The 104,178-nt window shown below is 71.3% G+C and carries 91 protein-coding genes and 1 pseudogene (1 of these 92 cut by a window edge); 79 read left to right on the plus strand and 13 right to left on the minus strand.

What is annotated here, in order from left to right:
- Nucleotides 1-210, minus strand: partial view of a sulfurtransferase gene (locus KVA01_RS03245; protein WP_068467415.1) — the 5' end (the start) only. It extends 699 nt beyond the left edge of the window; only the first 210 of its 909 coding nucleotides appear in the window; the start codon lies at nt 208-210; its stop codon lies beyond the left edge, outside the window.
- 278 nt (nt 211-488) lie between these two features.
- Between KVA01_RS03245 and zapE the strand changes: the two genes are divergently transcribed.
- Nucleotides 489-1,538: a cell division protein ZapE gene (zapE, locus tag KVA01_RS03250; RefSeq protein WP_141268903.1), complete on the plus strand. Its 1,050-nt coding sequence runs from the start codon at nt 489-491 to the stop codon at nt 1,536-1,538.
- 153 nt (nt 1,539-1,691) lie between these two features.
- Here zapE and KVA01_RS03255 read toward each other — a convergent pair whose 3' ends face one another.
- The gene (locus KVA01_RS03255) at nt 1,692-1,874 is read right to left on the minus strand and encodes an antitoxin (protein WP_068467418.1); all 183 of its coding nucleotides are present in this window, start codon (nt 1,872-1,874) and stop codon (nt 1,692-1,694) included.
- A gap of 282 nt (nt 1,875-2,156) precedes the next feature.
- Between KVA01_RS03255 and nrdF the strand changes: the two genes are divergently transcribed.
- Entirely contained in the window at nt 2,157-3,137 is a 981-nt protein-coding gene (nrdF, locus tag KVA01_RS03260; RefSeq protein WP_068467420.1) for a class 1b ribonucleoside-diphosphate reductase subunit beta, read from the plus strand.
- A 136-nt stretch (nt 3,138-3,273) separates the two neighbouring features.
- On the opposite strand, the gene KVA01_RS03265 is transcribed toward nrdF, so the two are convergent.
- Complete coding sequence (locus KVA01_RS03265; RefSeq protein WP_068467421.1) at nt 3,274-3,822, minus strand: DUF488 domain-containing protein; 549 nt, start codon at nt 3,820-3,822, stop codon at nt 3,274-3,276.
- A 341-nt stretch (nt 3,823-4,163) separates the two neighbouring features.
- On the opposite strand from KVA01_RS03265, the gene KVA01_RS03270 reads away from it, so the two are divergent.
- The 4 genes from KVA01_RS03270 (at nt 4,164) to KVA01_RS03285 (ending at nt 6,896) form a co-directional block, all read left to right on the plus strand.
- Nucleotides 4,164-4,601, plus strand: a complete 438-nt coding sequence (locus tag KVA01_RS03270; protein WP_068467424.1) for a hypothetical protein — start codon at nt 4,164-4,166, stop codon at nt 4,599-4,601.
- 120 nt (nt 4,602-4,721) lie between these two features.
- Complete coding sequence (locus tag KVA01_RS03275; RefSeq protein ID WP_141268905.1) at nt 4,722-5,450, plus strand: lipoate--protein ligase family protein; 729 nt, start codon at nt 4,722-4,724, stop codon at nt 5,448-5,450.
- Nucleotides 5,451-5,509: 59 nt separating this feature from the next.
- A complete protein-coding gene (locus KVA01_RS03280) occupies nt 5,510-6,331 on the plus strand; it encodes an SOS response-associated peptidase (RefSeq protein WP_141268907.1) in 822 nt (273 codons plus the stop codon).
- Between the two features lie 118 nt (nt 6,332-6,449).
- Entirely contained in the window at nt 6,450-6,896 is a 447-nt protein-coding gene (locus tag KVA01_RS03285; protein ID WP_141268909.1) for a pyridoxamine 5'-phosphate oxidase family protein, read from the plus strand.
- 114 nt (nt 6,897-7,010) lie between these two features.
- On the opposite strand, the gene KVA01_RS03290 is transcribed toward KVA01_RS03285, so the two are convergent.
- Complete coding sequence (locus KVA01_RS03290; protein WP_068467433.1) at nt 7,011-7,514, minus strand: GNAT family N-acetyltransferase; 504 nt, start codon at nt 7,512-7,514, stop codon at nt 7,011-7,013.
- Nucleotides 7,515-7,661: 147 nt separating this feature from the next.
- Here KVA01_RS03290 and KVA01_RS03295 point away from each other — a divergent pair, with 147 nt between their 5' ends.
- Both KVA01_RS03295 and KVA01_RS03300 read left to right on the plus strand, forming a co-directional pair.
- The gene (locus KVA01_RS03295) at nt 7,662-9,011 is read left to right on the plus strand and encodes a M20/M25/M40 family metallo-hydrolase (protein ID WP_068467435.1); all 1,350 of its coding nucleotides are present in this window, start codon (nt 7,662-7,664) and stop codon (nt 9,009-9,011) included.
- Nucleotides 9,012-9,059: 48 nt separating this feature from the next.
- Entirely contained in the window at nt 9,060-10,244 is a 1,185-nt protein-coding gene (locus KVA01_RS03300; protein ID WP_068467436.1) for an acyl-CoA dehydrogenase family protein, read from the plus strand.
- A 93-nt stretch (nt 10,245-10,337) separates the two neighbouring features.
- On the opposite strand, the gene KVA01_RS03305 is transcribed toward KVA01_RS03300, so the two are convergent.
- The gene (locus tag KVA01_RS03305) at nt 10,338-10,583 is read right to left on the minus strand and encodes a DUF5703 family protein (protein WP_068467604.1); all 246 of its coding nucleotides are present in this window, start codon (nt 10,581-10,583) and stop codon (nt 10,338-10,340) included.
- 39 nt (nt 10,584-10,622) lie between these two features.
- Here KVA01_RS03305 and KVA01_RS03310 point away from each other — a divergent pair, with 39 nt between their 5' ends.
- The 3 genes from KVA01_RS03310 (at nt 10,623) to mshC (ending at nt 13,451) form a co-directional block, all read left to right on the plus strand.
- Nucleotides 10,623-10,988, plus strand: a complete 366-nt coding sequence (locus KVA01_RS03310) for a primosomal protein (RefSeq protein ID WP_068467438.1) — start codon at nt 10,623-10,625, stop codon at nt 10,986-10,988.
- Nucleotides 10,989-11,105: 117 nt separating this feature from the next.
- Entirely contained in the window at nt 11,106-11,939 is an 834-nt protein-coding gene (locus KVA01_RS03320) for an undecaprenyl-diphosphate phosphatase (RefSeq protein WP_068467439.1), read from the plus strand.
- Between the two features lie 201 nt (nt 11,940-12,140).
- The gene (gene mshC / locus KVA01_RS03325) at nt 12,141-13,451 is read left to right on the plus strand and encodes a cysteine--1-D-myo-inosityl 2-amino-2-deoxy-alpha-D-glucopyranoside ligase (RefSeq protein ID WP_141268911.1); all 1,311 of its coding nucleotides are present in this window, start codon (nt 12,141-12,143) and stop codon (nt 13,449-13,451) included.
- 140 nt (nt 13,452-13,591) lie between these two features.
- Here the strand turns inward: mshC and KVA01_RS03330 are convergent, their stop codons facing one another.
- The gene (locus KVA01_RS03330; RefSeq protein ID WP_068467442.1) at nt 13,592-14,488 is read right to left on the minus strand and encodes a PAC2 family protein; all 897 of its coding nucleotides are present in this window, start codon (nt 14,486-14,488) and stop codon (nt 13,592-13,594) included.
- Between the two features lie 83 nt (nt 14,489-14,571).
- Here KVA01_RS03330 and KVA01_RS03335 point away from each other — a divergent pair, with 83 nt between their 5' ends.
- From KVA01_RS03335 to KVA01_RS03405, 15 genes are all read left to right on the plus strand, one after another.
- Nucleotides 14,572-15,768 carry a site-2 protease family protein gene (locus tag KVA01_RS03335; protein ID WP_231860542.1) on the plus strand — a complete coding sequence of 399 codons (1,197 nt, stop codon included), beginning with the start codon at nt 14,572-14,574 and terminating at the stop codon, nt 15,766-15,768.
- Between the two features lie 128 nt (nt 15,769-15,896).
- Nucleotides 15,897-17,009, plus strand: a complete 1,113-nt coding sequence (locus KVA01_RS03340; RefSeq protein WP_233438737.1) for a tRNA (adenine-N1)-methyltransferase — start codon at nt 15,897-15,899, stop codon at nt 17,007-17,009.
- The gene (arc, locus tag KVA01_RS03345; RefSeq protein WP_082810202.1) at nt 17,002-18,783 is read left to right on the plus strand and encodes a proteasome ATPase; all 1,782 of its coding nucleotides are present in this window, start codon (nt 17,002-17,004) and stop codon (nt 18,781-18,783) included. The genes KVA01_RS03340 and arc overlap by 8 nt, the downstream gene beginning before the upstream one ends.
- 14 nt (nt 18,784-18,797) lie before the next feature.
- The gene (dop, locus tag KVA01_RS03350) at nt 18,798-20,444 is read left to right on the plus strand and encodes a depupylase/deamidase Dop (RefSeq protein WP_233438738.1); all 1,647 of its coding nucleotides are present in this window, start codon (nt 18,798-18,800) and stop codon (nt 20,442-20,444) included.
- Between the two features lie 104 nt (nt 20,445-20,548).
- Nucleotides 20,549-20,755 carry a ubiquitin-like protein Pup gene (locus tag KVA01_RS03355; RefSeq protein ID WP_068467447.1) on the plus strand — a complete coding sequence of 69 codons (207 nt, stop codon included), beginning with the start codon at nt 20,549-20,551 and terminating at the stop codon, nt 20,753-20,755.
- A gap of 4 nt (nt 20,756-20,759) precedes the next feature.
- Nucleotides 20,760-22,169: a Pup--protein ligase gene (pafA, locus tag KVA01_RS03360; RefSeq protein ID WP_068467448.1), complete on the plus strand. Its 1,410-nt coding sequence runs from the start codon at nt 20,760-20,762 to the stop codon at nt 22,167-22,169.
- A gap of 100 nt (nt 22,170-22,269) precedes the next feature.
- A complete protein-coding gene (locus KVA01_RS03365) occupies nt 22,270-23,268 on the plus strand; it encodes an FKBP-type peptidyl-prolyl cis-trans isomerase (RefSeq protein WP_068467606.1) in 999 nt (332 codons plus the stop codon).
- Between the two features lie 64 nt (nt 23,269-23,332).
- On the plus strand, nt 23,333-23,728 hold the full coding sequence (locus KVA01_RS03370; protein ID WP_068467452.1) for an FKBP-type peptidyl-prolyl cis-trans isomerase: 396 nt from the start codon (nt 23,333-23,335) through the stop codon (nt 23,726-23,728).
- Nucleotides 23,729-25,897: a WYL domain-containing transcriptional regulator gene (locus tag KVA01_RS03375; RefSeq protein ID WP_068467454.1), complete on the plus strand. Its 2,169-nt coding sequence runs from the start codon at nt 23,729-23,731 to the stop codon at nt 25,895-25,897. It abuts the gene before it with no gap.
- A 23-nt stretch (nt 25,898-25,920) separates the two neighbouring features.
- Nucleotides 25,921-26,301, plus strand: a complete 381-nt coding sequence (locus KVA01_RS03380; RefSeq protein WP_068467455.1) for a hypothetical protein — start codon at nt 25,921-25,923, stop codon at nt 26,299-26,301.
- On the plus strand, nt 26,285-26,692 hold the full coding sequence (gene tatA / locus KVA01_RS03385; RefSeq protein ID WP_068467456.1) for a Sec-independent protein translocase subunit TatA: 408 nt from the start codon (nt 26,285-26,287) through the stop codon (nt 26,690-26,692). The genes KVA01_RS03380 and tatA overlap by 17 nt, the downstream gene beginning before the upstream one ends.
- A 199-nt stretch (nt 26,693-26,891) precedes the next feature.
- Entirely contained in the window at nt 26,892-27,704 is an 813-nt protein-coding gene (gene tatC / locus KVA01_RS03390; protein WP_068467607.1) for a twin-arginine translocase subunit TatC, read from the plus strand.
- Between the two features lie 42 nt (nt 27,705-27,746).
- Nucleotides 27,747-30,572 carry a DEAD/DEAH box helicase gene (locus tag KVA01_RS03395; RefSeq protein WP_068467457.1) on the plus strand — a complete coding sequence of 942 codons (2,826 nt, stop codon included), beginning with the start codon at nt 27,747-27,749 and terminating at the stop codon, nt 30,570-30,572.
- 173 nt (nt 30,573-30,745) lie between these two features.
- A complete protein-coding gene (locus KVA01_RS03400) occupies nt 30,746-31,873 on the plus strand; it encodes an amidohydrolase family protein (protein WP_141268914.1) in 1,128 nt (375 codons plus the stop codon).
- Between the two features lie 188 nt (nt 31,874-32,061).
- A complete protein-coding gene (locus KVA01_RS03405; protein WP_068467462.1) occupies nt 32,062-32,802 on the plus strand; it encodes a polyprenol monophosphomannose synthase in 741 nt (246 codons plus the stop codon).
- A gap of 76 nt (nt 32,803-32,878) precedes the next feature.
- Here KVA01_RS03405 and KVA01_RS03410 read toward each other — a convergent pair whose 3' ends face one another.
- The 3 genes from KVA01_RS03410 to KVA01_RS03420 all read right to left on the minus strand — a co-directional run bounded on the left by KVA01_RS03410 (nt 32,879) and on the right by KVA01_RS03420 (nt 35,229).
- Entirely contained in the window at nt 32,879-33,214 is a 336-nt protein-coding gene (locus KVA01_RS03410) for an RNA polymerase-binding protein RbpA (RefSeq protein WP_068467463.1), read from the minus strand.
- A 118-nt stretch (nt 33,215-33,332) separates the two neighbouring features.
- The gene (locus KVA01_RS03415; protein ID WP_068467465.1) at nt 33,333-34,517 is read right to left on the minus strand and encodes an SPFH domain-containing protein; all 1,185 of its coding nucleotides are present in this window, start codon (nt 34,515-34,517) and stop codon (nt 33,333-33,335) included.
- Nucleotides 34,518-34,737: 220 nt separating this feature from the next.
- The gene (locus tag KVA01_RS03420; RefSeq protein ID WP_141268916.1) at nt 34,738-35,229 is read right to left on the minus strand and encodes an NfeD family protein; all 492 of its coding nucleotides are present in this window, start codon (nt 35,227-35,229) and stop codon (nt 34,738-34,740) included.
- A gap of 349 nt (nt 35,230-35,578) precedes the next feature.
- Here KVA01_RS03420 and KVA01_RS03425 point away from each other — a divergent pair, with 349 nt between their 5' ends.
- From KVA01_RS03425 to KVA01_RS03485, 13 genes and pseudogenes are all read left to right on the plus strand, one after another.
- Nucleotides 35,579-36,424: a DUF2382 domain-containing protein gene (locus KVA01_RS03425; protein WP_141268918.1), complete on the plus strand. Its 846-nt coding sequence runs from the start codon at nt 35,579-35,581 to the stop codon at nt 36,422-36,424.
- Nucleotides 36,425-36,750: 326 nt separating this feature from the next.
- Nucleotides 36,751-38,769, plus strand: a pseudogene (gene thrS, locus KVA01_RS03430) (threonine--tRNA ligase); the annotation flags it as partial.
- Between the two features lie 209 nt (nt 38,770-38,978).
- A complete protein-coding gene (locus KVA01_RS03435; RefSeq protein WP_141268920.1) occupies nt 38,979-39,548 on the plus strand; it encodes an HIT family protein in 570 nt (189 codons plus the stop codon).
- 30 nt (nt 39,549-39,578) lie between these two features.
- Nucleotides 39,579-40,892 (plus strand): Mur ligase family protein, encoded by a 1,314-nt coding sequence (locus KVA01_RS03440; protein ID WP_141268922.1) that lies wholly within the window; start codon nt 39,579-39,581, stop codon nt 40,890-40,892.
- A 9-nt stretch (nt 40,893-40,901) separates the two neighbouring features.
- The gene (locus KVA01_RS03445; protein ID WP_068467487.1) at nt 40,902-41,633 is read left to right on the plus strand and encodes a type 1 glutamine amidotransferase; all 732 of its coding nucleotides are present in this window, start codon (nt 40,902-40,904) and stop codon (nt 41,631-41,633) included.
- A 213-nt stretch (nt 41,634-41,846) separates the two neighbouring features.
- Nucleotides 41,847-42,608 (plus strand): YebC/PmpR family DNA-binding transcriptional regulator, encoded by a 762-nt coding sequence (locus tag KVA01_RS03450; protein ID WP_141268924.1) that lies wholly within the window; start codon nt 41,847-41,849, stop codon nt 42,606-42,608.
- 4 nt (nt 42,609-42,612) lie between these two features.
- Complete coding sequence (gene ruvC / locus KVA01_RS03455) at nt 42,613-43,290, plus strand: crossover junction endodeoxyribonuclease RuvC (RefSeq protein ID WP_068467491.1); 678 nt, start codon at nt 42,613-42,615, stop codon at nt 43,288-43,290.
- A gap of 178 nt (nt 43,291-43,468) precedes the next feature.
- Complete coding sequence (ruvA, locus tag KVA01_RS03460) at nt 43,469-44,110, plus strand: Holliday junction branch migration protein RuvA (protein WP_068467494.1); 642 nt, start codon at nt 43,469-43,471, stop codon at nt 44,108-44,110.
- Between the two features lie 2 nt (nt 44,111-44,112).
- Nucleotides 44,113-45,219 carry a Holliday junction branch migration DNA helicase RuvB gene (gene ruvB, locus KVA01_RS03465; protein WP_141268926.1) on the plus strand — a complete coding sequence of 369 codons (1,107 nt, stop codon included), beginning with the start codon at nt 44,113-44,115 and terminating at the stop codon, nt 45,217-45,219.
- Nucleotides 45,220-45,381: 162 nt separating this feature from the next.
- Nucleotides 45,382-45,903 (plus strand): preprotein translocase subunit YajC, encoded by a 522-nt coding sequence (locus tag KVA01_RS03470; RefSeq protein WP_231860544.1) that lies wholly within the window; start codon nt 45,382-45,384, stop codon nt 45,901-45,903.
- Nucleotides 45,904-46,002: 99 nt separating this feature from the next.
- Nucleotides 46,003-47,850 carry a protein translocase subunit SecD gene (secD, locus tag KVA01_RS03475; RefSeq protein WP_082810204.1) on the plus strand — a complete coding sequence of 616 codons (1,848 nt, stop codon included), beginning with the start codon at nt 46,003-46,005 and terminating at the stop codon, nt 47,848-47,850.
- Nucleotides 47,847-48,881 carry a protein translocase subunit SecF gene (secF, locus tag KVA01_RS03480; RefSeq protein WP_068467500.1) on the plus strand — a complete coding sequence of 345 codons (1,035 nt, stop codon included), beginning with the start codon at nt 47,847-47,849 and terminating at the stop codon, nt 48,879-48,881. Before secD ends, secF begins: the two co-directional genes overlap by 4 nt.
- Before the next feature lie 215 nt (nt 48,882-49,096).
- The gene (locus KVA01_RS03485) at nt 49,097-51,748 is read left to right on the plus strand and encodes a RelA/SpoT family protein (RefSeq protein ID WP_233438739.1); all 2,652 of its coding nucleotides are present in this window, start codon (nt 49,097-49,099) and stop codon (nt 51,746-51,748) included.
- Nucleotides 51,749-51,903: 155 nt separating this feature from the next.
- On the opposite strand, the gene KVA01_RS03490 is transcribed toward KVA01_RS03485, so the two are convergent.
- Both KVA01_RS03490 and KVA01_RS03495 read right to left on the minus strand, forming a co-directional pair.
- Nucleotides 51,904-52,530: a type IV toxin-antitoxin system AbiEi family antitoxin gene (locus tag KVA01_RS03490; RefSeq protein WP_068467502.1), complete on the minus strand. Its 627-nt coding sequence runs from the start codon at nt 52,528-52,530 to the stop codon at nt 51,904-51,906.
- 153 nt (nt 52,531-52,683) lie between these two features.
- On the minus strand, nt 52,684-54,294 hold the full coding sequence (locus KVA01_RS03495) for a DUF349 domain-containing protein (protein ID WP_233438740.1): 1,611 nt from the start codon (nt 54,292-54,294) through the stop codon (nt 52,684-52,686).
- Between the two features lie 206 nt (nt 54,295-54,500).
- Here KVA01_RS03495 and hisS point away from each other — a divergent pair, with 206 nt between their 5' ends.
- From hisS to KVA01_RS03685, 38 genes are all read left to right on the plus strand, one after another.
- The gene (hisS, locus tag KVA01_RS03500) at nt 54,501-55,859 is read left to right on the plus strand and encodes a histidine--tRNA ligase (protein WP_141268928.1); all 1,359 of its coding nucleotides are present in this window, start codon (nt 54,501-54,503) and stop codon (nt 55,857-55,859) included.
- A 172-nt stretch (nt 55,860-56,031) separates the two neighbouring features.
- Nucleotides 56,032-57,846: an aspartate--tRNA ligase gene (gene aspS, locus KVA01_RS03505; protein ID WP_068467505.1), complete on the plus strand. Its 1,815-nt coding sequence runs from the start codon at nt 56,032-56,034 to the stop codon at nt 57,844-57,846.
- Nucleotides 57,847-57,884: 38 nt separating this feature from the next.
- On the plus strand, nt 57,885-59,111 hold the full coding sequence (locus KVA01_RS03510) for an MFS transporter (RefSeq protein WP_141268930.1): 1,227 nt from the start codon (nt 57,885-57,887) through the stop codon (nt 59,109-59,111).
- 60 nt (nt 59,112-59,171) lie between these two features.
- Nucleotides 59,172-59,624, plus strand: a complete 453-nt coding sequence (gene dtd / locus KVA01_RS03515) for a D-aminoacyl-tRNA deacylase (protein WP_068467507.1) — start codon at nt 59,172-59,174, stop codon at nt 59,622-59,624.
- 53 nt (nt 59,625-59,677) lie between these two features.
- Nucleotides 59,678-61,174 carry a replication-associated recombination protein A gene (locus KVA01_RS03520; protein ID WP_233438741.1) on the plus strand — a complete coding sequence of 499 codons (1,497 nt, stop codon included), beginning with the start codon at nt 59,678-59,680 and terminating at the stop codon, nt 61,172-61,174.
- A gap of 133 nt (nt 61,175-61,307) precedes the next feature.
- Nucleotides 61,308-63,038, plus strand: a complete 1,731-nt coding sequence (locus KVA01_RS03525; protein WP_141268932.1) for a glycerol-3-phosphate dehydrogenase/oxidase — start codon at nt 61,308-61,310, stop codon at nt 63,036-63,038.
- Between the two features lie 64 nt (nt 63,039-63,102).
- A complete protein-coding gene (locus tag KVA01_RS03530; protein WP_141268934.1) occupies nt 63,103-63,852 on the plus strand; it encodes an MIP/aquaporin family protein in 750 nt (249 codons plus the stop codon).
- A gap of 47 nt (nt 63,853-63,899) precedes the next feature.
- Nucleotides 63,900-65,420, plus strand: a complete 1,521-nt coding sequence (glpK, locus tag KVA01_RS03535; protein WP_068467516.1) for a glycerol kinase GlpK — start codon at nt 63,900-63,902, stop codon at nt 65,418-65,420.
- Between the two features lie 219 nt (nt 65,421-65,639).
- Nucleotides 65,640-66,281 (plus strand): 30S ribosomal protein S4, encoded by a 642-nt coding sequence (rpsD, locus tag KVA01_RS03540; protein WP_068467519.1) that lies wholly within the window; start codon nt 65,640-65,642, stop codon nt 66,279-66,281.
- Between the two features lie 190 nt (nt 66,282-66,471).
- Complete coding sequence (locus tag KVA01_RS13200; RefSeq protein WP_082810206.1) at nt 66,472-67,050, plus strand: DUF948 domain-containing protein; 579 nt, start codon at nt 66,472-66,474, stop codon at nt 67,048-67,050.
- Nucleotides 67,051-67,053: 3 nt separating this feature from the next.
- Nucleotides 67,054-67,521 (plus strand): hypothetical protein, encoded by a 468-nt coding sequence (locus KVA01_RS03550; protein WP_068467522.1) that lies wholly within the window; start codon nt 67,054-67,056, stop codon nt 67,519-67,521.
- A complete protein-coding gene (alaS, locus tag KVA01_RS03555) occupies nt 67,522-70,209 on the plus strand; it encodes an alanine--tRNA ligase (protein WP_141268936.1) in 2,688 nt (895 codons plus the stop codon).
- Nucleotides 70,209-70,706 (plus strand): Holliday junction resolvase RuvX, encoded by a 498-nt coding sequence (gene ruvX, locus KVA01_RS03560; RefSeq protein WP_141268938.1) that lies wholly within the window; start codon nt 70,209-70,211, stop codon nt 70,704-70,706. The genes alaS and ruvX overlap by 1 nt, the downstream gene beginning before the upstream one ends.
- Nucleotides 70,707-70,786: 80 nt before the next feature.
- The gene (mltG, locus tag KVA01_RS03565; protein WP_141268940.1) at nt 70,787-71,998 is read left to right on the plus strand and encodes an endolytic transglycosylase MltG; all 1,212 of its coding nucleotides are present in this window, start codon (nt 70,787-70,789) and stop codon (nt 71,996-71,998) included.
- A gap of 1 nt (nt 71,999) precedes the next feature.
- Entirely contained in the window at nt 72,000-72,914 is a 915-nt protein-coding gene (locus KVA01_RS03570) for a shikimate dehydrogenase family protein (protein ID WP_141268942.1), read from the plus strand.
- Nucleotides 72,915-73,186: 272 nt separating this feature from the next.
- Nucleotides 73,187-74,437: a chorismate synthase gene (gene aroC / locus KVA01_RS03575; protein ID WP_141268944.1), complete on the plus strand. Its 1,251-nt coding sequence runs from the start codon at nt 73,187-73,189 to the stop codon at nt 74,435-74,437.
- Nucleotides 74,434-75,000, plus strand: a complete 567-nt coding sequence (locus tag KVA01_RS03580) for a shikimate kinase (RefSeq protein ID WP_068467534.1) — start codon at nt 74,434-74,436, stop codon at nt 74,998-75,000. The genes aroC and KVA01_RS03580 overlap by 4 nt, the downstream gene beginning before the upstream one ends.
- Complete coding sequence (gene aroB / locus KVA01_RS03585; protein ID WP_141268946.1) at nt 74,997-76,082, plus strand: 3-dehydroquinate synthase; 1,086 nt, start codon at nt 74,997-74,999, stop codon at nt 76,080-76,082. Before KVA01_RS03580 ends, aroB begins: the two co-directional genes overlap by 4 nt.
- A gap of 131 nt (nt 76,083-76,213) precedes the next feature.
- On the plus strand, nt 76,214-76,777 hold the full coding sequence (efp, locus tag KVA01_RS03590) for an elongation factor P (protein ID WP_141268948.1): 564 nt from the start codon (nt 76,214-76,216) through the stop codon (nt 76,775-76,777).
- The gene (gene nusB, locus KVA01_RS03595) at nt 76,774-77,190 is read left to right on the plus strand and encodes a transcription antitermination factor NusB (protein WP_141268951.1); all 417 of its coding nucleotides are present in this window, start codon (nt 76,774-76,776) and stop codon (nt 77,188-77,190) included. Before efp ends, nusB begins: the two co-directional genes overlap by 4 nt.
- A 112-nt stretch (nt 77,191-77,302) precedes the next feature.
- Complete coding sequence (gene pyrR, locus KVA01_RS03600; protein ID WP_068467545.1) at nt 77,303-77,965, plus strand: bifunctional pyr operon transcriptional regulator/uracil phosphoribosyltransferase PyrR; 663 nt, start codon at nt 77,303-77,305, stop codon at nt 77,963-77,965.
- Entirely contained in the window at nt 77,962-78,945 is a 984-nt protein-coding gene (locus KVA01_RS03605) for an aspartate carbamoyltransferase catalytic subunit (protein WP_068467547.1), read from the plus strand. Before pyrR ends, KVA01_RS03605 begins: the two co-directional genes overlap by 4 nt.
- 9 nt (nt 78,946-78,954) lie before the next feature.
- Complete coding sequence (locus KVA01_RS03610; protein ID WP_141268953.1) at nt 78,955-80,265, plus strand: dihydroorotase; 1,311 nt, start codon at nt 78,955-78,957, stop codon at nt 80,263-80,265.
- A 32-nt stretch (nt 80,266-80,297) separates the two neighbouring features.
- On the plus strand, nt 80,298-80,792 hold the full coding sequence (locus tag KVA01_RS03615; RefSeq protein WP_068467552.1) for a PH-like domain-containing protein: 495 nt from the start codon (nt 80,298-80,300) through the stop codon (nt 80,790-80,792).
- 106 nt (nt 80,793-80,898) lie between these two features.
- Nucleotides 80,899-82,083 (plus strand): glutamine-hydrolyzing carbamoyl-phosphate synthase small subunit, encoded by a 1,185-nt coding sequence (gene carA, locus KVA01_RS03620; RefSeq protein WP_068467554.1) that lies wholly within the window; start codon nt 80,899-80,901, stop codon nt 82,081-82,083.
- The gene (gene carB, locus KVA01_RS03625) at nt 82,083-85,403 is read left to right on the plus strand and encodes a carbamoyl-phosphate synthase large subunit (RefSeq protein ID WP_068467556.1); all 3,321 of its coding nucleotides are present in this window, start codon (nt 82,083-82,085) and stop codon (nt 85,401-85,403) included. The genes carA and carB overlap by 1 nt, the downstream gene beginning before the upstream one ends.
- Nucleotides 85,396-86,337, plus strand: coding sequence for an orotidine-5'-phosphate decarboxylase (pyrF, locus tag KVA01_RS03630; RefSeq protein ID WP_267899922.1), 942 nt, complete (start codon nt 85,396-85,398; stop codon nt 86,335-86,337). The genes carB and pyrF overlap by 8 nt, the downstream gene beginning before the upstream one ends.
- Before the next feature lie 169 nt (nt 86,338-86,506).
- Entirely contained in the window at nt 86,507-86,821 is a 315-nt protein-coding gene (gene mihF, locus KVA01_RS03635) for an integration host factor, actinobacterial type (RefSeq protein ID WP_068467560.1), read from the plus strand.
- A gap of 84 nt (nt 86,822-86,905) precedes the next feature.
- Entirely contained in the window at nt 86,906-87,481 is a 576-nt protein-coding gene (gmk, locus tag KVA01_RS03640) for a guanylate kinase (RefSeq protein ID WP_068467562.1), read from the plus strand.
- 82 nt (nt 87,482-87,563) lie between these two features.
- Nucleotides 87,564-88,037, plus strand: a complete 474-nt coding sequence (rpoZ, locus tag KVA01_RS03645) for a DNA-directed RNA polymerase subunit omega (RefSeq protein ID WP_068467564.1) — start codon at nt 87,564-87,566, stop codon at nt 88,035-88,037.
- On the plus strand, nt 88,034-89,335 hold the full coding sequence (gene coaBC, locus KVA01_RS03650) for a bifunctional phosphopantothenoylcysteine decarboxylase/phosphopantothenate--cysteine ligase CoaBC (RefSeq protein WP_082810207.1): 1,302 nt from the start codon (nt 88,034-88,036) through the stop codon (nt 89,333-89,335). Before rpoZ ends, coaBC begins: the two co-directional genes overlap by 4 nt.
- Nucleotides 89,336-89,344: 9 nt before the next feature.
- Nucleotides 89,345-90,550 carry a methionine adenosyltransferase gene (gene metK, locus KVA01_RS03655; RefSeq protein WP_068467613.1) on the plus strand — a complete coding sequence of 402 codons (1,206 nt, stop codon included), beginning with the start codon at nt 89,345-89,347 and terminating at the stop codon, nt 90,548-90,550.
- The gene (locus tag KVA01_RS03660) at nt 90,547-92,826 is read left to right on the plus strand and encodes a primosomal protein N' family DNA-binding protein (protein WP_082810208.1); all 2,280 of its coding nucleotides are present in this window, start codon (nt 90,547-90,549) and stop codon (nt 92,824-92,826) included. Before metK ends, KVA01_RS03660 begins: the two co-directional genes overlap by 4 nt.
- A gap of 259 nt (nt 92,827-93,085) precedes the next feature.
- Entirely contained in the window at nt 93,086-93,619 is a 534-nt protein-coding gene (locus KVA01_RS03665) for a DUF4242 domain-containing protein (RefSeq protein ID WP_068467565.1), read from the plus strand.
- A gap of 176 nt (nt 93,620-93,795) precedes the next feature.
- Complete coding sequence (locus KVA01_RS03670; RefSeq protein WP_141268955.1) at nt 93,796-94,884, plus strand: acyl-CoA dehydrogenase family protein; 1,089 nt, start codon at nt 93,796-93,798, stop codon at nt 94,882-94,884.
- The gene (locus tag KVA01_RS03675) at nt 94,860-95,633 is read left to right on the plus strand and encodes an ABC transporter ATP-binding protein (RefSeq protein WP_233438742.1); all 774 of its coding nucleotides are present in this window, start codon (nt 94,860-94,862) and stop codon (nt 95,631-95,633) included. Before KVA01_RS03670 ends, KVA01_RS03675 begins: the two co-directional genes overlap by 25 nt.
- The gene (locus tag KVA01_RS03680; RefSeq protein WP_141268957.1) at nt 95,630-96,808 is read left to right on the plus strand and encodes an ABC transporter substrate-binding protein; all 1,179 of its coding nucleotides are present in this window, start codon (nt 95,630-95,632) and stop codon (nt 96,806-96,808) included. The genes KVA01_RS03675 and KVA01_RS03680 overlap by 4 nt, the downstream gene beginning before the upstream one ends.
- Entirely contained in the window at nt 96,805-97,740 is a 936-nt protein-coding gene (locus tag KVA01_RS03685; RefSeq protein ID WP_068467574.1) for an ABC transporter permease, read from the plus strand. Before KVA01_RS03680 ends, KVA01_RS03685 begins: the two co-directional genes overlap by 4 nt.
- Before the next feature lie 72 nt (nt 97,741-97,812).
- Here KVA01_RS03685 and KVA01_RS03690 read toward each other — a convergent pair whose 3' ends face one another.
- Both KVA01_RS03690 and KVA01_RS03695 read right to left on the minus strand, forming a co-directional pair.
- Nucleotides 97,813-98,913, minus strand: a complete 1,101-nt coding sequence (locus KVA01_RS03690) for a glycosyltransferase family 4 protein (RefSeq protein WP_068467576.1) — start codon at nt 98,911-98,913, stop codon at nt 97,813-97,815.
- Complete coding sequence (locus tag KVA01_RS03695; protein WP_068467578.1) at nt 98,910-99,965, minus strand: alpha/beta fold hydrolase; 1,056 nt, start codon at nt 99,963-99,965, stop codon at nt 98,910-98,912. Before KVA01_RS03695 ends, KVA01_RS03690 begins: the two co-directional genes overlap by 4 nt.
- A 172-nt stretch (nt 99,966-100,137) precedes the next feature.
- On the opposite strand from KVA01_RS03695, the gene leuS reads away from it, so the two are divergent.
- Both leuS and KVA01_RS03705 read left to right on the plus strand, forming a co-directional pair.
- Nucleotides 100,138-102,663, plus strand: coding sequence for a leucine--tRNA ligase (gene leuS, locus KVA01_RS03700; RefSeq protein ID WP_371858566.1), 2,526 nt, complete (start codon nt 100,138-100,140; stop codon nt 102,661-102,663).
- A gap of 206 nt (nt 102,664-102,869) precedes the next feature.
- Nucleotides 102,870-103,763 carry a DegV family protein gene (locus KVA01_RS03705; RefSeq protein WP_233438743.1) on the plus strand — a complete coding sequence of 298 codons (894 nt, stop codon included), beginning with the start codon at nt 102,870-102,872 and terminating at the stop codon, nt 103,761-103,763.
- The last annotated feature ends 415 nt before the right edge of the window (nt 103,764-104,178 follow it).

Raw genomic sequence — 104,178 nt, forward strand, 5'->3', positions numbered from 1 at the left:
GCGGGTGTCCGGCTCATTGAGGTCCGTGTGCCAGTCGATCTTCACCGCGCCGGGCACGTGCCCGGTCTCGTACAGCAGCACGTCCTCGTCCGACTCGACGACGACGACGCTGGGCGTCCCCGCGTGCTGCGCCACCCACTCGGTGGACACCAGCCGCTCCGGGTGCGCGTACTGCGCGAAGGCGTCGTTCTGCTCTGCTCCTACAGCCATGGAGATCTCTCCTTGTCCTCGTGCCGTCACGCGCGCGGCGGGTCCGCCCGCGCGCTCGCGTGTCTTGTCTCTCGCCCTCCAGCGTAGTGGTGAGCCCGCGGCCCGTGCATGCCGGGAGCGCGAGCTCCGTCACACGCGGGGCCGTGTTCACCACGGGCTGACCGGTAGCATCGGGGAGAAGAAACGGGGCGCGGTGCGCGTCCCACCGTCCGTCTACACGCAGGACCGGTTCTCGGCGTGCCCGCGGGGCGCCCCGGCCGGTCGGGAGGTCCCGGAACGTGAGCACTCAGATCGAACACCTGGTCGACCGCAATCCGCGGGTCTCCGCCGAGGAGCTGCTGGACGGCTTCCGGCCCTCCGAGCGCTTCGGCGAGGTCTCGTTCGACACCTACCGCCCGGACCCGTCCCAGCCGTCCCAGGCGGCCGCCGTCGAGAAGCTGAAGTCCTTCGCGGCCGGCGTGTCCGGGCGCGGCGCGCAGGGCGGCGGCGGGTTCTTCTCCAAGCTCTTCGGCCGCTCGAAGTCCCCGGCCACGGCGCAGGGGATCTACCTGGACGGCGGCTTCGGCGTGGGCAAGACCCACCTGCTCGCGTCCCTGTGGCACGCGGTGCCGGGCCCCAAGGCGTTCGGCACGTTCGTGGAGTACACCAACCTCGTGGGGGCGCTGACCTTCCGCCGCACGGTGGACGCCCTGAAGGAGTACTCGCTCGTGTGCATCGACGAGTTCGAGCTGGACGACCCCGGGGACACCGTGCTGATGTCCCGGCTGATGCGCGAGCTCGCGGACGCCGGCGTGAAGCTCGCGGCCACCTCCAACACCCTGCCCGGTTCGCTGGGGGAGGGGCGCTTCGCGGCACAGGACTTCCAGCGCGAGATCCAGGTGCTCTCCTCCCAGTTCGACGTCCTGCGCATCGACGGCGAGGACTACCGCCACCGCGGACTGCCGCAGGCGCCGCAGCCCCTGGCCGACGACGCCGCCCTGGACGCCGCCGTCGAGGAGCACTTCGCGGGGCAGCGGGTCGCGGTGGACGACTTCGACGCCCTCGTGGACCAGCTCTCCCGGGTGCACCCCTCCCGCTACCGCGCCCTGATCCAGGACCTGGACGCCATTGCCTGGCGCAACGTGCGCATCATCGACCAGCAGGCCGTGGCGCTGCGCTTCGTGGTGCTCGCGGACCGGCTCTACGACAAGGACCTCCCGATCCTCTCGACCGGCGTCCCCTTCGACCGCGTCTTCACCGAGGAGATGATGGCCGGTGGTTACCAGAAGAAGTACTTCCGCGCGGTGTCCCGCCTGACGGCCCTGGCCCGCGAGGCCGACGAGGCCTGAGCGCGGCCGCCGCCGGGGGGGGGCCTTCCCCCGGCGCAGGGCCCACCCGCCGAGACCCTGCGAACAGAGTGCCTGCACACAGCGAGCCCGCACACAGAACGGCGCCCGTTCCCCGGGAAGGGGAGCGGGCGCCGTCGTGATGCGGGAAACGACTTACTCGTTGCCGCCCAGGCGGTCGCGCAGGGCGTCCTGGCCCTGGTCGACCTGGCCCTCGAACTTGTTGCCGGTCTTGTCATCGACGGCGTCTCCGGCCTTGTCGATGCCCTCGTTGACCTTGTCCTGGTGGTCTCCGGCCAGATCCTTGGCCTTGTCCGCGAGTCCTCCGAGATCAGGCATGATCTGGTTCCTTTCGCTTGAGTCACCAGCCCGGTACCGGGTCGGCATGGGACTCATCCTGCACGGCTCACCACCACGAGGGGAAGAACCAGGCGGCAGAGTTCGCCCTCAGAAAACAGGCAGCACGGTTGCTCCGAGCACGGCCGGACCGGTCACGGCGGGTGGAGTAGGCTGGGAAGCCCCTCGCACGTCCCCCGCGAACCCTCTGTGGTACATGCACCGCGGGCTGGGCTTCCCACGTGCCGACCGGGGCACCGTCAGCTACGAAGGAGTCTCGCCGCCATGACCACCGAAGAGGTCGAACTGCTCCGCCACCCCGCGGAGGCCATCAACTGGAATCGGGTTCAGGACGAGAAGGACACCGAGGTCTGGGACCGCCTGACCAGCAACTTCTGGCTCCCGGAGAAGGTCCCGCTGTCCAACGACGTCCAGTCCTGGAAGACCCTCACGGCGCAGGAGCAGGACCTCACCATGAAGGTGTTCACGGGTCTGACCCTGCTGGACACCATCCAGGGCACCGTGGGCGCCGTGTCGCTCATCCCGGACGCCAAGACCCTCCACGAGGAGGCGGTGTACACCAACATCGCGTTCATGGAGTCGGTGCACGCGAAGTCCTACTCGTCTATCTTCTCCACGCTGTCCTCGATGAAGCAGATCGACGAGGCGTTCCGGTGGTCCCGCGAGAACGAGCACCTGCAGCGCAAGGCGGACATCGTCCTGCGCTACTACAAGGGTGACGACCCCCTGAAGAAGAAGGTGGCCTCCACGCTGCTGGAGTCCTTCCTTTTCTACTCGGGCTTCTACCTGCCCATGTACTTCTCCTCGCACGCGAAGCTGACCAACACCGCGGACCTGATCCGCCTGATCATCCGCGACGAGGCCGTGCACGGCTACTACATCGGCTACAAGTACCAGAAGGGCCTGCTGCAGGAGACGCCCGAGCGCCAGCAGGAGCTGAAGGACTACACCTACGACCTGCTGGACGAGCTCTACGACAACGAGGTCGCCTACGCGGAGGCGCTCTACGACTCCGTGGGCTGGACCGAGGACGTCAAGAAGTTCCTGCACTACAACGCGAACAAGGCGCTGAACAACCTCGGCTACGAGGCCCTGTTCCCGCGCGAGATGACGGACGTCTCCCCGGCGATCCTCTCCTCGCTGTCCCCGAACGCGGACGAGAACCACGACTTCTTCTCCGGCTCGGGCTCCTCCTACGTGATCGGCAAGGCCGTGAACACGGAGGACGAGGACTGGGACTTCTGATCCGGTTCCCACCGCGCGCGTCCTGAGCAGGGCCGCTCCCTGATCCGTGGGGGGAGCGGCCCTGCCCCGTGCGGCGTACCATCTCCGGTCGTGCCTGCGGCGGGCAGAACGACGACGCCGCGCGGCCCGGTGCCGCCTACGCCGTGTCGTCCGCGCCCGCCGGGTAGGACACCGCGCCGTCGTCGCCCAGGACCGCCCCGGCGCTCAGCTGCGCGGGGTCCACGTGGCCCGGGCCCATGATGTGCTGGACCGTCAGGTCCCGCGCCAGCAGGTGGTCCGCGATGATCCGCCGGTGGCAGCGCCACCACACGGCCTCCGAGCACATGACCGCGCAGCGGTGCCCGGCCGCCATCCCGATCAGCTCGCCGAGCGCGTCCCGGAAGTCCAGGGAGAGGGCGTGGTCGGCGTAGTTGTGGAAGCTGCGGTTCTGCCACCACGTGTTGGTCTCGAACGGCACGGTGCGACTGACCGGACGCCGGCCGGTCAGTGCCGGCAGGCGTTCGAGGCGGATCCCCTCCGCGCGCAGGGACGCGGCGAGGGCGTCCTCGCCGAACTGCGGGTAGCGCCTCGAGCCGGGCAGCTTCCGCACGTCGACCACCCGGGTCACGCCCGAGTCCCGCAGCAGATCGAGGAACTCCTCGATGCTGCGTGTCGAGTGGCCGATCGTGAACAACGGCTCGGTCATGGCGGTGCTCCCTCCCGGGGCGTGGCACCCCGGTGACGTCTCGTTCCTCGCGGCATCCTGTACGCCGTGGCGCACGCGTGGATTCCCATGTCCTTCCACTGTGGCACGTCTGCGCGGTGGGTGATCCCACACCGGGGGACATCTGCATCCCACGTCCCCCAATGTGCGACTGCCAACGCCGCGCAAAAGTCCTAGACTGGGAGCACAAGGGGAGGTTTCCCGTGAATCTTCCAGACGCTCCGGGGGGGAACGTCGGGTTCGCGGGGACAGGATCGAGCACCGTGACGGGTTCGCGTGAGCGCACCGTCACGGCGGCAGATCATCGTAGGGGGCCTGAAAACATGACACGTGCTGCAAAGACCGTGAAGGCGGCGGTGTCCGTCGCCGAGCTGACCGCACTGAACCGCGTGATGGGCGGGACCGGATCCGTGGACGCCTTCGAGCGCGAACTCGTGACCCGGATCTTCGTGGGTGCCCGCGCGTGGTGGGACGAGCTCGAGGGCCGTGAGCTCACCCAGGACCAGCGCAAGCGCTGGAACGCTGCCGTGCGCCGCGTGAACCGCTTCGTCCCGCGCGGCGGGGTCACCATGACGTGCGCGGTGCTCGGCACACTCAACCAGTCCCGGGACCTGCTGGAGGATCCGCACGTGCTGAAGACGGCCATCGTGGCGGCCGCGGCGCACGGGCCCGTGAGCCAGGCCCAGCGCCGTCGGGTCACGGCCGCGCCGGAGGTCGCTGCGGAGCGGGCGAGCACGCACCTGGCGCCGTCGGGCGTCTGAGGCGCCGCGGCGGCGTCGTCCCCGTGCCGAGCCGCGTGGAGCGGCGCTCCGGGAACAGTGACGCACGTGCTCGGGACTCGGAGGGACCCGGCGGGGAGCTGGACTAGAGTTGGCGCCAGCATGAAACTCATACGTCAGCGCGAATCCCTGGGCGCCGAGCAGGACTACCGCCGCGCACTCGCCATCCTCGACGCCGCCCGCGGCGGCGCGACCGAACCGGTGCTGCGCGTCTACCAGCCGCGCCCCACGGTCGCCTTCGGGCGCCGCGACGAGCTGAACCCGGGTTTCCCGCGCGCTCGCCAGGCCGCGCTCGACGCCGCCTTCACCCCCCTCGTGCGCCGCGTGGGCGGACGGGCCGCCGCCTACCACGGTGGCTGCCTGGTGGTGGACCACGTGGAGCCGGACCCCGATCCGAAGACGGGCATCCAGGACCGCTACCGGCTCTTCGGCGACATGATCGTGGCTGCACTCGAGGAGCTCGAGGTGCCCGCGCAGGTGGGCGAGATCCCCGGCGAGTACTGCGCGGGGGAGTACAGCGTGCACGCGCCCGGCACCCCCGCACACCCCGACCGCCCGGTGAAACTGGCGGGCACGGCCCAGCGGGTCTTGTCCGGTGCGTGGTACTTCTCCACCGTGCTGGTCGTCGAGGAAGCCGAACCGCTGCGCGACGTGCTGGACGAGGTCCACACGAACCTCTCCGTGCCCTGGGAACCCAACACGGCCGGTTGCGTGGCGGACGTGCGCCCCGGGACCACCGTCGCCGAGGTCGAGCAGGCCCTCATGGACGTTTACGGCCGCTACTCCGCGTACATGGGCTACGGCGACGTCGTCGGCACCGACGAGCGCTGAGAGTCCCAGCACCACCCCGTTGACGACCCGCGGAGCACCCCGTGGCGGAAGGAGCGCCCATGTGTGGCCGGTACGTGATTGCCAGGACCCCGGGCCAGCTGGCCCTGCCCTTCGACGCCCGCGTGGACGACTCGGTGGAGGGCGCCGCGGGGCCGAACTGGAACGTGGCCCCGACCCACACGGTGCCCGTCCTGCTGGAGCGGCTCTCCGAGGATGGTCAGCTGCTGCGCGAGATCCACGCCGCACGATGGGGCCTGGTGCCTTCGTGGGCGAAGGAGATCGGCGTGGGCTCCAAGATGTTCAACGCCCGCTCCGAGACGGTCCGGGAGAAGCCGTCCTTCCGCTCGGCCGTGGTCTCCCGCCGGTGCGCGATCCCCGCGGACGGCTACTACGAGTGGAAGGCCCCAGAGTCCGGGCGGGGTAGGAAGCAGCCCTACTTCGTGCACCCCGAGGACGGCTCCGCGATCTGGTTCGCGGGCATCTACGAGTGGTGGCGCCTGCCGGGCGACGCGCAGGACGCCGCGCGGGCCGGCCAGACCCGTCCGGGCCGCACGACCCGTGAGGACGACGCCGCGGGGCAGTGGCTCCTCTCGTGCTCGATCCTCACGCGCGAGGCACCGCCCGCGGACGACGAGAACCCGCACCTGGCCGCGCTCGGAGCCCTGCACAACAGGCTGCCCGTGGGCATGACGGAGGACTTCGCCCGCACGTGGATCACCCCGGACAGGGACAAGGTGCACGTGGCCGAGCTCGTGGAGCAGGCCTCCCAGCAGGCGCTGGACGTGGCGGCCGCGTGGCGGATGCACCCGGTGACCACGGACGTGGGCTCGGTCTCCTCGACCGGGCCGCACCTCGTGGAGCCCCTCCAGACCCTGCTCTGAGTGGGCGCTCCCGGGGCCGGCCAGGTCCGTGTCGCCGGCCCGTGACGGCGGCCAGCCCCCGACCTAGAGTGGAGACGGTGGGAGAACCACCGCACACTCACGAGCACCGGGGGCAGACATGGTGGAACTGGGCAACACGCTGACGGAGGACGCACGCTGGCTGGTCGGCTTCGTCCGCGAGGTGGGCGGGGCGGTCCTCGCGAGCAACAGCGGCACCGGGGCACCCGAGTCCGCGTACGTGCTCGTGACCGCCACGGACGCCAGCAAGATCGTCTTCGGGACCAACGCGCAGTCGCGCAAGTTCACGAACATCACGGCGGACCCGCGCGTGTCCATGGTCCTGATGCAGGACGGTGCGCACGAGGTGCAGCTCGAGGGCGAGGCCCGTGTGCTCGAGGGCTCGGACGCCGCCCCGGCCGCGGAGGCGCTCGCCGCGCAGCACCCGGGCTCCACCGACACGCAGGATCCCGAGAACCTGCGTCTGCTCGAGTTCACCGTGCGCTGGGCGTCCCGGACGGACACCTCCCAGCAGCCGCCACTGGCGGCGGAGCTGGAACTGCGCTGAACCGGGGCCCCGCGCGGCGAGGGCGACGGTACGACGACGCCCGGGCCGGCGGCGTCGTCGTGACGTGCCGACCCGGGCGCGGTCCCGGTGCCCGGGGCGACCCGGGGGATGGTTCTAGAGCTCGTCCTGCTCCGGGGCCCACCGGTTGAAGTCGAGCGTCAGGTAGAGGGCGAGCGCGGCGGCGTTGTCCTCCGGGATGCGCACGCAGACCTCCTCGTAGCCGTTCTCGTGCAGGGACGCCATGACCTGGCGGACGAGCTGCTCGGCGTAGCCGCGGCGGCGGTGGGAGGACGCCGTGAAGAGCTCGAAGAGGTAGGGGACGTCCGGGAGGTTCTTGTCCAGGCGGCGTTCGAGGACCACGGCGGCGGCCACGGGGGTGCCCTCCTCGTCCTCGATGACCTGGGACTGCTGCTGCAGGAAGGGGCCGAAGTCGCCGTTGAAGGCGCCGTGGATCATGCGCTCGGCGTCCTCGGGAGTCCTGGAGATCTTGGAGCCGTAGGCCTCCAGGAACAGCCGCGCGAGCTCCGAGGTGTCCGCCTCCGTCAGTCCACGGCTGGTGGTCGTGACCTCTCGCGAGTTGGGCACGGTCCGGGCGATCAGCGTGATATTTCCAGTCATGTCGGCCTTCCACGGTCGATGGGAACTCGGGTGCAACGTGACCCTCAGGGTAGCGGAGAACCCCTGCAAGTCCACGTGAGGACTACCGTGGGGACCTGTGACGTCACAGCGCGAGAACACGACGAGAGACGGCGAGGGACGAGGACGATGAGCGAGCACGGCGCAGACACCGGACGGCACGGGGGCGATGCCGCGGATACTTCCACACCGGAGGGGGAGACCGCGCGGATCTGCCGCGAGCTGATCCGTTTCAACACCTCGAACTACGCGGGCGGGGAGGCCGAGGGGGAGCGCCCGGCGGCCGAGTACGTGGCCCAGCTGATCGAGGAGGCGGGGCTGGAGCCCCAGTACTTCGAGTCCGCCCCCGGGCGCGCCAACGTCTTCGCGCGGCTGGAGGGCACCGACCCCTCCGCGGACGCGCTGCTCGTGCACGGCCACCTGGACGTGGTCCCGGCCCGCGCGGAGGAGTGGTCCGTGGACCCGTTCGCCGGCGAGCTGCGGGACGGCATGATCTGGGGCCGCGGCGCCGTGGACATGAAGGACATGGACGCCATGATGCTCTCGGTGCTGCGCCACATGCGCCGCACGGGCACCAGGCCGCGGCGTGACATCGTCTTCGGGTTCTTCGCGGACGAGGAGGCCGGGATGCAGTACGGCTCCAAGTACATGGTCAACGAGCACCCCGAGGTCTTCGACGGCGTCACGGACGCGCTGAGCGAGGTGGGTGGCTTCTCCGCGGACATCGGGGGGCGCCGAGCCTATCTGCTGCAGACCGCGGAGAAGGGCTTCATGTGGCTGCGCCTGGTCGCGGAGGGTGCCGCGGGCCACGGCTCGGGGTTGCACGAGGACAACGCGATCACGCACCTCTCCCGTGCCATGGCGAACATCGGCGAGTACACGTGGCCGGTGGAGCTGACCAAGACCACCCGGGCGTTCCTGGACGAGGTCACGGAGCTCACGGGCGTGGAGTTCGACCCCCAGAACCCGCAGAAGCTGCTCCGCGAGCTCGGCTCGGTCTCCCGGTTCGTGGGCGCGACCCTGCAGAACACCTCCAACCCCACGCGCCTGGACGGCGGCTACAAGACCAACGTGATCCCGGGCTCCGCGCAGGGCGCGGTGGACGTGCGCTTCCTGCCGGAGCAGGAGGAGCTGGTGCGTGCCCGGCTGCAGGAGCTGGCCGGGGACAGGGTGCGGATCGAGACGGAGTTCGAGGACATCGGCCTGGAAGTCCCCTTCTCCGGGACCGTGGTGGACGCCATGGTGGACGCGCTGACCGCCGAGGACCCGGACGCCGTGGTGCTGCCGTACATGCTCGGTGCCGGCACGGACAACAAGTCGCTCTCGCGGCTCGGGATCTCCGGCTACGGCTTCGTGCCGCTGCAGCTGCCCTCGGACCTCGACTTCACGGGCATGTTCCACGGCATCGACGAGCGCGTGCCCGTGTCCTCGCTCGAGTTCGGCTCGCGCGTGCTCGACCGGCTGCTGCGCAACTACTGAGCACTGCCCACCGCCCCGCCCCCTCGACCAACCCGCGGAAGGAACCCCATGAACGCCGTCACCGAGCTGCTGCCGGACTCCCTGCTGGAGGAGATCCGGGCCCGCGCCGCCACCGTGGACGCGGAGAACCGGTTCTTCGACGAGGACTTCGCCGCGCTGCGCGACGCCGGCTACCTGCGCATGCTCGTGCCGCGCGAGTTCGGGGGGCTGGGCTTCACGCTCGAACAGGCCGTCCACGCCCAGCGTCGCCTGGCCACCGCCGCCCCTGCCACCGCACTGGGCATCAACATGCACCACGTGATCGTGGGCATCGGATACACGCTGCACCTGCGCGGGGACGAGCGCGCCCGCCGGATCTTCGAGGACGCCGTGGCCGGTGAGGTCTTCGCATTCGGCATCTCGGAGGCGGGCAACGACTCCGTCCTCTTCGACGCCACCGCCCGCGCGCACGACGCCCCGGAGGGCTGGCGGCTCTACGGCACCAAGATCTTCACGTCCCTCTCGCCGCGCTGGACGCGCCTGCTCGTTCACGCGCGCACGGAGGGGGACGACGACGCCGCGCGCCTCGTCGTCGGCTTCCTCACCCGCCCGGACCACACGGTTCCCGCGCAGGGCGTGGTGGTCCGCGAGGACTGGGACGCCCTGGGCATGCGCGGCTCACAGTCCTGCACCACCGTGCTGGACGGCGCCCTGCTGCGCCGCGAAAACCTGCTGACCACCACCCCGGTGGGGCCCAACCCAGACCCGGTGGTGTGGGGGATCTTCGGGTGCTTCGAGCTGCTGCTCGCGGCCGTGTACACCGGGATCGCGGACCGGGCCATCGAGGTGGCGGTGCAGATCACGACCTCCCGGCGCTCGCTGGCCAAGGATGCGCCGTACTCGGAGGACCCGGACATCCGCCGCCACGTGGCGCGGGCCGGGGTGCTGCGCGACGGTGTGGACCTGCAGCTGGGGCGGCTCGCCGCGGACGTGGACGCCCTGGGCTCGGAACGGGACCCGCAGCACGGGCCGCGCTGGTTCATCCTCTTCTCCGGGGTCAAGCACCGGGCCACGGAGGCGGCGCGGGAGGTCGTGGACCTCGCCCTTCGCGCGAGCGGCGGTGCCCAGTACCGCAGGGGCTCCGAGCTGGAACGGCTCTACCGGGACGTGCTCGCGGGGATGTACCACCCCTCGGACGAGGAGTCGGTGCTCTCGGCCACGGCGAACTCGCTGCTGGGGCCGGTCGGCTCTTGACCACGTGCCTCCCCGCCGGCAGGCATGGACCGGGGCCGGCCGCGCGGGCGTCGTCGTGCCGGGTGGCGGTCGCGCCTGCCCAGCGGTGAGGCCTCAGAACGTGCGGTCCACCCGGATGATGCGTCGGCGCATCACGTAGCGGCGCGCGCCGCCGTAGAGCACCGCGGAGCGCATGAGCTCCCACTTGCCGTACTCCGCGTGCTCCTTGACCCGGGTGCGCGCCTCCGCAGGCTTCTCGCGGGGCGCCACCGTGAGGGAGAGGTACTCGTAGCGCTCGTCGCGTCCGGTCATGGTGGGGTGGCCGGACACGGAACTGTGCTTCAGGCGTTGTTCTTTCATCGCTCCCATTCTGCTCCGATAACGGCTAACGTCTACTCCATGAGCACCGATCCTCGCGCCGCACTGCAAACCCTCGTCAACGCCCTGGAAGAGCACCTCGCCGCCGCCGCCAACCGCCGCTCGGATGACGACCCCTCGGTGGACGGTGCCTACGTGGCCATCGCGAACTCCTTCGAGGCCTATGAGGAAGCCCTCTACGACGCTTACGACGAGGTCACCCCGCTCACGGTCTTCGCCGACGACGACTCGGACGAGGACGACGACGACCTCGACTACGAAGATGATGACGACGAGGACGATGACGACGACCTCCTCGAGGACAACGAGATGCTCGACGAGGACCTCGTGGACGAGGACGACTACGACGACGACGATTCCGCGGAGGGTTCCTCGACGCGTCGCTGACGCGCCGGACACCGGATCGAGGAGGGCCCCCACCCGTGGTGGGGGCCCTCCTGCGTGTCCAGAGCTCTCCCAGGGCGCGGCCCGGTGGGGCCGTCGGGGGTGCCGTACAGTTGTCGCGTGAACTGGATCGAAGCGATAATCCTGGGCCTCGTGCAGGGCCTGACCGAATTCCTCCCCGTCTCCTCCTCCGCGCACCTGCGGATCGTCGGCGAGTTCCTGCCCAACGGAGCGGATCCCGGTGCGACCTTCACCGCGATCACGCAGCTGGGCACGGAGGCCGCCGTGATCATCTTCTTCTGGCGCGACATCGTGCGGATCATCAAGCAGTGGGCACTGTCGCTGACCGGGCGCGTGGACCGCTCGGACCCGGACGCCCGCATGGGGTGGTTCATCATCCTGGGCTCCCTACCCATCGCGGTGCTGGGGCTGCTGCTGCAGGACTACATCGAGACCCAGTTCCGTTCCCTGTGGATCACCGCGACCATGCTCGTGGTCTTCGGCCTGTTCCTGGCCGTGGCCGACCGCGTGGGCAAGCAGGAGCGCCACCTCGAGGACCTCACCTTCAAGCACGCCGTGGGCTACGGCTTCGCCCAGGCGCTCGCCCTGATCCCGGGCGTCTCCCGCTCCGGCGGCACCATCACCGCGGGTCTGCTCATGGGCTACACCCGGGCCGCCGCCGCGCGCTACGCGTTCCTGCTGGCCATCCCCGCGGTGTTCTCCTCCGGGCTCTACCAGCTGTACAAGGCGGTGAGCGGCCAGGAGCCCGGCGGGGTCTACACCCTGGGCCAGACGGCGGTCGCCACCGTGATCGCCTTCGTGGTGGGCTACCTGATCATCGGCTGGTTCATGCACTACATCTCCGAGCGCAGCTACAACCTGTTCGTGTGGTACCGGGTGCTGCTCGGCGCCGCACTGTTCGTGCTGCTGGGCACGGGCCTGATCAACGCCTGACATCCCTCCCGGGGCCCGCCGACCCTGGCGGCCGTGCGGCGTCGTCGTTGCCGTCCGGTCCTGCAAGGCACCGGGCGCACGGCGGCAGGCAGCCGGCGAGACCCGCCGGCGAACCCGAGCCGAGGCCGCACGGGGAATAGCGCACCGGGCGAGCCCCGTTGCGCAGTTGACGACAGACATTCCGTCCGAACGAAGGTGAACATGAAGTCTTGGCCCAGCCGACCGGTTCCGGAGCTTCCGGGGACCTCTCCCGTGCCCCGGGTGTTCGACACGAGCACCGGCGCACCGGAGCCGATGGCCCCCCGCGACGGCCGTGCCGGTCTCTACGTGTGCGGGATCACCCCGTACGACGCGACCCACATGGGCCACGCCGCCACCTACGTCGCGTTCGACCTGCTCAACCGGGTGTGGCGGGACGGCGGGTTCACCGTGGAGTACGTGCAGAACGTCACGGACGTGGACGACCCCCTGCTCGAGCGCGCGAACGCGACCGGCGTGGACTGGCGCGAGCTCGCGGCGTCCCAGACCGAGCTGTTCCGCACGGACATGACCGCGCTCAACGTCCTCGCGCCCAACCACTACGTGGGCGCCACGGAGGCCGTGGAGTGGATCGTCCCGGCCGTCGAGCGGCTCGTGGAGCGGGGCCTGGCCTACCGGGTGCCCGCGGGCACCGGCCAGGACGGCGAGCCGGCCCCGGCCGGGGACGTCTACTTCGACGTCGACGCCGCCGGGAGGCTGCGCGCGGACGATCCTGACGCGTGGGTCGTGGGCAGCACGTGCCGCCTGGACCGCGACGAGATGATGCCGCTGTTCGCGGACCACGGCGGGGACCCGGACCGCACGGGCAAGCGCGACGCGCTGGATCCGCTGCTGTGGCGCGTGGAGCGCCCGGGGGAGCCGTCCTGGGACGGCGGAACCCTCGGCCGCGGCCGCCCCGGCTGGCACATCGAGTGCACCGTGATCGCCCTGAAGTACCTGCCCACGCCGTTCACCGTGCAGGGTGGCGGCTCGGACCTCGCGTTCCCGCACCACGACATGGGCGCGGGCCACGCGTACGCGCTGTCCCACGAGCCCATGGCCGAGCACTACGTGCACACGGCGATGGTGGGTCTCGACGGCGAGAAGATGTCCAAGTCCAAGGGCAACCTCGTGCTGGTCTCGAGCCTGCGCGCGCAGGGTGTGGACCCGGCGGCCATCCGTCTGGCGATCCTCTCGAACCACTACCGCACGGACTGGTTCTGGACCGACGAGCTGCTGGAGCTGTCGCAGCGCCGCCTCGCGCGGTGGCGCGAGGCGGCGTCGAAGGGCGAGACGGCCGGGGCCCAGCCCCTGCTCGAGGCGGTGCGTGCCGCTCTCGCCGAGGACCTCGACGCCCCGGCGGCGCTGATCGCGGTGGACGCCTGGGCGGCCCGCAACCTCGGGGGAGCCGCGGCTCGCGGCCCGGAGGCGTCCGCGCAGGACACCGAGCTGGCCCGAGCGGGCATCGAGGCGCTGCTCGGCATCGAGTTGTAGGGCTCACGGCGCCCAGCCACTGAGCCACGGACTCCCGGGAACGACGTGGTTCTGGGGCCGGCACCGGGTGGGGCGTCCCACCGGGTGCCGGCCCCGTTGTCATGACGGCGTGTTTCGCGAGCCGCGGTGAGGGGCGCCCCTCAGCCGCGGTCCTCGCGGTGGCGCAGGTAGCGCTCGAACTCGCGCGCAATCGCGTCCCCGGTGGCCTCCGGGAGGTCCACGGTGTCCTTGGCCTCCTCCAGCTGACGCACGTAGTCCGCAACCTCCGGGTCCTCCGAGGCGAGTTCGTCCACGCCGCGCTCCCACGCCTCGGCGTCTTCGACCAGCGGGTCCAGCGGCAGGGACAGTCCCAGCAGGTCCTCGAGCTGGCGCAGCAGTGCGAGCTGCGCCTTGGGGGACGGTGCGTGGGCCACGTAGTGCGGAACGGCGGCCCACATGCTCAGGGTGGGGAACCCGGCCAGGGCGGCCATGTGGGAGAGCACGCCCACGATGCCCGTGGGCCCCTCGTACTGGGGCGTCTCGATCTCCAGCTCGTCCCGCAGCTCCTCGGTGTCCGAGGTCAGCGTGACCGGGATGGGCCGGGTGTGCGGCACGTCCGCGAGCAGGGAGCCGAGCATGACGACGAAGTCCACGTCCAGCGCCGTGGCCTGCTCGATCAGCTCCGCGGTGAACGTGCGCCACCGGTAGGAGGGCTCCCAGCCGTGCAGCAGCACCACGTCCAGGTTGGTGCCGGGCACGCTGGCCTTGGCCAGTCGCGTACTCGGCCAGTGCAGCTTCTGCTCCCCGGTCAGCGAGCGGCGGATGACGGGCCGCGAGTACTGGTAGTCGTAGTAGTCGTCCGAGTCGACCTCGAACACGTCCTTGGCGCCCAGGTGCTCGCGGATGAGCTTGAGGGAGTCGGTCGCGGCGTCGCCGGCGTCGTTCCAGCCCTCGAACGCGGCGACGAGGACCGTGACGGTCTCCTGCTCCTGGCCGTCCCGCACCACGCCAAAGGGACCGATGCCGGGCTGCTCCGAATTGCTGTCGTTCGTGGTCACCGTCCCACTGTACGGCGCGCGTCCCGGGGCCCGCACGAGGGGTGCCCAGCCCGGCCCCGGGGTTCGCACCTACCATGAACCCCATGCCTGATCCCCGGTTGCCCGCGCCCGACGACGCCGTGCCCCACGACGCCGCCCCGCCCGCCGATCCCGTGCCCCGCGTCCGCGGTCTGCGCCTGGGCCGCGTGGCCGGGGTCGAGATCCGTCTGGACCGCTCGTGGTTCCTGATCGCCGCGCTCACCGTGGTGATGTACGGGCCCGTGCTGTGGCGCGTCTACCCCGAGCTCGGCTGGCTGAACCTCGTGGTGGCCCTGGGCTTCGCCGTGGGGCTGGCCGTGAGCGTCCTGGTCCACGAACTCGCCCACGCGGCGGCCGGGCGGCGCGCGGGCTGGCCCGTGGACCGGATCGTGCTGACGCTGATGGGCGGCCACACGACCTTCGGCACCGTGCGCGCACGCCCGCTCGCCACGGCCGTGGTCTCCCTCGCGGGGCCGCTGTCCAACGTGGTGCTGGCGGTCGTGGGCGAGCTGCTGTTGCGCGGTGCCCCGGACGGCTCGGCCGGACCCTGGTGGGCGCTCGCCGAGCTGCTCGTGCTCGCGAACTGGGTGCTCGGCGTCTTCAACCTGCTCCCCGGCCTGCCGCTGGACGGCGGCCGCGTGGTCGAGGCGCTCGTGTGGGCCGTGACCCGCTCCGAGTCGAGGGGCACCGCCGTGGCCGCGTGGTGCGGGCGCGGCATCGCGGCGCTGCTCGCCCTGTGGGTGCTGTGGACCCAGCAGTGGCGGCAGCCGTCCGTGCTGGTCGTCTCCCTGCTCGTGATCGGGTTCATCGTGGTGGGCGCGGGGCAGGCCCTGCGCCAGGCACGCCTGATGGGCACGCTCGACGCCGTCCGCGCGGACCGGATCGCGCGCCCCGCCCTCGAGTTCTCTCCCGTGACACCCCTGTCCGTGGTGGACGCCACGGTGGCCGCCGCGACCGGCGACGACTACCGCGGCTGGGTCCCGGACGTCGTCGCCCGGGACGACGCCCGCGGCACCGTGGGTGTGCTGGACCCCTCGCTCGCCGTGCGCGTGCCGGACGCGCACCGTGCCCGGACCGGGCTGGGGGACGTGTGCCGGTGGTACCCGCGGGAGGCCGTGGTCACCGGCGGGGTGGCCGGGGGAGAGCTCGCCCGCCGCATGGAGGGCGCGCGCCGCCAGTGGCTGTGGGTCGTCGACGACGCCGGCCACGTCACCGGGGTCGTGCACCACGAGGACCTCGCGCGCCACGCCCTGCGGGGCTGAGCCGCCGCGTCCTGTGGTGCACGGCCTCGCCGCGGTGAGAGAATGGGAGCCGGACCCGCCGTGGCGCACGGCGCGGGCCGAGGACCGGACGGCGGCCGCCGTCGTGGCGCAGGCGTGGAAGTGAGCAGATGACCCAGCAGCAACCCCGAGAATCCCAGCCGAACCCCACCGGGGCCACGGTGCGGGGCGCGGCCAACCGCCGCGGTCCGTTCCGCTCCGGGGAGCGCGTCCAGCTCACGGACGAGAGCGGCAAGATGACCACCATCACCCTGGTGGACGGCGGGGAGCACCACACGCACCGCGGCGTGCTCGGCCACGACCTGCTGATCGGGCAGCCGGAGGGCACCGTGGTGAGCAACACCTCGGGGATCCGGTACCAGGCGCTGCGGCCGCTGCTCAAGGACTTCGTGCTGTCCATGCCGCGCGGTGCCGCCGTGGTCTACCCCAAGGATGCCGGCCAGATCGTGTCCATGGCGGACATCTTCCCGGGCGCCCGCGTGGTCGAGGCCGGCGTGGGCTCCGGTGCCCTGACCATCTCGCTGCTGCGCGCGGTGGGGGACGAGGGCCACGTGCGCTCCTTCGAGCGGCGCGAGGAGTTCGCGGAGATCGCCCGCGGCAACATCGAGACCATGTTCGGCGCCCCGCACCCGGCGTGGCAGCTGACCCTGGGGGACCTCGCGGAAGAGCTCGGCGAGGTCGAGGAGCCCGGCTCCGTGGACCGCGTGGTCCTGGACATGCTGGCCCCGTGGGAGTGCCTGGACGCCGTCGCCACGGCACTCGCGTCCGGCGGCGTCGTGATCTGCTACGTGGCCACCGTGCCGCAGCTCTCCCGCGTGGCCGAGGCCATGCGCGCGGACGGGCGCTTCACCGAGCCCGAGGCCTCCGAGACCATGGTGCGCGGCTGGCACGTCGAGGGGCTCGCCGTGCGCCCGGACCACCGCATGGTGGCCCACACCGGCTTCCTCATCCAGTCCCGGCGGCTCGCGGACGGCTCGCCCCGCCTCGCACCCAAGCGCCGCGCGTCCAAGAGCGAGTACACGCAGGAGGACCTGCAGGCCTGGACCCCCGTGGCCCTCGGCGAGCGCATCGTCTCGGACCGCAAGCTGCGCCGTGCCGGGCGGGACGCGGCGTCGTTGGCGCAGCACGCGGCGCGCGCGGACCGGGAGATTCTCGAAGGCCGTGCGGCGGACCAGCACCCCACCGTGGTCGGTGAGCCGCTCGAGGAGCAGCGCCATGACTGAACCGCACCGTGAGCAGCCGGACCCCCGGCGCTCCGAGCAGGAGATCACGCAGCGCCACATGGCCATGCTGCGGGACCAGAAGCGCAACCTGGACAAGCAGCTCAGCGGGCTGAACGCCCAGAACGAGAAGCTGGTGCGGCTGCTCAACGCGTCACGCCAGGAGATCGTCACGCTGAAGAAGACGATTGCCGCGGAGGCCGAGGCGCCCGCGACGTTCGCCACGATCCTGCAGGTCAACCACGGCCGTCAGCCCGTGGGCGAGGCGACCGGAACGGGGCCCGTGGTCACGGGTCCCACGGTGGACGTGCTCGCCGCGGGGCGCAAGATGCGGGTGGCGCTGAGCCCGCTCGTGTCCCTCGGGGCGTGCGAGCCCGGGCTGGGCGTGCTGCTCAACGAGAACTACGTGGTGATCGCCCTGCTCGACTACGAGCGCACGGGAGAGGTCGCCACCGTCAAGGAGGTCGTGGACCATGACCGCGTTCTCACGGTCGGCCGCTCGGACGAGGAGCGCGTGCTGCTGCTCTCCGGGCGGCTGCGGCGCGAGCGCCCCAAGCCGGGCGACGCCCTCACCGTGGACCACCGCACCGGTTTCGCGCTGGAACCGGTGGCCCGCACGGACGTCGAGCAGCTCGTGCTCGAGGAGGTCCCGGACGTCAGCTACACGGACATCGGGGGACTCGGCCCGCAGATCGAGGCCATCCGTGACGCCGTGGAGCTGCCCCACGTTTACCCGGAGATCTTCCGCGAGCACGGTCTGCGCCCGCCCAAGGGCATCCTGCTTTACGGCCCCCCGGGCAACGGCAAGACCCTGATCGCCAAGGCCGTGGCCCGCTCCCTGGCCGAGCGCAGCGCCGCGAAGGCCGGGCGCTCGCGGGCGGAGGGCTACTTCCTGAACATCAAGGGGCCCGAGCTGCTGGACAAGTACGTGGGCGAGACGGAGCGCCAGATCCGCTCGATCTTCGCCAACGCGCGGGAGCAGGCGGCGCGCGGGGTGCCCGTGGTCGTGTTCTTCGACGAGATGGACTCGCTGTTCCGCGTGCGCGGCTCCGGGCTCTCCTCGGACGTGGAGACCACGATCGTGCCGCAGCTGCTGACCGAGATCGACGGCGTGGAGCAGCTCGACAACGTGATGGTCGTGGGTGCCACGAACCGCGAGGACATGATCGACCCCGCCGTGCTGCGCCCCGGGCGCCTGGACGTGAAGATCCGCATCGACCGCCCGGACCGCGAAGGCGCACGGGAGATCTTCGGGCTCTACGTCACGCAGGACCTGCCGCTGCGCGAGGAGGACGTCCACCGGGCGGGCTCCCGCGCGGGGGCGGCCGCCGCGCTGGTCGAGGCCGCCGTGGAGCGGATGTACGCGCGCGTGCCGGACACCGAGTTCCTGACCGTGTCCTACAAGGGCGGCGGCCGGGAGACCCTGTACTTCGGGGACTACGCCTCCGGCGCCGTGATCCGCAACGTGGTGGACCGCGCCAAGAAGCAGGCCATCAAGACCCTGCTGACCACCGGGCGCCGCGGGCTCACCGCGCAGCACCTGGTGGCGGCCGTGGACGACGAGTTCCACGAGCAGCAGGACATGCCCAACACCGGGGATCCCGAGGACTGGGCCCGGCTCACCGGCCGCCGCGCGGACACGATCCAGGACGTGCGGATCGCCAGGCACGACTCCCGGCACGAGGTTCAGCCGTCGGAGCTCGCCGGGTCGAGTGAGAACGCCGGTGGCAAGTCCGGGGCGTCGTGGGACGCGTCCGCGACGGGCGGTGCGTCATGACGGTGCGCCGGATCATGGGCAGTGAGACGGAGTTCGGCGTGCTCGCGCCGGGGGAGCCCGGGGCGAACGCCACCGTCCTGTCCACCCGTGTGGTGACCGGCTGCGCGGCACTCCTGGCGCGGCGTCGTCGTGAGACGGCCCGGCTCACGGGCGAAACGGGCGCGGGCGCTCCCGTGGGCACGGCGTGGGACTACGGCTCCGAGGCCCCGCTCACGGACGCGCGCGGCTTCACCGTGGCGCGTGAGGCGGCCCACTTCTCCCAGCTCACGGACGAGGCGCCGGAGCTCACGGCGCAGGAGATCGCGGCCGAGGCCATCCAGGAGTCCGCGCTGTACACGGAGGACATGGACTGGCGCCGGGTGGTCATGAACACCGTGATCCCCAACGGGGCCCGCGTGTACGTGGACCACTCCCACCCCGAGTACTCGTCCCCGGAAGTCACCTCCCCGCTCGACGCGCTCACGTGGGACGCGGCCGGGGACGTCGTGGCGCACCGGGCGGTCGAGTTCCTCGCCGGCGGCGCGGGGGCGGCTCCCGTGAACCTCTACAAGAACAACACGGACAACAAGTCCGTGTCCTACGGCGCGCACGAGAACTACACGGTCTCCCGGGAGGTCCCCTTCGAACGGATCACCGCGGCGCTGCTGCCGTTCTTCGCGTCCCGCCAGGTGGTCTGCGGCGCCGGACGCGTGGGTCTGGGCGTGGACGGCTCCGGGCCCGGCTTCCAGCTGAGCCAGCGCGCGGACTTCTTCGAGCGCACCGTGGGCCTGGAGACGACCATCCACCGCCCCATGGTCAACACCCGTGACGAGCCGCACGCGGACGACACCCGCTACCGGCGGCTGCACGTGATCATCGGGGACGCCAACCTCTCGCACGTGGCCACCCTGCTCAAGTTCGGCACCACCTCGCTCGTGCTCGACCTCGTGGAGCACGACCGCGTCCCGGACCTCGAACTGGTGGACCCCGTGGCGGCCCTGCAGGCGATCAGCCACGACCCGACCCTGCGTACCGCCGTGCCGCTGCGCGACGGCCGGGAGCTCACCGGCGTGCAGCTGCAGCGGGAGTACCACCGCGCCGCGCTGGAGCTGGAGACCGAGCTCGCCCCGGACGGGTTGGACGCGGACACCGCTCAGGTCCTGGAGCTGTGGGACGAGGTGCTCACGGACCTCGCCGCGGATCCCTCGCTGCTCGCGGACCGGCTGGACTGGGCCGCGAAGTACGCGCTGCTGGAGGCCTACCGCCGCCGGGACGGGATGGCGTGGGACGACCCGCGCCTGCTGGCCATCGACCTGCAGTACGCGGACGTCCGCCCGGAGAAGGGGCTCTACCACCGGCTCGCCGCGGGCGGCCGGATCCGCACGCTCGTGCCGCACGAGTGCATCGTCGACGCCGCGGACACGCCGCCGGCGGACACGCGCGCGTGGTTCCGCGGCGCGGCGGTCTCCCGGTACCCGGAGGCGATGGCCGGGGTCGGCTGGGACACCGTGAACGTGGCCTTCCCCGGGGTGCGCCGCGGCGCGCGGATCGCGATGCCCGAGCCCACGGACCTCACCCGCGAGGTGGCCGAGGAGTGGTTCACCGCCCCGGACGCCGAGCAGTGGGTGCGGCGGGTGGCCGAGCACAGACCGGGGCTCGTCACGGGTAGCGACATCGGCTGAGCCCGACGGCGCCCGGCCCGGGCACGCAGGCCCGGTGGCGGACCCACAGTTCCAGAGATCCAGCACAGCACCAGACGCACAGGAACCGAGACATAGGAGAAGACATGGCACAGGAACGCATCTTCGGCACGGCATCGCGCCGCGAGGAGGAGCCGGACGCACCGGCTCCCGCCACCCCGCCCAGCTCGGGCGCGGCCCAGGCCCGGCACGACACGCAGGGCACCGACGACCTGCTCGCGGAGATCGACGGCGTGCTCGAGACCAACGCGGAGGCCTTCGTGAAGGGCTTCGTCCAGAAGGGCGGCCAGTAGCAGCGTGGAACGGCGCATCTACGGGATCGAGACCGAGTTCGGGCTGACGCACAGCGTGCCGCAGGGCCGTGCGCTGGGGCCGGACGAGACCGCGCGGCGGCTGTTCGCGCCGGTGCTCGCGTGGGGTCGGGCGTCCAACGTGTTCCTGCCCAACGGCGGACGGCTGTACCTGGACGTGGGCTCCCACCCCGAGTACGCGACCGCCGAGGCCGCGACCCTGCACGACGTCGTCGCCCAGGACGCCGCGGGGGAGCGGATCGTGGACGACCTGCGCGCTCAGCTCCAGGAGGCCCTGGACGAGGAGGGAGTCGCCGGCACGGTCCACCTGTTCAAGAACAACGTGGACTCCGCGGGCAACTCCTTCGGCTCGCACGAGAACTACATGATCTCGCGCCGCACCGAGTTCTCCCGGTTGCTCCAGCACCTGCTGCCCTTCCTCGTGACCCGCCAGATCCTCGTGGGCGCGGGGCGCGTGCACCCGGACGGGCCGCCGCCCTTCGGCAGTCTCGCGCTCGGCGACGGCGCCCCCGGCTACTCGTTCTCCCAGCGCGCGGACCACGTGTGGGAGGGCTCCTCCTCCGCGACCACGCGCTCGCGGCCCATGATCAACACCCGCGACGAGCCCCACGCGGACGCCGAGCACTACCGTCGGCTGCACGTGATCACCGGGGACTCGTCCATGTCGCAGACCACCACGGCGCTGAAGATCGGCACCACGGACGTGCTGCTGCGCATGATCGAGGCGGGTCAGATCCTCCCGGACCGCACGCTCGCGGATCCCGCGGCCGCGCTGCGCCAGGTCTCCCACGACCTCACCGGCACGGCCCAGCTGGAGCTGGCCTCCGGCGGCCGCCGCTCCGCCGTGGAGCTGCAGCGGGAGTACCTCGAGGCGGTCACCCACTTCGTGGCGCAGCACGGCGAGCACCACGAGCGCCTGGGCTGGGTCCTGGAGCTGTGGGACCGCGGGCTGCGGGCGGTCGAGGAGCAGAACAGCGCGCTCGTGGACCGCGAGTTGGACTGGGCGATCAAGAAGAAGCTGCTGGACTCCTACGCGCGCAGCCACGGCATGGACTTCTCCCACCCGCGCATGGCGCAGCTGGACCTCGCCTACCACGACACCTCCGCCCACCACGGGCTCTTCCACATGCTGGAGCGCCGCGGGGCGGTGGAGTCCTTCGTGGGCCCGCAGGACGTGGAGCGCGCCGTGCAGGAAGGACCCGAGACCCGGGCGCGGCTGCGCGGCCGGTTCGTGGCCGCGGCCCGCGACGCCGGGGTGAACTCCACCGTGGACTGGGTGCACCTGAAGCTCAACGGGGAGCACCAGCAGTCCACCGTGCTGTGCAAGGACCCGTTCGCGACCACCGACCCGGAGGTCGAGGCGCTGATCGAGGAGATCTCCGCCGGCCGCGCCTGAACCAGCACCCGGTGCTCCGGGAGCTTTCCCAGCCTCGCCCCACACCGGTCCTCTACATTGGTCCCGAGTCAGGACCCCGATGACGAAAGGTCACCCCCTCGTGCGAAAGATCATCCCCGCCGGCACCACCGCCCTGGCCCTGTCCCTGCTGCTCACCGGATGCGGTGGCGGCTCGGGCTGGGACTCCGTGAAGCTCTCCGGCGACCCGTCCGCGGGCACGGCCCCCTCGGTGTCCTTCGAGACCCCCATGAAGGTGGACGGCCCCCAGACCAAGGTGCTCAAGGAGGGCGAGGGTCAGGAGATCCACGAGGGCGACAACGTGATGCTCCAGGCCGCGCTCTACAAGGGCTCGGACGGCTCCTCGCTCGGGGAGACCTACAGCCAGGGCGCGGGCCAGGTGCTGACCCTCAACGACGAGCTCAAGAGCTCGCTGCCGGAGATGTACGAGGCCCTGACGAAGGCCAAGGAGGGGGAGATCATCGCGTACAGCACCCCCAAGACCAGCGGCGCGGCGGGGGAGAGCGGGGACGACTCCACCTCCGTGGAGGTCTACCAGGTGACCAAGAAGATCCTGCCCTCGCTCAACGGGAAGATGAAGACCCCGGCCAAGGGCATGCCCGCCGTGACGCAGGACGACAAGGGCACCCCGACGATCGCCAAGCCCTCCGGCGCCGAGCCCACGGAGCTGAAGAAGGACGTGCTGATCGAGGGGGACGGGGACACCGTCAAGGCCTCCGACACCGTGATCGCCAACTACGTGGGCGTGCGCTGGGCGGACGGCAAGTCCTTCGACTCCTCCTACGAGAAGGGCACCCCGGCCTCGTTCCCCCTCACGGGCGTGATCGCAGGCTGGAAGGAGGGCCTGGAGGGTCAGAAGGTCGGTTCCCGCGTGGAGCTCGTGATCCCCACGGACAAGGCCTACGGCACGGAGAAGGAGCTCGGCAAGGACTCGCAGTACCCGGCCGGCTCCCTGGTGTTCGTCGTGGACATCCTGGGCACCACGCCCACCCCGAAGAGCGCGAGCTCGAGCCCCTCGGCGGCCGCGAGCTCCGGGGCCTCCCAGAGCGCGAGCCCGAAGGCGTCCTCCTCCGGCAAGTGAGACACGACTACACTGTGTCCTCGGCACGGCCCCGACCGGGGGCCCACGACGAAAGGTAGAGCCCGTGTCATTCGGACAGCGCAAGCTTGATCGTTCCAAGCCGGAGATCGACTTCCCCCAGGACCCGGTCCCCACCGAGCTGCGGATCGTGGACGAGATCCAGGGCACCGGCCGGGAGGCCAAGCCCGGGGACACCGTGTCGTGCCACTACGTGGGCGTGACGTACTCGGGCGGCGAGGAGTTCGACGCCTCCTGGAACCGCAACGAGCCCCTGGACTTCACCGTGGGTGTGGGCCAGGTCATCCAGGGCTGGGACCAGGGTCTGCTGGGCATGAAGGTGGGCGGGCGCCGTCGCCTGGAGATTCCCTCGGAGCTGGCCTACGGCTCCCGAGGCGCCGGGTCCGTGATCGGCCCGGACGAGTCCCTGATCTTCGTGGTGGACCTGCTCGACGTCCGCTGAATGGCGCCCTCCACCGGGGCCGCGGCACGCCGTTCCACCACGGCGTCCGCCGAGCGCCTCCTGAACCTGTTGATCGCCCTGCTCGACCGCGAGTCCGGGTACACGCGCGAGCAGCTGCGCGCGATCGTGCCCGGGTACGACCGTGCCGGGAACCAGGACGCCTTCGAGCGCATGTTCGAGCGCGACAAGGCGCACCTGCGCTCACTCGGGTACCCGGTGGAGGAGATCCCGGACGACGACCCCTGGGCCTCGGACGCCCAGCTCACGCCGCGCTACCGGGTGCCGCGCGGTTCCTACCGGCTGCCGCGTGTGCGCTTCAGCGCGGAGGAGTCCGCGGTGCTCGCGGTCGCGGCGGACGCGTGGAACGACGCCGCCCAGGACCGGCTGGCGCGCCGCGCGCTGGACAAGCTGGAGCCGGCGCTCAGCGGTGAGGCGGCCCCGGGCACGGACGTGCAGCCGACCGTGGCGGTTGCGGACCCCGCGTTCGAGCCGCTGCTCTCCGCGGTGCTCGCCCACCGCACCGTCCGCTTCGACTACGTGGACCGCACGGGCGCGTTCTCGCAGCGCACGGTGCAGCCGTGGGGCGTGGGCTCGCGCTACGGCGCGTGGTACCTGGCCGGGTGGGACGCCGATCGTCGCGCGCAGCGCACGTTCCGGCTCTCGCGGATTATCTCGGAGGTCGACGTCACGCGCGAGACGTTCGACCCGCCCCGCGACTTCTCCATGGGCGGTCAGCTCGCCCGCATGGTGAGCCAGCCGCCGCAGCTGTGCGTGGTCGCCCACGTGCGGGAGGGCGCGGGCCAGCTGCTGCGCCGGATTGCGGCCCCGGCCACGTCCCCCGCGTGGCGGGCTCCCCGGGGCTACGACGCCGTGGAGCTCGCCGTGCACGACACCGAGTCCGCGGCGGAGCAGGTGTGCGCGGCCGGACCGGACGCCGTCGTGCCCCGCGCGCCCGTGGCCGAGCCGGAGGCAGAGGGCCCCGTGCGCGCGGACACCCAGGTGGCCGTGGCCGACGCCGTCCAGCGTCGGCTCGAGGACGCCCGCGCGTTCCAGGCGCGCATGCCCGGCGTGCACGTGCAGTGGGGCAAGCAGCGCCGCCAGGGTGCGGCCAAGGCGAGCACCGAGCAGCACCTGGCCCGGCTGCTGCACATCGTGCGCCACGTCTACGCGCACCAGGGAGCGGAGCTGGAGGAGACCGCCCGGCACTTCGGCATCACGGACGCGGAGCTCGTCAACGACCTGCAGACACTGTTCGTCTGCGGGCGCCCCGGGCACCTGCCGGACCAGCTCATCGACGCCTCGTGGGACGACGGCCACATCTACCTGGGCAACGCGCAGGAGCTCTCCGAGCCCGTGCGGCTCACGGTCCCGGAGGCGAGCGCGCTGCTGATGGGCCTTCAGACCCTGCAGGCCGTCCCGGGCGGCGACAGCCGGGTGGTGCGCTCGGCCATGCGCAAGGTCGCGACCGCCGCGGACGCCCTGCCGCTCGCGGACGCCCTCGACGTCCCGGACGCGGACGCCGTGGCCGAGCCGCGGGACAGCGAGCTCGTGACGCAGCTGCGCCGGGCCATCGCAGAGCACCGGCGGGTGCGGCTGCGCTACCTCGTGGCCTCGCGCGACGAGGTCACCGAACGACTCGTGGACCCGGCCCGCATGATCTTCTCGGACGGCCACCAGTACGTGCGCGGGTGGTGCCTGCAGGCGAACGCGCCGCGCACGTTCCGCACGGACCGGATCGTGGGCTGCGAGGACGCCGGCGAGGCCCAGGTGCACCCGCGCATGGACTCGGAGGTCCGCTCGAGCATCCAGCCCGCCAAGCGCCGCCCCGTGCAGGCCGTGGTGGTCACGGACCGCCGCGGGCGCTGGATCGTGGAGCACTACCACGCCAAGCGCCACGTGGAGGTCGAGGTGCCCGCGGCCGCCGGGGCGGACGGGTCAGAGCACGACGACGCCGGGCGGGACCGCCCGCACGACGGTGCCCGTCCGCGCTCGGCCCGCGGTCCGCGGCCGCTGCCGGAGTACGTGGCGGCGGAGGTGGACTTCCCCACGCTCGACGCGCTGTCCTCGCTGGTCACCCGTCACGCGGGCCACGTGGGCGTCGTCTCCCCGCCGGAGGCGGTGGCCGCGGTCGAACAGTGGTTGGAGAGCAGCGGCACAGCCGACACATAGGCACGCCCGCCTATACTGGAGCCATGCTCTGGTGGATGTGGGTCCTGCTGTGGACCGTGGTGGTCCTCGGCAGCGCCGCGTTCCTCGGTGCGCTCGGCTACCGGGTCCTGACCCGTCAGATCCTGCCGGCACTGGACGTCCTCGAACGGACGGCCACGGACTTCCCGCAGCGGTGGAACGCCGCCGTGGAGGGCCAGCCGGCGCCCCTGCGCACACCCGCACCATCCGCCGTGTTCACACCCGTGCACGACACCCGCGCCGCGTACCGCAGCGGCCGCGACCAACGACAGACGGCCCGGCTCATCCGCAGGATGCAGCGCAAGGAGGCCCAGGGACTGCCACAGCGGTACCGGGACCTGATCCGGGCCGAACAGAAAGGACTCCGCCATGGGCCGCTTGGTTGAAAGCCCCGTCACCGTCATCCTGATCCTCGTGGTCATCCTGCTGCTCTTCGGCGCTCCGAAGCTGCCCGGCATGGCCCGCAGCCTGGGTCAGTCCATGCGCATCTTCAAGTCCGAGGTCAAGGAGATGAAGCGCGACGACGAGCCCACCGTGACCGTGAACGGCCAGCCGGTCGCCAACGGTCAGACCGTGGCCGGTGCCACCGGGCACACCGCCCCTGCGCAGGGCACCACGGCTCCGGCCGCGCCCCAGACCGCTGCCCCCCAGGCCACTGCTCCTCAGACCGTTGCCCCTCAGCAGCCGGTTGCACAGGACCCCGCGGTGACCCCGCAGCAGGGCGCCCCGGTGCAGTCCACCCCGGTCGTGGACCAGAACCAGCGTCCCACCGCCTGAGCGGCGCAGGACCGTCAGACCTCGCGTGAACCGGGGCCGAGCCGCCCGGCTCGGCCCCGTTCCGTCAGAGGACCTCGTTCGTCAGAGAGGCCAGTGAGCCATGTCCAGCCCCGAGCCCGGGACCGCCGCACCCTCCGCGCGGCAGCAGCGCAGGTTGCGGAAGAAGGCCACCTCGCGGCGTCGCAATCCCCAGGCGGAGATGGCGCTGAAGGAGCACCTGCGGGAGCTGCGCAACCGGCTCATCAAGTCCGGGGTGGCCACGGTGCTGTGCGCCGTGCTCGGGTTCATGGCCTACGAGCCGTTCATGCAGTACATCACCGAGCCGCTGCAGCGCCTCGCGGCGTCCGGGCGCACGGCGACCATCAACTACTCGTCCGTGGGCGGCTCGTTCAACATCATGGTCGAGGTCTCCCTGGTGCTGGGGCTGATCTTCGCCTCCCCGGTGTGGCTCTACCAGATGTGGGCGTTCATCACCCCCGCGCTGCACAAGAACGAGCGCAGGTACGCGTTGGGCTTCCTGGCCGCGGCCATCCCGCTGTTCCTGGGTGGCTGCGTGATGGCCACGGCCGCACTGCCCGCCGCGGTCTACGCCCTGACCGCGTTCACCCCGGAGGGCGGGGCGAACTTCGTGGAGGCGAACGTCTACCTGCGCTTCTTCCTCCAGCTGATCCTCACGTTCGGCATCTCGTGCGTGGTGCCCGTGCTGCTCGTGGGGCTGAACATGATGGGCCTGTTGGCCGGGCGCACCGTGCTGAAGGCATGGCGGATCGTGGTGGTGATCGTGCTCGTGATCTCCGCGATGGCCGCCCCCGGCCCGGACCCGGTGACCATGCTCTACCTGGCCGTCCCGCTGCTGCTGCTGTTCTTCGTGGCCGCGGGGCTGTGCCTGCTCCTGGACCGGCGTCGGGCGAAGAAGGCCGCCAAGCAGGCCGCCGCGACCGGCGCGAGCGCGGACCGCGGCACCTCCGCGGACGCCCTGCGGTCCATGGGCAGCACCGCGGTCGAGGACTGAGCCCGGGCGGCGGTGTCCGAGGCACCGCGTAGACTGGGGGACATGTCTTCTCCCGCCGAACGGTACCTGGCCGCCAAGGCACGCACGGCCCACGCGGAGACCCAGCTCGCGGCTTTCGAGCAGACGCTGGACTTCGAGCTGGACCCCTTCCAGATCCAGGGCTGCCGCGCCCTCGAGGAGGGCCGCGGTGTGCTCGTGGCCGCCCCCACCGGAGCCGGAAAGACGGTGGTGGGGGAGTTCGCCATCCACCTGGCGCTGGCGGCCGGCCGCAAGGCCTTCTACACGACCCCCATCAAGGCGCTGAGCAACCAGAAGTTCCACGAGTTCTCCCGGCGCTGGGGCGCCGAGCGCGTGGGTCTGCTCACCGGGGACACGTCCGTGAACTCGGAGGCGGACGTGGTGGTGATGACCACCGAGGTGCTGCGCAACATGCTCTACGCGGGCTCTGCCACCCTGGCGAACCTGGGTTTCGTGGTCATGGACGAGGTGCACTACCTCGCGGACCGCTTCCGCGGCGCCGTCTGGGAAGAGGTCATCATCCACCTGCCGGACTACGTGCAGCTGGCCTCGCTGTCCGCCACGGTGTCCAACGCGGAGGAGTTCGGGGCGTGGCTGGGCGACGTGCGCGGTGCCACGGACGTGGTGGTCTCCGAGCACCGCCCGGTGCCCCTGTGGCAGCACGTGCAGGTGGGCCCGCAGCTGATGGACCTCTTCGTGGACGACACCACCGTGGAGGAGGCCGCCCGGCGGCGGTCGGACAAGCACCGCGACGAGCCGGAGGTCAACCCGGAGCTGCTGCGCCTGTTCCGCGCCCAGCACCCCCGTGGCGGTCGTGCGGGCGGCCGGGGCCCCGGTCACCGCAACCGCCGACGCGGCGGACGGCCCCAGGACTCGCGCCCGGCGCGGCAGGACCGGGTCTCGCGGCCGCACCTGCTGCGCCGCCTCGACGCCGAGGCGCTGCTGCCGGCCATCACCTTCATCTTCTCGCGCGCCGGGTGCGACGCCGCCGTGGGCCAGTGCGTGGCCGCGGACCTGTGGCTCACCACCCCGCAGGAGCAGCGCACCATCCGGGCGTTCGCCGCGGAGGCCACGGCGCACATGTCCACCGCGGACCTCGCAGCGCTGAACTACGAGGACTGGTACGACGGCCTGGTCCGGGGCATCTCCGCCCACCACGCGGGCATGCTGCCCGTCTTCAAGGAGGTGGTCGAGCAGCTCTTCGCCGAGGGGCTCATCAAGGCGGTCTTCGCGACCGAGACCCTGGCGCTGGGGATCAACATGCCCGCGCGCTCCGTGGTGCTCGAGCGCCTGGACAAGTTCAACGGCGAGGCCCGGGTGGACATCACCCCGGGGGAGTACACGCAGCTCACCGGCCGCGCGGGCCGCCGGGGGATCGACGTCGAGGGCCACGCGGTGGTGCTGTGGCGCGACGGCATGAACCCCCAGGCCGTGGCCGGTCTGGCCTCCACGCGCACGTACCCGCTGAACTCGAGCTTCCGCCCCACGTACAACATGTCCACGAACCTGATCGCGCGCTACGGCGCCAAGCGTTCGCGCTCGATCCTCGAGACCTCGTTCGCGCAGTTCCAGGCGGACCGCTCGGTTGTGGGGATCGCCAAGCGGGTGCGGTCCCAGGAGAAGACCCTAGAGGCGTACCGCGAGGCCATGTCCTGCCACCTGGGGGACTTCTCCCAGTACGCCGAGCTGCGCCGCGAGCTGGCGGCCGAGGAGAAGTCCGCGAGCAAGTCCCGTTCCGCCCGGCAGCGCAACGACGCCGCGGCTTCCCTGCAGGACCTGCTGCCCGGGGACGTCGTGGAGATCCCGCACGGCCGCAACGCCGGGTGGGCCGTGGTGCTGCGGGCGGACGCGCACCCGTTCGACCCGCGACCGCACATCCTCACGGTGGACGGCAAGATGCGCCGGGCCGGCGTGAACGACCTCGACGGCTCCCTGCAGCCGGAGTCCCGCATCCGGATCCCCAAGCACTTCTCGGGCAAGTCGCCCCAGGAGCGTAAGGACCTCGCGGCCACGGTGCGGGCGGCGCTGCGCGAGCACCGGCCCGCGCGCAGCGGTTCGGGCGGACACACCATCCGCTTCGACCGTGGCACCTCCGCGCGGGACCACCGCATCGAGGAGCTGCGCCGGCGGCTGCGCTCCCACCCGTGCCACGGCTGCTCGGACCGTGAGCAGCACGCCCGCTGGGCGGAGCGGGCGTGGAAGCTCGAGAAGGACACGCAGGCGCTGCGCAAGCAGATCGCCGGGCGCACCGGCAGCATCGCGGCCACGTTCGACCGCGTGTGCGCCGTGCTCACACGCTTCGACTACCTCGCCCCGGACGAGTCCGGGCACCTGGCACCGACCCCTGCGGGTGAGCAGCTGCGTCGGCTCTACGGGGAACGGGACCTGCTGCTCGCGCTCTCCCTGCGGGACGGCTTCCTGGACGGCCTGGACGCGCCAGGTCTCGCCGGCGTGATGACCACGCTCGTGTACCAGCCGCGCCGGGAGGACCAGGGGACCAGGCCCCACCTGCCCACCGCGCACATGCAGGCGGCGGTGCAGACCCTGCAGGACAACTGGTCCGTGCTCAGCGCGGCGGAGGCGGAGCAGCGCCTGCCGCTGACCGCCGCACCGGAGCAGGGTCTCGCGGAGGCCATGTACCGGTGGGCGCGCGGCGCCACGCTCACACGCACGCTCACCGGAACGGACCTGGCCGCCGGGGACTTCGTGCGCTGGGCGAAGCAGACCATCGACGTCCTCGACCAGCTGCGCGGCGTGAGCGGGATCGACACCGAGCTGCGGGAGACGGCCCACCAGGCGATCGAGGCCGTACGACGCGGCGTGGTCGAGTACAGCGTCTTCGAGCAGTAGCGTCCGGGTCGAGCAGCACCCCGGTCGGGCACCGGGGCGGCCCGGCGCCAGGTCGACCGGAGCACCAGGACGGCCCGGCGCGGCTCGGCAGAGCACACCCCCGCAGGTCACCGAGCCCGCGGGACCTGAATCATCAGCCCCGGTGGCCCACGCCGCCGGACGGAAGGAGTCACGTGACATCAGAGCAGCCCGGCAAGCGACTGTGGGTGAACGGTTCCGTCTACTCGCCGGCGGACCCGTTCGCCTCCGCGATCCTCGTGGACGGCACCACGGTGGCGTGGGTGGGCTCGGACGACGCCGCCCGTGGCATCGCGGGCCCGGACGTCGTCCCCGGTGACCTCCGCGCGGCCGTGGCCACGCCGGCCTTCGTGGCGCACCATGTGCTGGCCGGTCCGGCGGACGACGCCGCCCGCCGCCTGCCGCGCGCGGCGGACGGCTACGGCGCCGTCGAGGTGCTGGGAAGCGACCCTGCCGCCCTCGAGGAGGCGGTGCGCCGCATCCGTGAGGACGGCATGCACGCCCTGCCCGTGCTCGTGCGCAAAGACGCCCCGAGCGGCGAGCTGGACGTCGCGGCGCTGCCCTCGCCGGCGCTGGGACTGGACGTGACGGCGTCGACCCCCGCGGATGCCATCCGCGAGCACCTCGTGGCGTGCACGCGGGCGGGGATCCAGGCCGTGCTCGTGCTGACGACCGCCGACACCGGTGGGGACCGCACACCGGGCCCGTCGCACGACCTGGTCCAGCGCGTGCTCGCCAGTGCCGAGGCGGCACGCGACGAGGCGGGGGAGCGTGTCTTCCGCGCCCGGGCGCACCGGCTCGTGGGCGTGGGTGCGCTCGACGATTCCCAGTGCGAGCGGCTGGTGGGGCTGTCCCTCACCGTCTCGTGCCGGGCGGGGGAGGCACCGCTGCGGGACCTCGCGCGCGTGGGCGTTCCCGTGACGCTGATGACGGACGACCCCAATCCGTGGAACGCCGTGAAGGCGGCGCTCGACGCGCCGGACGAACGGCTGCGGACCTCGGCGCGCGCCGCCTTCCTGGCGCTCACACGCGGTGCGTGGCGCGTCCACCCCGGAAGCTCCCCGCTCGCGGGCCAGCTGGTTCCCGGCGCGGAGGCCACGCTGGCCGTGTGGGACGCCGAGTCCGTGATGGTGCAGCAGGCCCAGGGGACCGGAGCCTCGTGGAGCACGGACCCGCGCGCGCGGACACCCGTTCTGCCGTCCCTGGACGACTCCCGGCTGCCGGGCTGCGAGGCCACGATGGTCGCCGGTGCCCCGGTCAGCGGCGAGGAACCACGGCCCTGAGGGTGCGTTTTCATCTTGGAGGTTGCGTCCGCTGAGGTTAGACTGAGTTCTTACTGCCGGGTGGGTCCATCCGTCCTTAGAAAACAGAACGCGGCCGAGCGTCGCGTCTGGTCCGAAGGCGGATGGGCCTGCCCAGTGGTCTGTTCGGGCTCCGTCGCCCGACTACCAGCGGCATGAAAGGACGCCCGGTGCGAGTTCTCACCATCATCCCCACGTACAACGAACGTGAGTCGTTGCCCACGGTCATCACGCGACTGCGCGCTGCAGTGCCGGACGCCCACGTCCTGATCGCGGACGACAACAGCCCCGACGGCACCGGCGACATGGCCGACGAGTTCGCGGCCCGGGACGAGAACATCCACGTCCTGCACCGTGCCGCGAAGGAGGGCCTTGGCCCCGCCTACCTCGCCGGCTTCGCGTGGGGTCTGGAGCGCGGCTACGAGGTCCTCGTGGAGATGGACGCGGACTGCTCCCACCAGCCGGAGCAGCTGCCCCTGCTGCTGGACGCCATCGAGCAGGGCGCGGACATGGCGGTCGGCTCGCGCTACGTGCCGGGCGGGCGCACCGAGAACTGGCCCCTGCAGCGCCAGATCATCTCCCGCGGCGGCAACCTGTACTCGCGGATCCTGCTCGGGACCGCCATCCACGACATCACCGGCGGCTTCCGCGCCTACCGGGACACCACCCTGCGTGCCCTGGACCTGGACTCGGTGCAGTCGCGAGGCTACTGCTTCCAGATCGACCTCGCGTGGCGCGCGGAGCAGCTCGGCCTCACCATCGTGGAGGTGCCCATCACGTTCGTCGAGCGCGAGGAGGGCGTCTCCAAGATGAGCAACGACGTCACCGTGGAGGCCGCGACCAACGTGGCCAAGTGGGGCCTCACGGCGCGCGCTAAGACGCTCGCGGCCAAGCTCGGCATCGGTCGCTGACCCGGACCCCGCTCACTTCGCAGACAACTGTGGCCCCCGTCCTCGGACGGGGGCCACGGTCGTGTGCGGGTCGAACTCAGAGCGCGTGCTGCTCCTCGTAGAACGCGAGGCGCTGCTTGAGGGTCTCCTCGAGCTCCTCGACGCTGCGCCGCTCCAGGAGCATGTCCCAGTGCGAGCGCTGGTGCTTCTCGTTGGGGTTCTCGGGCTTCTCACCGTTGACCAGGATGGCTTCCTGGCCGGTCTTGGTGGTCCACACCGGGGGGATCTCCGCCTCCGCGGCGAACATCACCGAGACGGACTCGCCCTCGGCGGTGCGGTACTCCACGCGCTGGCGCGGGGCGGGCTCCACCCCGGACTCGGTCTCCATGGACTGGGAGCCCAGGCGCATTCCTCGTAGGCTGCGGTCACTCACGCAACGATCCTTCCTGCCGTACGCTCTGCCGGTTCCGGCGGGCGACGCCGCGGCGTCCCGTGGACGCGCGGGTCACCCTGCGGGCCCCGACTTCTTCTTCCGTGAACGTAACCCGAGCTCAGCGGGTTTCATTCCCGGGGTCGTCCTGCCGGTGCTGCGGGGCGGCACCCGCGTCCGGGGTGCTGCCCGGGGCGTCCTCGACCGTGTTCTCCACGTCCTCCTCGGCCACGTGCGGGTCCCGGGCCTGCTGCGCGATCGGAGAGGTGTACGGGGAGTCGGGCATCTCGAAGTCGTTCGGGTCCGTGAGGGTGAGGTCCGGCTCGAGGTCCTCCTCCGTGACCTTCACCGTCTCGTGCGCCACGATCGGCTCGTCGGAGGGGAGGTCGGCGGGCACGTTGGGCTCGTCGTCGTCCCCGCCGGGGCCGTCCGAGGCACCCGGGTTGAGGTAGGAGCCCACGCCGCGCAGGGCGCCGGTGAGCTCGGCCGGGATCATCCACACCTTGTTGGCGCTGCCCTCGGCCACCTTCGGCAGCGTCTGGATGTACTGGTAGGCCAGCAGCTTCTGGGTGGGCTTCGCGCGGTGGATGGAGTCGAAGACCTTGGCGATGGCCTGGGCCTCGCCGTCCGCGCGCAGGATCGCGGCCTTGGCGTCACCCTCGGCGGAGAGGACGGCCGCCTGGCGCTCACCCTCGGCGGTGAGGATCGAGGACTGCTTCTCGCCCTCGGCCGTGAGGATCGCGGCGCGGCGGTCTCGCTCGGCGCGCATCTGCTTCTCCATGGAGTCCTGGATGGACGGCGGGGGAGTGATCTCCTTGATGTCCACGCGGGAGATGCGGATGCCCCAGCGCCCGGTGGTGGAGTCCAGCACACCGCGCAGCTCGGCGTTGATCTTGTCGCGGGAGGTGAGGGTCTCCTCGAGGTTCAGCCCGCCCACCACGTTGCGCAGCGTTGCGCTCGTGAGCTCGTCCACGGCCTGGATATAGTTGGTGATCTCGTACGTGGCGGCGCGCGGGTCGGTGACCTGGAAGTAGACCACGGTGTCGATGCCGACCACGAGGTTGTCCTCCGTGATCACGGACTGGGCCGGGAACGGCACGACCTGCTCACGCAGGTCGATCAGCGGCAGCAGCCGGTCGATGAAGGGGATCAGGAAATGCAGACCGGGGTTCAGCGTGGCCTGGTACTTGCCCAGGCGCTCGACGATGCCGGCGCGCGACTGCGGGATGATCCGCACCGCCTTGACCAGCGCGATGACCGCGGCGAGCACCACCACGACCAGCAGTGTGAGGATGACGACAGACATGGGGACCTTTCGGTGGGGGTTGGCGCACACGGTCCGGGTGAGGGTCTCTCACTCCGGGGCCCGGTGCGGTTGACGGTGGGTCGGATGCCATGGAGGTGGGTGCGCGTGGGGTCCGGCGGGCTGCGGACCGGGGGTTTCCGGAGCAGGTGGGTTCCGGGAGGGTCGGCGACGCCGCACGGCAGGGTGGCACGGCGGCGTCGTCGCCCGGGGTGGGCTCGGGTCAGGGGCGGCGGCGGTCCGCGGGCAGCGCCGCGGCGTCCGCGGGGGCCGTGGTGGTGACGACGGCGGTGGCGCCGTCGATGCGCTCGACGTACACCGTGCTGCCCTCGGCCAGCGGGGGGTCGAGCTGTGCCCGCGCCGTCCAGATGTCACCCTCGAGCCGCACGAGACCACTGTGCGGGCCCACGGGCTCCAGGACGGTGCACGGCAGCCCGATCAGCCGCTCGGCGTTGGAGCGTGTGGTGGGAGAGGACCTGTTGAGACGGCGCAGCGCGAGCGGGCGGATCAGGAAGATCAGCAGAACCGAGATCACGGCGAAGAGCACGACCTGCAGGGTGAAGCTGTCCATCACCAGGCTCACGCCCGCGGTCAGCAGGGCCGCGAGCGACATCATCAGGAAGAGGAAGTCCAGCGTGAGCATCTCGATGGCGGCCAGCGCCAGCATGATGATCAGCCAGAAGATCCAGGGGTTGTCGACCAGTGATTGCCACACGGTGAGGCTCCGTCCTCGTCAGGCGTCGTCGTTTCGTGTGAATCACCCGGACGCCGGCCGAGAGCTCACACCACTGCGTCAGCCCCATTGTGCCCTACCCCACCCGGAAGAGTGGGGGACGGCACGCGCGGAGCAACGCGGGAGCTCGAATCCGGCCCCGGCCACCACACGGCGGGTCCACGGCGCGGGAGCGGCGCGAGAGTTTCCCCGCGAGAGAAATCGGTGACGACCGGTTGCACGCCACGTACTATGGATCACGAAGACTGACCGCACACCCACTGCGGGGCGGTGGCCTTACGAGGAGCACAACCGTGCGCTGAAAGCAGAGACTTACTGAGGAGTTAATGCGATGACCACGTTCGATGTGAATGCAATTCTGTCCAGCACGGCCTACGGGTCCGACGGCGACAAGATCGGCAAGGTCGAGCAGGTTTTCCTGGACGACAACTCCGGCGAGCCCACGTTCCTGACCGTGAACACCGGTCTGTTCGGTGCCAAGGAGAACTTCGTGCCGGTCAAGGGTGCCAGCCAGGACGGCGACCGCGTGGTCCTGCCCTACACCAAGGACGTCGTCAAGGACGCCCCCAAGGTGGACGCGGACCAGCACCTCTCTCCCGCTGAGGAGGAGGAGCTCTACCGCTACTACGAGCTGAACTACGAGGGTGGCCGCACCGCCGGCACCGACCGCGACCGCAACGCCGCGGCGGCCGGGACCGCGGGTGCCGCCGGCACCGCCGCTACCGGTCGTGACCGCGACGTCGCCGCCGACCGCGAGCGCACCGCCGCGGACCAGGATCGCCGCGTCGCCGCCGGTGAGGACGCCTCCGTGGTCCGCCACGAGGAGCGCCTCAACGTGGGCACCGAAGAGCGCGAAGCCGGCCACGCCCGTCTGCGCAAGTACGTGGTCACCGACCACGAGACCGTCGACGTCCCCGTCGAGCGCGAAGAGGTCACCGTGGAGCGAACCCCGCTCAACGGCACCGAGGCCCGCGTCGACAACGGCGTCATCGGCGAGGAAGAGGTGGACGTCACCCTGCACGAGGAGCGCCCCGTCGTCGAGAAGGAAGCCGTGGCCGTCGAGGAGGTCGGGCTGAACAAGCAGACCGTCCAGGAGACGCAGCGTGTCGAGGCGGACGTGCAGAAGGAGCAGGTGGACGTCGAGACCGACGCCGACCGCGACCTGCCCCGCCACTGATCCCCTCCCGGGCGTGAGTGACGCGCCCGAGCAGTGACACGGCTGTACCCCGGACCGCAAGGTCCGGGGTACAGCCGTGTCCGGCGTGAACCCGGGCCTGACGTGAACCCCTGTCCGGAGCGCAGCCGTGTCCGGAGCGCGATCACCTCCGGCGGGTCTCGGGCGCGAGCGGGCTCACACGTCCCGCGCGCGGTGCCGCGTCGTGCCTGCGCAGGGGGCGCGGTAGCATCGACAGGGCCGCCGGCGGGCCGTGGCACGGTCCACCCGGCGGGGCGCACGCCCCAGGTACGGGCGGGCACACATGACATCTGATGAGGAGAAACACCATGACGGACGCCCCTTCACTTCGCCTGAGCGTGGACGGCGAGTCCCGGACCGTTGCCGAGGGCACCACGGCGGCGGGGCTCTACGAGCAGCAGCGTGACGTGGTGGTGGCGCACATCAACGGTGTGCTCAAGGACCTCGCGACCCCCCTGCGGGAGGGTGACGTCGTGGAGCGCGTTCTCGTGAGCGATCCCGAGGGTCTGGAAGTGCTGCGGCACTCCACGGCGCACGTCATGGCCCAGGCCGTGCAGGAGCTGCGCCCGGACGCCAAGCTGGGCATCGGCCCCTACATCACGGACGGCTTCTACTTCGACTTCGACGTCGAGGAGCCCTTCACCCCGGAGGACCTGAAGAAGCTCGAGAAGTCGATGCTGAAGATCGTCAACAAGAACCAGATCTTCCGCCGCCGCAGTGTGAGCGAGGACGAGGCCCGCGCGGAGATGGCGGACGAGCCGTACAAGCTCGAGCTGATCGACCTCGCCGGTGGCCCGGGCTCCGGCGCGGTGGACGAGTCCGCGGAGGGCGCCTCGGTGGAGGTGGCCGCCGGCGACCTGACCATCTACGACAACGTGGACCGCAAGAGCGGCGAGACGGTCTGGAAGGACCTCTGCCGCGGCCCGCACCTGCCGGACACCAAGCACATCGGCAACGGCTACGCCCTGATGCGCTCCGCCGCCGCGTACTGGCGCGGCAACGAGAAGAACAAGCAGCTGCAGCGCATCTACGGCACGGCCTGGCCCACCAAGGACGAGCTCAAGGCCTACAAGGACCGCCTCGCGGAGGCCGAGCGGCGCGACCACCGCAAGCTGGGCGTGGAGCTGGACCTCTTCTCCTTCCCGGACGAGCTGGGCTCGGGTCTGCCGGTCTTTCACCCCAAGGGCGGGATCATCCGCAAGGAGATGGAGGACTACTCGCGGGAGCGCCACGCCCGCGCCGGCTACGAGTTCGTGTACACGCCGCACATCACCAAGGGCCACCTCTACGAGGTCTCCGGCCACCTGGACTGGTACCGGGACGGCATGTTCCCGCCCATGCACGTGGACGAGGAGCGGGACCCGGAGACGGGCGAGCTGACCAAGCCGGGCCAGGACTACTACCTCAAGCCCATGAACTGCCCCATGCACAACCTGATCTACCGCTCCCGGGGCCGGTCCTACCGTGAGCTGCCGCTGCGGCTGTTCGAGTTCGGCGCGGTGTACCGCTACGAGAAGTCCGGCGTGATCCACGGTCTGACGCGCGTGCGCGGCATGACCCAGGACGACGCCCACATCTACTGCACCCGCGAGCAGATGAAGGGCGAGCTCACGAGCACCCTGAACTTCGTGCTGTCCCTGCTCAAGGACTACGGCATGGAGGACTTCTACCTGGAGCTGTCCACCAAGGACCCGGAGAAGTTCGTGGGCTCGGACGAGATCTGGGACGAGGCCACGCGCACCCTGCAAGAGGTCGCGGAGGAGTCCGGTCTGGAGCTCGTCCCGGATCCCGCGGGGGCGGCGTTCTACGGTCCGAAGATCTCGGTGCAGGCCCGGGACGCGATCGGCCGCACGTGGCAGATGTCCACGATCCAGCTGGACTTCAACCTGCCCGAGCGCTTCGACCTGGAGTACCAGGCCTCGGACGGCACGCGGCAGCGGCCCGTGATGATCCACCGGGCGCTCTTCGGCTCGGTGGAGCGCTTCATGGGCGTGCTCACGGAGCACTACGCGGGTGCGTTCCCGGCGTGGCTCTCGCCCGTTCAGATGCGCGCGATCCCCGTGGCGGACGCCTTCGACGATTACCTGGACGGCTTCGCGCAGAAGCTGCGGGAGCGCGGTGTGCGCGTGGAGGTGGACACCTCCTCGGACCGCTTCCCCAAGAAGATCCGCACGGCGTCCAAGGACAAGATCCCGTTCGTCGTGATCGCCGGCGGGGACGACGCCGAGGCTGGCACCGTCTCCTTCCGCTTCCGTGACGGCTCCCAGTTCAACGGGGTCTCCCAGGACGACGCCGTGGAGCTGATCTCCCGCCACATCTCCGAGCGGGTGAACGAGGACCCCACCGCGCCGGCGGAGGAGGACGTGGTCGTGAGCGAGACGGTCGTGGAGGACGCCGCGGACGCGCCGACGACGCCGGAGCCCGCCGCCCCGGCGCACGGCACCTCGGCGCCCGGTGCCTCGGAGCACAGCGGTTCCGAGCAGGGTACCGCCGCACCGGAGACCGGAACGGGCGGGCCGGACGCCCCGGGACGGCCGTGACCGGGCGGGGCCCGGCGTCGGGCGAGGGTGTGGAGCGGGACGAGTTCGAGCTCCCGGGTGTGCCGGACGGCTTCCAGCGGCTGTGGACCCCTCACCGCCTCGCGTACGTGCGCGGTGAGGACACCTCCGTGGAGCAGCCACCTGGCTGCCCCTTCTGCAACGCGCCCGACCGCCCCGACGCCGAGTCCCTGATCGTGCACCGCGGGGAGCACTGCTTCGCCGTGCTCAACCTCTTCCCGTACAACCCCGGGCACGTGCTGGTGTGCCCGTACCGCCACGTCGCGGACCTGGAGGAGCTCACGGACGAGGAGCTGTGGGAGCTGAACACCCTCACGCGCACCGCGGTGCGCGTGATCCGGGAGATCTCCCAGCCCAATGCATTCAACGTGGGGCTCAACCTGGGCCCCGCCGCCGGGGGGTCGATCTCGGAGCACCTGCACCAGCACGTGGTGCCCCGGTGGACCGGGGACGCGAACTTCATGCCCGTGATCGCCCAGACGAAGCCCCTGATCCAGACCCTCGGCTCCGCCCGCGAGGACATCGCGGGGGCGTGGCCGCAGGCCTGACCCCGCAGGACGCCGCAACCGCTCACTAGGATGGAACCCATGTCCAGACCACTCGTACGTGCCCTCGGCCAGGGCGTCCGCTGGGCCACGAGCCTGCGCGGCGGCGGCTCCGCGTTCCCCGGCCTCGTCATGGAGAAGCTGCACCCGCGCTTCGTGCAGGAGGAGCTCGCGAAGCTGCCCCTGGGCGTGGTGGTGATCAGCGGCACCAACGGCAAGACGACCACCACCAAGATGACCGTGCAGCTGCTGCGCTCCCAGGGGCTGCGCGTGTTCACGAACCGCACGGGCTCGAACTTCGTGCGCGGTGTGGCGGCCTCTCTGCTCGCGGAGATGGACGCCTTCGGGCGCCTCGCCGCGGACGTCGCGGTGCTGGAGCTGGACGAGGCGCACGCCGTGCACTTCGTGAAGCAAGTGCAGCCGCGGATCGGCCTGCTGCTTAACATCATGCGCGACCAGCTGGACCGCTTCGGGGAGATCGACACCACCCGGCGGATGCTGCGCCAGGTCGCCCGGGCCACCACGGGCACGGTCGTGCTCAACCGTGAGGACCCCCGGATCGCGTCGCTGGCCGAGGACCTCTCCGACGGCACGGCCGTCAGCTGGTTCGGTCTCTCGGACGCGCTGCGGCCCATGTTCCCCTCGGACGACGACATGCGCGACGGGCTGCGGCAGGTGGACCCCGGGGAGCAGGACACCCAGGTGCCCTCCTCGAGCCGGCCTGACGCGGAGGTGCTGCTCGAGGCCGTCAACGCACGCAGCGTGGAGTTGGACGTGCGCGGCCGGGCCCACGAGGCGACGGTGGACCTCTACGGCGTGTACAACCAGTACAACGCGGCGGCGGCCCTGGCGGTCGCCCTGCAGGTGCTCGGCGACTCCGCGGACGTGGCGTCCCTGGTCGCGGAGCTCGGGAAGGTCACGCCGGCGTTCGGGCGCGGGGAGACCATCACCGTGCAGGACAAGCCCCTGCAGCTGCTGCTCGTGAAGAACCCCGCAGGCTTCCGGCTCTCCCTGGCGTCCGCCTCCGCGGACGCGTACGCCACGATGATCGCGATCAACGACCAGTACGCGGACGGCCGGGACGTCTCCTGGCTGTGGGACGTGGACTTCGACTCGCTGCGCGAGGGCGGCGTGGACGTGGTCTCGGGCGTGCGCGCGTGGGACATGGCGCTGCGCCTGGACTACGACCTCGTGCCGGTGGCCGCCGTGGAGCCGGACCTCGAGACTGCGCTGCGGCGCTTCATCGCGGGGTCGGGGGACCGGCCCATGCGCATCTTCTGCACCTACACGGCCATGCTCTCCCTGCGCAAGATCCTGGGCGGCATGACGCACGTGGCCGCGATCTAGGAGGACCCCGTGGCTGAGACGGACATCGAAGCGCTGCGCATCGTGCAGCTCTACCCCCGCGACATGAACATCTACGGTGACTGGGGGAACACCCTCACGCTCAAGCGCCGGGCCGAGCGATACGGCCTGGCGGTCGAGGTGCACGATCACAACCCCGGGGACCCGTGGCCCGAGCACGCGGACCTCTTCGTGGGCGGCGGCGGTCAGGACTCCGGGCAGTTCCGCGTGGCCGAGGACCTGCAGGCGGTGGCCGGGCACCTGCACGACGCCGTCGCGCAGGGCGTTCCCATGCTCGCGATCTGCGGGCTCTACCAGCTCTTCGGCAAGAGTTTCCGCACGGGCACGGGGGAGACCCTCACGGGCATCGGGATCTTCGACCTCGAGACCGTGGCCGGTCCGGAGCGGCTCATCGGCAACATCGTCACGGAGTCCCCGGATCTGGGGACCATCGTCGGCTACGAGAACCACTCCGGTCTGACGCACCTCGGCGCCGGGCAGCAGCCGCTGGCCACGGTGGTTTCCGGCGCCGGAAACGACGGCGAGGACGGCACGGAGGGCGCGCGCACCGCCAACGTGCTCGGCAGCTACCTGCACGGCTCCATGCTCCCCAAGAACCCCGCCGTGGCGGACTTCCTGCTCTCCGCGGCGCTGGCCGTGCGCGGGGACTCCCTGCCGGAGAAGACGTTCGACGACACGCTCGCGGAGCGTGCCCGCGAGGTCGCGAGCTCCCGACCCCGCTGAGCCGCGGCGCGCAGTCCACGTCCCGGGCGAGTGGGACGACGACGCCGCGCCCACCGGTTGCCGCGCGCCGCGGCGGCACGCGGCGTCGTCGTGCCCGGGGCCGGACCACCACGGCCCGGCGCGACCGCGAGCCGCTCGCTCGATATGCTGTAGAACAATCCACCCGCGTGTCCGGCCCTCGGGGCCGGGTGCACTCTTCCGAGGAGGTCATCCATGTCAGGTCACTCGAAATGGGCCACCACCAAGCACAAGAAGGCGGCGATCGACGCCAAGCGCGCCAAGGCGTTCGCCAAGTACATCAAGGGGATCGAGGTCGCGGCCCGCATGGGCGGCGCCGACACCTCCGGCAACCCGGCGCTCGAGCTCGCAGTCTCCAAGGCCAAGAAGAACTCGGTGCCCAACGACAACATCGACCGCGCCATCAAGCGCGGTGCCGGTCTCACCGGTGAGACGATCGACTACACCGAGATCCTCTACGAGGCCCGCGGTCCGCAGGGCACGGCCCTGTACATCGAGTGCCTCACGGACAACAAGAACCGCGCCGCCTCCGAGGTGCGCGTGGCCGTGACCCGCCACGGCGGCTCCATGGCGGACTCCGGCTCCGTGGCCTACCTCTTCGAGCGCAAGGGCGTGATCGAGGTCGCAAAGACGGACGGGCTCACCGAGGACGACGTCCTGATGGCCGTGCTCGACGCCGGCGCGGACGAGGTCGTCGACGACGCCGACGTCTTCGAGGTCGTCAGCGAGGCCACGGACCTGCCCGCCATCCGCGCGGCGCTGGACGAGGCCGGTCTCGAGTACAACAACGACGACCCCCAGTTCCGCGCCACCATGAAGGTGGACCTGGACGCGGACGGGGCGCGCAAGTTCCTCAAGCTCGCGGACGCGGTCGAGGAGCTCGACGACGTCCAGAACGTCTACTCGAACGCGAACATCCCCGCCGAGGTCATGGCGGAGCTCGAGGACGACGAGTAGAGCGGTGACGGCCACCGAGGACCGCGGGGGGCGTCGTGTGCTCGCCGTGGACCCGGGGCTCACGCGCTGCGGCTTCGCCGTGGTGGACATGTCCCCGCAGCGCACGGGGTCCTTCGTCCACGTGCAGGTGAGCGGGACCAAGGCGCACGAGGCGCTCGAACGGCGTGTGCTGACCATCATGGAGACCGCCGAGGAGCTGATCGAGCGGTTCCGGCCGGACGTCGTGGCGGTGGAGCGCGTTTTCGCGCAGAACAACGCACCCACCGTGGTCGGCACCGCCCAGGCCACGGGCGTGGTGATCGCGGCGGCCGCGCGGCGTGGCATTCCCGTCGCGTGGCACACCCCGTCCGAGGTGAAAGCCGCGGTCACCGGGGACGGCTCCGCGGACAAGGAGTCCGTGAACCGGATGGTCGTGCGGATCCTGCGCCTCGACGCACCGCCGCGCCCGGCGGACGCCGCGGACGCCCTCGCCCTGGCCGTGTGCCACGGCTGGCGCGGTGGCGTGGCAGGGGTCAATGCCGCAGAGCAGACCTCCACGCACTCGGGCTCGCGTCCCGCCCGTCCCGGTGCCTCCGCAACCCTGACCCCTGCGCAGCAGGCGTGGCGGCAGGCGGAGACGGCCTCGCGGAGCTCCGCACCCGGCCGCGGTCGCAGTGGTGGTCGGTCCCGCTTGGTACAGTGACGAGCAGTATTCGCACATGTATTCGAACGCGGCCGCCCGACCCCCGTCGTGGCGCCCCGTGGCCCGTGTGCCCCTGAGCGCCAGTCTCCCACCGGCGCCCGGTCCAGGGGTCGCGGTGGGCCGGGGCGCAGGCCCGCTCCGGACGTGACCGGCCCCCGGCCGGAGAGGAGAGTGGACCGTGATTGCCTCGGTCACCGGTGAGGTGCAGTTCGTGGGGGCCACGCTCGCGGTCCTGGAGGTCTCGGGCTTCGGCGTGGAGATCCACGCGAGCCCGCACACCCTCGCCGGACTACGGGTGGGCTCCACCGCACGCCTGCACACCGCCTACATCGCCCGCAAGGACGAGTCCCCCCTGCTCTTCGGCTTCTCCCGCGCGGACGAGAAGGAGGTCTTCACGGTGATGCTCGGCGTCTCCGGGGTGGGGCCCCGCACCGCGCTGGCCGCCGTCTCGGTGCTCGGTCCGGACGACGCCCGCCGCGCGATTGCGGCAGGGGACGACAAAGCCTTCACCGCCGTCCCGGGGATCGGTCCCAAGTCCGCGCGGCGCATCGTGCTCGAACTCGCGGACAAGCTCGTGCTGCCGGAGCCCCCGCCCGCGCAGGGCGTGCAGCCGCAGATGGAGGTCTGGCGCGAGCAGGTCGTGGACGCCCTGACCGGCCTGGGCTGGAGCGAGAAGGACGCCACCCGGGGCATCGACGACGCCCTGCAGACCCAGCCCGAGCTCGCCGACTCCGGCAACGTGGCCGAGATCCTGCGTGCCGTGCTCTCGTGGCTCGGCACGTCCAAGGGCACCTCCCACGCACGCACCGGGGGGCGCTGAGCATGGCCGTCGAGGACCGCGGATCCGTGGGTCAGCAGCGCCTCGTGGGCGCCGAGGGCGACTACGACGACCAGCAGCTCGAGGCGTCCCTGCGCCCGGGCACGCTCGACGACTTCGTGGGCCAGCAGCGCGTGCGCGCCCAGCTCTCCCTGGTGCTGGAGGCCTCCAAGCTGCGCGGACGCACCGCGGACCACGTGCTGCTCTCCGGGCCCCCCGGTCTCGGCAAGACCACGCTCGCCATGATCATCGCGCAGGAGCTGGACGTCCCCCTGCGGATCTCCTCCGGCCCCGCCATCCAGCACGCCGGTGACCTCGCGGCGATCCTCTCCTCCCTGACCCACGGGGAGGTGCTGTTCCTGGACGAGATCCACCGCATGTCCCGGCCCGCGGAGGAGATGCTCTACATGGCCATGGAGGACTTCCGGGTGGACATCGTCGTGGGCAAGGGAGCCGGTGCCACCTCCATCCCGCTGGACCTGCCGCCCTTCACCCTGGTGGGCGCGACCACCCGCGCGGGTCTGCTGCCCGGCCCGCTGCGCGACCGCTTCGGGTTCACGGGTCACCTGGAGTACTACGCGGTGGAAGAGCTCGAGCGCGTGCTGCGCCGCTCCGCCGCGCTGCTGGATCTGACGATGACGTCGGAGGCCTTCACCGAGGTGGCCTCGCGCTCCCGGGGCACCCCGCGCATCGCCAACCGGCTGCTGCGCCGCGTGCGAGACTGGGCGCTGGTGCACGGTGTGGAACGCATCGACGCCCGCGCGGCCGGCGCGGCCCTGGACATGTACGAGGTGGACGTGCGCGGACTGGACCGGCTGGACCGCAACGTGCTCTCCGCGCTCGTGGGCAAGTTCAACGGCGGCCCGGTGGGGCTGTCCACCCTGGCGATCGCCGTGGGGGAGGAGACCGAAACCGTGGAGACGGTGGCCGAGCCCTTCCTCGTGCGCGAGGGCATGCTGGGGCGCACCCCGCGCGGCCGGATCGCCATGGCGGCGGCCTGGGAGCACCTGGGGCTGCCGGTCCCGGACCACGCCGCGTTCAAGGACCCCGCCCTGCGCACGGCCCTCGCGCGGGAACCGGGGGAGGAGCCGGAGCCCGGGGCGGAGGCCTAGTCACGGGGCCCGCGGGCCCGGACGCTGCGGCCCGGCCGTCCAGCGGGACACCAGTTCCATCCCCTAAACTGGGGAACGATCTCGAGCGCGCAGCGCCCCGGCCCACGGGCCGGTGACGCCTCCGTTGCACGACCCACCGCACGACGACAGAACGGATCCTTCGTGACCCTCCTCGCAGAAACCCAAGAAGCAGCAGCCGGCGGAGGGACCGCGTGGTTCCTGCCCGTGATGCTCGTCGTCATGGTGCTCCTGCTGTGGCTGCCCATGCGCCGTCAGAAGAAGGCGCAGGCCCAGATGAAGGCCAAGCAGGCGACCATGGAGCCCGGCACGCGCGTCATGACCAGCTTCGGTCTCTACGGCACGCTGCGGGACATGGACCGTGAGCAGAACAAGGCCGTCCTGGAGATCTCCCCGGGCCAGCTCGTCACCGTGCACTCCCAGACCGTGACCACCGTCGTGGACGAGACCCCCGCGGTCGAGACCACGGACGGCGTCGTCGAGGACCGCGCGGCCACCGCCGGGACGACCCCCGCGGGCGCCTCCGGCGAGAACCCCGTGGGCGGCGCGACCGCGGCCGCGGAGGGAACCGCCGGCACCGGGGTCGACGGAGCTGCTGCGGAGCAGGACCACCGCACCTGGCGCGACGCCCGCGGCGGCGAGGACCGCGGCACCACCACCAACTGAACCATCCCCCCGCTGAGCGACGGGCCGAGAACCTCGGCCCGTCGCTCGTGCGTCGACCGGTCGCTGCGGCGCCGGTGACGGGCTCGTTGAAGGACGACTATGGCAGCACAGAAGAAGACGCCCGGGACCCCCAAGGGTTCCCGGCTGGGGCGGCGCAAGGCGTCGGAGGAGACCACCGGGGCCACGGGCACCCGGAAGGGGCGCGGTCCGTCGCGCCCGCGCTCGGGGGCTGCCGTGGCGGCGTCGTCGGCGCGCAAGGCCCTGCTCGCGCTCGTGGCGGTGATCGCGATCCTGGCCGGCGTGCTGGTCTACGGGGTCTCCACCGACCGCAGCGGCGCGGGCCCCAAGCTCGCCCTGGACCTCGAGGGCGGCACGCAGATGGTGCTCTCTCCCACGCTGCAGGGCGACGACGCCGGGCAGGAGATCTCCCAGGAGCAGCTCGACCAGGCGGTCGAGATCATCCGGCAGCGCGTGGACGGCGCGGGTGTCTCCGAGGCGGAGATCACCACGCAGTCCGGGCGCAACATCGTGGTTTCCATGCCCGGCACGCCGTCGAGCGAGACGCGTGACCTGATCCAGACCTCGGCGCAGATGGCGTTCCGCCCGGTGATCGTGTCCGGTCCCGGTGCGGCCACGCCCAAGGACAAGCGCACCGATCCCAAGTCCATCCCGGAGCCCAGCGCCAAGCCGGAGAACTCCTCCGACCCCAACTGGGTGACCCGGGACCTCTACGGGAAGTTCGAGGCCCTGGACTGCGGCAGCGGCCAGTCCCAGGAGGAACGTGCCGCGCAGGCCCAGGACAAGGCCGTGGTCGCGTGCGACCCCTCCAGCAACACCAAGTTCATCCTCGGCCCGGTGGAGATCCCCGGCACCGAGATCTCGGACGCCTCCTACGCGCAGGCCACGAACTCCCAGGGCCGTGCCACGGGTGGCTTCGCCGTGAACCTGCAGTTCGACGACCAGGGCACCAAGACGTTCAAGGACCTCTCCGAACGGCTGTACGGCCTGGGCCAGCAGAACAAGAACGACCCCCGGTCGCAGTTCGCCATCGTGCTGGACGGCGCGGTCATCTCCGCCCCGAGCATGAACTCCGTGATCTCGGACGGCAAGGCGCAGATCACCGGCAGCTTCACGGAGGACCAGGCGAAGTTCCTGTCCCAGCAGCTGAAGTACGGCGCGCTGCCGGTGTCCTTCTCGATCGACTCGGAGCAGCAGGTCTCCGCGACTCTCGGCAGCGACCAGCTGCGCATGGGCATCGTGGCCGGCCTGATCGGTCTGGCGCTCGTGTGCATCTACTCGCTGTTCCAGTACCGCTGGCTGGGGCTCGTGACCATCGCCTCGCTGGTGGTCGCGGGTGTGCTCACCTACCTCGCGATCACCCTGCTCGGGTGGAGCGCGAACTACCGTCTCTCGCTCGCGGGCGTGGCGGGGCTCGTGGTGGCGATCGGGCAGACGGCGGACTCGTTCATCGTCTACTTCGAGCGCATCCGTGACGAGATCCGTGCCGGGCGCACGATCCCGGCGGCCGTGGACCACGGCTGGCAGCGGGCACGGCAGACCGTGCTGGCGTCCAAGGCGGTGAACCTGCTGGCGGCGGTGGTGCTGTACTTCGTGGCCGTGGGCAACGTGCGCGGCTTCGCGTTCACGCTCGGCCTCACCGCCATTGCCGACCTGATGGTCGTGTTCCTGTTCACGCACCCGGTGATGGTGCTGCTGGCCCGTACCCGCTACTTCGGCTCGGGCGCCAAGAACTCGGGGCTGGACCCGGAGGCCCTGGACGCCGTTCCGCTCTACCGCGGCGCCGGGCGGCTGCGCGACCCCGCGGACGACGACGGTCTCACGATCGCCGAACGACGACGACGCCGCGCGGCGCGGCAGGCAGCGGACGGTGACGACGCGGCGTCGTCGGCCACCACCGGAACCGACACCCAGGAGGCCCAGCGATGAGCAACCGTCTCGCGCAATTCGGCAACGACCTGCACAGCGGGCGCCGGTCCTACCCCTTCGTCCAGAAGCGGAAGCTGTGGCTGCTGGTGACCCTGGCGCTCGTGGTGATCTCCGTGCTCGTGCCGGTGGTCAAGGGCGGCTTCAACCTGGGCATCGACTTCACGGGCGGCTCCGAGTTCACCGTCTCGGGCGTGGAGAACACAGACGTGAACCTGGGCAAGCGCGCCGTGGAGGGCACGCCCGGTGCCGACGAGGCGACCGTCACGAACATCGCCCCCGGCACGGTGCGGGTGCAGACCCAGCAGCTCGACGACGACCAGACCCTGAGCGTGAAGTCCAAGCTGCAGCAGTCCTACGGCGTGGGCGGGGACCAGGTGACCTCCAACTTCGTGGGACCCACCTGGGGCCAGGGCGTCACCCAGCAGGCGCTGTGGGGGCTCGTGGTCTTCGTGGTGCTGGCCCTCGCACTGATGGCCCTGTACTTCCGCACGTGGAAGATGTCCGTCTCCTCGATCGCGGCGATGCTCGTGACCGTGGTCGTCACCGGCGGTGTGTACTCGCTCGTGGGCTTCGAGATCACCCCGTCCGCCGTGATCGGCTTCCTGACCGTGCTCTCGTACTCGCTCTACGACTCGGTGGTGGTATTCGACAAGGTGCGGGAGAACACCGCGGGGCTCCTGGACGGCACGGCCCCGGCCGAGCGCGCCGGTCGCACGTACGGGGAGCAGGTCAACCTCGCGGTCAACCAGACGCTCGTGCGCTCGATCAACACCTCGATCGTGGGCATCCTGCCCGTGGGCTCCATCCTGTTCATCGGCGCGTACCTGCTGGGCGCGGGAACCCTCAAGGACCTCTCGCTCTCGCTGTTCGTGGGCATCATCGTGGGCACGCTCGCGACGCTGTTCGTGGCCGCCCCGCTCTACTCGTGGCTGCGGGACCGTGAACCGGCCGTGCGCGAGCAGAGCCGGAAGGTGCTCGAGGCCCGGACCGCGGACGCGCCCCCGGTGAGCCGGGATCCCGTGACGGCCTGAGCCCGTCCCGGCCTGGGAACCTGGCCGACCGGAAGGGGAACCGGTGGTGGTCCGCGAAGGACCCCGCCCGCTCCTGACCGGCCAGTTTCCGGCCTGCGCATCCCGCGGCCCCTGTGCACAGAGCACGGGGGCCGCGGCATTACACTGGACCATCAGCCGCTCCGGCCGGGATCCGACCGGCCGAGGAGCGCGGCACGGTGAGGAGGCCACGGATCATGTCCACCAGGTCCGACGACACGGGGGCCAGGCGCCCGACCGCATCCGTCCAGTCCACCTCCGCCGGGGACCATCCCGCGCGGGAGACCCTCACCGCCGAGACGGTCACCGGCGCTGAGACCGCCACCGGGACGGTGGCGCCGCCCCTGCCGCAGGCACAGGACTCGACCTCCGCGGCGACCACCCCGTCCCAGCTGCACGGCTCTGCGTCGCCGACGGCGTCCGCCACCTCCTCGACCACGGCGCAGGCCACTTTCACGACGACGCCGCCCGGTTCCGCGGCGTCGGCCGGGGCTGCCACCGCTGCTCCCCGCACGGCCGTGGCTCGGGGCGACTTCAGCGGCACCCACTTCGTGCTCCCGGCCTCCCGCCCCGTCTTCGGGCGCGCGGTGTTCCCCGGCCGCAGCGAGAGGACCCGCTCCACGCTCTCGGTGCTCAGCGGGGAGTCCTTGCCCGGCTCGCCCGTGCTCGTGCCCCTGCTGCGCACCGTGCAGAACACGCACCCGGAGGAGGACCTCACGGTCCTGGAGCGCGCCTTCGCCGTGGCGGACGCGCACCATGAGGGCCAGAAGCGCAAGTCCGGGGACCCCTACATCACCCATCCCGTGGCGGTGACCACGATCCTCGCCGAGCTCGGCATGACCGGGGCCACCCTCGTCGCCGGGCTGCTGCACGACACCGTGGAGGACACCCCCTACACGCTCGACGAGCTGCGTGAGGAGTTCGGCGAGGAGGTCGCCGCGCTGGTGGACGGCGTGACCAAGCTGGACAAGATCCAGTACGGGGAGAACGCCCAGGCCGAGACCGTGCGCAAGATGATCGTGGCCATGGCCAAGGACATCCGCGTGCTCGTCATCAAGCTCGCGGACCGGCTGCACAACGCGCGCACGTGGCGCTTCGTCTCCTCCGAGTCCTCGGGGCGCAAGGCCCGCGAGACCCTGGAGATCTTCGCACCCCTGGCCCACCGCCTGGGCATGAACACCATCAAGTGGGAGCTCGAGGACCTCTCGTTCGCGGCGCTCTACCCCAAGGTCTACGACGAGATCGTGCGCATGGTGGGGGAGCGGACGCCGGAGCGGGAACGCCACCTGGCACAGATCCGCGGGGAGATCGGCGAGGCGCTGGAGGCCTCGGGGATCGAGGCGACCATCACCGGCCGCCCCAAGCACTACTACTCGATCTACCAGAAGATGATTGTGCGGGGTAAGGATTTCGACGAGATCCACGACCTGCAGGCCGCGCGCGTTCTCGTGAGTTCCGTGCGCGAGTGCTACGCGGCGCTCGGCGTGCTGCACGCGAAGTGGCGGCCGCTGCCGGGGCGGTTCAAGGACTACATCGCCATGCCCAAGTTCAACATGTACCAGTCGCTGCACACCACGGTGATCGGTCCGAACGGGCGGCCCGTGGAGATCCAGATCCGCACCCATGAGATGCACCGCCGCGCGGAGTACGGCGTGGCCGCGCACTGGAAGTACAAGGACAAGGTCAACCAGGCGAACTCCGCCACGCCCAAGGCCAAGGAGGGCGAGCTGAACTGGCTCAGCTCGCTGGTCTCGTGGCAGGAGGAGGCCAAGGACTCCTCGGACTTCCTGGACTCGCTGCGCTACCAGATCAACACGGCCGAGGTCTACGTCTTCACACCCAAGGGCGAGGTCATGGCGCTGCCCACGGGCTCCACCCCGGTGGACTTCGCGTACGCGGTGCACACGGAGGTGGGCAACCGCACCATCGGTGCCCGCGTCAACGGCAAGCTCGCGCCGCTGTCCTCGCAGCTGCAGCACGGTGACCGCGTGGAGATCCTCACCTCCAAGTCGGAACAGGCCGCACCGTCCCAGGACTGGCTCAAGTTCGTGGGCTCGCCGCGCGCCCGCACCAAGATCCGGCAGTGGTTCTCCAAGGAGCGCCGCGAGGAGGCGATCGAGCGCGGCAAGGACCTGCTCACCAAGGCCCTGCGCAAGCACCACCTGCCCCTGCAGCGCACGGTCACGAGCGAGTCGCTGCTCGCCGTGGCCCAGGACTTCAACCGCGGGGATGTCGCCGCACTCTACGAGGCCCTCGGCTCGGACGCCGTCAGTGCCCAGCAGGTGGTCGATAAGCTGCTCGAGCACCTGGGCGGTGCGGACGGCACGGAGGAGGACCTCGCGGAGGTCACCCGCGTCACCAAGCCGGTGAGCTCCGGCGTGGCCGATGCAGGCGTACTCGTGCAGGGTGCCTCGGACGTGTACGTCAAGATCGCCCGCTGCTGCACCCCGGTGCCGCCGGACGAGATCGTGGGCTTCGTGACGCGTGGCTCCGGGATCTCGGTGCACCGCAGCGACTGCGCCAACATGAAGGCGCTGCCGGAGGACGACGCCCGGGTCAAGAAGGTCTCCTGGGCCCCCACGCAGTCCTCGCTGTTCCTCGTGGAGATCCAGGTGGAGGCTCTGGACCGCAAGTCGCTGCTCTACGACGTGACGCGCGTGCTCTCCGAGAACCACGTGAACATCCTCTCGGCCCAGGTGCACACCTCGCGTGCGCGGCTGGCGATCTCCCGCTTCTCGTTCGAGATGGGCGACACCCGCTACCTGGACCACGTGCTCAACCAGGTGCGGCGGATCGACGGCGTCTACGACGTCTACCGCGTGTCCGGGCACCAGCCGGTGGCGTCCTAGCTCCGGGCACCAACCCGTGGCCTCCTGGCGCCACGGCCTCCGAGCTGCGTCCGAGCCGCACCGGAGATCGCCGACGGCGCCTCGCCGCCGCCGTGCCGCGTATTCCGTGCGACGCCCTTTGCAGCCAGATTGATCAACGTGCCCGGTCAGTACCTCTAGCCCTCGGCCCCCGTGCTCAGCGCACGCGTCAACTTGCGCACCCGCGTGAGGGCGGCCCGGCGGCCGGGGGTTTTCGGCAGTGTCTCCAGGGCGTGCCGCAGCTGCTCCGGCGAGCAGCGCAACCGGCGCGAACCGAGCAGCGCGAGCAGAGCGGCGTCGCCGGCGGGACCGGGGACGTGCAGCGCGAGGTCCAGCGCGGTGCGCCGGGGCGAGGTGAGCATGATGCCCTGCCGCGTGAGCACGTCGTCGGGCGAGAACCTCGTCTGGTGCAGCACGATCCCCGGCGGCACGGACGCCGTGGTGCGCGCGGTCTTGTCCACGAGCACCGGCAGCGGTGACGGCTCCGGGGCGCAGCGGTAGAACCACGCCGCTCCGAGCCGCCCGAGCACCCCGCGACGCTGCAGGTTCCCGGGGATCACCCGGCCCAGCACGGCGGCCCGCAGCTCGTCCGTGGAGGGGCGGGAGGCGTGCACGTGGGCGTCCAGCAGCTCGCGGCGCAGCACACCGTCCACGGTCATGGCGTGCAGCTCGGCGCGGCTGAACGGGTGGCCGGGCAGGAAGACGGAGAACGCGCCGTCGTACGTGGACGGTGCCGGACGCGGCGCGGGGGCGAGGGAGGTCATGGACCCATCCCATCCCACGGGCCGTCGCCGCGGCAGGCCCGGAGCCCACCTGTGGAGAACCGACAGGCCTGCGTCCCGCCAGGATCGCACACGACAGCGCCCCCGCCCCAGGAAAATGGGGCGGGGGCGCTGTCTACCGGGAAGGGCGGGGTGTCAGCCCAGCTCGGAGGCGGAGGCCTGCAGCGTGACCAGCCACTGCTCGCTCGTGGCGAGGTCCTTCTCCAGGGAGGCGGCCTTCTTCTCGTTGCCGGACGCGCGGGCGGCCTCGACCGCCGCGCGCTGGTCGGCGATCTTGCTCTCCAGCTGCGAGAGCATCGAGTTCGACCGGGCCTTGGTCTCGGGGTCCGTGCGACGCCACTTGTCGTCCTCGGCCTTCTTGATGGAGTCCTCGACGGAGCGCAGCTCGTTCTCCACACGGCGCATGTGGGCCCGCGGTACCTTGCCGGCCTCCTCCCAGCGCTGCTGGATCGAGGCGAGCTTCTTCTTGGCGGACTCGAGATCCTTGACGGGCAGGATCCGCTTCGCTTCGGCGAGCAGCTCCTCCTTGACCGCAAGGTTGCCCTCGAACTCCTTGTCGATCTGCTCGTTCGCGGCCTTGCGCGCGTCGAAGAAGACGTCCTGCGCGGCGCGGAACCGGGCCCACAGGGCGTCGTCGTCCTTGCGTGACGCACGCGGGGCCGCCTTCCACCGGTCCATGAGATCGCGGTACTTGCCCGCGGTCTCGCCCCAGTCCGTGGAGGAGGACAGCGCCTCGGCCTCCGCAATCAGTCCCTGCTTGACCCGCTTGGCCTTCGCGTTCGTCTCGTCCAGGGAGGAGAAGAACGCCTTGCGGTGCCGGTCGAACGTGGTGCGGGCCTTGCGGAAGCGCTTCCACAGGGCGTCCTCGTCCGACTTCGAGAGCCGGCCGCCCGAGCGCTGGTGCTCCTGCCACTGCGTGAACAGCTCCGCCATGCGCGTGGAGGACTGCTTCCACTGGGTCTTCTCGGGATCCTGGCCCGCGACACCCTCCGCGGCCTCCACGATCTCCGTCCGCCGCGCGAGCTGCTCGGCCTTGTGCTTCCTGGCCTCCTCGCGCTCGCGCTCCAGCGCCACGCGGATGGCGTCCTCGAGGGTGTCGAGGCGGGTGGAGAGCTCCGTGAGGTCACCCACCATGCCGTGGGCGTCCACCTGCTCGCGCACGTGGGCCACCGTCTTGCGCATGTCACCGGCGGGGGCCTTGGCGGCGATGCGCTGCTCGAGCAGCGCGACCTGGGCCTCGGCGTCGTCGAACTTGCGCGCGAAGTAGGCGAGCGCCTCGTCCGGCGTGGCGTCCGGGAACTGGCCGCACTCGTACTCGGTGCCCTGGACCGTGACGTACACGGTGCCGTCCTCGGCCACGCGGCCGAACTTCTTGGCGCGCGCCACGGACTCCGCCGGGGCCAGCGCGGTGTGCGGCACCTCGGCGGAGGCCTGGGGCGCCTTGGGCCCCTTGGGACCGGCGGGCGCCTTGGGAGCGGCCCCGTCCGGGCGCGCACCGGGCCGCGGCGGCTTGGGCGCGGCCGGTGCCTTGGGCGCGGGGGCCGGAGCGGCGGCGTCGGCGGCCGGGGTCCCGGACGACGGCGCCTCGTGCGCCGCGGCGTCGGAGGTCGCGTTCTCGGCCGCGGGGGCCTCGGACGCAGGGCCGTCGGACGACGACGCCGCGGGCGTCACCGGGGGCTCGGGCGTGGAAGACGCGGACGGCCCCGGGACGGGACGGCGGTCGTCGGATTCAGGACGTTCTGTCACCGCTACAACTCTTTCTGCACGGCCTTCCCGGGCACTGTGGTGCTCGTCACCGGCGGAGGCTCCATTGATGGACAACGGCCATCCTAACGATCGGCGCGTCCTAGAATGGCTGTAGACACCGCCGCGAGCGCCGCGGGACCCGTGCCGAGGGCGAACACGGCGGGGGCGCGGGCGCCGCAGCACCCACACACCGAGGAGTTCCATCCATGGCACGCACCACGTCCCTGTCCGGCTTCCCCGAATGGCTCCCGGAGGAACGGATCGTGGAGCAGCACGTCCTGGACTCGCTGCGCCGCACGTTCGAGCTGCACGGCTTCTCCTCCGTGGAGACTCGCGCCGTGGAGACCGTGGAGCAGCTGCTGCGCAAGGGGGAGATCGACAAGGAGGTCTACGGGGTCTCCCGGCTGCAGCAGGACGAGAACGACTCCGCCAAGGAGGGCTCGCTGGCCCTGCACTTCGACCTCACCGTGCCGTTCGCGCGCTACGTGGTGGAGAACAACGGCTACCTCACCTTCCCGTTCCGCCGCTACCAGATCCAGAAGGTCTGGCGCGGTGAGCGCCCGCAGGAGGGCCGCGCTCGCGAGTTCACCCAGGCGGACGTGGACGTCGTCGGGGACGGCACCCTGCCCTTCCGCTACGACGTGGAGCTCGCGCTCGTGATGATCGACGCCCTCTCCGCCCTGCCGATCCCCCCGTTCGTGCTGCGCGTCAACAACCGCAAGCTCGCCGAGGGCTTCTACCGCGGCATCGGCCTCGACGACGCCCCGGCCGTGCTGCGCGAGATCGACAAGCTCGAGAAGATCGGGGCGGACGCCGTCGCCCGCAACCTGCAGGACGCCGTCGGCGCCACCGGGGAACAGGCCCGGGCCGCACTGGCGCTCGCCGCCATCCGCACCGAGGACACGTCCTTCGTGGAGCGCGTGCGCGAGCTCGGGGTGAGCAACGAGCTGCTGGAGGAGGGGCTGGCCGAGCTCGCGGAGGTCGTGGGGGAGGCCTCGCAGCGCGCGCCGGGGAAGGTCGTCGCGGACCTGTCGATCGCCCGCGGGCTGGACTACTACACGGGCACCGTCTACGAGACCGTCCTCGTGGGCCACGAGCAGCTGGGTTCTGTGTGCTCGGGCGGGCGCTACGAGTCGCTCGCGAGCACGGGCAAGAAGAACTTCCCGGGCGTGGGCCTGTCGATCGGCGTGACGCGCCTGGTCACCCGCATCCTGTCCCAGTCCATGGCGCGGGCCTCCCGGTCCGTGCCCTCGGCCGTGCTCGTGGCCCTGACCGACGACGCCTCGTGGTCCGCCGCTCAGGACGTGGCCACCGCGCTGCGGGCACGCGGCATCGCCACGGAGGTCGCGGCCACCGCGCAGAAGTTCGGCAAGCAGATCCGCCACGCGGAACGCCGCGGCATCCCGTTCGTGTGGTTCACCACGGTGGGCGAGGACGGCTCCGTGAGCCACGAGGTCAAGGACATCCGTTCGGGCGAGCAGGTTCCCGCGGACCCGACGGCGTGGCAGCCGCCGGCCGAGGACCTGCACGCCACCGTCCTGACCCAGGATCAGGATCCCGCCTGAGCCGCGGAGCTGCGGAGCGAGCCACGAGCGCTTGTAGACTCGCCGGGAGACACGCGGCCCGGCAGGGCGACGTCGTCCGGCTGCCCTGAGCCCCGGACGGCGCGGCGCCCAGGGCTCGAGAACGCCGGGGAGAACGTCCCCGTACCACAACCCAACGAAAAGGTGAATGCACTTGTTGCGAACACATGAACTCGGTGCGCTGAGCGCCGAGAACATCGGAGAGACCGTCACGCTGGCGGGGTGGGTCGGCCGACGCCGCGACCACGGTGGCGTGGCGTTCGTGGACCTGCGCGACGCCTCCGGTGTGGCCCAGATCGTGGTGCGCGACGAGGAGCAGTTCCACCAGCTGCGCAACGAGTACGTCCTGCAGGTCACCGGCACCGTGGAGCGCCGCCCGGAGGGCAACGAGAACCCGAACCTGCCCTCCGGCGAGGTGGAGGTCATGGTGGACGAGCTGACCGTGCTCAACACCGCCGCGCCCCTGCCGTTCCAGATCGACGAGCACGTGGAGGTGGGCGAGGAAGCCCGCCTGAAGTACCGCTACCTGGACCTGCGCCGCCCCGAGCCCGCCCGCATCATGCGGCTGCGCTCCGAGGTCAACCGCGTGGCCCGCACCCTGCTGCACGACCAGGGCTTCACCGAGGTGGAGACCCCCACCCTGACCCGCTCCACACCTGAGGGCGCCCGCGACTTCCTGGTGCCCGCGCGCCTGGCCCCGGGCTCCTGGTACGCGCTGCCGCAGTCCCCGCAGCTGTTCAAGCAGCTGCTGCAGGTGGGCGGGATCGAGAAGTACTTCCAGATCGCCCGCTGCTACCGGGACGAGGACTTCCGCGCGGACCGCCAGCCGGAGTTCACCCAGCTGGACGTCGAGGCCTCCTTCGTGGAGGAGGACGACATCATCGCCCTCGGCGAGCAGATCGTGAAGGCCCTGTGGGCGCTGATCGGTGTGGAGATCACCACACCGATCCCGCGCATGACCTACGCGCAGGCCATGGCGGACTACGGTTCGGACAAGCCGGACCTGCGCTTCGACCTGAAGCTCACGGAGCTCACCAACTACTTCAAGGACACCCCGTTCCGCGTGTTCCAGGCACCCTACGTGGGTGCCGTGGTGATGCCCGGTGGTGCCTCCCAGCCGCGGCGCCAGCTCGACGCCTGGCAGGAGTGGGCCAAGCAGCGCGGCGCCAAGGGCCTCGCGTACGTCCTGTTCAAGGAGGACGGCGAGATCGCGGGCCCCGTGGCCAAGAACATCTCGGACGAGGAGAAGGCCGGTCTGGCCGAGGCCGTGGGCGCGAAGCCCGGTGACTGCGTCTTCTTCGCCGCCGGTGCGGTCAAGACCTCGCGGGCGCTGCTGGGCGCCGCGCGCGTGGAGATCGGCCACCGCGTGGGGCTCATCAAGGAGGACGACTGGGCCTTCGTGTGGGTCGTGGACGCGCCCCTGTTCGAACCCGCCGCGGACGCCGTGGAGTCCGGCGACGTCGCCGTGGGCTCCGGTGCCTGGACCGCCGTGCACCACGCGTTCACCTCGCCCAAGCCCGAGTTCATGGACACCTTCGACACCGATCCCGGTTCGGCACTGGCGTACGCGTACGACATCGTGTGCAACGGCAACGAGATCGGCGGCGGCTCCATCCGCATCCACCGCCGGGACGTGCAGGACCGCGTGTTCCGCGTGATGGGTCTCAGCGAGGAGGACGCCCGCGAGAAGTTCGGCTTCCTGCTCGACGCGTTCCAGTTCGGCGCGCCCCCGCACGGCGGCATCGCGTTCGGCTGGGACCGCGTGGTCGCCCTGCTGGCGGGCACGGAGTCCATCCGTGACGTCATCGCGTTCCCTAAGACCGGCAACGGCTACGACCCCCTGACCGCCGCTCCCGCCGCCATCACGGCGCAGCAGCGCAAGGAGGCGGGCGTGGACGCCAAGCCCGAGAAGAAGAACGAGCAGGGCGCAGCAGCATCTGCGACCAGCAGGGACGACGCATCACGCTGAGCCCCGTCCAGCATCGTGGTCGCACCGGCCAGGGCCTCGTGGCCCTGGCCGGTGTCGTGGTCACCGCATTCACCCTGCGGCTGGCTGTCTCGGGTGTCTCACCCGTTCTGGGGCGCATCACCGACGAGCTGCACCTCATCCCGGGGGAGGCCGGCGTCCTCGCGATGATGCCCTCCCTGGGCTTCGCCCTCACCGGCGTCCTCACCACGCTGGCCATGCGCCGGCTGGGGCTCGAGGCGCTGCTAGTCACCTCCTGCGGCCTCGCCGCGGTGGGGACGGTCGCGCGGGCACTGAGTCCGGACGACGTCACGTTCGTGGTCCTCACGTTCATCGCCATGTGCGGGCTGGGCATGGGCAACGTGGTGCTGCCGCCCGTGATCAAGAAGTACTTCCCGCACCAAATCGCGGCGCTGTCCGCCATCTACTCGATGCTGCTGGGCTTCTCCACGGCCACCGCGCCCCTGTTCGCGATCCCGCTGGCCGACGCCGCGGGGTGGCGCGTGTCCGTGGGCTCGTGGGGCCTGTTCTCGGTGGCCGCGCTGCTGCCGTGGCTCGTGCTGTGGCTCGGCGCCCGGCGTTCCACCCCGCCGGCGCCACCGGAGCAGACCCCGGACCTCACCACGATGCCGGTGGCCGTCGTGGCCCCGGCGTCCACCGCGCCGGTCAAGCCGTGGCGCTCTCGGGTGGGCTGGGGTGTGGCGCTGATGTTCACGGGCACCTCCGCCAACACGTTCGCCATGTTCCTGTGGCTGCCGCGGTTCCTGCAGGACATGGGCTTCACGGAGCACACCGCCGGGCTGATGCTGTCCTACTACGCGATCCTCGCTGTCCCGGTGAGCTTCGCGGTCCCGTTCCTGGTCCGGCGCTTCGGCAACACCGTGGTGCTGGGGCTGTGCACGGTGGTGCTCTACGCGACGGGCTACCTGGCCGTCCTGCTGTGGCCCCACGCCCAGGTGGGTGACTTCCCGCTCGTGTGGGTGTGGATCACGGTCTTCGCGCTCGCGCAGGCCTCCTTCCCGCTCTCGATCACCCTGATCAACGCGCGCACCCGCACGACCGCGGGTGCCGGGGCGCTCTCTGGCTTCGGGCAGGGTCTCGGGTACTTCGCGGGCTCGTTCGGTCCGCTGATGTTCGGTCTTCTCTTCGGGGCCACCGGCTCGTGGTGGCCCTCGTTCGGGTACCTGTGGGTCATGCTCGGCGTGCTGAGCGTCGGGATCCTGATGACGGGTCGTCACCGGTACATGGAGGACCGCGCCGCGCGGTAGGTCGACGACGCCAGCGGCCCAGGCGTGACGGCACCACCGCGGTGTGGTGGAGTGGTGGGCATGAGAATTGTGCTGCAGGTGGTGACCGGGGCCGCAGTGACGGTCGAGGACCGGACCGTGGGGAGCATCGACGGGCCCGGGCTCGCGCTGCTCGTGGGGATCACCCACTCCGACACCGTGGAGACCGCCCAGAAGCTTGCCGCAAAGATCGCGGGGCTGCGGGTGCTGCCGGGGGAGACGTCGTGCGAGTCGCGGGGCGCCCCGGTGCTCGCCGTCAGCCAGTTCACGCTCTACGGGGACGTGCGGAAGGGCCGGCGGCCGTCGTGGTCCGCCGCCGCACCGGGGCCGGTGAGCGAGCCGCTGTTCGACGCGTTCGTCGCCGCACTGGGTGAGCGCGGGCTCACCGTGGCCACGGGCGAGTTCGGCGCGCACATGGAGGTATCGCTGGTCAACGACGGGCCCATGACCCTCGTGCTGGACAGCGACGAGCTGGAGCGGCCGCGCCGTCCGTGACCCGCGGGCGGCCGGTGCGTGTGCGTGTCCGAGGCGCCGCGTAGGGTCGTGCCGTGAGTGACTCGCTGTTCGACCTCCCTGACCCCGCGCACGGTGCCGGTGCCGCCACTGAGCCCGTCGCGGACGGCAGCGGCCGTCGCGGTCGCTCCCGAGCGCCCCTCGCCGTGCGGATGCGACCCCGCACCCTCGACCAGGTGGTGGGCCAGAAGCACCTGCTGCGCACGGGCTCCCCGCTGCGCGCCCTGGTGACGGGCCTGACCGGTCCCGCGGCGCCGTCGTCGGTGATCCTGTGGGGCCCGCCCGGCACGGGCAAGACGACCATCGCCCACGTGATCGCGCGCGGGCACGACACCACGTTCGTGGAGCTCTCCGCGGTGACCGCCGGGGTCAAGGACGTCCGGCGCGTCATGGACGAGGCCCTGACCGCGCGGGACTTGCACGGCCGCACCACGGTGCTCTTCCTGGACGAGATCCACCGCTTCACCAAGGCCCAGCAGGACGCGCTGCTGCCCGGTGTGGAGAACGGGTGGGTGATCCTGGTGGCGGCGACCACCGAGAACCCGTCCTTCTCCGTGATCTCCCCGCTGCTCTCGCGGTCGCTGCTGCTCACGCTGCAGCCGCTCGAGCGCGAGGATATCGGCGAGCTGCTCGACCGCGCCGTCGTGGATCCCCGCGGCCTCGACGCCGCCATCCGGCTCGCCCCGGAGGCCCGCGAGCACCTGCTGGACGTGGCCGGGGGCGACGCGCGCAAGGCCCTGACCTCGCTCGAGGCCGCGGCGGGGGTGGCACTCTCGCACGGCGGCAGCGACGGCAACGGCGAGGACGCCGACGAACGCGCCGGGGAGCACGACGCCGGGGACGCCGACAGCAAGGCCGACGCCACGTCGTCGGCCGCCGGCCCGCCCACCGTGACCCTCGCGGACGCCGAGGAGGCGGTCAACCGTGCCGCGGTGCGCTACGACAGGAACGGTGACCAGCACTACGACGTGGTCAGCGCGTTCATCAAGTCCATCCGCGGCTCGGACGTGGACGCGGCAGTGCACTACCTGGCGCGCATGATCGAGGCGGGGGAGGACCCGCGGTTCATCGCCCGCCGGCTCATCATCTCCGCCTCGGAGGACATCGGCATGGCGGATCCCACGGCGCTGCAGACGGCGATCGCCGCGGCGCAGGCGGTGCAGCTGATCGGCATGCCGGAGGGCAGGATCCCGCTCGCGCAGGCGGTCGTGCACCTGGCCACCGCTCCGAAATCCAACGCCTCCTACATGGCTCTGAACCGGGCGATCGCGGACGTCCGCGCCGGGGGAGCGGGTCCCGTGCCACCGCACCTGCGCGACGCCCACTACCCGGGGGCCGCGGAGCTGGGCCACGGCAAGCACTACGTCTACGCCCACGACACACCGCACGCCGTGGCCACGCAGCAGTACCCGCCGGACGAGCTCGTGGGACGCGACTACTACCGGCCCACGCAGTTCGGCCACGAGAAGAACGTGGCCAAGCGCCTCGAGATCCTGCGCTCCATGGTGCGCGGGACCGGCGAACAGGCGTGATCCACCGGACGCCGTTCCGTGATTGTTCCGGGTGCGCACCCCGGGGTGTCCCACAGCACTGCCTCCGCCGACTATCGTGGGATATGACCCGGAACAACCACCGGCTACCCGCCGGTAGGCAGGAGTGGCAACCATGCCTCTGACCTCTCTGAACGCCCAGCAGCGCAGCAACGACCTCCAGGCCATGGCGGATCACCCCGTGGACGTCCTGGTCATCGGCGGCGGCATCACCGGCGCGGGGATCGCGCTGGACGCCGCCACCCGCGGCCTCTCCACCGCGATCATTGACGCGCAGGACTGGGCGGAGGGCACCTCCTCGCGCTCGTCCAAGCTGGTCCACGGCGGCCTGCGCTACCTGATGCAGCTGAACTTCGCCCTCGTGGCGGAGGCGCTGAAGGAACGCGACCTGCTCATGCACCGGCTCGCCCCGCACCTGGTGAAGCCCATCCAGTTCATGTACCCCCTGACCCACAAGGGGTGGGAGCGACCCTTCGTGGCCACGGGCATCGGCATGTACGACACGCTGGCGCACGTGGGGGCCAAGGCCGAGTCCCTGCCCATCCAGCGCCACCTCAGCGCCGCGGGCGTGCGCAGGACCTTCCCGGCCATGCGCGACGACGCCGCCGTGGGGGCCATCGCCTACTGGGACGGCCGCGTGGACGACGCCCGCCTGACCCTTGACCTCGTGCGCACCGCGCAGCGCTACGGGGCGCTCGCCGCCAACCGTGCCGCGGCCCGCAACCTCATCCGTGACGACTCCGGCCGTGTGGTGGGAGCCCACATCGAGGACCTCACCACGGGGGAGACCCGTGAGGTGCGCGCCAAGGTCGTGATCTCCGCCGCCGGCGTGTGGACCGAGCCCGTCCAGGACCTCGCCGAGTCCGAGACCGGGTTGAAGGTGCTGGCGTCCAAGGGCATCCACATCGTGGTCCCCAAGGAGCGCCTGGACGGCTCCACCGGCATCATCCTGCAGACGGAGAAGTCCGTGCTGTTCATCATCCCCTGGGACAACTACTGGGTCATCGGCACCACCGACACCCCGTACGAACGGGACCTCGCGACCCCCACGGCCACCCGCTCGGACGTCGAGTACGTCCTCGAGCACGCCAACAAGATCCTGCGCGACCCGCTGACGATGGACGACGTCATCGGCACCTGGGCGGGTCTGCGCCCGCTCGTGCAGCCGGGCACGAAGGGCGAGACCACCCCGTCCACCAAGATCTCCCGTGAGCACTCCGTGGTGGAGGCCGCGCCCGGCCTGTTTACCATCGCCGGCGGCAAGCTCACCACCTACCGGGTGATGGGCAAGGATGCGGTGGACGCCGCCTTCGGCAAGAAGTTCGCCAAGGAGAACCCGTCCATCACCGAGCACGTGGCCCTGCTGGGTGCCCAGGGCTGGTCCGGACTGATGAACCAGTCCGAGCACCTGGCCGCGCGCACCGGCATCGAGCAGGTGGTGATCGAGCGCCTGCTGAACCGCTACGGGGACGAGACCCTGGAGATGCTCGACACCGTGGCGGACCAGCCCGAGCTGGGCGAGCCGGTGCCGGGCGCGGAGCAGTACCTCAAGATCGAGATCCAGCGCGCCGCGACCCACGAGGGTGCCCTGGACCTCGAGGACGTGATGTGCCGCCGCACCCACCTGAACTACGAGCAGCGTGCCGGCGGACTCGGTGCCGCCCCGGAGATCGCGCGGATCATGGGCGACGTCCTCGGCTGGGACGAGGCCGAGCGCACGCGTCAGGTGGAGCTCTACGAAGCGATGCGCCGCGCCGAGCAGGCGGCCCTCGAGGAGGACGACGAGGACACCGCGCAGAAGCTGCGCGAGGGCGCCGGCAACCCGTACCCGCAGCAGCGGGGCTGACTCAGGTCTCGGGCCCGGGCGTCTCCCGGGCACCCGAACGCCCGAACACCCAATGGAGGGTGCAGTGAATGAAGTAACCGAGGTGGCCCTGTCCACCGTGTTCATGTCGGAGGCGTTCGGCACGGCCGTGCTGGTGCTCCTGGGCTGCGGGGTGGTGGCCAACGTGGTGCTGCCCCGCACCAAGGGCAACGGCGCGGACTGGCTGCTGATCAGCTTCGGCTGGGGCCTGGCCGTCTTCTCGGGCGTCTACGTGGCCCACGCGTCGGGGGCACACCTGAACCCGGCCGTGACCATCGGCATGCTCGCCCAGGGCAAGGCCGAGTACGCGGATGGTGTCGCCATCAGTCCCTCGAGCACCGTGGTGTACCTCGTGGCCCAGTTCCTGGGAGGATTCGTGGGCGCCCTCGTGTGCTGGCTCGCGTACAAGAAGCACTTCGACGCCGCCGGCCAGGACGGCCTCTCGACCCTCAGCGTCTTCTCCACCGGGCCCGAGATCCGCAGCTACGGCTGGAACTTCGTGACCGAGGTCATCGCCACGTTCGTGCTCGTGTACGTGATCCTCGTCTTCGGCGAGACTCCCAGCCAGCTCGGCCCGCTCGCGGTGGCCATGCTCGTCGTCGCCATCGGAGCCAGCCTGGGCGGCCCCACCGGCTACGCGATCAACCCCGCCCGTGACCTCAGCCCGCGCATCGCGCACGCGCTGCTGCCCATCCCCAACAAGCAGTCCAGCGACTGGTCCTACAGCTGGGTCCCGGTCCTCGGCCCGCTCGTGGGCGGTGCGCTCGCGGGCGTGGCCGCCCTCGTGGTCGGCTGAACCACATCCATCCCGGCAGCAGCACACTTTTGACGAAGGAGTCAGACATGGCAGAACCCCAGCACGTGATGGCGATCGACCAGGGCACCACGAGTACCCGCGCCATCGTCTTCGACCACAAGGGCACCATCGTGGGCGTGGGACAGTACGAGCACGAGCAGATCTTCCCCCGCGCGGGGTGGGTCGAGCACGATGCCCAGGAGATCTGGCGCAACACGCGCCGCTGCGTCGCGGACGCCCTGGCGGAGACCGAGCTCACCAAGGACGATCTCGCCGCCGTGGGCATCACCAACCAGCGCGAGACCACCGTCGTGTGGGACAAGAACACGGGCGAGCCCGTCTACAACGCCATCGTGTGGCAGGACACCCGCACGCAGGACATCGTGGACGAGTTCGCGAAGGACGGCGGGGACGAGAAGTTCCGCAACCTCACCGGCCTGCCGCTCGCGAGCTACTTCGCCGGGCCCAAGGTCAAGTGGATCCTCGACAACGTGGAGGGTGCCCGTGAGCGCGCGGAGGCCGGCGACCTGCTCTTCGGCACCACCGACAGCTGGCTCGTGTGGAACATGACCGGCGGCAGCGAGGACGGCGTGCACGTCACGGACGTGACCAATGCCTCGCGCACCCTGCTCATGAACATCGACACCCTCGACTGGAACGAGGAGCTGTGCGAGACCATGGGCATCCCCACCTCCATGCTCCCGGAGATCCGGTGCAGCAGCGAGGTCTACGGCAAGGGCCGTGCCCGCGGGTTCCTCAAGGGTGTGCCGATCGCCGGCATCCTGGGCGACCAGCAGGCGGCCATGTTCGGCCAGACCTGCTTCGAGCCCGGCATGGGCAAGAACACCTACGGCACCGGCAGCTTCCTGCTCATGAACGTGGGGGAGACCCCGGTGCGCTCCGAGCACGGTCTGATCACCACGGTCTGCTTCCAGATCGAGGGCCAGAAGCCGGTCTACGCGCTCGAGGGCTCCATCGCCGTCACGGGCTCGCTGGTGCAGTGGGTGCGCGACAACCTGGGGCTGATCCAGGACGCCAAGGAGATCGAGCCCCTGGCGCGCGCGGTCGAGGACAACGGCGGTGCGTACTTCGTGCCGGCCTTCTCCGGTCTGTTCGCACCCCACTGGCGCCCGGACGCGCGCGGTGCGCTCGTGGGCCTCACGCGCTACGTGCGCAAGGAGCACATCGCCCGCGCGGTGCTGGAGGCCACGGCGTTCCAGTCCCGCGAGGTCGTGGGGGCCATGAACAAGGACTCCCAGCAGGACCTCACGGAGCTGCGCGTGGACGGCGGCATGACGGCTAACGAGCTGCTCATGCAGTTCCAGGCGGACCAGCTGGACGTTCCCGTCATCCGTCCGGAGGTCACCGAGACGACCGCCCTGGGTGCCGCCTACGCGGCCGGGCTCGCCGTCGGCTTCTGGGCGGACCTGGACGAGATCACCGCGAACTGGGCCGAGGACAAGCGCTGGGAGCCGGCGGGTGACCGCGAGTACGAGGACAAGCTGTTCCGCAACTGGTCCAAGGCTGTGACCAAGTCCCTGGACTGGGTGGACCAGGACGTCGACTGACTCCGCTATAGTGGACCGTTGGCTGGCACGTGTGCTGCCGTCTGCCCGCGCCCGGTGAACCCTCACCGGCACGGGCGGCCACGCGCACGCTAGGTCCGTCGGATTGCGGCTGATCCGCACCTCTCCCGTGGGAACCGATTTCCGCGCCGGAGGCCAGTACCACCCAGAACGGAACGCGGGCCCCGCCCGTACGCCGTCGAACCGCATGAAAGGCATTACGTGTCCAACAGCTCCAACAGTGTTCGTGCGCGCCGTCAGGTGCGCAAGTCTCGTGCCCTCGGCATCGCCCTGACGCCCAAGGCCGAGAAGTACTTCGAGCGCCGCCCGTACGCTCCCGGTGAGCACGGCCGTGCCCGCCGCAAGCAGGACTCGGACTACAAGGTCCGTCTGACCGAGAAGCAGCGGCTGCGCGCGCAGTACAACATCCGCGAGAAGCAGATGCACCGCGCCTACGTCGAGGCCAAGCGCGTCGAGGGCCAGACCGGTGAGAACCTCATCGCTCTGCTCGAGACCCGTCTGGACGCCCTGGTCCTGCGTGCGGGCTTCGTCCGCACCATGGCCGCCGCGCGTCAGGCCGTCGTCCACCGCCACATCATGGTGGACGGCCAGCGCGTGGACCGTCCCTCGTTCCGCGTGCGCCCGGGCCAGATGGTCCACGTGCACCCGCGCTCCGAGAAGATGGTGCCGTTCCAGATCGCCGCGACCGGCGCGAACCAGGATGTCCTGCCGGACACCCCGCCGTACCTGGACGTGACGATCGACCGTCTGCAGGCCACGCTCACGCGCAAGCCCAAGCGCTCCGAGGTCCCCGTGACCTGCGAGGAGCAGCTCGTGGTCGAGTACTACGCCCGGATGGCCTGACCGTCCGTGTACCCCGCCGCCTCCCACGGAGGTGGCACTGGAACAGCCCGCGGCCCCGGTCGCGGGCTGTTCCGCATCCTGGCCCGGCTGCGCCGTTCGCCCCGGGTTGTTGGGTAGAGTTGCCAGTCGGTCGGCGTTGCACGCCGCACCGAGAACATTGACCTCGCTCGTACGGAAGAAGTGATCCCCCATGGACGGTGGCGACATCGCCGGACTGATCGCCGCGTTCGTCTTCGCGGTGCTGGTGGGCCTGCTGGCGCTGCCCATCGTGAAGCTCGGCAGGGTCTTCGACGAGCTGCGGCTGACCATCCGCTCCGTCAACGACGGCACCACGCCGTTGATCGACGAGGTCACCCGCACCGTGTCCACCACGAACACGCAGCTGGAGAAGGTGGACGGGATCACGTCCAACGTCTCGGACGCCTCCGCGAACGTCTCCGCGCTGTCCTCGCTCGTGGCCTCCACCGTGGGACAGCCCCTCATCAAGGTGGCCGCGTTCTCGCACGGTCTTCGCCGCGCCTTCACGCCCGCCACGGGCCCGACGCCGGGTGGTCAGGGCACTGCCCCGTCCGCCGGCTCCGCCGCCGGCGCGGGCCCTGCGACCGGCCCGACGTCCGCCGCGAGCACCGCGTACGGTTCCCAGCAGGCGGGGACTCCCGGAGCTGCGCGTTCCGCCGGAGCAGATCCGCGGCCGAGCACCGCCCGCGGAACCGGTGGCACCGAGGACCCCTGGACGGACTCCGACCGCCCCACGGAACCCAGGGGCTGACGCATGGGAGTCTGGTCCAAACTCGCCCTGCTCGCCGCCGGTGCCCTCGCCGGCGGGGTGGCCACCCGTGTCGCGTCCGACCCCGCCGCCCGTGAGGCCGTGGGGCGTCGGCTCACCCACCCGGAGGTGGCACCCGCACCGGGGGAGGGCGCCGTCGTGAACCGCGGCCCCCGCGGCGTCGAGCGCCGGGAGGCGTCCGGACCCCTCGACGTCGTGCGCGCCGGGGTCCGCCGCCTGCAGCTGTTCACGGCCCGCGTGCGCGCGGGCATGGACGAGCGGGAATCCGAGCTGCGCGAACAGTTCGGCGTGCGCGCCCCCGTGGACCACACCGCGAACCATCCCGGCGAGCAGACGGCGGCCCCCGCGGCGTCGCCGTGGCCCGCCGTCGCACACCACGAGCCCGTGACGGACGCGACGTCCGCGCGGGAGCGCATCATCGACCATGACCCTTCGGAAGGAAACGAGCGGTAAATGCTCTCTCATGAGATCACCCAGCGCTGGCTGAGCTACTTCGAGGCGAAGGGCCACCACGTGGTCCCCTCGGCGTCCCTGGTGTCGCAGCAGCCCGGGGCCATGTTCACCATCGCCGGCATGGTGCCCTTCATCCCGTACTTCCTGGGTCAGGAGACGCCGCCCTACTCGCGCGCCACGTCCGTGCAGAAGTGCATCCGCACCCTGGACATCGACGAGGTGGGCAAGACGGCCCGGCACGGCACGTTCTTCCAGATGGCGGGCAACTTCTCCTTCGGCGACTACTTCAAGTCGCAGGCGATCCCCATGGCGTGGGAGCTGCTGACCTCGTCCCCCGAGGATGGCGGCTTCGGCCTGGACCCCGAACGGCTGTGGGTCACGGTCTACGAGGGGGACCAGGAGTCCTACGACCTGTGGCACGACACCGTGGGCCTGCCCGCCGAGCGGATCCAGCGCATGGGCCGCGACGAGAACTACTGGGACACCGGCCAGCCCGGTCCCGCGGGCCCCGACTCCGAGATCTTCTACGACCGCGGTCCCCGCTACGGCAGGGACGGCGGCCCGGCGGTGGACGATGACCGCTACATCGAGATCTGGAACCTCGTGTTCATGCAGTACCAGCGCGGCGAGGGCAACGGCAAGGACTACGAGATCCTGGGCGAGCTGCCCAAGAAGAACATCGACACCGGCCTGGGCGTGGAGCGCCTGGCCATGCTGCTGCAGGGCGTGGAGAACTTCTACGAGACGGACCAGGTGCGTCCCGTGCTCGACGCCGCCGCGAAGCTCTCGGGCCGCGAGTACCGCGGCTCCGAGAGGCCGGGAGAGCCGGGCTACGAGGACGACGTCCGGATGCGCGTGGTCGCGGACCACGTCCGTTCCTCGCTGATGCTCATTGCGGACGGGGTGACCCCGGGCAACGAGGGCCGCGGCTACATCCTGCGCCGGCTGCTGCGCCGTGCGGTGCGCGCCATGCGCCTGCTGGGCGTCACCGAGCCCTGCCTGCCCGTGCTGCTGCCGGAGTCCCGCGACGCCATGGAGGGCGTCTACCCCGTGGTCTCCGAGGACTTCGAGCGGATCTCCCGGATCGCCTACGCGGAGGAGCGGGCGTTCCTAAAGACCATCGAGTCCGGCACCACTCGCCTGGAGAGCGCCGTGGCCGTGGCCAAGGGCGAGCACCGCTCCCTGAGCGGCGCGGACGCGTTCGCGCTGCACGACACGTTCGGCTTCCCGATCGACCTCACGCTCGAGATGGCCGGCGAGGCCGGGGTGAGCGTGGACGAGAAGGCCTTCCGCGAGCTCATGGCCGAGCAGCGCCACCGCGCCCAGGAGGACGCCCGCGCCAAGAAGGGTGCGCTGGCGGACCTCTCGGAGCTGCGCCGCATGCTCGACGAGCACGGCAGCGAGTTCACCGGCTACACCGAGCTCGTCACGCCCACCACCGTGCGGGCCATCCTCTCCGACGGCGTCTCCGTGCCCGCCGCGAGCCAGGGCGAGAACGTGGAGGTCGTGCTCGAGCGCACCCCGTTCTACGCCGAAGCCGGTGGCCAGGCCGCCGACGTGGGCGTGATCGAGAACAACGACGGTCTCACCCTCACGGTGGAGGACGTCCAGCAGCCCGTGAAGGGCCTCTCCGTGCACCGCGTGAAGGTCACCGCGGGCCAGGTGGTCGTGGGTGACGAGGTCACCGCGCGCGTGGACTCGCGGCGTCGTCACGACGGCGAGGCCGCCCACTCCGGCACCCACGTGGTGCACGCGGCCCTGCACGACGTCCTGGGCCCGGACGCGGTCCAGCGCGGCTCCTTCAACAAGGAGGGCTACCTGCGCTTCGACTTCTCGCACGGGGAGGCCGTCACGCCGCAGCAGCTGCAGGAGATCGAGCAGATCGCCAACACCGCCATCCGAGACGACTTCGAGGTCGTCACCCGGGAGATGCCCCTGGCCGAGGCCAAGAAGATGGGCGCGATGTCCCTGTTCGGCGAGAAGTACGGCGAGCAGGTGCGCGTGGTCGAGATGAACGGCCCGTGGTCCCGCGAGCTGTGCGGCGGCACCCACGTGGGCTCCACGTCCCAGCTCGGCTCGCTCTCGCTGGTGTCGGAGCAGTCCGTGGGCTCGGGCAACCGGCGCGTGGAGGCGCTCGTGGGACTGAACTCGTTCAACCACCTGGCCGCCGAGCGCACGCTCGTGAACCAGCTGACGGGGATGCTGAAGGTGCAGTCCAGCGCCGAGCTGCCCGAGCGGCTGTCCGCCACGCTCGAGAAGCTCAAGGAGACCGAGCGCCAGCTCGCGGCCCTGCGTCAGCAGCAGCTCCAGGCGCAGGCCGGGCAGCTCGCGCAGCAGGCCGAGCGCGTGGGCGCGGTGACCGCCGTGCTGCACGACGCCGGTGAGATCGACTCGGCGGACGCCCTGCGCACCCTCGCCCTGGACCTGCGCTCGCGCCTCGGCTCGGAGGCGGCCGTCGTCGCGGTGACGGGCGTGGCCAACGCGCGCCCGCTCGTCGTCGTCGCCGTCAACGACGCCGCCCGCGAGGCCGGTCTCGCGGCCGGCCAGCTCGTGCGCACGGCCGCCACGACCCTCGGCGGCGGTGGCGGCGGCAAGCCGGACGTCGCCCAGGGTGGCGGCTCGGACCGATCGAAGATCGGTGCGGCCCTCGAGGCGATCCGGGAGCAGATCCTGAGCACGGCGGTCTGATGCCGGAGGGGTTCGAGCGCGGCGTGCGCATGGGCGTGGACGTGGGCCAGGTCAGGGTGGGCATCGCCCTGACCGACCCCGACTGCGTCCTCGCCACGCCGCACCAGACCCTGCAGCGTGACACCAACCCCCGCAAGGCTTTCGATGTGAAGATCATCACCCGCCTGTGCGAGGAGCGGGACGTGGTCACCGTCTACGTAGGCCTGCCCCTGAGCCTCGGCGGCGCGGAGAACCGCTCCACCGCGATGGCGCGCGATTACGCCGCGGCGCTCGTTCGTCGGTTAGGCTCACGGGGGTGCACCACGGCGGTGCGCCTGGTGGACGAGCGCCTGTCCACGGTGGCCGGTCACCGGGCGCTGCTGGACTCCGGGGTCTCGCGGCGCCACCACATGGACAGGGTTGACCAGGCGGCGGCCGTGACGTTCCTGCAGACGGCCGTCGAGCAGGGGCTGCGCACCGGGACGGAACCAGGAGATCCCGTCCAGGGCCGACCCTGAGCGCTATCGTGGTCGTCCGGGCTTGATCCGTCCGGAACGGCCCACCACCACACCACCAGAACGGCGGACGGAGACAATTCGTGAGCGATGAGCCGCGAGGCAACGGCACCGGGGGCGGCGCGTCCGACCACTGGCGCCACCGTGAGGACCGGAGCTCTGCCACGTCCCACGACGGGGACGCCGCCTCCACCCTGGCGGGTTCGTTCGTCCACCACGACGTGACCCCGGAGCAGCGCAAGCGCCGCAAGCTCCGCTCGCGCGCCTCCCTGGCCACGGCCGTCGCACTGTTCGTCGCGGCCCTGCTCGTGGTCGTCGCCGTGCTGGGCTCCGCGTTCGGTCTCTTCGAGCGCAAGGACTACCACGGTTCGGGTGACAAGGACGTGAGCTTCTCCGTGGAGGACGGCAGCACCACCGGTCAGATCGCCGAGGAGCTGCAGTCCCAGGAGATCGTGGCCAACGCCTCCTACTTCGTCAAGACGTTCCAGAAGCGCTACCCGGAGGACTTCATCCAGCCGGGCACCTACCAGCTGAAGACGCACATGCCGGCGGACGACGTGGTCAGCGCGCTCATGGAGCGCGACGAGGCCAACCACTACGCGGCGATCGCTAAGACCCAGCGCATGGACGACACCTTCACCACGCTGAGCCAGTCCACGGGGATCGCGAAAACCGACTTCGAGAAGCTCTCCAAGGACAAGGAGAAGTTCGGCATCCCGGACAAGTTCCCCAACCTCGAGGGCTGGCTGCACCCCGGTGAGTACCGCTTCCCGCTGGACGCGACCGCCGAGCAGATCCTGCAGGAGATGGTGGACCGCACCAAGGACACGCTGAAGAAGAACGACGTCCCCGAGGACAAGTGGTTCGAGGTGCTGACCATCGGCTCGATCGTGGAGTTCGAGGGCACGCCCAAGATCTACCCGTCCGTGGCCGGTGCGATCGAGAACCGCATCAACAACCCGGACGGCGAGACGAGCGGGTTCATCCAGTCGGACGCCTCCGTGACCTACGGCCTGGGCAAGAAGACCGTGCACCTCACGGACGAGGAGAAGAAGGACAAGTCCAACCCGTACAACACGTACGCGAACCCCGGTCTGCCGGTGGGCCCGATCGGCTCCCCGAGCGACGAGGCCATCGCGGCCGCTGCGAAGCCCGAGAAGAACGACTACTACTACTGGGTCACGGTCAACCTGGACACGGGTGAGACCAAGTTCGCGAAGACGTACGAGGAGCACCAGAAGTACGTGGAGCAGTACCAGAAGTGGTGCTCGGACAACGACGGCAAGTGCTCCTGAGATGACCGGGACGTTCCACGCGGCCGTCCTCGGACACCCCGTGGACCACTCGCTCTCCCCGGCGCTGCACGCCGCCGCCTACGAGACGCTCGGACTGGACGCGGACTACGTGCGCCGTGACGTCCCGGAGCAGCAGTGGGACGGATTCTGGGCCTCGGCCCGGGAGTCGGCCCGCTGGCGGGGCTTCTCCGTGACGATGCCGCTCAAGCCGTTCGCGGCGCGGGACGCGGACCGCGTGACACCGCTGGCCCGGGCGCTGGGTGTGGCCAACACGCTCACGTTCGCGGCGGACGGCACGGTCACCGCGGACAACACGGACGTCATGGGCATCATGGCCGCACTGGCCGCGGCGGGGGAGATCCCTCCCTCGCCGAAGGCCGTCGTCCTGGGCGGAGGCGCCACGGCGAGTGCCGCGGTCGCCGCCCTGCACGGTCTCGGCGCGGAGGGCGTGGACGTGCTCGTGCGCACCGCGGAACGTGCCGAGAGTCTCCACGCCGTGGCCGGCGTCGTTGGCACCACGGTGCGGGTGCTGCCGTGGGAGTCCGCCGCGCGGGCGCTGCACGGCGCGGACGTCGTGGTGGCCACGCTGCCCCCGCGGGGCGCGGACGAGCTGGCCGAAGCGTGGCGGCGTGAGGAGCCCGGCGTGAGCGGTGTGCTGCTGGACGCCGCCTACAACCCGTGGCCCTCTGCCCTTGCGTCCGCGTGGCAGGACGCGGGCGGCGAGACCGCCCCGGGTGTCGATATGCTGACGTTCCAGGCGGTGGACCAGGTCCGCTGGTTCACGGCAGGACGTCCGGACGTCGCACTGCCGCACGAGGACGCCGTCACGGCGGCCATGTGCCGCGCGGTGGGACGGCCCGAGCGGACGGTGCCCGAGCGGGTGCGCGAGGCGCAGCTCGCCCGACTGCCCCGGTGAGCGGGTCCGAGGAGCCGGGCCACGCGACGGTGACGCTGCGTGGCGGGTGCCGCGCGAGCGACGTCGGACGGGCCGGGGTGCTCCACCCGGGCGCGTCGGGTGACCGCGAGGGATCCCCGCCCCGCACGGACGACGCCGCGCGGCCCGCACCGCGCGACCGTCACCCAGGGCACGGCGGCACGAGTTCGGCACCACGAATACCGCACCACGAGCAGGACGCCGGGACCACACGGGTCCCCGGTGAGAGAACTGGCGAGAACTGGAGTTGTTGGATGTTGCGTTGGCTCACGGCCGGAGAATCCCACGGTGAAGCACTCGTGGGGATCATCGAGGGTGTCCCCGCCGGGGTGGAACTGACCACGACGATGATCCAGGACGCCCTCGCGCGGCGTCGGCTCGGCTACGGCCGCGGCGCGCGCATGAAGTTCGAGCAGGACCGCGTGCGGATCCTGGGCGGTGTGCGCCACGGCCTCACGCAGGGCGGACCGGTGGCCATCGAGATCGCCAACACCGAGTGGCCGAAGTGGCAGGACGTGATGAGCTCGGACCCCGTGGACCCGGAGGTCCTGGAAGGTCGCGCCCGCAATGCGCCCCTGACCCGCCCCCGTCCCGGGCACGCGGACCTCACGGGCATGCAGAAGTACGGCTTCGACGAGGCTCGCCCGGTGCTGGAGCGCGCGTCCGCGCGTGAGACCGCCACCCGCGTGGCGCTCGGCGTGGTCGCCTCGCAGATCCTCGCGGCGCTGGGCGTCCGCCTGGTCGCGCACACCACGGCCATTGCCGACGTCGCGGTCCCGGACGACGCGCCACTGCCCGGCCCGGACGACGTCGCCGCCCTGGACGCCGACCCGTTGCGCTGCTTCGACGCCGCGACCTCGCGGGCCATGGTGGCCGCCGTCGACGACGCCCACAAGGCGGGGGAGACCCTGGGCGGCGTCGTCGAGGTGCTCGCCGAGGGCCTGGCCCCCGGACTCGGCTCCTACGTCCACTGGGACCGGCGCCTCGACGCGCGGCTGGCCGCCGCGCTCATGGGCATCCAGGCGATCAAGGGTGTGGAGGTCGGGGACGGCTTCCGCACCGCCGCCCACCCCGGCTCGCAGGCGCACGACGAGACCCTGCCCTCGGACGGTGCCGTGCACCGCGTGACCAACCGGGCCGGCGGCATCGAGGGCGGCATGTCCATCGGTGACCTGCTGCGCGTGCGCGCCGCGATGAAGCCCATTGCCACCGTGCCGCGCTCCCTGCACACCGTGGACACCGCCACCGGTGAACCCGCCCGTGCGCACCACCAGCGCTCGGACGTGTGCGCCGTGCCGGCCGCCGGCGTCGTCGCCGAGGCCATGGTGGCCCTCGTGCTCGCCCAGGCCGCGCTCGAGAAGTTCGGCGGCGACTCGATCGCGGAGGTCGTCCGCAACAAGGACGCCTACCTCGCGGCCATCCCGGCGCAGCTGCGCACGTCCCCCGAGCTCGCGGACCCCGCCGCGCTGGCGGCCCTGGACGAGGTGCGCGGGGACCTCTCGTGACGGGGGCTTCCCTGCCCGTGGTGCTGATCGGACCGATGGCCGCGGGCAAGTCCCACGTGGCGCGCCACATGGCAGATCACTACGGGCTGCGGCACGTGGACACGGACCGGCTCATCGAGTCCCGCCACGGCCCCATCCCGAAGCTCTTCCGCGCCAGGGGTGAGGAGGAGTTCCGCAGGATCGAGGCGGAGACGGTCGCGGAGATCCTCGACGACCCCGAGAACCGGGAGTGCGTGATCTCCCTGGGCGGGGGAGCACCCATGTCCCCGCTCGTGCAGCCGCTGCTGGAAGGGCGCACGGTGGCCTACCTCGAGGTGGACCTGGACACCGTGCGGCCCCGGATCCGGGGCAACACCACGCGGCCCATGCTGCAGCCGGACCCCGAGGCGCGCTGGAGCCAGATCCTCGACGAGCGCCGGGAGACCTTCGAGCGGCTCGCGACCATCCACCTGGACGGCCGCGCACCGCGCAGCGTGGCGCAGATCGCCCACGACCTCTACACCGCACTGGGCGCGCCCGAGGCCTCGGCACTCGCGGCGCGCGGGAAGGACCGCACCGCATGAACGAGACCGTGATCCCCGTCCGGGGACAGACCCCGGAGAACCGCTACGACGTGCTGGTGGGCCACGGACTGCTCGGCCGCGTCCCCGAGCTGCTGGGCGAGCGCGTGGCCAAGGTCCTGATCATCCACCCGCGGGCGCTGCGCGCGACCGGCGACGTGGTCCAGGAGGACCTGCGCAAGGCCGGCATCCAGAGCTTCGTCGCCGAGATCCCGGACGCCGAGGAGGGCAAGCGCGTGGAGGTCGCGGCCTTCTGCTGGCAGATCATGGGACAGTCGGACTTCACGCGCACGGACGCGGTGGTCTCCGTGGGCGGCGGGGCCGTCTCGGACCTCGCGGGATTCGTCGCGGCCACGTGGCTGCGCGGGGTGCGCGTGGTGCACCTTCCCACCACGCTGCTGGGCATGGTCGACGCCGCCGTGGGCGGGAAGACCGGCATCAACACCGCGGAGGGCAAGAACCTCGTGGGCTCGTTCCACCCGCCGGCCGCCGTGGTGTGCGACCTCGACTCGCTGTCCACCCTGCCCGAGAACGAGCTGCTGACCGGGATGGCCGAGGTGGTCAAGTGCGGGTTCATCGCGGACCCCGCCATCCTGGAGCTGATCCAGCACAACCCCGAGGCCGTGCGGGACAGCCAGTCGGACGTGGTGCGCGAGCTCGTGGAGCGCAGCGTGCGGGTCAAGGCGGAGGTCGTCTCCTCGGACCTCAAGGAGTCCGGGCGGCGCGAGTACCTGAACTACGGCCACACCCTGGGGCACGCGATCGAGCACAACGAGCGCTACCAGTGGCGCCACGGCGCGGCGGTCTCGGTGGGAATGGTCTTCGCCGCCGAACTGGGGCTCGCGGCAGGCTCGCTCTCCGACGACGTCGTCGCCCTGCACCGCGAGATCCTCACCTCCCTGGGGCTGCCGGTGAGCTACCGCGCGGACCAGTGGCCGCGGCTGCTCGAGGTGATGAAGCGCGACAAGAAGGCGCGCGGCAACCTGCTGCGCTTCGTGGTCCTGGACCGCATCGCGGCCCCGCGCATCATGGAGGTCCCGGACCCCGCCATCCTCTTCGCGTGCTACCAGGAGATCGCGGACTGAGACCCCTCGGCGGAGCCCGGCCCGTTGCGCGCCCCCGCGGGTGCACCGGGCCGGGGCTCCCCACGCGGTAGAATGGTCCGGCTCCACGAGCCGACCCCGCGCGCAGACGTTCCCGACGAGAAAGTGACACCGTGGCAACCAGCAACGACATCAAGAACGGCACCATCCTCAGCATCGATGGCAACCTCTGGCAGACCATCGAGTTCCAGCACGTCAAGCCCGGCAAGGGTGGCGCGTTCGTGCGCACCAAGCTGCGCAACGTGACGAGCGGCAAGGTGGTGGACAAGACGTTCAACGCGGGTGCCAAGATCGAGACCGCCACGGTGGACCGCAGCGAGTACCAGTACCTCTACCAGGACGGTGAGGACTACGTGTTCATGGACAACTCCACGTACGACCAGCTCACCGTGCCGGGCGCCGTGGTGGGGGACGCCGCGAACTTCATGCTCGAGAACCAGAACGTGACCGTGGCCATCCACGAGGGTGCGCCGCTGTACATCGAGATGCCGCCGTCGGTCGTCCTCGAGATCACCTACACCGAGCCGGGCCTGCAGGGTGACCGCTCCACGGGCGGCACCAAGCCCGCCACCGTGGAGACCGGCTACCAGATCCAGGTGCCCCTGTTCCTCGAGCAGGGCACCAAGGTCAAGGTGGACACCCGTACCGGCGACTACCTCGGTCGCGTCAACGAGTGAGCGGGGCACGCAGCAAGGCCCGGATCCGCGCCGTCGAGATCCTCTTCGAGGCCGAACAACGTGACGAGTCCGTGCGCGACGCCCTGGTGCGCCGCCGGGAGAACTCGTCCTCGCCCATCCAGCCCTACACGGTGGAGATCCTGGAGGGTGTGGACGGTCGCCGCGAGGACATCGACGAGTTCCTCGAGACCTACTCGCAGGGCTGGGAGCTCTCGCGCATGCCCGCCGTGGACCGCAACGCGCTGCGGGTTGGGGCGTGGGAGCTGCTGTACAACAACGACGTCCCGGACGGCGTGGCGGTGGCGGAGGCCGTCGCCGTGGCGCGGGAGCTGTCCACCGACGACTCGCCCCGTTTCGTCAACGGTCTGCTGGGACGGCTGCAGAAGGTCAAGCCGTCCCTGCTGGACGACTGAGACCTTAACCCCGGTTCGTGGGACCCCACGGGCCGGGGTTTGGCGTGTGATAGCTTCAAGGACAGATCGCACCCTTTAAATCCGTCCGGTGAGGCGGGGAAGGAGGCGGCACGTGAGCGTGCCCGAACACGCCGAGCAGACACCGGGAAGCACCACTTCCCGCGTGATCCTCTCGACATCCGACATCGACCGGGCCCTGTCCCGGATCGCCCACGAGATCCTGGAGTCCAACAAGGGCTCGGAGGACCTCGTCCTGCTGGGGATCGCCCGTCGCGGCTTCCCCCTGGCCCAGCGCCTGGCGGCCAGGCTCGAGCAGATCGATCCAGGTTTCACCGCGCGCACCGCGACCGGTCAGCTGGACATCACCATGTACCGGGACGACCTCCGCCGTCACCCCGCGCGCACCCCGCAGCCCACCGTCATCCCCGACTCCGGGATCGACGGCCGCACGGTCGTGCTCGTGGACGACGTCCTCTTCTCCGGGCGCACCATCCGCGCCGCCCTGGACGCCCTCGTGGACGTGGGCCGCCCGCGCGTCGTGCGCCTGGCGGTGCTCGTGGACCGCGGGCACCGCGAGCTGCCCATCCGCGCGGACCACGTGGGCAAGAACCTGCCCACCTCCTCGCAGGAGAAGGTGCGGGTGCTGCTGCGGGAGTCCGATCCCGAGCCCCGCGACGAGGGCCACGAGGACTGCGTGGTGATCGACGCCCCGGTGGCCTCGGACCCGGACGTCGCCCGGGACCGCGACGCCGCGCCCGGAAGGACCGCCCGATGAGACACCTGCTCTCCACCACCGACCTCGGCTACGCGGACGCCGTGCGCATACTGGACACCGCGGACCAGATGGCCGCCGTGACCTCACGCTCGGTCAAGAAGCTCCCCGCACTGCGCGGGCGCACCGTGGTCAACCTCTTCTTCGAGGACTCCACGCGCACCCGGATCTCCTTCGAGACCGCCGCCAAGCGGCTCAGCGCGGACGTGATCAACTTCTCCGCCAAGGGCTCCTCGGTCTCCAAGGGCGAGTCCTTGAAGGACACGGCCCAGACCCTGATGGCCATGAGCGCGGACGCCGTGGTGATCCGCCACGCCTCCTCCGGGGCGCCGCAGCAGCTCGCGGACTCCGGGTGGATCGACGCCGCGGTGGTCAACGCGGGGGACGGCAAGCACGCCCACCCCACGCAGGCGCTGCTGGACGCGATGACGCTGCGCCAGGTGCGTTCCCGCCGCACGGGCACCCCCACCACGGGCATGGACCTGGAGGGCATGCACGTGGTGGTCGTGGGGGATGTGCTGCACTCGCGCGTGGCCCGCTCCAACGTGTGGCTGCTGACCACGCTCGGCGCCCGCGTGACGCTCGTGGCCCCGCCCACCCTCGTGCCGGTGGCCATGGACGACTGGCCGTGCGAGGTCAGCTACGACCTCGACGCCGTGCTCGAGCAGGCGCCGGACGCCGTGATGATGCTGCGGCTGCAGCGGGAGCGGATGAACGCCGCGTTCTTCCCGAGCGAGGCCGAGTACACCCGCAACTGGGGACTCACCTCCCAGCGGGTGCAGCGCCTCGAGGCCCTCGGCGCGCCCACCGTGTTCATGCACCCCGGTCCCATGAACCGCGGCCTGGAGATCTCCTCCGAGGCCGCGGACTCCGAGCGCTCCACCGTGCTCCAGCAGGTGGCCAACGGCGTGTCCGTGCGCATGGCCGTGCTGTTCCAGCTGCTCTCCGGCGACGAGAGCACCCCCGATCCGAGCGAGAACTGAGGCGGCCCCATGACTTCGTACCTGATCATCAACGCGCGTCCCGAGGGCGGTGAGCCGGCGGACCTCCTGGTCACGGACGGTGTGATCGCCGCCGTGGGTGACCCGGGCACCCTGGACGTGCCGGAGGGCGCGCGGGTCGTCGACGCCGCCGGTGCCGTGGCACTGCCCGGTCTCGTGGACATGCACACGCACCTGCGCGAGCCCGGCCACGAGGACGCCGAGACCGTGGAGACCGGGACCCGGGCCGCGGCGAAGGGCGGTTTCACGGCGGTCTTCGCCATGGCCAACTCGCACCCCGTGGCGGACACCGCCGGGGTGGTGGAGCAGGTGTGGCGGCTGGGCCGCGACGCCGGCTGGGCGGACGTGCACCCGGTGGGTGCCGTCACGGTGGGGCTGGAGGGCACCCAGCTCTCGGAGCTCGGTGCCATGGCCGGGTCCCGCGCGGGCGTGCGGATGTTCTCCGACGACGGCAAGTGCGTGCACGACCCGCTGCTGATGCGCCGCGCGCTGGGGTACGTGAAGTCCTTCGACGGGATCATCGCCCAGCACGCCCAGGAGCCGCGCCTGACGCAGGACGCCCAGATGAATGAGGGCACCGTCTCCGCGGACCTCGGCCTCACCGGCTGGCCCGCCGTGGCGGAGGAGGCGATCATCGCCCGCGACGTGCTGCTGACCCAGCACGTGGACTCCCGGCTGCACGTGTGCCACGTCTCGACCGCCGGCTCCGTGGAGATCGTGCGCTGGGCCAAGGAGCGCGGCGTGAACGTCACGGCCGAGGTCACCCCGCACCACCTGCTGCTCACGGACGAGCTCGTGCGCACCTTCGACCCCGTCTACAAGGTCAACCCGCCGCTGCGCACGGACGAGGACGTGCAGGCGCTGCGCCGCGCCGTCGCCGAGGGTGTCATCGACGTGATCGGCACGGACCACGCGCCGCACACGGCCGAGGACAAGGAGTGCGAGTGGAGCTGCGCGGCCCACGGCATGACCGGGCTGGAGACGGCCCTGTCCGTGGTGCAGCAGACGCTCGTGGACACGGGCCTGGTCGGCTGGGAGCGCGTGGCCCAGATCATGTCCCACCGCTCGGCCGAGATCCTCGGCCTCACGGACCAGGGGCAGCGGCTCGAGGCCGGTGCCCCCGCGAACATCGTGCTGTGGGACCCACAGGGTGCCACACCGGTGGACCCGGGGACCCACGCCTCGAAGGGCCGCAACAGCCCCTACCGGGGGATGACCCTGCCCGGTGGCGTGCGCGCCACCTTCTACCGCGGCCACCCCGTGGTCCTGGACGGGGAACTGTCCACCCCCCTGGCCCACTGATCCCCGAGCGCTCTCGAAAGGTTCTGTCGTCGATGTCCGACAAGCTCGTACCCACCCTGCTCACCATCCTGATCGTGGTGGTGATCTTCGCGCTGCTCTGGTGGGGCTGGCGGGGCCGTGTCCGGCGGCAGTCGGGGCTGCAGGAGCTGCCCCAGGCACCGCGGGACCTGATGCAGCGGGCCACCGCCCGGGTGGACGGGATGTACGTGGTCACCACGTACGCGTCCCAGCCGCTGGAGCGCATCGCCACCCACGGGCTGGGCGTCCGCACCACGGCGGAGGCCGTCGTCGCCCCGGACGGCGTGTTCCTCAACAGGCAGGGCGCCCCGGACGTCTTCGTCCCCCGGGACCGGCTGCTCGGAGTCTCCACCACCTCCGGGATGGTCGGCAAGTTCGTGGAGCGCGACGGACTCGTGGTCCTCACGTGGGACCTCGGCGACACCGCGGTGGACACCGGCTTCCGGGCGCGCACGGCCGAGGGCTCGCGCGAGCTCGAGGACGCGGCGTCGGCCCTGCTCCAGGACTGAGAACCGGCCCGGGCCGCGAGCCGAGCTCCGGACTCCGACACCATCGCACGCACTTCACCCGGCGCCCGCGCGGCGCCCCCAGCACGCTCAACGAAAGGAGTTCGCGATGAACTCACCACGGATCGAACCCGCCGTCATGGTCCTCGAGGACGGCACGATCTTCCGCGGCCGCGCCTGGGGCGCGCCCGGCACCGCGTTCGGCGAGGCGGTCTTCGCCACGGGCATGACCGGCTACCAGGAGACGCTCACGGACCCGTCCTACGCGGGGCAGATCGTGATCCAGACGGCGCCGCACATCGGGAACACCGGTGTGAACCTCGAGGACATGGAGTCCCGCAAGATCTGGGTCAACGGCTTCGTGGTGCGCGACCCCGCCCGCCGACCCTCCAACTGGCGCAGCGAGCGCAGCCTGGACGAGGAGCTCGACGCCCAGGGCGTGACCGGCATCCAGGGCGTGGACACCCGCGCCCTGACCCGCCACCTGCGCGACAAGGGTGCGATGCGCGCCGGGATCTTCTCCGGTGTCGCCGCGCAGCAGCCCACCACGGACCTCGTCCAGCAGGTCACCGAGCAGCCGGCCATGGCCGGGCGCGCGCTCGCCGAGCACGTGAGCGTGGCCAAGGCCTACGTGGTGGAGCCCTCCGAGCACGGCTGGAGCGGGCCGGTGCGCCACGACGTCGTCGCCGTGGACCTGGGCATCAAGTCCATGACCCCGCAGCGTCTCGCCGAGCGCGGCGTGCGCGTGCACGTGGTGCCCGCGAGCACAACCTTCGAGCAGATCCGGCAGCTGGACCCGGACGGCGTGTTCTTTTCCAACGGCCCGGGGGACCCGGCCACGGCGGACGAGCAGGTCGCGATGCTGCGCGAGGTGCTCGACGCCCGCATCCCGTTCTTCGGGATCTGCTTCGGCAACCAGCTGCTCGGCCGCGCCCTGGGCTTCGGAACCTACAAGCTAACCTTTGGCCACCGCGGCATCAACCAGCCCGTCATGGACCTCGCCACGGGCACGGTGGAAATCACCTCCCAGAACCACGGCTTCGCGGTGGACGCGCCCGTGGGGGAGACCGTGACCGCACCGGAGTCCCGCTACGGCCGGGTGGCCGTGTCCCACGTGGGCCTCAACGACAACGTGGTGGAGGGCCTGCGCTGCGAGGACATCCCCGCGTTCTCCGTGCAGTACCACCCCGAGGCCGCGGCGGGTCCCCATGACTCCGCCTACCTCTTCGACCGCTTTATCGACGTGATGGACCGGGCCGGCCAGGGCTCCGATCCGGAAGCAGGAGACAACTGATGCCCCGCAGGCAAGACCTCAACAGCGTCCTGGTGATCGGCTCCGGGCCCATCGTCATCGGACAGGCCGCGGAGTTCGACTACTCCGGCACCCAGGCCCTGCGCGTCCTGAAGGACGAGGGGCTGCGCGTGATCCTCGTGAACTCCAACCCGGCCACGATCATGACCGACCCCGAGTTCGCGGACGCCACCTACGTGGAGCCCATCACCCCGGACACGGTCGAGAAGATCATCGCCAAGGAGCGTCCGGACGCCGTGCTGCCCACCCTGGGCGGGCAGACCGCGCTGAACACCGCGCTCGCGCTGGACGCCAACGGCGTCCTGGAGAAGTACGACGTCGAGCTGATCGGCGCGGACGTGGACGCGATCAACCTGGGCGAGGACCGCGAGGCCTTCAAGGGCGTCGTCGAACGCTGCGGCGCGGAGTCCGCCCGCTCGGTCATCGTGCACTCGATGGACGAGGCGCTCGCCGCCGCGGAGAAGCTCGGCTACCCCATGGTCGTGCGCCCGTCCTTCACCATGGGCGGCCTCGGCTCAGGGCTCGCGTACAACGAGACGGACCTGCACCGCATCGCCGGCGCGGGCATCCAGTACTCGCCTACCTCGGAGGTGCTCCTGGAGGAGTCCATCCTGGGCTGGAAGGAGTACGAGCTCGAGATGATGCGCGACGCCAACGACAACGTGGTGGTCGTGTGCTCGATCGAGAACGTGGACCCCGTGGGCGTGCACACCGGTGACTCCGTGACCGTGGCCCCGGCCCTGACGCTCACCGACCGTGAGTACCAGCGGATGCGCGACATCGCGATCGCCGTGATCCGCGAGGTGGGCGTGGACACCGGTGGCTGCAACATCCAGTTCGCCGTGGAGCCCGACACCGGGCGCATCGTGGTGATCGAGATGAACCCGCGCGTCTCCCGCTCCTCGGCGCTCGCCTCCAAGGCGACCGGCTTCCCGATCGCCAAGATCGCCACGAAGCTCTCCCTGGGCTACACGCTGGACGAGATCCCCAACGACATCACGCGCAAGACCCCGGCGAGCTTCGAGCCCACGCTGGACTACGTGGTGGTGAAGGTCCCGCGCTTCGCGTTCGAGAAGTTCCCGGCCGCGGACCCCACGCTGACCACGACCATGAAGTCCGTGGGCGAGGCCATGGCGATCGGGCGCAACTTCACCGAGGCGCTGCAGAAGGCCATGCGCTCGCTGGAGCAGTCCGGCTCGTCGTTCAGCTTCGCCAAGCCCGCCGTGGAACCCGGTCCCCACACCGTGGCCCGTCTGGTGGAGAAGACCCGCGAGACCACCACGGAGCGGCTGCGCAACGTGCAGCGCGCGCTGAACGCCGGTGCGACCGTGGAGCAGGTCTTCGAGGCCACCAAGATCGACCCCTGGTTCCTGGACCAGATCCAGCTGCTCAACGAGACCGCCGAGCTGATCCGCCAGGACCCGGACCTGCACCCCGCCACGCTGCGGGAGGCCAAGCGCCACGGCTTTTCGGACGCGCAGATCGGGGAACTCGTGCACCTGGAGGAGTCCGTGGTGCGCGGCGTGCGCCACGCCCTGGACATCCGCCCCGTGTACAAGACCGTGGACACGTGCGCGGCCGAGTTCGAGGCGTTCACCCCGTACCACTACTCGAGCTACGACCAGGAGTCGGAGGTCGCCCCGCACGAGAAGCCCTCGGTGATGATCCTGGGCTCCGGTCCCAACCGGATCGGGCAGGGCATCGAGTTCGACTACTCGTGCGTGCACGCGTCCATGGTGCTGCGCGACGCCGGCTACGAGACCGTGATGGTCAACTGCAACCCGGAGACCGTCTCCACGGACTACGACGTCTCCACGCGCCTGTACTTCGAGCCGCTGACCTTCGAGGACGTCATGGAGGTCGTCGAGGCGGAGCGCCGCTCGGGCGGTCTGCTGGGCGTGTTCGTGCAGCTGGGCGGGCAGACCCCGCTCAAGCTCGCGGCGGACCTCAAGGCGGCGGGCGTGCCGATCCTGGGCACGACCCCGGAGGCGATCGACCTCGCCGAGGACCGCGGCGAGTTCGCCCGCGTGCTCACCGAGGCCGGGCTGCGCCAGCCCAAGAACGGCACCGCCTACGACTTCGAGGAGGCCAGCCGGATCGCCCACGAGATCGGCTACCCGGTGCTCGTGCGCCCCTCGTACGTGCTGGGCGGGCGCGGCATGGAGATCGTCTACGACGAGGCCTCGCTGAAGACCTACCTCGAGAACGCCACGGAGGTCAGCCCGAGCCGTCCCGCACTGATCGACAAGTTCCTCGAGGACGCCATCGAGATCGACGTGGACGCCCTGTTCGACGGCAAGGACTGCTACGTGGGCGGGATCATGGAGCACATCGAGGAGGCCGGGATCCACTCCGGTGACTCCGCGTGCGTGCTGCCCCCGATCACCCTGGGCCCGGACGTGATCTCGAGGGTGCGCGAGGCCACGGAGGCCATTGCGCGTGGCGTGGGCGTGAAGGGCCTGATCAACCTGCAGTTCGCGCTCGCCTCGGACGTGCTCTACGTGATCGAGGCGAATCCGCGTGCTTCGCGCACGGTGCCGTTCGTCTCGAAGGCCACGGGTGTGCAGATGGCCAAGGCCGCCGCACTGATCGGCACCGGACGCACGGTGGCCGAGCTGCGGGCCGAGGGCGTGCTGCCGGCGGACTACGACGGCACGACCCTGCCGGAGAACACGCCCACGGCGGTGAAGGAGGTCGTGCTGCCGTTCGCCCGCTTCCGCACCCCGGAGGGCGCCGTCGTCGACTCCCTGCTGGGCCCGGAGATGCGCTCCACCGGCGAGGTCATGGGCATCGACAAGTACTTCGACACGGCCTTCGCCAAGGCGCAGGCCGCCGCGGGTGGTCCGCTGCCCACGGCCGGCAAGCTCTTCGTCTCGGTCGCCAACAAGGACAAGCGCTCCGCGGTGATCCCGGTCAAGATGTTCGCGGACCTCGGGTTCGAGATCATCTCCACGGGCGGCACGGCGGAGGTGCTGCGGCGCAACGGCATCGAGTCCCGCGTGGTCGCCAAGATCGCGGACACGGACGAGGACGGCCCCACGGTTGCGGACCTGATCACGGCGGGGGAGATCGACCTGATCTTCAACACCCCCTCCGGCGGCCAGGCGGCGCGCGGGGACGGCTACCAGATCCGCGCCGCGGCCACGTCCGTGGGCGTGCCCACCATGACGACCGTCTCGGAGCTGGGGGCCGCCCTGCAGGCGATCACCGCCCAGCGGCAGTACTCGTGGTCGGTGACGTCCCTGCAGGAGCACGAGGCGCACCTGCGCGAGCAGGTCGCGGGGGAGCAGTCGCGTGCGTGAGCCGTTCGGTGCGCGCCTCGCCACCGCGATGGCGGCCACGGGTCCGCTGTGCGTGGGCATCGACCCGCACCCCGCGCTGCTCGACGCGTGGGGGCTGCCCGACGACGCCGCGGGGCTGGAGCGGTTCTCCCGCACGGTCGTGGAGGCCGCGGCCGAGCACGCCGCCGCGCTGAAGCCGCAGGTCGCGCTCTTCGAGGCGCACGGTGCGGCAGGGCTCGCGGTGCTCGAGCGGGTGCTGCGCGATGCCGCGGACGCCGGGGTGCTGAGCATCGCGGACGCCAAGCGGGGGGACATCGGCTCCACCATGGCGGCCTACGCCCGGGCCTGGCTCGCGGACGACTCGCCCTTGGCCGCCGACGCCGTGACGCTGAGCCCGTACCTCGGCTTCGAGTCGCTGCGCCCCGCCCTGGACCTCGCCCGGGAGACCGGTCGCGGCACGTTCGTGCTCGCGCTGACCTCCAACCCGGAGGGCGCGGCCGTCCAGCACGTGGGCGGCACGCGTTCCGTGGCGGGCTCGGTGCTCGACGCCGTGGCGCGCGAGAACGCGACCTCGGCCCCGCACGACGACGCCGCGGCGTCGTCGCACGTGGGAGCCGGGACCGCCCACGGGGTGTCATGCGCACATCGTGACGAAATCGTGACGTCACCTGGACCGACGCCCCTGGGCTCGTGCGGAGTGGTCATCGGGGCCACCGTGGGGGAGGCGCTGCACCGGCTGAAGATCGACCTCGAGCCGCTCGGCGGCCCGATCCTGGCACCCGGATACGGCGCCCAGGGCGCGGGCGCGGAGGACCTCGCGGCGGTGTTCGAGCACGTCAGACCGGCAGTGCTCGCCAACTCGTCCCGCGGGATCCTCGCCCACGGCCCGGACGTCACCGCCCTGCGCGACGCCATCCGTGCCTCCACAGACGAGCTACGCGCACATCTCAGCTGAGCCCCACAACCCCTGAACGCCCCCTGACGCGGTCCGTCCGACCACGTCAGGGGGCGTTCGCGGTGTTTACCGGGGCAAACGGAACGGGTACTTTCGGTGTGACCACTCCGACGCGCCACCCCCCAATCGGGCGCCCGGAGCTGCTGGTACACGAAGAGGAGAGCTGGGCATGGCACTACGGCCACTGACGGACGAGGAGCGCGCGAGCGCTCGCGAGAAGGCCACCGCGGCACGCACCGCGCGGGCGGAGATCAAGAAGGGACTGCGGGACGGATCGCTCACCGTGGCGGACGTGCTGTCCCGCAGCGAGGGCGACGAGGCGGTCAGCCGCCTGAAGGTCACCGAGCTGCTCGAGGCGACCCCGGGGATCGGCAAGGTGCGCTCCGCGGCGATCATGGAGAACATCGGGATCGCCCCCACGCGCCGGGTGCGCGGTCTCGGGCAGCACCAGCGCCGTGCGCTGGTGGACTACCTGGACCGCTGACGCCGCGGGCGGGGCGCACGCCCCGGTTGGTACAGTGGCGGACGAGCGAGCCGCTCGTCCACCACCGTCCCCTGGAGGTATTCCGTGACCCCGTCGCCCACCGTGACCGTTCTGGCCGGCCCCACGGCCGTGGGGAAGGGGACCGTCTCCACCTACGTGCGGGACCACTACCCGCAGGTGTGGCTCTCGGTCTCCGCGACCACCCGGGCACCGCGCCCCGGTGAGGTCGAGGGCGTGCACTACTACTTCGTGAGCGACGACGAGTTCGACGCCATGATCGAGCGCCACGACCTGCTGGAGTGGGCCGTGGTGCACAACCTGCACCGCTACGGCACCCCGCGCCACACCGTGGACGAGGCGCTGGCCGCCGGACGCAGCGTCCTGCTGGAGATCGACCTGCAGGGCGCGCGCAGCATCCGCCAGACCCTGCCGGACGCCCGCTTCGTGTTCCTGGCCCCTCCCAGCTGGGAGGAAATGGTGCAGCGTCTCGTCGGACGGGGCACCGAGACCCCGGAGCAGCAGCAGCGGCGGCTCGAAACGGCTAAACTGGAACTTGCGGCGCGCTCGGAGTTCGACCACACGGTCGTCAACGACACCGTGGAACGCGCCGCCGCCGAACTCGTGGCTCTCATGGGACTGCCGGACGAGCAGGGCCGCTGAGCCCTCCGCCCGCGGGGACCTGCACGGTCCGTCCCGAGCCAGCACAGACATCCACCTCCACATCTCAGGAGTCAAGACACACGTGAGCATGAACAACGAAGGCATCGTCGACCCGCCCGTGGACCGCCTCCTCGACAAGACGGACTCCAAGTACGGCCTGGTGATCTTCGCTGCCCGTCGGGCCCGCCAGATCAACGCGTACTACTCGCAGCTGCACGAGGGCCTGTTCGAGTACGTGGGTCCGCTCGTGGATACGCAGCTCAACGAGAAGCCGCTGTCCATCGCGTTCCGCGAGATCGACGAGGGCCTGATCGAGGCGCACCACATCGCCCACGCCGGGTTCACCCCCAACGGTCAGCTGATCTCGGACGAGCCCACCGCCACCGAGATGTTCACCGGTGACTTCTTCGCCCAGGCGGATGACGCCGGCAGCGCGGCGGTCTTCTCCGACGGCGTGCAGGTCACGGAGGAGGAGTCCCCGGAGGGCTCCGAAACCGTCACGGAGACCGTGACCGAGGAGGTCACTGAGGACTCCGCGGAGCCCACCGAGCAGTGACGGTGACTCCCACCGGCCACGCCCCCGTCCGCTCCGGCACCGGCGCTTCCCTGCGCGTGGTGCTGGGTGTGGGCGGGGGCATCGCCGCATACAAGGCCGCTGCGCTCTCCCGGCTCTTCTCCGAGGCGGGGCACCACGTGGTGCCCATGCCCACCCAGGCCGCGCTGCACTTCGTGGGTGCGCCCACGTGGGAGGCGCTCACGGGTGAGCGCGTCTCCGAGACGGTGTTCGACCGCGTGGACACCGTGAACCACGTGGCCCAGGGACAGTCCGCGGACCTCGTGGTGATCGCCCCGGCCACCGCGGACCTGATGGCCCGGGTGGCGCACGGGCACGCGGACGACCTGCTCTCCACCACGGTGCTGGCCACCGCCGCGCCGGTGCTGCTCGCCCCGGCCATGCACACCGAGATGTGGCACAACCCCGCCACGCGACGCAACGTGGCGCTGCTGCGGGAGCTGGGCCACACGGTGCTGGAGCCGGCGAGCGGTCGGCTCACGGGCACGGACAGCGGCCCCGGGCGTCTGCCGGAGCCGCAGGAGATCTTCGACGCCGCCATGGCGCTCGTACGTGCCGGTGGTTCCACCGGGGACGACGCCGTCGCGCCCGGCTCCCTGCGGGGACGTCGCGTGCTCGTCACGGCGGGCGGCACACGCGAGCCGCTGGACCCCGTGCGCTACCTGGGCAACCGGTCCTCGGGCAAGCAGGGGATCGCCGTGGCCCGTGCGGCACGCGATGCGGGGGCAGACGTGCACCTGATCGTCGCCCACGTGGAGACCGAGCTGCCGGTGGGCGTGGAGATCAGCCACGTGTCCTCGGCGCACGAGCTCGAGGCGGCAACCCTGGCCGCGGCGCGGCGCAGCGACGTCGTCGTCATGGCCGCGGCGGTCGCCGACTACCGCCCGGAGACCGTGGGCGAGCACAAGATGAAGAAGTCCGAGGACGGCACGGACCCCGTGCTGCGCCTCGTGCGCAACCCGGACATCCTGCGCGGCGTGGTCACCCAGCGGGACGAGCAGAAGCTCGACCAGCTGGTGGTGGGATTCGCCGCGGAGACCGGGGATGCCGAGCACTCGGTGCTCGAGTTCGGCCGCGCCAAGCTGCGCCGCAAGGGCTGCGACCTGCTCGTGCTCAACGAGGTGGGCACGGACAAGGTCTTCGGCCGCGACGACACCGAGGTGGTCGTGCTCTCGGCGCACTCGGACGAGGAGAGCGGGGCGCGCGGCAGCAAGGACGAGGTGGCGCGTTTCATCGTGCGACGCATCGCCTCCGAAGCCGGTGTCGGTGCCGACGGGTAGGGTGTGAGCGTGACCGAAACGAGTGAACACCTGCGCATCTTCACGTCCGAGTCCGTGACCGAGGGCCACCCGGACAAGATCTGTGACCAGATCTCCGACTCGATCCTGGACGCCCTGCTGAGCGAGGACCCCGAGTCCTCCGTGGCGGTCGAGACCATGGTCACCACGGGCCTCGTGCACGTGGCCGGCGAGGTCAAGACGGACGCGTACGTGGACATCCCGCACATCGTGCGCAAGACCCTGCTCGACATCGGCTACAACTCCTCCGTCCACGGCTTCGACGGCGAGTTCTGCGGCGTGTCCATCAGCGTGGGCGAGCAGTCCAACGAGATCTACGAGGGCGTGTTCACCTCCCTCGAGGAGCGCACCGGCACCGCCAAGGACCCCCGTGACGCGCAGGGTGCCGGGGACCAGGGCATCATGTTCGGCTACGCCGCGGACGAGACGGACGTCCTGATGCCCGCGCCGATCCTGCTGGCCCACCGGCTCTCCGAGCAGCTCACGCGCGTGCGCAAGACCGCGGTGCTGCCCGAGCTGCGCCCGGACGGCAAGACCCAGGTGACGCTCGGCTACGATGGCCACACGCCCGTGTCCGTGGACACCGTGGTGGTCTCCTCGCAGCACGCGGAGAACTACGATCTCGACCAGCTCACGAGCGACCTCACCGCGAGTGTCATCATGCCCGTGCTCGAGGACTCGGGGCTGGACCTCTCCGCCACCCGGATCATCGTGAACCCCGCCGGGAACTTCGTGCGCGGCGGGCCCGTGGGGGACGCCGGGCTGACCGGCCGCAAGATCATCGTGGACACCTACGGCGGCATGGCCCGTCACGGCGGTGGCGCGTTCTCCGGCAAGGACCCCTCCAAGGTGGACCGTTCCGCCGCGTACGCGATGCGCTGGGTCGCGAAGAACGTGGTGGCAGCCGGTCTCGCGCGCCGTGCCGAGGTGCAGGTCGCGTACGCGATCGGCCAGGCGCACCCCGTGGGCCTCTACGTGGAGACCTTCGGCACCGAGACGGTGGATCCCGCGCGGATCGAGAAGGCCATCACCGAGGTCTTCGACCTGCGCCCGCTGGCCATCATCGAGGACCTGGACCTCAAGCGGCCCATCTACGCCAAGACGGCCGCGCACGGGCACTTCGGCCGCGAGGACCCCGACTTCATGTGGGAGCGCACCAACCGGGTCCAGGAGTTGCGTTCCGCCGCAGGGCTGTGAGCCCTGAGCCGGTTCCTGCGGCGTCCGACGACGCGCCGGGCGAGCAGCTTGCCCTCACCGGCCTGCCCCCGGTAGCGGCGACCGCGCGCCCGCCGTCCCGGTCCGAGCGGACGACGGCGTCGCGCACGCTCGGCTCCGAGGGCCAGGCCCCCGTGGACCCCGTGGCGAAGGTGCTGCTCGAGGCCTACGTGCCCCACCTGGACCGGCTCTTTGACTACCGCGTGACCGCGGCCCTGGACGAGCAGGCGGTCGTGGGTTCCAAGGTCTCCGTCCTGTTCTCCGGGCGCACCATGTCCGGGTGGGTCGTCGCGCGCGTGGACCACACGGAGGTCGCCGAGGACCGGTTGCTGCCCATCCGGCGGGTCCTGACGCCGCTGCCGGTGGCCCGTCCCGAGATCGTGGACCTCGCGGAGGCCGTCGCCCAGCGCTGCGCCGGCACCGCGGCGGACGTGCTGCGCGTGGCGATCGCTCCGCGGGTGGCCAGGGTGGACAAGGAGTTCGCCGCGGAGACGGAGGCCACACAGGCCGGCGGCGCCGCGCAAGCGGAGGCAGTGGCACCTCGCGATCCGGACGAGTCCGACTCGACCTCCGGAGCGGGCGGAGGCATCGCGGCGCCGTCGCCGGCCGTGTGGGAGCACTACGTCCAGGGACCCGAGTTCGTTGCCGCGCTGGCGGCGGGGGATCCGGCGCGCGCCGTCGTCGAGGTGCTGCCGTCCGCCCCGGACCACGACTGGGCGTCCCTGACCGCGAACGCCATGGCCACCGCGTACGCGGCGGGCCGCGGTGCGGTGGGCGTGGTCGCGGACCACAAGGCCCTGGAACGGCTGGAGACGGCGCTGCACGCGCTCGTGGGGGAGGACGCCGTCGTGCGGCTGCACGGCGGGGACGGCCCCACCCCGCGCTACCGGGGGTTCCTGGAACTTGCCCTGGGGCGCAAGCGGCTCGCGGTGGGCACCCGGTCCGCGGCCTACGCCCCCGTGCAGGATCTCGCGCTCGTGTGCTGCCACGACGACGGCGACGTCAACTTCGTGGAGCAGCGTGCTCCCTACCAGCACACGCGCGACGTCCTGCTCGTCCGGGCGCAGCAGCAGGGGCTGGCCGCCCTGTTCACGGGCTACGCGGTGAGTCCTGAGGCGCAGCGTCTCGTGGCCACCCGCTGGGCGGCGCGGGTGGCCCCGGACCGTGCAGAGCTGCGTCGTTTCTCGCCGCGCATCGAGGCGACCTCGGACTCCTACAACACGGAGCGCGACCCTCTCGCGGCCCGGGCGAGACTGCCGCACGAGGCGTTCCGCGTGGCCCGGGCCGCACTGGAGAAGGGGCCGGTGCTCGTGCAGGTCGCGCGCAAGGGCTACGCCCCCGTGCTCGCGTGCCAGCGCTGCCGCACCCCGGCGCGCTGCCAGTCCTGCGACGGACCCCTGGCTTTGGGCTCGGCGCGGTCGGTGCCCGTGTGCACGTGGTGCGGGCGGCAGGCTCACGACTGGCGCTGCGTGGAGTGCGGCTTCACCCGCGTGCGGCTGAGCACCGTGGGGGCCGGGCGGACCGCCGAGGAGCTCGGCCGCTCGTTCCCCAAGCTGCCGGTGATCTCCTCGAGCGAGTCCACCGTGCGCGCACGGGTGGGGTCGAAGCCCGCGCTCGTGGTGGCGACCCCGGGGGCCGAGCCGGTGGCCGAGGGGGGCTACGCGGCGGCTCTGCTGCTCGACGGGGACCAGATGCTCGCGCGCCCGTGGCTGCGCGCGGAGGAGCAGACGCTGCGGCGGTGGTTCAACGCGGCGGCCCTCGTGCGCTCCGGCGCCGAGGGCGGCACCGTGGTGGTCACGGCGGACCACGACCGCGCCGTCTCGGCCCTCGTGCGCTGGGACCCTGCGGGCCACGCGGAGCGTGAACTGGCGGAGCGTCACGAGCTCGGGCTGCCCCCGGCGGTGCGCACGGCGGCGCTGACCGGGCCGCGGGATGCCGTGGACGCCACCCTGCGGGACCTCGCGCTGCCGCAGCGGGTTCGCGTCGTGGGGCCCGCCCCCGTGGAGACGGCGCCCGGCAACGGTGCGGATCCCGTGGACACCGGCACGGGGGAGGCGGCACCCGCCACGCTCGACGGCTCCGACGCCCCGCGGGCCGGCGAGCGCGGTGGCGGCAGACCGTACCGGGCGCTGCTGTTCTTCAGCTTCGGGATCGCGCCGAGGATCACGGGGGCCCTGCGGGCGGAGAAGGCCCGCGCCTCGGCGCTGCGCGAACACGCACCGGTGACCGTGCGCTGCGACGTCGCCGATCTGCTGTGACCCGGGCCACAGGACCGTCCCCGGGGGTGCACGAGGCCCGCTCAGCGGCGCGGTTGTCGCTCCCCGCCCGGTCTCCGACGTGGGTTATTGCACACCCGGGCGCCGCCCCGGGAATGTGACGAACTGTGAACCGGGCGCAGCCGTGGTCCGTTCACTTCTCTACGGTGAAGGGCACGTTCACGCGGGGTTGCTCTCGTGCACCGAGCACACTGCCCGGTGCGCGGCGCGTCCCCGCACGACCCTCGCCGAAAGGACCAGCATGTCGCTGCAGCTCATCGAACTCGTTCCCGCCACCCCCGAGAAGGAGGCCGTGCGCTCGATCATCGACGCGACGTCGACCGCCGTGTCCCAGGCCTCCGCCGAACTCATCGAGTCGCAGGTCACCGCCGACCACGGCCGGGTGTTCGTGGTCGTGGAGAGCGAGAGCACGGAGGGCCTCGCGGAGACCGTCCGCGCCGCTCTCGCCGACACCGTCACCGAGGTCACCGGCCCGGACGAGGTCCGCCTGGTCGGCGCGGAGCTCGAGGACATCAAGAAGCTCAAGGGCCAGACCGACTACCTCGTGGAGTGGGACATCCCCGCCGAGATCACGATGGACCAGTACCTGGCGCGCAAGAAGGCGAACTCGCCCAAGTACGCCGAGGTGCCGGAGGTCTCGTTCCTGCGCACCTACGTGCGCGAGGACACCGCCAAGTGCCTGTGCTTCTACAACGCGCCGGACGAGGACGCCGTGGTGCGCGCCCGCGCCGCCGTGAGCACGCCCTTCGACCGCATGTTCAAGCTCGAGGTCTGAGCCAGGAGCCCCTGCGCCGCGTGGCCGGCACCGGGCATCCACCCGGGTGCCGTCCACGCAGGGCCGCGGACGGCGTCGTCGTCCCGCCCCCTCCCAGCGCCGCGCCAGCACCTCTCGGCACCACGCCGAGCGGTCCCGCGACGCGCCGTGACCTCTCGACCCACCGAACGGAAACGATGTCCCAGTCCATCTCCGCCCCCACTCTCGACGCCGACGCCGCGCCCCAGGACCTGCTGGCCCCGCTCGTCGACTACCCCGAGCACGACCTCGTGTGCGGGCTCGCCGCCGAGCGGGCCCGTGCGACGGACGACGCCGAGACCACCCCGTTCGAGACGCTGCGGCAGCTCGGCGACCACGGGCTGCTGGACCAGGGCCTCGGTGGCAATGACCTGCGCGGTCAGGCGGCGGTCGTGTTCGACCTCGCGACGCAGTGCACGGCCACGGCGTTCTCCCTGTGGGGCCACCGCTCGAGCCTCGAGTACCTCGACGCGGTGGGCGCGCAGATCTCCCCGGCGCTGCGCTCCGGCGCGGTTCCCGTGTGCTCCGCGATGGCACCGGCATTCAAGGCGGCGGCCGGGATCGGGGAGATCCCGGTGACGCTCACCCGCCGCGAAGGCGCCACAGTGCTGAACGGGACGGTGCCGTGGGCGTCCAACCTGTACCCGGACGCGGAGGTCGTCCTGCCTGTGGTGCGCGAGGACGGCGGCACGGCCGTCGTGCGCACCCGCGTGTCCGCACCCGGGGTGGGCGTGCGGCCCCTGCGGAACCTGATGGCCCTCAACGCCACGGCGTCGGGAATCCTCACGCTGGAGGACGTCGAGATCGACCCGGCGCAGGACGTGCTGACCGAGGACGTACCCGCGTTCCTCGCCACGGTCCGCGGGCCGTTCCTGCTGCTGCAGAGCGCCTTCTGCCTCGGGCTCTCCGCCGCCGCTCTCACGAGCGCGCGCTCGGCCATGGGCGGGGTGGGAGAGATGTTCCGCGAGGACCTCGACGCCGCCGTGGCCGAGCAGGGGCGGCTGCGGGAGCAGCTCGTGCGTCTCGCCCGTGACCCGCGCGCCGTCGGGGCCCGCGAGCTGCTGCAGCTGCGGCTCGACGCCGCGCTGCTCACCGGTGAGGCGACGCGCCTGGAGGCCAAGGTCGTGGGCGGGCGCGGCTACGCCCTGAACTCGCCCACCGCCCGCCGCGCACGGGAGGCGGCGTTCCTGCCCGTCCAATCGCCCACGGAAGGACACCTGCGGTGGGAACTGCGCAGGCTCGGCTGAGCGGGGTGAGCACCACCTCGGCGTCCGACGACGTCGCGCTGCGCGTCCGCGGCGTCCGCAAGACCTACCCCGGGGCCGCGGGGCCCGCCCTGGACGGGGTGGACCTGACTCTGCGCCGCGGCGAGACGCTCGCCGTGCTGGGGCCCAGCGGTTCCGGGAAGTCCACGCTGCTGCGCGCCATCGCCGGGCTGGAAGCCCTGGACGGGGGCACGATCGAGTTCGGCAACCCGGATGCGCGCCTGGCAGTCGTCTTCCAGTCACCCGCACTGTTCCCGTGGCTGTCCGTGCGCCGCAACCTCGCGCTGGGCGGGCGCTACCGGCGCAACCGCGACCGCTTCGACGAGCGGCACGTGGCCGAGCTGCTCGAGATCCTCGGTCTCGCCGATCTCGCCCATACCCCCGTGCAGGAGCTCTCCGGGGGACAGGCGCAGCGAGTGTCCGTGGGCAGGGCGCTCGCCGTGCGCCCGGACGTGCTGCTGCTCGACGAACCCTTCAGCGCCCTGGACCCCGCGACCCGCGAGGACCTGCAGGCGTGGCTGCGCGGACTCGCCACGGACCTGGACCTGACGGTCTTCCTGGTGACCCACGACGTCGCCGAGGCCATGGCCCTCGGCGACCGCATCGGCTTCTTCGCCGGGCCCCGCGGCTTTCGGCGCCAGTGGGCCCCCGCCCGGGACGGCACCACGGCCGAGCAGATCCTCGCGAGCTACCGCGGCACGGACGACGGCGCGGGAACCTGGGAGATATGAGCGCCCCGCTCACCACCCGACGGGCCGTGCTGCGCGCCGGTGCCGGGGCCGCGGCACTGACCGGTGCGGCGTGGGGCTCCGGCACCCTGTACTCGCGCACGAGCGCGGTCGGCAGCGGTGGCGGCACCTCCCGGCCCGTGCGGATCGGGTACCTCCCCATCACCGACGCGGCGCCCCTGCTCGTCGCCCACGCCAACGGCTACTTCGACGACGCCGGGGTGACCGTGGCACGCCCCGTCATGTTCCGCAGCTGGGCGTCCCTGTCCGAGGGGTTCGTCGCGGGCAAGGTCGACGCGATCCACATGCTCATGCCCATGGCCCTCTACATGCGCTACGGCCTGCAGGCGGACGTGCGGATCACCGCGTGGAATCACACGAACGGCTCCGCGCTCACGGTGCGCCCCGGCATCACCGATCTGCCGCAGCTCGCCGGGGAGACGGTGGCGATCCCGGCGTGGTGGTCGATCCACAACGTCGTGGTGCAGAAGCTGCTGCGCGCGGCTGGGCTGACACCGGTCATGCGGGAGAGCCCCTCGCGCTCGCGGGGCACCGTGGCACTGGTGCCCATGGCACCCGCGGACATGCTGCCCGCCCTGAACAACGGGGTGATCGGCGGCTACGTGGTCGCGGACCCGTTCGACGCCGCCGCGGAGGTCAGGCACGTGGGCACCATCCACCGCTTCCTGGGGGATGTCTGGCGCAACCACGCGTGCTGCGTGACGATGCTGCGCGGCGAGCTGCTGCGGGACCGCCCCGACCAGGCGGGTGGATTCATGGACGCCCTGGTGCGGGCCCAGGCGTGGGCGCGCCAGAACCGTCCGGAGACCGCCGCGGTGCTCGCGGGCGGCTACCTGCCGCAGCCCCGGCCCGTGATCCAGCGGGCCCTGACCTACTCCGCCGCCGACCACGCTGGCGCCCTGCACCACCCGCAGTGGCACGGCGAGACCCTGGACTTCCGGCCGTACCCGTACGCGAGCTTCACCGAGGAGCTCGTGCGCTCAATGAAGGACACGGTGGTGGACGCCCCCGCGGACTTCCTGGGCGGTCTGGAACCCGCCGCCGCACACCGCGAGCTCGTGGACGACACGCTCGTGACCCGAAGCATCGCGAAGGCCGGTGGCTGGGCCGCCTTCGGCCTGGACGGCGCCACACGCACCGAGGAGATCCGCGCATGAGTTCCACGTCCCGCCGCACCGCGTACCCGGGCACCGCGCGTCCTGGGAGCCCGCAGGACGCGACCACCGACCTCGACGCCGCCGCCCCGGGCACCGCCGACGGCTCCCGGGCGGTCCCCGCGCCCGGCCCGTCCCGGACCGCGGGTCCCCGCGGCCGTGCTCATCGCCAGGCCGGTCCGCACCGGGCGGCCGCGTTCGCCTGGGGTGCGGCGGGGGTCCTGGTCACGGTGGCGGCGTGGTGGGCCTTCACCCACGCCGCGGCCGCGGGGTCCACGATGATCGCCGCGTTCCGCCCCGAGCAGCTGCCCGGCGCCGTCGCCTCCCTGTGGCAGCGCGGCGTGGTGCTCCAGGACGCCGCGACGAGCCTGTGGCGCCTGCTGGGCGGTCTGGTCCTCGCCACGGTGCTCGGGGTGCCGCTGGGGCTGATGATCGGCTCGTGGCGGCGGGTGCGGTGGGCGAGCGCGCCGGTCGTGCAGTTCCTGCGCATGGTCTCGCCGCTGTCCTGGGCACCGGTGGCCGTGGCGCTGTTCGGGGTGGGAAGCGCTCCGGTGGTCTTCCTGGTGGCCGCGGCGGCCGTGTGGCCGATCGCCATGAACACGGCCGCCGGCGTCGCCGCACTGGATCCCGCCCACCTGCGCGTGGCCCGCACGCTGGGGGCCACGCCGTTCGAGCGGCTCACCTCCGTGGTGCTGCCGAGCATCCGCCCGTACGTCATGACGGGTGTCCGCCTGGCACTCGGGATCTCGTGGGTCGTGCTCGTGCCCGCGGAGATGCTCGGTGTCAGCACGGGGCTCGGCTACGAGATTCTCAACGCCCGGGACCGGCTGGCCTACGACGAGATGCTCGTGGTGATCCTCGCGATCGGGCTGCTGGGCATCGCCCTGGACGCCCTCGCCCAGTGGCTGCTGCGCGACCGGGTGGTGCGCGACTGAGCCGGGGGGCGGGACCCGTCGGCACGGCCCCGGGTCGTCTGCCGTCACGCGCCGGGGCGGGCTCCTCGCGGGTCAGTCGCGGCGGTGCAGCTCCCATGCCAGATCCAGCAGCTCCCGGGCGGAGTCGGCCCACGTGTGCTCCCGGATCCGGTGCAGTCCCGCCAGCACGCGCTCGCGGGCGAGCCCCGGGTCCGTGAGCTCGCGCACCCGGGCGGCGAACGCGGCGTCGTCGTCCGCGGGGGCGTATCCGGCGGCGTCGCCGGCGACCTCGTGGAAGATCGGCAGGTCGGAGCACACGACCGGCGCGCCCTGGGCGAAGGCCTCGACGAGCGGCAGGCCGTAGCCCTCCGCGCGGGAGGCGGTGACGAGCGCGGCGCAGGTGGTGAGCAGCTCGCGGTACTCGTCCTCGCTGACACCGTGGTGGAAGATCACCTGCGCGCCCTCCGGAATCCGCGAGCGCAGCTCGGCCTCGCGGGCGGGGGTGATGCGGGAGAGCAGGTGCAGCGTGTGCCCGGGCAGGTGGGCCATGGCCCGCACGAGCGTCTCCACGTTCTTGTAGGGCAGGAACGAGCCCATGTACACGAGGTCTGTGCCGCGCCGCGCCAGCCGCTCGAGGGCCTGGTCCTCGGGGATGCCCGACGACGGCGCCGCGTTGGCGACCACGCGCACCTCGCGCTTCGTGAGGTGGTGGGCGAGGATCTGCTCGCGCGAGGTCTCGGAGACCGTGGCCACGGCGTCCGCGCGGTTCAGGGTCAGCCGCTGCGGCCACCACGCCGCGTGGTAGGCGCGCCAGCCCCACTGCACGGGCAGCGGCAGGTCACCGGGGGGCTGCGGGTGGTCGTAGTAGATCAGATCGTGCAGCGTGAGGATCAGGCGGTGGCGGCGCCCCAGGGAGCCCATGGTCTGCATGGGGGAGAAGACGACGTCGGGCGCGTACCTGGTCAGGAGGGCGCCGGTGAACACCTCCGCCGGGGAGGTCACCGACGGCCCCGTGATGGTGGGCAGCTCCGGGAAGAAGCGGCGCTGGGCAGGGTCGCTCACGAGGGCGCACAGCCGGACCCGCGGATCCTCGCGCACGGCGTGCGCGGTGGCGGTGAGCAGCTCGGCGCTGTAGCGGCTGATGCCGTCGTGGTGGTCGGTGCGGATGTAGCGGGCGTCGAAGAGCAGCTTCACCGGTTCTCGTTCTCCCGTGGTCCGCGTGCCCGTGCCTCGCGGTCGAGCTGACCCTCGCCGTCGTGGCCCGCGACCGCCGGGAGCATGCCCGTGAGCTGGTCCGGGGTGGAGGCGGTGGTGTCCGCGAAGGGCAGGCGGTCGTAGCCCTCGAGCGGCTCGGGGGCGGGGGAGGCGAGGAACTCCTCGATGAGCTGCGCGGCCACGAGAGGCGTCTCGTAGTGGATCAGGTGACCCACCCCGGGGATGATCTTCAGGCTGTGGCTGCGGATCCAGCTGGCCATGGTCCGTTGGGAGTCCACGGAGCCGAGGTCGTCGAGCTCGCCCACGACCAGCAGCGTGGGCATGCTCAGCTGCATCGCGACCTCCGCGACCGTGCGGGAGATCGAGGCCTGGTAGGCCTGGCTGAGGACCTCCCTGTTGGCGAACGCGTTGAAGTAGGCCTGGTGCTGGCGCAGGGCGTAGCGCTTGACCTCCGGGTCATCGGACTTGACCATCACGTCCGTCATGAGCTTGACCACGGTGTTCGAGGACAGCAGGGAGGTTCCCAGACGCTTCGGAAGCGAGGCCCCCACCCCGTAGTACAGCTCCGTGAGCTTGGTCAGCCGCCTCTGCGAGCCGGCGAGCGGTGGCTGGGAGATGGGGTTCACGAGCACGAGCCGCTCCACCATCTCCGGGTAGGCGGCGGCGAAGTGGGCGGCCACGGTGGAGCCGAAGGAGTGACCCAGCAGCACGACGCCGGTCCCGGAGTCCGGGGACACGGCGTCGTCGGTGAGGGCGGAGACGAACGCCCGGGTGAACTCCACGTAGTTGGCCACCGAGTGCTCGCGGTCCGGGAAGGGCTCGGAGCGCCCGAAGCCGGGCAGGTCCGGGACGACCACGTGGTACTTCTCCCGCAGGGCGCTCGCGATCAGCTGCAGCCCGTGGTGGTCGCCGCGGAAGCCGTGGAGCATCACAAACAGGGGTTTGCGCTCCTTGTCCGCGTCGTAGAACCAGTACCGCACGCGGTAGCCGTCCAGCTCCACGCTGCGCCGTTCTGCGTAGGGGTTGTCCACGGGGCCTCCAGTCGTCCGGGTTCAGCGCACCCATGGTAGCGGTGGCGCATGGGAACGGACGGCGCGGCGGGCTGGTCTAAACTATGGGGGATCCCCACACGTTCGAGTTGGCGGCGCACGGCCCCGCTCGAGACCGGGGTGAGCGCGGATCCCGGCCCACCCCCAGCGAACCCTGAAGGCGAGGCACGTGAGCGAGCAGAGCACCCCGGAGGCGGGCACCGACTACGACACCCGGAGGATCGAGGACACCTGGTCCGGCTACTGGGAGCGCCACCGGGTCTTCGCACCCCTGGACGACGGCTCCCGGCCGCGGCGCTACGTGCTCGACATGTTCCCCTACCCCTCCGGTGACCTGCATATGGGCCACGCGGAGGCCTTCGCCATGGGGGACGTGGTCTCCCGCTACTGGCTGCACCGCGGCTACGACGTGATGCACCCCATCGGCTGGGACTCCTTCGGGCTGCCCGCGGAGAACGCCGCCATCAAGCGCGACGCCCACCCCGCCGAGTGGACCTACCGCAACATCGACACCCAGCGCGAGTCCTTCAAGCGCTACGCGATCAGCGTGGACTGGGACCGTGAGATCCACACCTCGGACCCCGAGTACTACCGGTGGACCCAGTGGCTGTTCCTGCAGTTCTACTCCCACGGTCTCGCCTACCGGAAGGACTCCCCGGTCAACTGGTGCCCCAAGGACCAGACCGTGCTCGCCAACGAGCAGGTGGTCAACGGGCTGTGCGAGCGCTGCCACACCCCCGTGACCAAGAAGTCCCTGAACCAGTGGTACTTCAAGATCACCGACTACGCCCAGCGGCTGCTCGACGACATGGCCGAGCTCGAGGGCCACTGGCCCGAGCGCGTGCTCGCCATGCAGCGCAACTGGATCGGGCGCTCCGAGGGTGCGCACGTGAACTTCGTGATCGAGGGCGCCCCCGCCGAGGGCGCGGACCCCTCCGACACCTCCGGGCGCACCGTCACCGTGTTCACCACCCGCCCGGACACCCTCTACGGCGCCACGTTCTGCGTGGTCGCCGCAGACGCCCCCATCGCAGCGGAGATCGTGGCCCCGGAGCAGGCAGAGGCGCTCGCCGCGTACCGCGAGGAGGTCAAGGCGCTGTCGGACATCGAGCGCCAGGCCTCGGACCGTGAGAAGACCGGTGTGTTCCTGGGCCGCTGGGCCGTGAACCCGCTGACCGGGGAGAAGCTGCCGGTGTGGGCCTCGGACTACGTGCTCGCCGACTACGGCACCGGCGTCATCATGGCGGTGCCCGCCCACGACCAGCGTGACCTGGACTTCGCCCGCGCGTTCGACCTGCCCGTGCGCACCGTGCTGGACACCGGCGAGGAGGACCCCTTGGTCACCGGTGTGGCCGCCGTCGGCGACGGCACGCTCGTGAACTCCGGGCCGCTGGACGGGCTGCCCAAGGCCGAGGCGCTGGACAAGGCCATCGAGATCGTGACCGAGGCCGGCACCGGCGAGCGCCACGTGAACTTCCGGCTGCGCGACTGGCTGCTGTCCCGGCAGCGCTTCTGGGGTGCACCCATCCCGATCATCCACTGCGGTGCGTGCGGCGAGGTGCCGGTGCCCGAGGGCCAGCTGCCGGTGCGGCTGCCCGAGGACCTGCGCGGCGAGCAGCTGGCGCCCAAGGGGCAGAGCCCGCTCGCGGCGGCGTCGGAGTGGGTCAACGTCGAGTGCCCCGCGTGCGGCGGTCCCGCCAAGCGCGACACCGACACCATGGACACGTTCGTGGACTCCTCCTGGTACTACCTGCGCTACGCGTCCCCGCAGGACGAGACCGCGCCGTTCGAGCGTGCCGCGGTGGACCGGTGGCTGCCGGTGGACCAGTACGTGGGCGGTGTGGAGCACGCGATCCTGCACCTGCTGTACTCGCGGTTCTTCACCAAGGCCCTCTACGACTTCGGGCTGGTCGGGTTCACGGAGCCGTTCAAGGCGCTGCTGAACCAGGGACAGGTGCTCAACGGCGGCAAGGCGATGTCCAAGTCCCTGGGCAACGGCGTGGACTTGGGCGAGCAGCTCGACGAGTTCGGCGTGGACGCCGTGCGCCTGACCATGGTCTTCGCCTCCCCGCCGGAGGACGACGTCGACTGGTCGGACGTCTCGCCCCAGGGCGCCCAGAAGTTCCTCGCCCGCGCGTGGCGCCTCGCGCAGGACTGCACGTCGGACCCCGCCGCACCGTTCGCCGACGGTGACCGGGCGCTGCGCGGCACCACCCACAAGACGGTGGTGGACTCCGAGCAGCTGCTGGACTCCGGGAAGTTCAACGTGGTCATCGCCCGCACCATGGAGCTGGTCAACGCGGTGCGCAAGGCCATTGACTCCGGCTGCGGTCCCGCGGATCCCGCCGTGCGCGAGGCCGTGGAGGCTGTCACGATCCTGCTGAGCCTCGTGGCGCCCTACACCTCCGAGGACATGTGGCGCCTGCTGGGCCACGAGGACTCCGTGGTGCGCGCCCCGTGGCCCACCGTGGACCCCGCGCTGCTCGTGGAGGACACCGTGACCGCCGTCGTGCAGGTCAAGGGCAAGGTCCGCGACCGCCTGGAGGTCCCCGCGGACATCTCCGAGGCGGACCTGGAGACCGCGGCCATGGCCTCGGAGACGGTCCAGCGGCTGCTCGCGGACGCCACGGTGCGCAAGGTGATCGTGCGCGCACCCAAGCTCGTGAACATCGTGGTCTGATGACCGCCCACGGTTGCCGGAGCCCGTCCCCAGACTCGCACGAGTGGCAGGGCGGGCTCCGCCCGTTCTCGGGGCCCGGTCATGAACCGCGGTCCCACCCGCACCCGGGGCTGCGCACGGACTGCAACGCCCCGCGGGAGCGACAGGGCTGGCAGCCGGGCCCCGTTACTTCGCCCTCCGGGCCCGACGCCGCCGCGCCCCGCCGCGTGGCGGTCGTCACCGACAGTGCCGCGGCCCTCCCCGCCTCCTGGGTCCGTGCGTTCGAGGCCGCCCCAGGGTTCGCGCTCGTGGACATGCCCGTGCTCATCGACGGGCAGCTGCGCACCGAGGACGAGTCGGACACGCTCTCCTCGCTCGTCGTGGCGCTCGCCGAGGGAAAGCCGGTGACCACCTCGCGTCCTGCACCGGGTGCGCTGCGGGCCGCGTACCGGCGCTTCGAAGCGGAGGGCTCCGACGCCGTCGTCTCCGTCCACCTGTCTGGGGAGCTCTCCGGCACGGTGGGTGCGGCGCGAATCGCCCGGCAGGAGATCGGGATCCCTGTGCGGATCGTGGACACCGCTAGCGCGGGGCTCGGGCAGGGACTGGCGGTGCGCGCGGCGCTGGAGGCGGCGGCGTCGGGGGCCGGGATCGACGACGTCGCCCAGGCCGCCCGCGAGGCCGCCCAGCGTGCGCAGGTGCTCATCCAGGTGCGATCGCTGGAGACGCTGCGCCGCGGCGGGAGAATCAACCCGACTACGGCGATGGTGGGATCCATGCTGCAGATCAAGCCGTTGCTGAGCCTGTCGGAGGGGAAGATCGTCACCGTGGAGCGGCCGGTGTCCTTGGCGAAGGCGCGGGCGCGGTTCATGACGCTCGTGGGGGAGGCGCTTGCCCACGCGGAGCCCGAGCGGCCCGTGCTGTGCGTGCATCACGTGGCCGATGCGAACGGGGCACGGGAGATCGGCGAGGTGCTGCGGGACCGCTACCGCCCCGAGGCCGAGCTGGTGATCAGCGACTTGCCGCCCGTGCTTAGCGCGCACGTGGGGCTCGGGACGAAGGCCGCGGTGGTGGAGGGGATTGCTGCTGATGCGTGGAGTACGAGTAATACAACGGGGTATTGACACATATGGATAAGTAATGCTATTTCTTAGGGGAATTCCCCCTTCTACCATCCACGCAGCAAACGCTCCTCGAGGTGAGTAACTTATGAAAAGCAATAGACTCTCTAATATATTCGGATATGGAGTTTTGGGGCAATTCTCCTATACTATTAATTATGACGAGGGCACCCCGGGCTTACTTAGATTAATATATGCTCCAAATGGTCGCGGGAAGACAAATTTTTTACGTTCGGTGGCAGCTATATTGACCGGAGACGTGGATTCACTCGAAGCCATAATCGAGATACCGATTCAGGGCGTACGTATTGAATTCGAAGGTGGGGGGTGCATATCCTTTGAGCGGGAGGGTAACCTAATTGGAAATTACGTCGCTTCGGTATTACCAAAAGAATCGGGAGAATGGGTTAAATGGCTC

It is taken from the genome of Kocuria varians (genome assembly GCF_006539885.1).
GTDB lineage: Bacteria > Actinomycetota > Actinomycetes > Actinomycetales > Micrococcaceae > Kocuria > Kocuria varians.

What these genes read in the sequence shown, in the direction of transcription:
- carB (WP_068467556.1), top strand. Translation starts at nt 82,083, where the DNA reads ATGCCCCGCAGGCAAGACCTCAACAGCGTCCTGGTGATCGGCTCCGGG.
- secF (WP_068467500.1), top strand. Translation starts at nt 47,847, where the DNA reads ATGAGCAACCGTCTCGCGCAATTCGGCAACGACCTGCACAGCGGGCGC.
- KVA01_RS03440 (WP_141268922.1), top strand. Translation starts at nt 39,579, where the DNA reads ATGGAACCCATGTCCAGACCACTCGTACGTGCCCTCGGCCAGGGCGTC.
- KVA01_RS03265 (WP_068467421.1), bottom strand. Translation starts at nt 3,822, where the DNA reads ATGACCGAGCCGTTGTTCACGATCGGCCACTCGACACGCAGCATCGAG.
- tatC (WP_068467607.1), top strand. Translation starts at nt 26,892, where the DNA reads ATGGCGCTGAAGGAGCACCTGCGGGAGCTGCGCAACCGGCTCATCAAG.
- KVA01_RS03490 (WP_068467502.1), bottom strand. Translation starts at nt 52,530, where the DNA reads ATGACCTCCCTCGCCCCCGCGCCGCGTCCGGCACCGTCCACGTACGAC.
- KVA01_RS03310 (WP_068467438.1), top strand. Translation starts at nt 10,623, where the DNA reads ATGAGCACCGATCCTCGCGCCGCACTGCAAACCCTCGTCAACGCCCTG.
- KVA01_RS03295 (WP_068467435.1), top strand. Translation starts at nt 7,662, where the DNA reads ATGAGCGAGCACGGCGCAGACACCGGACGGCACGGGGGCGATGCCGCG.
- KVA01_RS03395 (WP_068467457.1), top strand. Translation starts at nt 27,747, where the DNA reads ATGTCTTCTCCCGCCGAACGGTACCTGGCCGCCAAGGCACGCACGGCC.
- KVA01_RS03685 (WP_068467574.1), top strand. Translation starts at nt 96,805, where the DNA reads ATGAGTTCCACGTCCCGCCGCACCGCGTACCCGGGCACCGCGCGTCCT.
- mshC (WP_141268911.1), top strand. Translation starts at nt 12,141, where the DNA reads ATGAAGTCTTGGCCCAGCCGACCGGTTCCGGAGCTTCCGGGGACCTCT.
- KVA01_RS03355 (WP_068467447.1), top strand. Translation starts at nt 20,549, where the DNA reads ATGGCACAGGAACGCATCTTCGGCACGGCATCGCGCCGCGAGGAGGAG.
- secD (WP_082810204.1), top strand. Translation starts at nt 46,003, where the DNA reads ATGGCAGCACAGAAGAAGACGCCCGGGACCCCCAAGGGTTCCCGGCTG.
- KVA01_RS03485 (WP_233438739.1), top strand. Translation starts at nt 49,097, where the DNA reads ATGTCCACCAGGTCCGACGACACGGGGGCCAGGCGCCCGACCGCATCC.
- KVA01_RS03415 (WP_068467465.1), bottom strand. Translation starts at nt 34,517, where the DNA reads ATGTCTGTCGTCATCCTCACACTGCTGGTCGTGGTGGTGCTCGCCGCG.
- KVA01_RS03285 (WP_141268909.1), top strand. Translation starts at nt 6,450, where the DNA reads ATGGTGGAACTGGGCAACACGCTGACGGAGGACGCACGCTGGCTGGTC.
- alaS (WP_141268936.1), top strand. Translation starts at nt 67,522, where the DNA reads ATGCTCTCTCATGAGATCACCCAGCGCTGGCTGAGCTACTTCGAGGCG.
- KVA01_RS03605 (WP_068467547.1), top strand. Translation starts at nt 77,962, where the DNA reads ATGAGACACCTGCTCTCCACCACCGACCTCGGCTACGCGGACGCCGTG.
- KVA01_RS03680 (WP_141268957.1), top strand. Translation starts at nt 95,630, where the DNA reads ATGAGCGCCCCGCTCACCACCCGACGGGCCGTGCTGCGCGCCGGTGCC.
- KVA01_RS03305 (WP_068467604.1), bottom strand. Translation starts at nt 10,583, where the DNA reads ATGAAAGAACAACGCCTGAAGCACAGTTCCGTGTCCGGCCACCCCACC.
- KVA01_RS03450 (WP_141268924.1), top strand. Translation starts at nt 41,847, where the DNA reads ATGTCAGGTCACTCGAAATGGGCCACCACCAAGCACAAGAAGGCGGCG.
- carA (WP_068467554.1), top strand. Translation starts at nt 80,899, where the DNA reads ATGAACTCACCACGGATCGAACCCGCCGTCATGGTCCTCGAGGACGGC.
- KVA01_RS03425 (WP_141268918.1), top strand. Translation starts at nt 35,579, where the DNA reads ATGACCACGTTCGATGTGAATGCAATTCTGTCCAGCACGGCCTACGGG.
- aroB (WP_141268946.1), top strand. Translation starts at nt 74,997, where the DNA reads ATGAACGAGACCGTGATCCCCGTCCGGGGACAGACCCCGGAGAACCGC.
- dtd (WP_068467507.1), top strand. Translation starts at nt 59,172, where the DNA reads ATGAGAATTGTGCTGCAGGTGGTGACCGGGGCCGCAGTGACGGTCGAG.
- hisS (WP_141268928.1), top strand. Translation starts at nt 54,501, where the DNA reads ATGGCACGCACCACGTCCCTGTCCGGCTTCCCCGAATGGCTCCCGGAG.
- KVA01_RS03290 (WP_068467433.1), bottom strand. Translation starts at nt 7,514, where the DNA reads ATGACTGGAAATATCACGCTGATCGCCCGGACCGTGCCCAACTCGCGA.
- KVA01_RS03275 (WP_141268905.1), top strand. Translation starts at nt 4,722, where the DNA reads ATGAAACTCATACGTCAGCGCGAATCCCTGGGCGCCGAGCAGGACTAC.
- tatA (WP_068467456.1), top strand. Translation starts at nt 26,285, where the DNA reads ATGGGCCGCTTGGTTGAAAGCCCCGTCACCGTCATCCTGATCCTCGTG.
- KVA01_RS03270 (WP_068467424.1), top strand. Translation starts at nt 4,164, where the DNA reads ATGACACGTGCTGCAAAGACCGTGAAGGCGGCGGTGTCCGTCGCCGAG.
- KVA01_RS03280 (WP_141268907.1), top strand. Translation starts at nt 5,510, where the DNA reads ATGTGTGGCCGGTACGTGATTGCCAGGACCCCGGGCCAGCTGGCCCTG.
- arc (WP_082810202.1), top strand. Translation starts at nt 17,002, where the DNA reads ATGACTGAACCGCACCGTGAGCAGCCGGACCCCCGGCGCTCCGAGCAG.
- KVA01_RS03550 (WP_068467522.1), top strand. Translation starts at nt 67,054, where the DNA reads ATGGGAGTCTGGTCCAAACTCGCCCTGCTCGCCGCCGGTGCCCTCGCC.
- ruvB (WP_141268926.1), top strand. Translation starts at nt 44,113, where the DNA reads ATGGCCGTCGAGGACCGCGGATCCGTGGGTCAGCAGCGCCTCGTGGGC.
- KVA01_RS03570 (WP_141268942.1), top strand. Translation starts at nt 72,000, where the DNA reads ATGACCGGGACGTTCCACGCGGCCGTCCTCGGACACCCCGTGGACCAC.
- KVA01_RS03615 (WP_068467552.1), top strand. Translation starts at nt 80,298, where the DNA reads ATGTCCGACAAGCTCGTACCCACCCTGCTCACCATCCTGATCGTGGTG.
- glpK (WP_068467516.1), top strand. Translation starts at nt 63,900, where the DNA reads ATGGCAGAACCCCAGCACGTGATGGCGATCGACCAGGGCACCACGAGT.
- KVA01_RS03380 (WP_068467455.1), top strand. Translation starts at nt 25,921, where the DNA reads ATGCTCTGGTGGATGTGGGTCCTGCTGTGGACCGTGGTGGTCCTCGGC.
- KVA01_RS03670 (WP_141268955.1), top strand. Translation starts at nt 93,796, where the DNA reads ATGTCCCAGTCCATCTCCGCCCCCACTCTCGACGCCGACGCCGCGCCC.
- aroC (WP_141268944.1), top strand. Translation starts at nt 73,187, where the DNA reads ATGTTGCGTTGGCTCACGGCCGGAGAATCCCACGGTGAAGCACTCGTG.
- dop (WP_233438738.1), top strand. Translation starts at nt 18,798, where the DNA reads ATGGGCAGTGAGACGGAGTTCGGCGTGCTCGCGCCGGGGGAGCCCGGG.
- KVA01_RS03610 (WP_141268953.1), top strand. Translation starts at nt 78,955, where the DNA reads ATGACTTCGTACCTGATCATCAACGCGCGTCCCGAGGGCGGTGAGCCG.
- KVA01_RS03335 (WP_231860542.1), top strand. Translation starts at nt 14,572, where the DNA reads ATGCCTGATCCCCGGTTGCCCGCGCCCGACGACGCCGTGCCCCACGAC.
- KVA01_RS03665 (WP_068467565.1), top strand. Translation starts at nt 93,086, where the DNA reads ATGTCGCTGCAGCTCATCGAACTCGTTCCCGCCACCCCCGAGAAGGAG.
- KVA01_RS03525 (WP_141268932.1), top strand. Translation starts at nt 61,308, where the DNA reads ATGCCTCTGACCTCTCTGAACGCCCAGCAGCGCAGCAACGACCTCCAG.
- KVA01_RS03340 (WP_233438737.1), top strand. Translation starts at nt 15,897, where the DNA reads ATGACCCAGCAGCAACCCCGAGAATCCCAGCCGAACCCCACCGGGGCC.
- KVA01_RS03375 (WP_068467454.1), top strand. Translation starts at nt 23,729, where the DNA reads ATGGCGCCCTCCACCGGGGCCGCGGCACGCCGTTCCACCACGGCGTCC.
- ruvX (WP_141268938.1), top strand. Translation starts at nt 70,209, where the DNA reads ATGCCGGAGGGGTTCGAGCGCGGCGTGCGCATGGGCGTGGACGTGGGC.
- KVA01_RS03255 (WP_068467418.1), bottom strand. Translation starts at nt 1,874, where the DNA reads ATGCCTGATCTCGGAGGACTCGCGGACAAGGCCAAGGATCTGGCCGGA.
- KVA01_RS13200 (WP_082810206.1), top strand. Translation starts at nt 66,472, where the DNA reads ATGGACGGTGGCGACATCGCCGGACTGATCGCCGCGTTCGTCTTCGCG.
- KVA01_RS03300 (WP_068467436.1), top strand. Translation starts at nt 9,060, where the DNA reads ATGAACGCCGTCACCGAGCTGCTGCCGGACTCCCTGCTGGAGGAGATC.
- mihF (WP_068467560.1), top strand. Translation starts at nt 86,507, where the DNA reads ATGGCACTACGGCCACTGACGGACGAGGAGCGCGCGAGCGCTCGCGAG.
- nrdF (WP_068467420.1), top strand. Translation starts at nt 2,157, where the DNA reads ATGACCACCGAAGAGGTCGAACTGCTCCGCCACCCCGCGGAGGCCATC.